Annotated in this window: 102 protein-coding genes (1 of these 102 cut by a window edge); 51 read left to right on the forward strand and 51 right to left on the reverse strand. The window is 69.0% G+C overall.

The window, feature by feature from the left end:
- Positions 1-2,960, forward strand: a 2,960-nt coding sequence (locus tag AC1RAD_RS27815) for a DUF5801 repeats-in-toxin domain-containing protein (RefSeq protein ID WP_492738303.1), incomplete at its 5' end; no start/stop codon positions are given.
- Between the two features lie 93 nt (positions 2,961-3,053).
- Here AC1RAD_RS27815 and AC1RAD_RS27820 read toward each other — a convergent pair.
- On the reverse strand, positions 3,054-4,148 hold the full coding sequence (locus AC1RAD_RS27820; RefSeq protein ID WP_159277635.1) for a PA0069 family radical SAM protein: 1,095 nt from the start codon (positions 4,146-4,148) through the stop codon (positions 3,054-3,056).
- A 134-nt stretch (positions 4,149-4,282) separates the two neighbouring features.
- Here AC1RAD_RS27820 and AC1RAD_RS27825 point away from each other — a divergent pair, with 134 nt between their 5' ends.
- The 6 genes from AC1RAD_RS27825 (at position 4,283) to AC1RAD_RS27850 (ending at position 8,417) form a co-directional block, all read left to right on the forward strand.
- Complete coding sequence (locus AC1RAD_RS27825; protein WP_159277636.1) at positions 4,283-4,885, forward strand: GbsR/MarR family transcriptional regulator; 603 nt, start codon at positions 4,283-4,285, stop codon at positions 4,883-4,885.
- Positions 4,886-4,954: 69 nt separating this feature from the next.
- A complete protein-coding gene (locus tag AC1RAD_RS27830) occupies positions 4,955-5,386 on the forward strand; it encodes a thiol-disulfide oxidoreductase DCC family protein (protein WP_492738305.1) in 432 nt (143 codons plus the stop codon).
- Between the two features lie 49 nt (positions 5,387-5,435).
- Complete coding sequence (locus AC1RAD_RS27835; RefSeq protein WP_492738307.1) at positions 5,436-6,377, forward strand: SAM-dependent methyltransferase; 942 nt, start codon at positions 5,436-5,438, stop codon at positions 6,375-6,377.
- Between the two features lie 30 nt (positions 6,378-6,407).
- Positions 6,408-7,448 (forward strand): SRPBCC family protein, encoded by a 1,041-nt coding sequence (locus AC1RAD_RS27840; protein ID WP_492738309.1) that lies wholly within the window; start codon positions 6,408-6,410, stop codon positions 7,446-7,448.
- A complete protein-coding gene (locus AC1RAD_RS27845) occupies positions 7,445-8,062 on the forward strand; it encodes a DUF4166 domain-containing protein (RefSeq protein ID WP_492738311.1) in 618 nt (205 codons plus the stop codon). The genes AC1RAD_RS27840 and AC1RAD_RS27845 overlap by 4 nt, the downstream gene beginning before the upstream one ends.
- A gap of 7 nt (positions 8,063-8,069) precedes the next feature.
- Complete coding sequence (locus AC1RAD_RS27850; protein ID WP_095744544.1) at positions 8,070-8,417, forward strand: DOPA 4,5-dioxygenase family protein; 348 nt, start codon at positions 8,070-8,072, stop codon at positions 8,415-8,417.
- Here AC1RAD_RS27850 and AC1RAD_RS27855 read toward each other — a convergent pair.
- From AC1RAD_RS27855 to AC1RAD_RS27865, 3 genes are all read right to left on the reverse strand, one after another.
- A complete protein-coding gene (locus tag AC1RAD_RS27855; protein ID WP_492738313.1) occupies positions 8,414-9,046 on the reverse strand; it encodes a phosphoribosyltransferase in 633 nt (210 codons plus the stop codon). The genes AC1RAD_RS27850 and AC1RAD_RS27855 overlap by 4 nt on opposite strands.
- 83 nt (positions 9,047-9,129) lie before the next feature.
- Positions 9,130-10,464: a Rieske 2Fe-2S domain-containing protein gene (locus AC1RAD_RS27860; protein ID WP_492738315.1), complete on the reverse strand. Its 1,335-nt coding sequence runs from the start codon at positions 10,462-10,464 to the stop codon at positions 9,130-9,132.
- 31 nt (positions 10,465-10,495) lie between these two features.
- A complete protein-coding gene (locus AC1RAD_RS27865; RefSeq protein ID WP_492738317.1) occupies positions 10,496-11,479 on the reverse strand; it encodes a Bug family tripartite tricarboxylate transporter substrate binding protein in 984 nt (327 codons plus the stop codon).
- Between the two features lie 115 nt (positions 11,480-11,594).
- Between AC1RAD_RS27865 and AC1RAD_RS27870 the strand changes: the two genes are divergently transcribed.
- Positions 11,595-12,422 carry a helix-turn-helix domain-containing protein gene (locus tag AC1RAD_RS27870; RefSeq protein WP_492738319.1) on the forward strand — a complete coding sequence of 276 codons (828 nt, stop codon included), beginning with the start codon at positions 11,595-11,597 and terminating at the stop codon, positions 12,420-12,422.
- A 10-nt stretch (positions 12,423-12,432) separates the two neighbouring features.
- Here the strand turns inward: AC1RAD_RS27870 and AC1RAD_RS27875 are convergent, their stop codons facing one another.
- A complete protein-coding gene (locus AC1RAD_RS27875; protein WP_062476661.1) occupies positions 12,433-13,089 on the reverse strand; it encodes a glutathione S-transferase in 657 nt (218 codons plus the stop codon).
- Between the two features lie 80 nt (positions 13,090-13,169).
- On the opposite strand from AC1RAD_RS27875, the gene AC1RAD_RS27880 reads away from it, so the two are divergent.
- Together AC1RAD_RS27880 and AC1RAD_RS27885 are read left to right on the forward strand one after the other, a co-directional pair.
- Positions 13,170-14,390: a polyhydroxyalkanoate depolymerase gene (locus tag AC1RAD_RS27880; RefSeq protein ID WP_492738321.1), complete on the forward strand. Its 1,221-nt coding sequence runs from the start codon at positions 13,170-13,172 to the stop codon at positions 14,388-14,390.
- A gap of 406 nt (positions 14,391-14,796) precedes the next feature.
- The gene (locus AC1RAD_RS27885) at positions 14,797-15,495 is read left to right on the forward strand and encodes an N-acetyltransferase (protein ID WP_492695036.1); all 699 of its coding nucleotides are present in this window, start codon (positions 14,797-14,799) and stop codon (positions 15,493-15,495) included.
- On the opposite strand, the gene AC1RAD_RS27890 is transcribed toward AC1RAD_RS27885, so the two are convergent.
- On the reverse strand, positions 15,492-16,394 hold the full coding sequence (locus AC1RAD_RS27890) for a LysR family transcriptional regulator (protein WP_159275177.1): 903 nt from the start codon (positions 16,392-16,394) through the stop codon (positions 15,492-15,494). The genes AC1RAD_RS27885 and AC1RAD_RS27890 overlap by 4 nt on opposite strands.
- 85 nt (positions 16,395-16,479) lie before the next feature.
- On the opposite strand from AC1RAD_RS27890, the gene AC1RAD_RS27895 reads away from it, so the two are divergent.
- Both AC1RAD_RS27895 and AC1RAD_RS27900 read left to right on the forward strand, forming a co-directional pair.
- Entirely contained in the window at positions 16,480-17,592 is a 1,113-nt protein-coding gene (locus AC1RAD_RS27895; protein ID WP_492738322.1) for an adenosine deaminase family protein, read from the forward strand.
- An 8-nt stretch (positions 17,593-17,600) separates the two neighbouring features.
- A complete protein-coding gene (locus tag AC1RAD_RS27900; protein WP_492738324.1) occupies positions 17,601-18,584 on the forward strand; it encodes a Bug family tripartite tricarboxylate transporter substrate binding protein in 984 nt (327 codons plus the stop codon).
- 144 nt (positions 18,585-18,728) lie between these two features.
- Here AC1RAD_RS27900 and AC1RAD_RS27905 read toward each other — a convergent pair whose 3' ends face one another.
- On the reverse strand, positions 18,729-19,187 hold the full coding sequence (locus tag AC1RAD_RS27905; protein WP_062476634.1) for a CBS domain-containing protein: 459 nt from the start codon (positions 19,185-19,187) through the stop codon (positions 18,729-18,731).
- A 148-nt stretch (positions 19,188-19,335) separates the two neighbouring features.
- Between AC1RAD_RS27905 and AC1RAD_RS27910 the strand changes: the two genes are divergently transcribed.
- Both AC1RAD_RS27910 and AC1RAD_RS27915 read left to right on the forward strand, forming a co-directional pair.
- Entirely contained in the window at positions 19,336-20,646 is a 1,311-nt protein-coding gene (locus AC1RAD_RS27910) for an O-acetylhomoserine aminocarboxypropyltransferase (protein ID WP_369644093.1), read from the forward strand.
- Between the two features lies 1 nt (position 20,647).
- Positions 20,648-21,454 (forward strand): alpha/beta fold hydrolase, encoded by an 807-nt coding sequence (locus AC1RAD_RS27915; RefSeq protein WP_492729699.1) that lies wholly within the window; start codon positions 20,648-20,650, stop codon positions 21,452-21,454.
- Between the two features lie 24 nt (positions 21,455-21,478).
- On the opposite strand, the gene AC1RAD_RS27920 is transcribed toward AC1RAD_RS27915, so the two are convergent.
- Together AC1RAD_RS27920 and AC1RAD_RS27925 are read right to left on the reverse strand one after the other, a co-directional pair.
- Positions 21,479-22,144, reverse strand: coding sequence for an NAD-dependent epimerase/dehydratase family protein (locus tag AC1RAD_RS27920; RefSeq protein WP_070059721.1), 666 nt, complete (start codon positions 22,142-22,144; stop codon positions 21,479-21,481).
- A 21-nt stretch (positions 22,145-22,165) separates the two neighbouring features.
- Complete coding sequence (locus AC1RAD_RS27925) at positions 22,166-22,549, reverse strand: thioredoxin family protein (protein ID WP_139705773.1); 384 nt, start codon at positions 22,547-22,549, stop codon at positions 22,166-22,168.
- A gap of 98 nt (positions 22,550-22,647) precedes the next feature.
- Between AC1RAD_RS27925 and AC1RAD_RS27930 the strand changes: the two genes are divergently transcribed.
- Positions 22,648-22,998, forward strand: coding sequence for an Mpo1-like protein (locus AC1RAD_RS27930; RefSeq protein WP_492738326.1), 351 nt, complete (start codon positions 22,648-22,650; stop codon positions 22,996-22,998).
- 21 nt (positions 22,999-23,019) lie between these two features.
- Here AC1RAD_RS27930 and AC1RAD_RS27935 read toward each other — a convergent pair whose 3' ends face one another.
- Positions 23,020-24,231, reverse strand: a complete 1,212-nt coding sequence (locus tag AC1RAD_RS27935) for a YihY family inner membrane protein (RefSeq protein WP_492738327.1) — start codon at positions 24,229-24,231, stop codon at positions 23,020-23,022.
- Between the two features lie 66 nt (positions 24,232-24,297).
- Here AC1RAD_RS27935 and AC1RAD_RS27940 point away from each other — a divergent pair, with 66 nt between their 5' ends.
- Both AC1RAD_RS27940 and AC1RAD_RS27945 read left to right on the forward strand, forming a co-directional pair.
- A complete protein-coding gene (locus tag AC1RAD_RS27940; protein WP_070059724.1) occupies positions 24,298-24,714 on the forward strand; it encodes a DUF2069 domain-containing protein in 417 nt (138 codons plus the stop codon).
- Complete coding sequence (locus AC1RAD_RS27945) at positions 24,711-26,138, forward strand: FAD-binding oxidoreductase (RefSeq protein WP_070059725.1); 1,428 nt, start codon at positions 24,711-24,713, stop codon at positions 26,136-26,138. The genes AC1RAD_RS27940 and AC1RAD_RS27945 overlap by 4 nt, the downstream gene beginning before the upstream one ends.
- A gap of 39 nt (positions 26,139-26,177) precedes the next feature.
- Here AC1RAD_RS27945 and AC1RAD_RS27950 read toward each other — a convergent pair whose 3' ends face one another.
- Positions 26,178-26,708: a 2,4'-dihydroxyacetophenone dioxygenase family protein gene (locus AC1RAD_RS27950; protein WP_492738329.1), complete on the reverse strand. Its 531-nt coding sequence runs from the start codon at positions 26,706-26,708 to the stop codon at positions 26,178-26,180.
- 226 nt (positions 26,709-26,934) lie between these two features.
- Between AC1RAD_RS27950 and AC1RAD_RS27955 the strand changes: the two genes are divergently transcribed.
- Entirely contained in the window at positions 26,935-27,873 is a 939-nt protein-coding gene (locus tag AC1RAD_RS27955; RefSeq protein WP_492738551.1) for a helix-turn-helix domain-containing protein, read from the forward strand.
- Here AC1RAD_RS27955 and AC1RAD_RS27960 read toward each other — a convergent pair.
- The 3 genes from AC1RAD_RS27960 to nthA are packed head-to-tail and all read right to left on the reverse strand — an operon-like array spanning position 27,870 to position 29,547.
- Positions 27,870-28,247: a nitrile hydratase accessory protein gene (locus tag AC1RAD_RS27960; protein WP_492738330.1), complete on the reverse strand. Its 378-nt coding sequence runs from the start codon at positions 28,245-28,247 to the stop codon at positions 27,870-27,872. The genes AC1RAD_RS27955 and AC1RAD_RS27960 overlap by 4 nt on opposite strands.
- A complete protein-coding gene (gene nthB, locus AC1RAD_RS27965) occupies positions 28,244-28,909 on the reverse strand; it encodes a nitrile hydratase subunit beta (RefSeq protein ID WP_492738332.1) in 666 nt (221 codons plus the stop codon). Before nthB ends, AC1RAD_RS27960 begins: the two co-directional genes overlap by 4 nt.
- Entirely contained in the window at positions 28,906-29,547 is a 642-nt protein-coding gene (gene nthA, locus AC1RAD_RS27970; protein WP_159275167.1) for a nitrile hydratase subunit alpha, read from the reverse strand. The genes nthB and nthA overlap by 4 nt, the downstream gene beginning before the upstream one ends.
- A gap of 36 nt (positions 29,548-29,583) precedes the next feature.
- On the opposite strand from nthA, the gene AC1RAD_RS27975 reads away from it, so the two are divergent.
- The 3 genes from AC1RAD_RS27975 to AC1RAD_RS27985 are packed head-to-tail and all read left to right on the forward strand — an operon-like array spanning position 29,584 to position 32,071.
- On the forward strand, positions 29,584-30,423 hold the full coding sequence (locus AC1RAD_RS27975) for a thymidylate synthase (protein ID WP_095744526.1): 840 nt from the start codon (positions 29,584-29,586) through the stop codon (positions 30,421-30,423).
- A 5-nt stretch (positions 30,424-30,428) separates the two neighbouring features.
- Positions 30,429-30,947 (forward strand): dihydrofolate reductase, encoded by a 519-nt coding sequence (locus AC1RAD_RS27980; protein WP_492738333.1) that lies wholly within the window; start codon positions 30,429-30,431, stop codon positions 30,945-30,947.
- Positions 30,944-32,071, forward strand: coding sequence for a phosphatidate phosphatase App1 family protein (locus AC1RAD_RS27985; RefSeq protein ID WP_492738334.1), 1,128 nt, complete (start codon positions 30,944-30,946; stop codon positions 32,069-32,071). Before AC1RAD_RS27980 ends, AC1RAD_RS27985 begins: the two co-directional genes overlap by 4 nt.
- Positions 32,072-32,078: 7 nt before the next feature.
- Here the strand turns inward: AC1RAD_RS27985 and AC1RAD_RS27990 are convergent, their stop codons facing one another.
- Positions 32,079-33,320, reverse strand: a complete 1,242-nt coding sequence (locus tag AC1RAD_RS27990; RefSeq protein WP_492738336.1) for an NADH:flavin oxidoreductase/NADH oxidase family protein — start codon at positions 33,318-33,320, stop codon at positions 32,079-32,081.
- 68 nt (positions 33,321-33,388) lie between these two features.
- Between AC1RAD_RS27990 and AC1RAD_RS27995 the strand changes: the two genes are divergently transcribed.
- Both AC1RAD_RS27995 and AC1RAD_RS28000 read left to right on the forward strand, forming a co-directional pair.
- Positions 33,389-33,883, forward strand: a complete 495-nt coding sequence (locus tag AC1RAD_RS27995; RefSeq protein WP_095744521.1) for a MerR family transcriptional regulator — start codon at positions 33,389-33,391, stop codon at positions 33,881-33,883.
- 55 nt (positions 33,884-33,938) lie between these two features.
- Positions 33,939-34,178, forward strand: a complete 240-nt coding sequence (locus AC1RAD_RS28000) for a hypothetical protein (RefSeq protein WP_062476589.1) — start codon at positions 33,939-33,941, stop codon at positions 34,176-34,178.
- A gap of 13 nt (positions 34,179-34,191) precedes the next feature.
- Here AC1RAD_RS28000 and gdhA read toward each other — a convergent pair whose 3' ends face one another.
- Positions 34,192-35,535: an NADP-specific glutamate dehydrogenase gene (gdhA, locus tag AC1RAD_RS28005; protein WP_095744520.1), complete on the reverse strand. Its 1,344-nt coding sequence runs from the start codon at positions 35,533-35,535 to the stop codon at positions 34,192-34,194.
- Positions 35,536-35,766: 231 nt separating this feature from the next.
- Here gdhA and AC1RAD_RS28010 point away from each other — a divergent pair, with 231 nt between their 5' ends.
- Entirely contained in the window at positions 35,767-36,258 is a 492-nt protein-coding gene (locus AC1RAD_RS28010; RefSeq protein WP_492738337.1) for a hypothetical protein, read from the forward strand.
- Between the two features lie 56 nt (positions 36,259-36,314).
- On the opposite strand, the gene AC1RAD_RS28015 is transcribed toward AC1RAD_RS28010, so the two are convergent.
- Entirely contained in the window at positions 36,315-37,334 is a 1,020-nt protein-coding gene (locus AC1RAD_RS28015; protein WP_062476580.1) for a TRAP transporter substrate-binding protein, read from the reverse strand.
- Between the two features lie 46 nt (positions 37,335-37,380).
- A complete protein-coding gene (locus tag AC1RAD_RS28020; RefSeq protein WP_062476577.1) occupies positions 37,381-38,163 on the reverse strand; it encodes an IclR family transcriptional regulator in 783 nt (260 codons plus the stop codon).
- 196 nt (positions 38,164-38,359) lie between these two features.
- On the opposite strand from AC1RAD_RS28020, the gene AC1RAD_RS28025 reads away from it, so the two are divergent.
- Genes AC1RAD_RS28025 through AC1RAD_RS28045 form a run of 5 tightly spaced genes read left to right on the forward strand, consistent with a single transcriptional unit; the run spans position 38,360 to position 43,090 of the window.
- Positions 38,360-39,343, forward strand: coding sequence for a TRAP transporter substrate-binding protein (locus AC1RAD_RS28025; protein WP_492738553.1), 984 nt, complete (start codon positions 38,360-38,362; stop codon positions 39,341-39,343).
- 28 nt (positions 39,344-39,371) lie between these two features.
- Complete coding sequence (locus AC1RAD_RS28030; protein WP_369632080.1) at positions 39,372-39,839, forward strand: type II 3-dehydroquinate dehydratase; 468 nt, start codon at positions 39,372-39,374, stop codon at positions 39,837-39,839.
- Positions 39,836-40,402, forward strand: a complete 567-nt coding sequence (locus AC1RAD_RS28035; RefSeq protein WP_159277659.1) for a TRAP transporter small permease — start codon at positions 39,836-39,838, stop codon at positions 40,400-40,402. The genes AC1RAD_RS28030 and AC1RAD_RS28035 overlap by 4 nt, the downstream gene beginning before the upstream one ends.
- On the forward strand, positions 40,399-41,679 hold the full coding sequence (locus AC1RAD_RS28040) for a TRAP transporter large permease (protein WP_062476564.1): 1,281 nt from the start codon (positions 40,399-40,401) through the stop codon (positions 41,677-41,679). The genes AC1RAD_RS28035 and AC1RAD_RS28040 overlap by 4 nt, the downstream gene beginning before the upstream one ends.
- Positions 41,680-41,683: 4 nt before the next feature.
- On the forward strand, positions 41,684-43,090 hold the full coding sequence (locus AC1RAD_RS28045; protein ID WP_492738340.1) for an ELWxxDGT repeat protein: 1,407 nt from the start codon (positions 41,684-41,686) through the stop codon (positions 43,088-43,090).
- On the opposite strand, the gene AC1RAD_RS28050 is transcribed toward AC1RAD_RS28045, so the two are convergent.
- The 9 genes from AC1RAD_RS28050 to AC1RAD_RS28090 all read right to left on the reverse strand — a co-directional run bounded on the left by AC1RAD_RS28050 (position 43,071) and on the right by AC1RAD_RS28090 (position 51,814).
- Positions 43,071-44,003 carry an alpha/beta fold hydrolase gene (locus AC1RAD_RS28050; RefSeq protein ID WP_492738341.1) on the reverse strand — a complete coding sequence of 311 codons (933 nt, stop codon included), beginning with the start codon at positions 44,001-44,003 and terminating at the stop codon, positions 43,071-43,073. The two genes, AC1RAD_RS28045 and AC1RAD_RS28050, sit on opposite strands and share 20 nt — an antisense overlap.
- Positions 44,004-44,015: 12 nt before the next feature.
- Positions 44,016-45,194, reverse strand: a complete 1,179-nt coding sequence (gene pqqE, locus AC1RAD_RS28055; protein WP_492738342.1) for a pyrroloquinoline quinone biosynthesis protein PqqE — start codon at positions 45,192-45,194, stop codon at positions 44,016-44,018.
- Positions 45,172-45,441, reverse strand: coding sequence for a pyrroloquinoline quinone biosynthesis peptide chaperone PqqD (gene pqqD / locus AC1RAD_RS28060; RefSeq protein WP_070059765.1), 270 nt, complete (start codon positions 45,439-45,441; stop codon positions 45,172-45,174). Before pqqD ends, pqqE begins: the two co-directional genes overlap by 23 nt.
- A complete protein-coding gene (gene pqqC, locus AC1RAD_RS28065) occupies positions 45,438-46,175 on the reverse strand; it encodes a pyrroloquinoline-quinone synthase PqqC (RefSeq protein ID WP_492738344.1) in 738 nt (245 codons plus the stop codon). Before pqqC ends, pqqD begins: the two co-directional genes overlap by 4 nt.
- A gap of 4 nt (positions 46,176-46,179) precedes the next feature.
- Positions 46,180-47,100 (reverse strand): pyrroloquinoline quinone biosynthesis protein PqqB, encoded by a 921-nt coding sequence (pqqB, locus tag AC1RAD_RS28070; protein ID WP_492738345.1) that lies wholly within the window; start codon positions 47,098-47,100, stop codon positions 46,180-46,182.
- A 58-nt stretch (positions 47,101-47,158) separates the two neighbouring features.
- A complete protein-coding gene (pqqA, locus tag AC1RAD_RS28075; RefSeq protein WP_013539171.1) occupies positions 47,159-47,233 on the reverse strand; it encodes a pyrroloquinoline quinone precursor peptide PqqA in 75 nt (24 codons plus the stop codon).
- Positions 47,234-47,269: 36 nt separating this feature from the next.
- Positions 47,270-49,495 carry an outer membrane protein assembly factor BamB family protein gene (locus AC1RAD_RS28080; RefSeq protein WP_492738347.1) on the reverse strand — a complete coding sequence of 742 codons (2,226 nt, stop codon included), beginning with the start codon at positions 49,493-49,495 and terminating at the stop codon, positions 47,270-47,272.
- Positions 49,496-49,586: 91 nt separating this feature from the next.
- Positions 49,587-50,651: a ThuA domain-containing protein gene (locus AC1RAD_RS28085; RefSeq protein ID WP_492738349.1), complete on the reverse strand. Its 1,065-nt coding sequence runs from the start codon at positions 50,649-50,651 to the stop codon at positions 49,587-49,589.
- A 155-nt stretch (positions 50,652-50,806) separates the two neighbouring features.
- Positions 50,807-51,814, reverse strand: a complete 1,008-nt coding sequence (locus AC1RAD_RS28090) for a TRAP transporter substrate-binding protein (RefSeq protein ID WP_492729660.1) — start codon at positions 51,812-51,814, stop codon at positions 50,807-50,809.
- Between the two features lie 140 nt (positions 51,815-51,954).
- Here AC1RAD_RS28090 and AC1RAD_RS28095 point away from each other — a divergent pair, with 140 nt between their 5' ends.
- Positions 51,955-52,737, forward strand: coding sequence for an IclR family transcriptional regulator (locus AC1RAD_RS28095; protein ID WP_492738351.1), 783 nt, complete (start codon positions 51,955-51,957; stop codon positions 52,735-52,737).
- 16 nt (positions 52,738-52,753) lie between these two features.
- Here the strand turns inward: AC1RAD_RS28095 and AC1RAD_RS28100 are convergent, their stop codons facing one another.
- The 20 genes from AC1RAD_RS28100 to AC1RAD_RS28195 form a co-directional block, all read right to left on the reverse strand.
- A complete protein-coding gene (locus AC1RAD_RS28100; RefSeq protein ID WP_492738353.1) occupies positions 52,754-59,890 on the reverse strand; it encodes a prealbumin-like fold domain-containing protein in 7,137 nt (2,378 codons plus the stop codon).
- A gap of 44 nt (positions 59,891-59,934) precedes the next feature.
- Positions 59,935-67,536 carry an OmpA family protein gene (locus AC1RAD_RS28105; RefSeq protein WP_492738355.1) on the reverse strand — a complete coding sequence of 2,534 codons (7,602 nt, stop codon included), beginning with the start codon at positions 67,534-67,536 and terminating at the stop codon, positions 59,935-59,937.
- 177 nt (positions 67,537-67,713) lie between these two features.
- Positions 67,714-70,641: a beta strand repeat-containing protein gene (locus tag AC1RAD_RS28110; protein ID WP_492738357.1), complete on the reverse strand. Its 2,928-nt coding sequence runs from the start codon at positions 70,639-70,641 to the stop codon at positions 67,714-67,716.
- Positions 70,642-70,821: 180 nt separating this feature from the next.
- Positions 70,822-71,412, reverse strand: a complete 591-nt coding sequence (locus AC1RAD_RS28115; RefSeq protein WP_492738359.1) for a hypothetical protein — start codon at positions 71,410-71,412, stop codon at positions 70,822-70,824.
- Between the two features lie 883 nt (positions 71,413-72,295).
- On the reverse strand, positions 72,296-73,150 hold the full coding sequence (locus AC1RAD_RS28120; protein ID WP_492738361.1) for a response regulator transcription factor: 855 nt from the start codon (positions 73,148-73,150) through the stop codon (positions 72,296-72,298).
- 98 nt (positions 73,151-73,248) lie between these two features.
- Positions 73,249-73,479 carry a hypothetical protein gene (locus tag AC1RAD_RS28125; protein WP_492738363.1) on the reverse strand — a complete coding sequence of 77 codons (231 nt, stop codon included), beginning with the start codon at positions 73,477-73,479 and terminating at the stop codon, positions 73,249-73,251.
- A gap of 69 nt (positions 73,480-73,548) precedes the next feature.
- Complete coding sequence (locus AC1RAD_RS28130) at positions 73,549-74,412, reverse strand: intradiol ring-cleavage dioxygenase (RefSeq protein WP_492738365.1); 864 nt, start codon at positions 74,410-74,412, stop codon at positions 73,549-73,551.
- A complete protein-coding gene (locus tag AC1RAD_RS28135; protein WP_492738367.1) occupies positions 74,396-75,433 on the reverse strand; it encodes a branched-chain amino acid ABC transporter permease in 1,038 nt (345 codons plus the stop codon). Before AC1RAD_RS28135 ends, AC1RAD_RS28130 begins: the two co-directional genes overlap by 17 nt.
- Before the next feature lie 5 nt (positions 75,434-75,438).
- Complete coding sequence (locus AC1RAD_RS28140) at positions 75,439-76,413, reverse strand: Bug family tripartite tricarboxylate transporter substrate binding protein (RefSeq protein WP_492738369.1); 975 nt, start codon at positions 76,411-76,413, stop codon at positions 75,439-75,441.
- Positions 76,414-76,461: 48 nt separating this feature from the next.
- Positions 76,462-78,057: a sulfatase-like hydrolase/transferase gene (locus AC1RAD_RS28145; protein ID WP_492738371.1), complete on the reverse strand. Its 1,596-nt coding sequence runs from the start codon at positions 78,055-78,057 to the stop codon at positions 76,462-76,464.
- A gap of 9 nt (positions 78,058-78,066) precedes the next feature.
- Positions 78,067-78,927, reverse strand: coding sequence for a branched-chain amino acid ABC transporter permease (locus AC1RAD_RS28150; RefSeq protein ID WP_070059778.1), 861 nt, complete (start codon positions 78,925-78,927; stop codon positions 78,067-78,069).
- Complete coding sequence (locus AC1RAD_RS28155; protein WP_492738373.1) at positions 78,920-79,636, reverse strand: ABC transporter ATP-binding protein; 717 nt, start codon at positions 79,634-79,636, stop codon at positions 78,920-78,922. The genes AC1RAD_RS28150 and AC1RAD_RS28155 overlap by 8 nt, the downstream gene beginning before the upstream one ends.
- Positions 79,633-80,352: an ABC transporter ATP-binding protein gene (locus tag AC1RAD_RS28160; protein WP_062479592.1), complete on the reverse strand. Its 720-nt coding sequence runs from the start codon at positions 80,350-80,352 to the stop codon at positions 79,633-79,635. The genes AC1RAD_RS28155 and AC1RAD_RS28160 overlap by 4 nt, the downstream gene beginning before the upstream one ends.
- 12 nt (positions 80,353-80,364) lie before the next feature.
- The gene (locus tag AC1RAD_RS28165; protein ID WP_492738375.1) at positions 80,365-81,618 is read right to left on the reverse strand and encodes an ABC transporter substrate-binding protein; all 1,254 of its coding nucleotides are present in this window, start codon (positions 81,616-81,618) and stop codon (positions 80,365-80,367) included.
- Positions 81,619-81,667: 49 nt separating this feature from the next.
- On the reverse strand, positions 81,668-82,735 hold the full coding sequence (locus AC1RAD_RS28170; RefSeq protein ID WP_492738377.1) for a maleylacetate reductase: 1,068 nt from the start codon (positions 82,733-82,735) through the stop codon (positions 81,668-81,670).
- A 21-nt stretch (positions 82,736-82,756) separates the two neighbouring features.
- The gene (locus AC1RAD_RS28175) at positions 82,757-83,731 is read right to left on the reverse strand and encodes a tripartite tricarboxylate transporter substrate binding protein (protein ID WP_492738379.1); all 975 of its coding nucleotides are present in this window, start codon (positions 83,729-83,731) and stop codon (positions 82,757-82,759) included.
- A gap of 38 nt (positions 83,732-83,769) precedes the next feature.
- Positions 83,770-85,233, reverse strand: a complete 1,464-nt coding sequence (locus AC1RAD_RS28180) for an aldehyde dehydrogenase family protein (RefSeq protein ID WP_492738555.1) — start codon at positions 85,231-85,233, stop codon at positions 83,770-83,772.
- Between the two features lie 94 nt (positions 85,234-85,327).
- The gene (locus tag AC1RAD_RS28185) at positions 85,328-86,335 is read right to left on the reverse strand and encodes a hydroxyquinol 1,2-dioxygenase (RefSeq protein WP_492738381.1); all 1,008 of its coding nucleotides are present in this window, start codon (positions 86,333-86,335) and stop codon (positions 85,328-85,330) included.
- 22 nt (positions 86,336-86,357) lie between these two features.
- Positions 86,358-86,867 (reverse strand): cupin domain-containing protein, encoded by a 510-nt coding sequence (locus AC1RAD_RS28190; RefSeq protein ID WP_492738383.1) that lies wholly within the window; start codon positions 86,865-86,867, stop codon positions 86,358-86,360.
- Between the two features lie 157 nt (positions 86,868-87,024).
- A complete protein-coding gene (locus tag AC1RAD_RS28195) occupies positions 87,025-87,975 on the reverse strand; it encodes a LysR family transcriptional regulator (protein ID WP_062479604.1) in 951 nt (316 codons plus the stop codon).
- Positions 87,976-88,179: 204 nt separating this feature from the next.
- Here AC1RAD_RS28195 and AC1RAD_RS28200 point away from each other — a divergent pair, with 204 nt between their 5' ends.
- The 3 genes from AC1RAD_RS28200 to AC1RAD_RS28210 are packed head-to-tail and all read left to right on the forward strand — an operon-like array spanning position 88,180 to position 88,860.
- On the forward strand, positions 88,180-88,341 hold the full coding sequence (locus AC1RAD_RS28200) for a hypothetical protein (protein WP_169805078.1): 162 nt from the start codon (positions 88,180-88,182) through the stop codon (positions 88,339-88,341).
- 9 nt (positions 88,342-88,350) lie between these two features.
- The gene (locus AC1RAD_RS28205; RefSeq protein ID WP_062479607.1) at positions 88,351-88,596 is read left to right on the forward strand and encodes a hypothetical protein; all 246 of its coding nucleotides are present in this window, start codon (positions 88,351-88,353) and stop codon (positions 88,594-88,596) included.
- Between the two features lie 12 nt (positions 88,597-88,608).
- Entirely contained in the window at positions 88,609-88,860 is a 252-nt protein-coding gene (locus tag AC1RAD_RS28210; protein ID WP_062479609.1) for a hypothetical protein, read from the forward strand.
- Positions 88,861-88,872: 12 nt separating this feature from the next.
- On the opposite strand, the gene AC1RAD_RS28215 is transcribed toward AC1RAD_RS28210, so the two are convergent.
- From AC1RAD_RS28215 to AC1RAD_RS28225, 3 genes are read right to left on the reverse strand one after another with little or no spacing between them, the layout of a single operon-like run.
- Positions 88,873-90,636 carry a cytochrome c biogenesis protein DipZ gene (locus tag AC1RAD_RS28215; RefSeq protein ID WP_492738385.1) on the reverse strand — a complete coding sequence of 588 codons (1,764 nt, stop codon included), beginning with the start codon at positions 90,634-90,636 and terminating at the stop codon, positions 88,873-88,875.
- A gap of 27 nt (positions 90,637-90,663) precedes the next feature.
- Positions 90,664-92,028 (reverse strand): ATP-binding protein, encoded by a 1,365-nt coding sequence (locus AC1RAD_RS28220; protein ID WP_492738387.1) that lies wholly within the window; start codon positions 92,026-92,028, stop codon positions 90,664-90,666.
- A 51-nt stretch (positions 92,029-92,079) separates the two neighbouring features.
- Positions 92,080-92,499, reverse strand: coding sequence for an organic hydroperoxide resistance protein (locus AC1RAD_RS28225; RefSeq protein ID WP_095744488.1), 420 nt, complete (start codon positions 92,497-92,499; stop codon positions 92,080-92,082).
- A gap of 193 nt (positions 92,500-92,692) precedes the next feature.
- On the opposite strand from AC1RAD_RS28225, the gene AC1RAD_RS28230 reads away from it, so the two are divergent.
- The gene (locus AC1RAD_RS28230) at positions 92,693-93,433 is read left to right on the forward strand and encodes a response regulator (protein WP_492738390.1); all 741 of its coding nucleotides are present in this window, start codon (positions 92,693-92,695) and stop codon (positions 93,431-93,433) included.
- 372 nt (positions 93,434-93,805) lie between these two features.
- Positions 93,806-94,828 carry an alpha/beta fold hydrolase gene (locus tag AC1RAD_RS28235; protein ID WP_492738392.1) on the forward strand — a complete coding sequence of 341 codons (1,023 nt, stop codon included), beginning with the start codon at positions 93,806-93,808 and terminating at the stop codon, positions 94,826-94,828.
- Between the two features lie 14 nt (positions 94,829-94,842).
- Here the strand turns inward: AC1RAD_RS28235 and AC1RAD_RS28240 are convergent, their stop codons facing one another.
- Positions 94,843-95,754 carry a formate dehydrogenase accessory sulfurtransferase FdhD gene (locus AC1RAD_RS28240; RefSeq protein ID WP_492738394.1) on the reverse strand — a complete coding sequence of 304 codons (912 nt, stop codon included), beginning with the start codon at positions 95,752-95,754 and terminating at the stop codon, positions 94,843-94,845.
- A gap of 82 nt (positions 95,755-95,836) precedes the next feature.
- On the opposite strand from AC1RAD_RS28240, the gene AC1RAD_RS28245 reads away from it, so the two are divergent.
- The 16 genes from AC1RAD_RS28245 to AC1RAD_RS28320 all read left to right on the forward strand — a co-directional run.
- On the forward strand, positions 95,837-96,427 hold the full coding sequence (locus AC1RAD_RS28245; RefSeq protein WP_159275132.1) for a DUF3305 domain-containing protein: 591 nt from the start codon (positions 95,837-95,839) through the stop codon (positions 96,425-96,427).
- On the forward strand, positions 96,420-97,043 hold the full coding sequence (locus AC1RAD_RS28250) for a DUF3306 domain-containing protein (protein ID WP_492738396.1): 624 nt from the start codon (positions 96,420-96,422) through the stop codon (positions 97,041-97,043). Before AC1RAD_RS28245 ends, AC1RAD_RS28250 begins: the two co-directional genes overlap by 8 nt.
- Entirely contained in the window at positions 97,003-99,081 is a 2,079-nt protein-coding gene (locus tag AC1RAD_RS28255; protein WP_492738556.1) for a 4Fe-4S dicluster domain-containing protein, read from the forward strand. The genes AC1RAD_RS28250 and AC1RAD_RS28255 overlap by 41 nt, the downstream gene beginning before the upstream one ends.
- The gene (locus AC1RAD_RS28260; RefSeq protein WP_492738398.1) at positions 99,078-99,695 is read left to right on the forward strand and encodes a TorD/DmsD family molecular chaperone; all 618 of its coding nucleotides are present in this window, start codon (positions 99,078-99,080) and stop codon (positions 99,693-99,695) included. The genes AC1RAD_RS28255 and AC1RAD_RS28260 overlap by 4 nt, the downstream gene beginning before the upstream one ends.
- A 114-nt stretch (positions 99,696-99,809) precedes the next feature.
- Positions 99,810-100,037, forward strand: coding sequence for a hypothetical protein (locus AC1RAD_RS28265; RefSeq protein ID WP_062470944.1), 228 nt, complete (start codon positions 99,810-99,812; stop codon positions 100,035-100,037).
- 9 nt (positions 100,038-100,046) lie between these two features.
- Positions 100,047-103,022: a formate dehydrogenase subunit alpha gene (locus AC1RAD_RS28270; RefSeq protein ID WP_095949992.1), complete on the forward strand. Its 2,976-nt coding sequence runs from the start codon at positions 100,047-100,049 to the stop codon at positions 103,020-103,022.
- 9 nt (positions 103,023-103,031) lie between these two features.
- Positions 103,032-103,652 (forward strand): formate dehydrogenase FDH3 subunit beta, encoded by a 621-nt coding sequence (gene fdh3B, locus AC1RAD_RS28275; protein ID WP_062470938.1) that lies wholly within the window; start codon positions 103,032-103,034, stop codon positions 103,650-103,652.
- A complete protein-coding gene (locus AC1RAD_RS28280; RefSeq protein ID WP_082817975.1) occupies positions 103,649-103,900 on the forward strand; it encodes a hypothetical protein in 252 nt (83 codons plus the stop codon). The genes fdh3B and AC1RAD_RS28280 overlap by 4 nt, the downstream gene beginning before the upstream one ends.
- Before the next feature lie 12 nt (positions 103,901-103,912).
- Positions 103,913-105,169, forward strand: coding sequence for a formate dehydrogenase subunit gamma (locus tag AC1RAD_RS28285; RefSeq protein WP_492738400.1), 1,257 nt, complete (start codon positions 103,913-103,915; stop codon positions 105,167-105,169).
- Positions 105,166-105,555, forward strand: a complete 390-nt coding sequence (locus tag AC1RAD_RS28290) for a hypothetical protein (protein WP_095744480.1) — start codon at positions 105,166-105,168, stop codon at positions 105,553-105,555. The genes AC1RAD_RS28285 and AC1RAD_RS28290 overlap by 4 nt, the downstream gene beginning before the upstream one ends.
- A gap of 151 nt (positions 105,556-105,706) precedes the next feature.
- Positions 105,707-106,960, forward strand: a complete 1,254-nt coding sequence (locus tag AC1RAD_RS28295; protein ID WP_492738402.1) for a molybdopterin molybdotransferase MoeA — start codon at positions 105,707-105,709, stop codon at positions 106,958-106,960.
- The gene (locus AC1RAD_RS28300) at positions 106,957-108,876 is read left to right on the forward strand and encodes a molybdopterin biosynthesis protein (protein ID WP_492738404.1); all 1,920 of its coding nucleotides are present in this window, start codon (positions 106,957-106,959) and stop codon (positions 108,874-108,876) included. Before AC1RAD_RS28295 ends, AC1RAD_RS28300 begins: the two co-directional genes overlap by 4 nt.
- 48 nt (positions 108,877-108,924) lie before the next feature.
- Complete coding sequence (locus AC1RAD_RS28305) at positions 108,925-109,755, forward strand: ABC transporter substrate-binding protein (protein ID WP_492738406.1); 831 nt, start codon at positions 108,925-108,927, stop codon at positions 109,753-109,755.
- A gap of 76 nt (positions 109,756-109,831) precedes the next feature.
- Positions 109,832-111,325, forward strand: coding sequence for an ABC transporter permease (locus tag AC1RAD_RS28310; RefSeq protein WP_492738408.1), 1,494 nt, complete (start codon positions 109,832-109,834; stop codon positions 111,323-111,325).
- A 223-nt stretch (positions 111,326-111,548) separates the two neighbouring features.
- The gene (gene xth, locus AC1RAD_RS28315; RefSeq protein WP_492738410.1) at positions 111,549-112,334 is read left to right on the forward strand and encodes an exodeoxyribonuclease III; all 786 of its coding nucleotides are present in this window, start codon (positions 111,549-111,551) and stop codon (positions 112,332-112,334) included.
- A 5-nt stretch (positions 112,335-112,339) separates the two neighbouring features.
- Positions 112,340-112,841: the 5' portion of a hypothetical protein gene (locus tag AC1RAD_RS28320; RefSeq protein WP_095744474.1), read on the forward strand. 29 nt of this gene lie beyond the right edge of the window; only the first 502 of its 531 coding nucleotides appear in the window; it begins with the start codon at positions 112,340-112,342; its stop codon lies off the right edge, out of view.

Here is a 112,841-nt window from a genome sequence, read left to right on the forward strand (position 1 = left end):
AAGGGCGTACCGCCATCAGCGGTGCGCTGGTCTTCACCGTCAGCGTGGACGCTGCGGGCCTCGTCACGCTCGACCAGTTGCGTGCCGTCGTGCATCCGGACGCCACCAACCCGGACGACTCGAAGACGCTGGCCGCAGCCGACCTGGTCGTGCTGACACGCACCGACACCATCACCGACAAGGACGGCGACCAGAACACCGGCTCGGACTTCCTCAACATCGGCCAAGCCCTGAACTTCGAGGACGATGGGCCGAGCATCGTGGTGGCCGACACGGCATCGCCCGACACGTTGACAGTGGACGAAACCGCCCTGGCCACCAACGCCTCGGCCAGCTTCGCCGACAACTTCTCCAGCACGCCGACCTATGGCGCGGACGGTGCAGGCACGACCAGCAGCGCCTACGCGCTCAGCGTCAAGAGCGCAGGGATCGCCTCGGGCCTCGTCGACACCCTGACGAACCAGAGCGTGGTGCTGACCGTCAACGCCGGCGTGGTCGAAGGGCGTACCGCCATCAGCGGTGCGCTGGTCTTCACCGTCAGCGTGGACGCTGCGGGCCTCGTCACGCTCGACCAGCAGCGCGCGGTCGTGCACCCGGACGCCACCAACCCGGACGACTCGAAGACGCTCGCCGCGGCCGACCTGGTCGTGCTGACGCGCACCGACACCGTCACCGACAAGGACGGCGACCCGAACACGGGCTCGGACTTCCTGAACATCGGCCAGGCCTTGAACTTCGAGGATGACGGGCCGAGCATCACGGTGGCCGACACGGCGGCCGCCGATCCACTGACGGTGGACGAGACCATCTTCGCCACCAACGCGTCGGCCAGCTTCGCCGACAACTTCACCAGCACGCCGACCTACGGCGCGGACGGCGCAGGCACGGTCGCCAGCGCCTACGCGCTCAGCGTCAAGAGCGCGGGCGTTGCCTCGGGCCTGGTCGACACGCTCAGCAACCAGAGCGTGGTGTTGACCCTCACGGCCGGCGGCGTGGTCGAAGGGCGCACGGCCGGCAGCGGATTGCTGGTCTTCACCGTCAGCGTGAACGCTGCGGGCCTCGTCACGCTCGACCAGCAGCGCGCCGTCGTGCACCCGGACGCCACCAACCCGGACGACTCGAAGACGCTCACTGCAGCCGACCTGATCGTGCTGACCCGCACCGACACCATCACCGACAAGGACGGCGACCAGAACACGGGCTCGGACTTCCTGAACATCGGCCAGGCCCTGAACTTCGAGGACGACGGCCCGACCATCCTGGCCCGCACCGACCTCATCTACGCGAACACCAGCAACCCGTCACCTGGCGGCACCGGCACCTTCGACTACGAGATCGGCGCCGACGCGCGGTCGAGCTACAGCGTCTCCAACTCCGACTTTTCAGCGATCACGCTGACCGGCACGGTGGGCAATGCGGCGATCACCAGCCCGACGGTGACCTGGACCTCCGAGACGGCGACGGGCGCCTCGTTCGCCGTGAGTTTCAGCTACAAGCCGGACCCGGGCTCGGCCACCACCACCAACGCGACCGGCACGCTGAGCTTCGACAAGGTGAACGGCACCTACTCGCTCGCGCTGAATGCGCCCATCGCGGGCTTCAACACCGTCTCGACCGGCCAGGCGCTGGGCTTCACCGGCTACACGGTGGGCACATCGACGGTCGACCAGACGCAGCCCGACGTGTCGGTGGCCCAGCTGAGCAGCAACTTCTTCGTGCAGTTCACCGGCTACAGCGAGCCGGGCGGCGGCACCGGTGCCAACAACATCCAGGCGATCGCTCCGGCAGCCCCGTTGGGCACGGCCAACGGAACCGCCTTCGTGAACGGAGAGCTGTTCAAGCAGGCCGGGACGTGGGTGAGCGTGTCCAACCTGGCCAACGGCGTGGCGGGCGACACCATCCAGCAGGGCGAGGTGCTGGACCTCGACTTCTTCGCCGCGAACCCGTTCGGCTTCACGACCGCGACGCCGACCACGCAGGCCGCCGGCATGTTCCTCAAGTTCGACGGCATCGGCAGCGAGGACCTGGTGCTCGTGCTCAAGCTGGTGGACCCGGACGACGGCAGCCGCACGACGAAGGCCATCATCATCGACAACGCCGACATCATCAAATCCGGCGGCACCATTCCGGCCCCGTACAGCATCTCGCTGGACAACAACGACGGCGCGGTCATCATCGAGTCGAACGACTTCAACACCGGCACCGAGAACTACGTCATCGAAGGGGCGCAGTTGCTGGTGTCGACCGAAGGCGTGACGGGCACGGCCATCAACCTCAATGCGCTGACCGGGGCCGGCGGCAACAGCACCACGCTGCAGGAATTCTCGGGAACACCCGGCACGGCCAACCCCGAAGCGGCCACGTCCGACAACGACGTCATCAAGATCTCGGACATCGGCTTCGTCACCCTCAACAGCGGCCAGCTCGACGCCAACCTGCAGTTCTCGCTGGCGGTCAAGGACGCCGACGGCGACGCCACCGCGACGCAGGTGCTGGACGTCGGCATCGTCGGCGGCACCGCCTTCACCGGCGGCGCGGACAACGAAGCGATCCAGGGCAGCGCGGGCAACGACACGCTCAACGGCGGCGGCGGCAACGACACGCTGACCGGCGGACTGGGCAAGGACTCGCTCACCGGGGGCGATGGCAACGATATCTACGACTTCAATGCCGTGGCCGAGAGTGCGGCCGGTGCGAACCGGGACGTGGTCTCCGGATTCATGAGCGGTGCGGACACGCTCGACCTGTCGGGCATCGACGCCATTTCGGGCAACGCGAACGCGGACGATGCCTTCAGCTACCTCGGCGATGCAGCGTTCACCAACGTGGCCGGACAACTGAGGTTCGACGTCGCCACCCAGACGCTGCAGGCCGATATCGACGGCAACGGCACCGCCGACTTCGAAGTGCAGCTGGTGGGTGTCGTGGCGCCGCCACCGCTGGACGACTTCTTCATGTAGGCCCGGGCATTGCGTGGAAGCGAGGGCTGCCCTACCGACCGCCCTCGTCAGCCGCAGCGGTCCGGGGCCGGGGCGCGTCAGCGTTGCTCGCACTCAGAACAGGCTGCCCTGCCCTTGCGCGCCGGGCGGGCGGAACGCGCCGGTGTCGAGCGCGATCCGCTCGCGGTTGAAGCCCAGCCGGTGTGTCGCCTTCTGGAAGCGCTGGTGGATCAGGTCGGCCCACAGGCCGCTGCCCTTCATGCGCGTGGCGAAGTCGGCGTCGTAGTCCTTGCCGCCGCGCATCTCGTGGATGCGCGCCATCACGCGCTCGGCGCGCTGCGGGTAATGCAACTCGAGCCATTCCTTGAAGAGCGGCGCCACCTCCCACGGCAGCCGCACCACCGTATAGAAGGCGCTGCGCGCGCCGGCCTCCCAGGCGGCTTCGAGCACCTGCTCCATGTCCTCGGTGATGAACGGAATCTGCGGCGCCACGCTCACGCCCACCGGCACGCCGGCCTCGGCCAGGGTGCGGATGGTGCGCAGCCGCCGGTGCGGCGCGGCGGCGCGTGGCTCGAGCTTGCGCGCCAGTTCTCCGTCGAGCGTGGTCACGGTCACGTACACGGCCGCGAGCCGGTCGGCGGCCATGGGCGCGATCAGGTCGAGGTCGCGCTCGACCGCGCTCGACTTGGTGACCAGCGCGAACGGATGCCGCACCTCGCTCAGCAGCTCGATCACGCCGCGCGTGAGCCGCAGCTCGCGCTCGATGGGCTGGTAGCAGTCGGTGGCGGTGCCGATGGCGAGGTTGCTGGGGCGGTAGCCCTTGCGCCCGAGCTCGGCGCGCAGCACCTCGACGAGGTTGCGCTTGGCGATGAGCTTGGTCTCGAAGTCGAGGCCGGGCGACAGGTTCAGGTAGCTGTGCGTGGGCCGCGCAAAGCAGTAGATGCAGCCGTGCTCGCAGCCGCGGTACGGGTTGAGCGAACGGTCGAAGGGGATGTCGGGCGACTCGTTGCTGCTGAGCACCGACTTCACGTCCTCGAAGCGCACCTCGGTGGCCAGTGGCAACAGCCCGGCGGCTTCGGCCTCGCCGTCTTCCAGCGTGCCCCAGCCATCGTCGAAGGCGTCGCGTTCGTCCTTGGAGAACCGGTGCGCGAGCCGCGTGGCCGCGCCTCGGCCCTTGATGATGTGGATGGGAACCTGGGCGGCGGGCATGGCGAGTCCTTGGAAGGAAACAGGAAACAAGGCGAATAACTGTTTATTCATACAGTATTTCACTTTTGATCCCGACACGCACAGTTTTTTGTTTCTGTCTTGACAGAAATTCAGGAATTCCTAAACTCGACGCCATGGAACTCACCGACATTCAACGCAAGTTCGTCCTGCACTGGGGCGAGATGGGCTCCATGTGGGGCGTGAACCGCACGGTCTCACAGATCCACGCCCTGCTCTTCGCGCACGGCAAGCCGATGCACGCCGAAGAGCTGTCGGAAACGCTGGGCGTGGCCCGCTCCAACGTCAGCAACAGCCTGAAGGAACTGCAGGCCTGGAACCTCGTGCGCGTCACCCACACGCTGGGCGACCGGCGCGACTACTTCGAGACCAGCGTCGACGTGTGGGAGCTGTTCCGCACCGTGGTGCGCGAGCGCAAGGAGCGCGAGTTCGACCCCACCATCCGCGTGCTGCGCGAGATCGTTTCCAGCCCCGATTTCCAGAAGGAGCCGCCCGATGCGCAAGACCGCATCCGCTCCACCATGGACCTCATGACCAAGCTCGCCACCTGGGCCGACGAGATGCTGCGGCTGTCGCCCGGCACGCTCGACAAGGTGCTCACGCTCGGCGCCAGCGTGCAGAAGTTCGTGCGCGGCGACAGCCCACCGCCCCCCGCCCCTCCTGGCGCCGGCAAGGGCGACGACCCCGACGCGCACCACGCCAGCCTGCCCATGATCTGAGAAAGGCCGCGTCCTTTTTTTTGCCTTCTTATTTCTGTTTTGACTGAAATATCGAGAACCAAAAGCACCATGACCCGCTTCGCCCCCGCCACCTACCCGCTCACCGTCTACTTCGACGCCACCTGCCCGCTGTGCACGGCCGAAATGGGCGCCATGCAGGCGCGCGACAGCGCGAAGCGGCTGCGCCTGGTCGACTGCTCGCCCATCGGTTTCGCAAGCGGCCCAGCACCGCGCGAAGCGCTGATGCGCTCGCTGCACGCGGTCGATGCCGCAGGCCAACTGCGCGTGGGCGTCGACGCCATCCGCGCCTGCCGCGCCGCGGTGGGCCTGCCGGCCGGCGGCGCGGTGCTCGACCTGCCGGTGATCGGCCGGCTGGCCGACCGCGCCTACGCGGTGCTGGCCCGCAACCGCTACCGGCTGCCGCGCTGGCTGGTCCTGCGGCTCGCGGGGCACGGTGCGATCGCGCCAGCGACATGCGCCGACGACCACTGCAAGCTCTAAAAAACTCACGCTGTCACACACCACCCGCTCACGCCTGAAGGAGTTTTCGATGCCCGACGTCTTCCAGCCCGACTTCCGCCTGCCCGGCACCGCGCGGCCTGCGCCGCCTGCCGTCGAAGGCCACGTGAGCCGCGAGGACACGCAGGACTATTTCACCGAGGTCGCCGACGACTACCGCGCCTGGAGCCCCAGCTACAACATGCACTTCGGCTTCTGGCGCCTGGGCCTGAACCCGCTGCGACGCGAGGGCATGCTGATCGAGATGAACCGCACCGTCGGCCGCGCGCTGCGGCTCGACACCGCCACCCATGCCCCGCGCTGCGTGCTCGACCTGGGTTGCGGCGCCGGCGCCACCTCGCGCACGCTGGTCGGCGACGACCCCGCGTTGCACGCGGTCACCGTGACCAACGTGCCGGTGCAGAACGGCATCGCCGCGCGCCTCGACGCCCGTGCCGGCGTGGCCGACCGCGTGGCGCACGTCGAGGCCGACTACACCCGCACCGGCCTGCCTGCCGCCCAGGCCGACGGTGCCTGGGCGCTCGAAAGCGCCTGCTACGCCGAAGGCACCGCCAAGGCCGACTTCGTGCGCGAGGCCGCGCGGCTGCTCAAGCCCGGCGCGCGACTGGTGGTGGTCGATGGCTTCCTGCTTCGCCGCCGGCCGGGCCGTCTCGCGGGCTGGCTGCACCGCCTCTGGGCCGACAGCTGGGCCGTGCCCACCCTCGCTCAGCGCGAAGACTTCACGGCCGCGCTGCGCGCGCACGGCTTCGAGGACATCGCGTTCACCTCGCTGCGCTGGCGCGTGGCGCCAAGCGCGCTGCACATCCCGGTGCTGGCCACGCGCTTCACGCTCGCCGAACTGTGGAAGGCACGCGGCAAGCTCAGCCCCTGGCGCCGCAAGCACATCGTCGCCAGCTACTGCGCGCTCGCGCTGGGCATGTTCTGGCGCGACTTCGACTACGCCATGGTGACGGCCCGGCGCAGCGTCAGCTGAGACATCACAAAAAGAGGAGAAGAGATTTCCATGCGCACCGAGCCCGAAGAAAGCAAACTCGCCGACCTGCCCGCCAACGACGACGTGCCGGCGCCCAAGCCCGTGCGCGGCATGCCCTTCGGCTGGTTCTGGCCCATGTTCGCCGGCGCGGCGCTGGCGCTCGTGCTGCGCCTCGTCTTCAGCGGCGGCCCCGGCAAGCCCTTCTCGGCCATGCTGGGCTCCTTCGTCTATTTCGCGCCCGCGGCGTGCGGCGCGGTCACCGTGTACATGGCCGAGCGCATCGAGCGGCGCAGCTGGGGCTACTACCTCTGGGCGCCGTGGGTGGCCACCGCGCTGTTCGTCGGCGGCACGCTGATGGTGTTCATCGAGGGCATCATCTGCGCCGCCTTCATCGTGCCGCTGTTCGCGGTGATGGGCAGCGTCGGCGGGCTGGCCATGGGCATCGTGTGCCGCATCACCAACTGGCCCAAGCCCGCGCTGTACAGCGTCGCCCTGGTGCCGCTGCTGCTCGGCGGCATCGAGCCGCAATGGCCCAACCCGGACCAGTTCTCGAACACCTCGCGCACGCTCTTCATCGCAGCGCCGGCCGACCGCGTGTGGCACGAGCTCAACGCCGCGCGCGACATCCGCCCCAGCGAAGTCGGCAACGCGTGGGCCTACCGCGTCGGCGTGCCGATGCCGGTGTCGGGCGTGACCGTCGACACGCCCGAGGGCCGCGTGCGCCAGGTGCAGTGGCAGAAGAACGTGCACTTCGAAGAGGTCGTCACCGAGTGGCAGCCCGATCGCCTGCTGAAGTGGCGCTTCCGCTTCACGCCCGACTCCTTCCCCGCCGGCGCGCTCGACGACCACGTGATGATCGGCGGCCAGTATTTCGACCTGCGCGACGCCACCTACACCCTGACGCCGCGCGACGGTGGCACCGAGCTGCGCGTCGCGGTGTCGTGGCGGCTGAGCACGCGCTTCAACTGGTATGCGGACCCGGTCATGCAGTTCCTGCTGGGCGATGCCTCCGAGAACATCCTGCGCTTCTACAAGGCGCGCAGCGAAGCCACCGGGGCGGTGGCGGGATGAGCGCGCCGCCCGTCTTCCAGCAGGCGCTCAGCCCCGCGTGGGACCAGCTCGGCGACGTGATTCGCCGCCACTACACGATGGCGCCTTTCTCCGACGACTACGTCTGCGTGCGCGGCACCATGAGCGAGGTCTGGCACGCGCCTTGGGCCGCGCTGCTGATGCCCTTCGGTCGGCTGTTCGGCGCGCTGGTTCCGCACCAGGGTACCCGGGTGCCGATCGAGGTGCACTACCGCTGCCGCCCCGACAACGCCCACCTCTACTGGGACCGTGTCTTCCACTTCCCGGGCAGGCCGCCTTTCCATTTCCGCTCGCACATGGAGCACGACGCGGCGCAAGGCAGCGAGGTGATCGAATACGTGCGCTTCGGCATCGGCATGCGCCTGGCGGTGAGCGCGGAAGACGGCGCGCTCGTGTTCCGCGACAGGGGCTACATCTGGCGCGTCGCGGGGCTGCGCATTCCGCTGCCGCTGGGCCTCTTGCTCGGCACCGCCTACGTCGAGGAGCGGCCCGACCCCACCGACCCCGACCACTTCACCATGAAGATGCAGCTGCGCCACCGCTGGTTCGGCGATGTGTTTCGCTACAGCGGACGCTTCCGCCTCGGTTCACAATGAGCCCACCATGCCGCGCCGCCCCGAAAACCTCTACGCCCAGTACCACGCCCACATCTACTTCGCCCCCGCCACGCTGGCGCAGGCGCGCGAGCTCAGCGAGCGCGCCGGCCGCGAACTGATGGTGGTGGTGGGCCGGGTGCACGAACGCCTCGTCGGCCCGCACCCGCACTGGAGCTGCCAGCTGGCCTTCGACGCCGCAGAGTTCGACGAAGTCATCGGTTGGCTCGACGCCAACCGCAACGGCCTCGACGTGTTCGTGCACGGCGTGACCGGCGACGACTTCGCGGACCACACGGCCCATGCGATGTGGCTGGGCGAAGAGAGCGCGCTCGATCTGCGGATGTTCAGGCGCTAAGCCTGCGCCAGCAGCGCGCAGACCTCGTCATCCGTCGTCTGCGAGAAATCTTCATACCAGGCACCGACCGCGCGAAACACCGTGGGGCAGCGCACGCACAGCACGTCGTCGGCCTCGCGCTGCAAGGCCTCGCAGGCCTCGGGCGACCCCACGGGCACGGCGGCGATGACGGTGCCGGCGCCCTGTCGCCGCAGTCCGCGAACGGCCGCGCGCATGGTGGCACCGGTGGCGAGTCCGTCGTCGATGACGAGCACCGTGCGGCCTTGCACCTCGCACGCCGGGCGATCGCCGCGATAGACCTGCGTGCGGCGCGCCAACTCGGCGAGTTCAGCACGGACCACGGCATCGATCTCCGAAGGCCGCAGGTCCAGCGTGCGCACCAGGTGTTCGTCGATCTCGGGCACGCCGTCGCCCGCGAGCGCGCCGAAGGCGTACTCGGGTTGTTCGGGCAGGCCCAGCTTGCGCACCACCAGCACGTCGAGCGGCAGCCGCAGCGCGCGGGCCACCTCGAAGGCCACCGGCACGCCGCCGCGCGGCAGCGCCAGCACCACGGCGTCCGCAAAACCGCCGCGCCGCTGCAGCAACGCAGCGAGCTGGCGGCCGGCCTGTGCGCGATCACGAAACTTCACGGCGTGTGCTCCCGAAATGGGATGTTCACACGCTGTTCGCGTCGAGGCGAGCCCCGGCGCAAAGACCCGGATCGCGGCGTGCGTTACGCGGCTTCCTGTGTCTCCACCTCGGTGTCCGCCTCACCGCCGTGCACCTTGAAGAAGCGCGCACCTTCCACCTTCTGGCCGATGGCCGCCTCATACGCCGCGCGCACGTCGTCAGGCTGCCCGGCCTGCCCGAAGAAGTCCTTCAGGTACGGCCCCAGCAGCGGATGCGCGGCCAGTTCCTCGCGCGGCAGGCCGTGCAACATCTCGTCGCGGCAGGCCGAGGGCAGGAACACGTCGCGGTTCTTCTCCGGGTCGCGGATCAGGCCCTTGGGCTCGTGCGCCGGGTCGGACTGCATCGACTCGAGTTCTTCGAAGAAGCGCCGGCGCATCATCACGATGCCCTTGTCGCTCTGGCCCAGCTTCTCGCGCGTGCGGTCGGTCACGGTGCCCTGCCCCACCCAGACCACGAAGTCCTGGTTGGCGACGTGGCTGGTGATCCAGCGGCCCGTGGCCGGGTCCTTGATGGGGCCGTACCACGAGGGAATGCGTTCCTGCACATAGGGCTCCTGCTCGGTGGGCACGCGGCTGAGCACCCACAGCACGCTCAGCGTGTGGTGGTCGTCGATGGGCACGCGCCATTCGAAGTGATGGCCGAGGAAGAATCCGTTGGGCCACAGCGTGACGCGGCCGGTGGTCCACATCACGTTGTCTTCGCGCTCGCCGCCGCGCAGGCGCTTGTAGACGAAGCCGTGCTCGAACTCTTCGAAGGCGAGCTTGAGGTGCGTGGGCACGTAGGGGCCTTCGTCGCCCTGCAGGCGCGTGGTCCAGTTGTTGTGCGTCCACTCGAAGTGCACGGGGTCGATGGAGTTCTCCTGGCACTGGAACCAGTTGCAGGGGATCTCGGCGAACACGGCCTGCGCGAAACCGTTCTTGCAGTTGAAGAGCTCCCAGTCGGGCAGCAGCGGCGCGGGCTGCGGGCCCATGTAGGCCCACAGCAGGCCGGCCTTTTCCTGCACGGGGTAGGCCTTGATCTTCGTGTTCTTGCGCATGCGCGCGTCGGGGTCCAGCGTTTCTTCAAAGGGCTGGTGGATGCACTGGCCGCCGGTGTCGTACTGCCAGCCGTGGTAGCTGCAGCGCAGGCCGCACTTCTCCACGTAGCCGTACGACATGTCGGCATTGCGGTGCGGGCAGCGGCGGTCGACAAGGCCGTAGTTGCCGCTCAGGTCCTTGTAGAGCACGAGGTCCTCGCCGAGGATGCGCAGCGGCTTCACGGCCTTGTCGTCGAACTCGCTGGCACCGGCGATCGGGTGCCAGTAGCGGCGCAGGTAATCGCCCATGGGCTTGCCTGGGCCGACTTCGGTCAGCAGGCGGTTCTTTTCTTCGCTCAACATGCATCGTCTCCTTGTCTGCGGGTGTGTAGGGTCAGTCAGCGCGGATGCCAAACTCGCGCACCAGCTTGCCGAAGCGCTGGTCGTCGTCGGCGATCTGGCGGGCCAGCACGGCCGGCTCGCCGCCCACGGGCTCGATGCCCAGCGCGGCCATGCGGGCCTGCACGTCGGGCATCTTCAGGATCTCGTTGACGTGGCGATTGAGCGTCTGCACGACCTCGGACGGCATCGCCTTCGGGCCGAGCAGGCCCATCCAGGCGCTCACGTCCACGTCGCGGTAGCCCAGCTCCAGGAAGGTGGGCACGTTGGGCATGAGCTTCGTGCGCTGGCGCTCGGCCACGGCCAGCGGCACCAGCTTGCCGGCGGCGATGTGGCCCGCCACCGCGCCGGGCGTGATCCAGCCCACGCTCACGTGGCCGCCCAGCGTATCGTTGACCACCGGCGCCACGCCGCGGTACGGCGCGTGCGCAATGGCCACGCCGGCGTCCTTGTTGAAGAGCTCGCCCGCGATGTGCATCGGCGAACCCGCGCCCGGCGTGCCGTAGGTGAAGGCCTTGCCGGCCTTGGCACCGGCCACCAGCTGCGCCACGGTCTGGATGCCGCTCGTGGGCGCCGTGACCATCAGCACCGGGATGTTGCCGGTCTTGACGATGGGGGTGAAGTCTTTCACCACGTCGTGCGCCACGCCGGGGCCGGCCTTGAGCACGTGTTGCGCGATGGGGAAGGTGCTGGGCGTGAAGAGCAGCGTGTAGCCGTCGGCCGGCGCCTTCGCGACCCAGGCGTTGCCGATCATGCCGCTCGCGCCGGGGCGGTTGTCGACCAGCACCGGCTGGCCCAGGCGCTGCGCGAGCTTCTCGGCGTAGGTGCGCGCGATGGCGTCGGTGTCGCCGCCGGCCGGGTAGGCGACGACCAGCGTGACCGGCTTCGCGGGCCACGATTGCGCCAGCGCCGCTGTCGCGGCGCACAGCAAAAGAATGGCTCCTGCAGCGGCACGGACCATGTTTCGTTGGTGGAACATCTTGCGTTTTCCTTCTCGGTGAGACGACGTGGGGGTGTCGTCGGACTGTAGGAATGGCGCCGCGCGGCCAGAAGATATAGTTTCACTGAGTGAACCTTTTTTCTTCGGAGGCGACATGTCGGACACCAGCGGCGCGCACAGCGTGAAGTCGATCGACGCCCTGCGCCGCGGGCTCGATGTGATGCTGGCCATCCAGCGTTCGTCGGCCGTCACGCTGCAGGAGCTGCACCGGCAGACCGGCCTGTCGAAGGCCACGCTGCTGCGCATCCTGAAGACGCTGCAACAGGCCGGCTGGGTGGAGCGCAACGAGCTGGAAAAACGCTACGTGCCCACCTCGGCCACCGGCCAGTCGGGCGCTGCGGCGGCATGGCGCACGCGGCTCACGGCATTGGCCGCATCGCCGCGCGCCACGCTGCAGCGGCTGGTGCCATGGCCCATCGACCTCGGCGTGCGCGACGGCACCGCCATGCTGATCCTCGACACCGACCGGCCACGCAACGGCCTCGCGGTGAACTACCGCGCGCTGGGCTTTCGTCCGCCGATGCTGTTGTCCTCGCTCGGGCGCTGCTACCTCGCCTTCTGCCCCGAAGACGAGCGGCGAGAAATCCTCGCCGCACTGGCGCGCTCACCGAACGATTTCGACCGCGGCGCGCGGCGCCCCGACAGCATCCGCCGCATGGTGGCGCACGCACGCGACCAGGGCTACGCCGCGCGCGACCCCACGTCCACCAGCCTCGATTCGCCCGACCGCTTCGGCGCCGTGTCGGTGCCGGTGCGGCTGGGCGAGCAGGTGGTGGGTTGCCTCAGCTGCGCGTGGCTGCCGGCGGTGAAGAGCGAGCGCGAGATTGTGTCGGCGCACCTGGGCGACCTGCAGCAGGCCGCGCAGAGCATCGAGCGCCGGCTGCGGCAGGACGGCCTCGGCCTGCCGCCCGCGAGCACCTGAAGAAGCAGCGTCAGAACTCCGCGTCGAGTTCGTCGATCTCGTCGGGCTCCTGCAGCGCGGCGGCCACCCATTCCTTCATGGCGGGCAGCTCCATCACGCGCTTGCAGTACGCGGCGCACACGCTGTCGAGCGCCACGTCGTAGCTCAGGAAGCGCGTGACCACGGGCGCGTACATCGCGTCGGCCATGCCGGGCTGCTTGCCGAACAGGAAGGGGCCGCCGTAGGCCTTCAGGCACTCGCGCCAGATGGCGACGATGCGGTCGATGTCGCCCTGCGCGCGCGACCACACCTTGAAGTTCTTGAAGCGGGCCTTGATGTTCATCGGCAGCGCGCCGCGCATCGAGGCAAAGCCCGAGTGCATCTCGCCGCAGATGGCACGGCAGTGCGCACGCGCCGCGGCGTCGGCGGGCAGCAGGCCGGCCTTGGGCTTGATCTCGTTCAGGTACTCGCCGATGGCCAGCGTGTCCCACACCTTGATGCCGCCATGCTGCAGCGAAGGCACCAGCATCGACGACGACAGCAGCAGCATCTCGGCCTTCATGGCCGGGTCGTCGGGCGGGATGACCTTCTCGCTGAAGTCCAGCCCCGCGAGCCTGCACATCAGCCAGCCGCGCAGCGCCCAGGCGCCGTAGTTCTTGCTGCTGATCGTGAGAACGGGTTTGGCCATCGCGACACTCCTTGGACGATGCGTGCTGTGTGCAAGCGCCGTGCCACACGGTTGGCCCGCAACTTGCCTGCAGCTGGGGCATGCTGTACCGCGCTTACCAGAACCAGGCCGACCTGCTCTCGCCATGGCGGCTCACCGCGCAGTACCTGGGCCGCGCCCTCTGGCAGGACGGCACCGAGCGCACCGCGCTGCGGCGCATGGCCGCGCGCTGCGAGGTCTTCTCGCGCATGCGGCTCACCCACACGCGGCCGGCCTACGGCATCGACAGCGTGGTGGTCGACGGCGCCGAGGTGCCCGTGCACGAAGAGGCCGCGCTGGTCTCGCCTTTCGGCACCTTGCTGCACTTTCGCAAGGCACACACCGAAGCGGTGCACCCGCGCGTGCTGCTGGTCGCACCACTGTCGGGCCATTTCGCCACGCTGCTGCGCGAAACCGTGCGCACCCTGCTGCGCGACCACGACGTGTACCTGACCGACTGGCACAACGCGCGCGACGTGCCGCTGTGGCAGGGCCGCTTCGGGCTGGACGACTACACGCTGCAGCTGATGCGCTTCGTCGAGGCCGTGGGCCCGGGCGCGCACATGGTGGCCGTGTGCCAGCCCTGCGTGGCCGCGCTGGCCGCGACCGCGCTCATGGCCGAAGACGACCACCCGGCCACGCCGCGCAGCCTCACGCTGATGGCGGGGCCGGTCGATTGCCGCATCAACCCGACCGCCGTGAACAAGCTCGCGACCGACCGGCCCATCGACTGGTTCCGCCGCAACCTCATCAGCCATGTGCCGTGGCCGCATGCGGGCGCGATGCGGCGCGTGTACCCGGGCTTCCTGCAGCTCACGGCCTTCATGAGCATGAACCCCGAGCGCCACAAGAAGCAGTTCGAGGACATGGAACGCCTGCTGGTCGAAGGCGAGCTCGACAAGGCCCGCACCATCGCCGAGTTTTACGACGAGTACCTGGCCGTGAACGACCTGCCGGCCGAGTTCTACCTGGAGACCGTCGAGCGCGTGTTCCAGACCTATGACCTGCCGCGCGGCGTGCTCACCGTGGCCGGGCGCACCGTGAACCCCGCGGCGATCCGGCGCACCGCGCTGCTCACGGTGGAAGGCGAGCGCGACGACATCTGCGCGGTCGGCCAGACCGTGGCCGCGCAAGACCTGTGCAGCAGCATCCGCCCGTACCTCAAGACGCACCACCTGCAGGCCGGCGTGGGGCACTACGGCGTGTTCAGCGGCAGCAAATGGAACACGCAGATCTACCCGCGCGTGCGCGAGACGATCCACGCGGCCGACGAACTGCACTGAGCGCAACCCGCGTTCAATCTGGCAGAGACCGCGGGGGCTTTGGTTGCCCGAACACCCCCGGCTTCCTACAATCGACCCTATGAACGTCATGGTTTTCATCCCCGCTTTCGATCGCGCGGCGGCCTCTGCGGCCCCGGGCGACGCGCGCGTGCGCGCACCCGCGGCGATGACGGCGAGGTCGCAGCAGACCCTCGCACATCCCTGAGCCCGGCGGTCAGCCTCCTTTTTTCTTCAGCGCACATCGACCGTCGGGCACCCGCCCCGCGCGGTCGCGCGTCCTGGCTTTGATCCGCCCGGGCGACGCACCACTTCCCCCAGCGTCCGACCTTCTTCCCGCCTCCGGCCCCGTGCCGCGCGGAAGGACCTCGCCCGCTTCGCCGTCGTGTTTCGTCGTGAGGATTTCCCCGTGGTGGCTCTTGCCTGCTCCCCTTCCGTCTCTTTTTCGCCTTCGCCTGCCCTGCCGCCCTGGCCCGCCTGGCTGTCGTTCGACGCGCTGCGCCGCCGCCTGCTGCGGCCGGCCGAGCTGCGCATCGACGTCGATCCGAAGAAGGGTCGCCCGAGCGAGCCGCTGACGCCGGTGTACGAGCGCATGCGCGCCATGGGCGAGCGCGTGCAGGACCTGCCCGCGCTGCGCCTGGACGACCCCGACCTGCGCGCACGCTTTCGCGAGGCCGATGGCGAGACCTACGTGTACATCGAGGACGTGCGCCACCAGCGGCTGGTCGGCTACACCGTGTTCAACCGCCTGATCGAACTCGACCGCCGCGCCGACCGCCACATCCGCGCGCCGCATTCGCAGTACGACCCCGCCTACCAGCGGCGTGGACTGGCCACGGCCGTGTACCGCTGGGCGCTGGGCAGCGGCATGTGCCTGATGAGCGGCGCGCGCCAGTCGCCGGGCGCGCACGCACTGTGGCTGCGCCTGGGGCGTGACTACACGACGGGCTTCGTCGACCTGCGCGAGAAGCGCTTGAGTTATCTCGGCGACGAAGTGGACGGCGACACGCTGTCGCAGCTGCACACGCGCATGTTCATGCTCGGCGAGGGCTGGACGCTGGAGCGTTTCAGTAGCGAAACGCGCATGGCAATGCTGGAGACTGCCTAGGCCTGCGGCAACCGCTCGCGCAAAAACCCGATGAGCTCCTGCGCCGCCACGTTGCGCATCGGCCCTGGCAGGTAGGCCAGCACCACGCGCCGCTCGATGCGCGGCGCCGACAGCGGCACCACGGCCAGTTCGGGGTCGCGCAGCGACGAGGTGTACAGCCGCGGCATCAGCCCCAGCGCCTGCCCGCTGCGCACCAGCGCGTAGAGCGTTTCGGAATAGCTCACGCGGTACGGCTGCGCGCCCTGCGCGAACTGCGCGCGCGCCGGGTCGCCCAGCGCCGGCATGCTGCCGCTTTCGAACAGCACGAGGCGCTCGCTGCCGATGGCCTCCCATCGCGCCTCGCCGGCCGCCGCCAGCGCGTGGTCACTGCGCACCACGAGCACCAGCGGGTCGCGGAACAGGTCGATGCATTCCAGGCCGCCCGGCGGTTCGGTGATCGCGGCCACGGCCATGTCGAGCTGACCGCTGCGCAGCTCGGCCAGCAGCACCGTGGAGGGCGCGTCGCGCCAGGCCAGCTCCACCTCGGCGCGCTGCTGCAGGAAGCCGGCCGCCGCCGCCGCGACGCGCGCGCTGGCCGAGGGGATCACGCCCACGCGCACATAGGCCCGGCCGCGCTGCACCGTGCTCTCGATGTCGCGCAGCGCCACCTCGAAGGTGTGGACCAGGAAATCGGTGCGCGCCAGCACCTCGGCGCCGACGGGCGTGAGTTCGAGCCGGTGGGTGGAGCGGGTCAGCAGCTCGGCGCCGAGCAGCTTTTCCATCTGCTTGATCGCGTTGCTCAGCGCGGGCTGCGTGATGGCGAGCCGGCGCGCCGCGCGGCCGAAGTGCCCTTCCTCGACCAGCACCGAGAAACACTGCAGCTGGCGCAGCGTGAGCGCACGCAGGGGCAAGGCGGCCATGGGCATCCTGGTTATCGATTCAATGAATCAAATTATAGAAATTCAAAATTTTCCTTATGAGCACGCACTGCCTAGACTGCGCCGCATGACCCTTGCCGCGCCTGCGCCCGCCGCCGCTCCTTTCACGCTCGAAGCGATGCTGCGCGCCATTCCCAAGGTGGAACTGCACTGCCACCTCTTCGGCACCGTGCGCCACGACACCTTCCGCCAGCTCAACCGGCGCGCCGGCGCGCCACTGGCCGACGCGGAAATCGACGGCTTCTACACGCGCGGCGAAAAGCCCGTGGGCGTGCTGCGTGTGCTGCGCGCGCTCGACGCCCAGCTGGTGCGCAGCGCCGACGACCTGTACCAGCTCACCCTCGAATACCTGCAGGACGCGGCCTCGCACCAGGTGCGCTACGCCGAGTTCTTCTGGAACCCGACCGGCACGGTGCACGGCTCGGGCATTGCCTACCCGCTGGCGCAGGGCGCCATCGTCCGCGCGATCCACGATGCGCAGCAGGCGTTCGGCATCACCGGCCGGCTCATTGCCGCCATCGACCGCGAGGCCAGCGCCGAGGCTGCGGTGGAGATGGTCGAGTGGGTCCAGGCCCACCGCTGCGACGAGGTGATCGGCATCGGCATCGACTACCGCGAGAACGACCGCCCGCCCGAGCTCTTCGCCCGCGCGTACGCCGATGCGAAGAAGGCCGGCCTGAAGACCACCGCGCACGCCGGCGAGTTCGGCATGCCCTGGACCAACGTGCGCACTGCGGTCGAGTTGCTGCAGGTCGACCGCATCGACCACGGCTACACGGTGGTCGACCAGCCCGACTTCGCGCGCCAGTGCGCCGAGCGCGGCGTGATCTTCACCGTGGTCCCGACCAACTCCTACTACCTGCGCACGCTGCCGCCCGAGCGCTGGGCGCTGGACCACCCGATCCGCCGCATGCCCGGCCTGGGCCTGCGCATCCATCCGAACACCGACGACCCGACGCTGCACCAGGTCACGCCCACGGGCGCCTGGCTGATGATGGTGCGCGACTTCGGCTTCGGCCTGGACGACCTGCGCGGCTTCATGCACAACGGCCTGGACGGCGCCTGGATCGACGACACGCAGCGCCGCCAGTGGCGCGCCGAATGGAGCGCCGACTTCGACGCGCTGCGCGCCCGCCTGCCTTCCGAGCCCATGCCCTCCGCCACCCCCTTCCCCGGATGAACCCCGCCATGACCACGAACCGCCGCCTGATCCTCGCTGCCGCTGCACTCTGCGCCGCCCTGCCCACGGGCGCCTTCGCGCAGCCCGCCTGGCCCGCCGCCAAGCCCCTCACGCTGATCGTGCCCTTCACGGCCGGCGGCAGCGTGGACGTCAACGCCCGCCTCGTGGCGCAGCGCCTGGGCGAACGGCTCAAGCAGTCGGTCGTGATCGAGAACGTGAGCGGCGCGGGCGGCGCCATCGGCGTGGCCAAGGCCGTGAGCGCGGCACCCGACGGCTACACGCTGGTGGTCGGCCCCGACAGCGCCATCGCCATCGGCCGGCTGGTCAACCCCTCGGCCTTTCGCTTCGATCCGCTCAAGGACCTGGCGCCCGTCGGCCTGCTCAACACCGCGCCGATGGTGCTGGTGGCGCGCCCCGGCCTGGACGTGCGCAGCTACGCCGACTTCGTGAAGCTCGCCAAGGCCCAGCCCGGCCACTACAACTACGCCACCTCGGGCGTGGGCACCGTGCTGCAGCTGGCGATGGAACTGCTCAAGGAGCGCAGCGGCATCTTCGTGACGCACGTGCCCTACCGCGGCGGTGCCCAGATCGCCACCGACGTCATCGGCGACCAGGTCGACCTCGCGATGCTGGTGAGCACCAGCGCCATTCCGCATGTGAACGGCAAGCGCCTGAAGGCGTTGGGCATCACCGGCAGCCAGCGCCTGCCGGCGCTCGCGCAGGTCCCCACCTTCAACGAGATGCCCGGCCTCAAGGGCTACGACATGGTGAGCTGGACCGGCATCTTCGCGCCCGCGAAGACGCCGCCGGCCGTGGTGGCGCGGCTCAACCAGGAACTGAATGCGGTGCTGCAGGAAGAAGGCGTGCGCGCCAAGCTGGCGGAGCAAGGCGCATTGCCGGGCAGTGGAACGCCGGAGGCGTTCGGGAAATTCGTGCAGGCCGAGTACGCACGCAATCAAAAGATCGTGCAGACCGCCAACATCAAAGAGTAAGAAGCTCGCCCCCAGGCTGCGCGCACTTCGTGTCGCTTCGCCAACCCCCTACCGGGGGCAACACCAGAGGCCCGGCAAAGCCGGTTCCTCGGTGTTCGCTTGAAGGGGCCGACGGCGAGTCGGTCAGTGGCTGGCTGAAAAGGCTCAGCCGGCCTTTTCGTTGCTCTCGTCTTCCGGCCAGTCGCGGATGTAGGCCTTGAGCATCTTGTTCTCGAAGTTCTGCGCGTCGACCACGGCCTTGGCCACGTCGTAGAAGCTGATCACGCCCATGAGCATGCGCTTGTCCATCACGGGCATGTAGCGCGCGTGGCGCTCCAGCATGATGCGGCGGATTTCGTCGAGGTCGGTTTCGAGCGTGCAGGTGACCGGCGCGTCGTCCATGGCCTTGCGCACCAGCGTGGTCCCGACCTGGCCGCCGTTGTTGACGACCGCCACGATCACTTCACGGAAGGTGAGCATGCCGACCAGGTCGCCGTGCTCCATGACCACCAGCGAACCGATGTCCTTGTCCGCCATGGTCTTGGCGGCTTCCGCCAGCGGGTCGTCCGGCGTGGTGGTGAAGAGCGTGTTGCCCTTGACGCGAAGAATGTCGCTGACTTTCATGGTGGTGCTCCTCTCGGGGATTCGTCGTTCTCGGCGTCGTGCCGATTTGAATATAGCCCACAATCGACGCCGACCCGAACGCCCCTGTCGCCTGTGCAAGCATTGCCGGCGTCACGGGGCATTGCGAAGAGACAACAGAAAGGCCTTCATGCCCGGTTATTCCGACCCCGGTTTCGACACCCTCGCGCTGCACGCCGGCGCTGCCCCCGACCCCACCACCGGTGCGCGGGCCGTTCCCATCCACCTGACGACCTCCTTCGTCTTCGAATCCAGCGACCACGCAGCCGCGCTGTTCAACCTGGAACGCGCGGGCCACGTCTACTCGCGCATCAGCAACCCGACCAACGCGGTGCTGGAGCAGCGCGTGTCGGCGCTCGAAGGCGGCATCGGCGCCATCGCCACGGCCAGCGGCCAGGCGGCGCTGCACCTGTCGGTCGCCACGCTGATGGGCGCGGGCTCGCACATCGTGGCCAGCACGGCGCTGTACGGCGGCTCGCAGAACCTGCTGCACTACACGATGCGCCGCTTCGGCATCGAGACCACCTTCGTGAAGCCCGGCGACCTCGATGGCTGGCGCGCCGCGGTGCGCCCCGAAACCAAGCTCTTCTTCGGCGAGACCGTGGGCAACCCGGGCCTGGACGTGCTCGACATTCCCGCCGTGAGCGACATCGCCCACGAGGCCGGCGTGCCGCTGCTGGTCGACTCCACGCTCACCTCGCCCTACCTCATCAAGCCCTTCGACTGGGGCGCCGACCTGGTCTACCACTCGGCCACCAAGTTCCTGTCCGGCCACGGCACCGTCATTGGCGGCGTGGTGGTCGACGGCGGCAGCTTCGACTGGGAGAAGTCGGGCAAGTTCGCCGAGCTCACACAGGCCTACGACGGCTTCCACAACATGGTGTTCAGCGAGGAAAGCACCGTCGGCGCCTTCCTGCTGCGCGCACGCCGCGAAGGCCTGCGCGACTTCGGCGCCTCGATGAGCCCGCACACGGCGTGGCTCATCCTGCAGGGCATCGAGACGCTGCCGCTGCGCATGGAACGCCACATCGACAACACGCAGAAGGTGGTCGAGTTCCTGGCCAGCCATCCGTTCGTGTCGCGCGTGGGACATCCGCTGATCGAGTCGCACCCGAGCCATGCGCTCGCGCAGAAGCTGCTGCGCCACGGCGCGCGCGGCGCGGGCGCCGTGTTCAGCTTCGACATCAAGGGCAGCCGCGCGCAGGGCAAGGCCTTCATCGAGGCGCTCAAGCTGTTCAGCCACCTGGCCAACGTGGGCGACTGCCGCAGCCTGGTGATTCATCCGGCCAGCACCACGCACTTCCGCATGACCGACGAGGCACTGGCGGGCGCGGGCATCTCGCAGGGCACCATTCGCCTCTCGATCGGCCTGGAAGATCCGGCCGACCTGATCGACGACTTGAAGCGCGCGCTGAAGGCCGCAGAAAAGGCGGGCGCCTGAGATGAACTACACCGTCAACGGCCACGACACCTACTGCTACACCGCCGGCAAGCCCTTCGATGCGGCCAAGCCCACGGTGGTGTTCATCCACGGCGTGCTCAACGACCACAGCGTGTGGATCCTGCAAAGCCGCTGGTTCGCCAACCACGGCTGGAACGTGCTGGCGGTCGACCTGCCGGGCCACTGCAAGAGCGCCGGCGCGCCGCCGGCCAGCGTGGAAGAGGCGGCTCAGTTTGTCATCGCGCTGCTCGACGCGGCGGGCGTGCAGAAGGCCGCGCTGGTCGGCCACAGCTTCGGCTCGCTGATCGCGCTCGAAACCGCGGCACGCGCGCCCGAACGCATCACGCAGCTCGCGATGGTCGGCACCGCCTACCCGATGGTGGTGTCGCCCGCGCTGCTCGAAAGCTCGGTGAGCGATCCGCAGCGCGCCATCGCGATGGTCAACACCTTCTCGCACTCGCTGCTGGCGCCGCCGCCCTCGTCGCTCGGCCCGGGCACGTGGCTGTACGGCAGCTCGCGCGCGCTGATGCGCCGCGTGCTCGCGAGCAACCGCGAGGCCAATGTGTTCCACATCGGCTTCAAGGCCTGCAACGACTATGCGAACGGCGAAGCCGCGATGGAGAAGGTGCAGTGCCCCGTGCTGTTCCTCCTGGGCGACGCCGACCAGATGACGCCGCCGCGCGCCACCAAGGCGCTGGTGAGCAAGGCGCGCAACGCCAAGGTGGTGACGGTGCATGCCGGCCACGCGCTGATGAGCGAGGCGCCGGACGAGGTGCTGTTCGCGCTGCGCGACTTCGTCGCGGGCTGAAAACTGTGAAGAACGCGGGGCGGCCTAGCTGCCCAGCGCGTTGATGTCCGCCGGATCGAGCAGCACCTTGCGTGCGCCCCGGCGCGCCACCGCGAGCATCGCGCGGCCCACCTTCTCGGTGGTGGTCACGCGGTCGGGCCACCAGCGGTGGGCCAGCCCGAGCACGGGCTTGAGCACCACGATCGCGGCGTCGTACAGCGGCGTCTTCGAGCGCACGCCGTGCAGCGGCTGGATCATGCCGGGCCGGAACATGTAAGACGCGCGAAACGGCAGGCGCATCAACGCGTTCTCGGTCGCGCCCTTCACACGCGCCCACATGCGTTCGCCGCGCTCGCTGCTGTCGGTGCCCGCGCCCGTCACGTAGGTGAAGGTCATGCCCGGGTTGAGCCGCGCCAGCACGGTGGCGGCTGCGATCGTCAGGTCGTAGGTGATGCGCTTGTACTCGGGCTCCTTCATGCCGACCGACGACACGCCCAGGCAGAAGAAGCAGGCATCGAAGCCCGTCAGCTGCGACTCGATGGCGCGGTAGTCGAACATGTCCTTGTGGACCAGGTCCTGCAGCTTGGGATGCTGCTGCCCGGTGGCGCTGCGTCCCACCGCGACCACGCGTTCCACGTCGGGCGCCAGCAGGCACTCGCGCAGCACGCCCTGCCCCACCATGCCGGTGGCGCCAAAGATCAGGATGTTCATGGGAAGGAAGCTCCGAAGCGGTCAGACCGCGAAGGCCGCGGGCTTTTTCTCGAGCACGGCCAGCAGCAGGTCGACGTCGAGGCTGGAAGGCTGCGGCGGCTGCAGCGCGCCGAGCAGGCGCGACAGCGTTTCGATGTGCGGCAGCAGCGGACCGAGAAAGCGCGTGCCGTCGGCACCCGCCACTAGCAGGGTCGGGAAGGTCTCGACGTCGAAGGCGTCGGCGATCTCGGCGTGGTCCTCGATGTCGACCCAGGCGAAGCGGAACTGCGGGTGCGCCTTTGCCAGCTCGACCAGCAGCGGCCGATAGTCGCGGCAGGTGCCGCACCATTCGGCGCACAGGCACACGACCCACAGCGCGTTGGCATCGGCGGAAGAATCGACGGGGACGACGGGAACAGCGCTCAAGGTGGATACGGCGAAGGTGGGATGGCGAACCCGGGTGGTGCGGCCGCGGGGTCGTGGCTATTATCAACAAAGCCCCTGCGGGGCGCAGGAGACCCACGATGAACACCTCCACCCCTGCCGCACCGGACGCGCCGGCCCCGGTCGATCCGCGCCGCTTCACGAGCTTTGCCGAGTTCTATCCCTTCTATCTGACCGAGCACGCCAACGTCACCTGCCGGCGGCTGCATTTCGCGGGCTCGACGATCTCGCTGCTGTGCCTCGTGGCGCTGGTGGTCACGCTCAATCCGTGGTGGCTGCTGGCCGGGCTGGTGGCGGGCTACGGCTTCGCCTGGGTCGGGCACTTCGGCTTCGAGAAGAACAAGCCCGCCTCGTTCAAGCGCCCGCTGTATTCCTTCATGGGCGACTGGGCGATGTACCGCGACATCTGGGCCGGCCGGGTCAAGATCTGACGGCCCAACGCCAGGATGCTCCTAGATCAATAGCACGTCGCCCAGCCGCAGCGTGCGCAGCGGGCCCTTCTGCCACAGGTCTTCCAGCGGTTCGGCGCGCGGCATCAGCAGCTCGCGCAGCAGCGGCTCGATGGGCGTCGACGGGTCGGCCAGCAGCACGTAGCGCGGGTCCTGGTTGGCGGGCTCCTCGGCCAGCGGCGCGATCCAGTCGAGCCGCACCAGCGTGTCTAGCACCGGCGCCAATTGCAGCCCGTCGACGCGCATGCGCGTCAGCAGTTCGCTCGCGCCCATGCCCTTGGCCGGCGTGGCCTGCGCGCGCGCCAGGTGCTGCAGCACCTCCATCGCGAGCTGCATCGGCCAGCCCGCCGCGCCGCCCCGGCGCGCCACGCCGGTCAGCAGGCTCGGCAGGTAGGCCGCGATGACGGCGCCCAGCAGCACGATCACCCAGGCCACGTAGATCCACACCAGCAGGATCGGGAAGGTGGCGAAGGCGCCATACAGCACCGAATAGGTCGGCACCAGGCTCAGGTAGTAGCCCAGCACGCGCTTGGCGATCTCGATGGCCGCCGCCACGAAGAGGCCACCGGCCCAGGCATGCGACCAGCGCACCGTGGTGTTCGGCACGTAGTGGTACAGCCCGGCCATGCCGGCCGCGAGCAGCATGAATTCCAGGGTGTCGAAGGCCAGCTTGACGATGCCTCCGCCCACCACGTCGCGCGAAGCGGCGAACACGTACGAGGTGGTCGACAGGCTCACCGCAAGGATCAGCGGCCCGAGCGTGATGGTGGCCCAGTAGATCAGCACCCGCTGCGCGAGCGGCCGCGGCGTTCGCACGCGCCAGATGTTGTTGAGCGTCTTGTCGATCGTGAGGATCAGCGCGATGGCGGTGATCAGCAGCACCACCAGGCCCGCGATGCCCAGCCCGCTGGCCTTGCTCGCGAACTGGTTCAGGTAGCCCAGCACCTGGCGCGCGATGTTGTCGGGAATCAGGCTCTCGATCAGCCAGCGCTGCAGGCGGCCCTGCATGGTGGCGAACATCGGAAACACGGTGAAGAGGGCGAGCGCCACCGTGAAGAACGGCACCATGGCGATGGTGGTGGTGAAGGTCAGGCTGCTGGCCGTGAGGCCGAGGCGGTCTTCGCGAAAACGCTCCCCCAAGACCGCTGCGGTGTTGCGCCAAGGAAAGCGCGAAAGATCCCTCCAAAGCTGCCGACGATTCATGGCCGGTATCATGCCATCCGCTCTTTCCCGAGACGCGCCACACCCCGTGCGCCTCCCCCTCTCTCTTTCGCCGCCACCGTGTCCGACACCCCACTCCCGCCCTCTTCCGTCCGCGCCACCCGATGGGCCGCCGTGGGCAGCCTCGTCGGCCTGATCGTGCTGGGCCTGGCCTGGGAACTGTGGCTGGCGCCGCTGCGCCCGGGCGGCTCGCTGCTGGCGCTGAAGGTGCTGCCGCTGGTCATTCCGCTCGCGGGGCTCTACAAGAACCGCATGTACACCTACCGCTGGGTCAGCCTGATGATCTGGCTCTACTTCACCGAAGGCGTGGTGCGCGCCTGGAGCGACACCAATGGCGTGGGACAAATCCTCGCGCTCGTCGAGGTGCTGCTGTGCCTCGTGCTCTTCGCGGCCTGCGCGTGGCATGTGCGCCTTCGCCTGCGCCACGCCAAGGCCGCTGCTGCCGCTGCCCGTCCCCTGGAGGCTTCCGCCCAATGACCACCTCTTCTTCCCTCCTCGACCAACTGCGCGCCATCGTCGGCGCCACGCACGTGCTGACCGAGGGCGACCTCGCGGCCTACGAACAGGACTGGCGCAAGCGCGCGCGCGGCAAGTCGCTCGCCGTGGTGCGCCCGGCCAATGCGCAGCAGGTGGCCGACGTGGTCAAGGCCTGCGCCGCGGCCGGCACGGCCGTCATTCCGCAGGGCGGCAACACCGGCCTGGCGGTCGGCTCCATTCCCGACGACAGCGGCACGCAGGTGGTGCTGAGCCTGCAGCGACTGAACGCCATCCGCAACATCGACGCCGCCAACCTCACGATGACCGTCGAGGCCGGCTGCATCCTGCAGACGCTGCAAGAGACCGCCGAGAAAGCCGGCTACCTGTTCCCGCTGAGCCTCGCGGCCGAAGGCAGCTGCACCATCGGCGGCAACCTCGCGACCAACGCGGGCGGCACGCAGGTGGTGCGCTACGGCAACACGCGCGACCTGTGCCTGGGCCTGGAAGTGGTCACGCCGCAGGGCGAGATCTGGGAAGGCACGAGCGGCCTGCGCAAGGACAACACGGGCTACGACCTGCGCGACCTGATCGTCGGCAGCGAAGGCACGCTGGGCGTCATCACCGCCGCGACCATGAAGCTGTACCCGCTGCCCGCCGCGCAGCTCACGGCCTGGGCCGCCGTGCCTTCGCTCGACCACGCGGTCACGCTGCTGGGCCTGGCGCACAAGCACCTGGGCTCGGGCCTCACGGGCTTCGAGGTGATGGGCAAGTTCGCGCTGAGCCTGGTCGACAAGCACATGCCGCAGCTGCGCGTGCCCTTCATCAATGACGAGGCCGTGCCGTATTGCGTGCTGCTCGAGAACTCCGACAGCGAGTCCGAGGACCACGCCCGCGCGCGCTTCGAGGCGCTGCTCGAAACCGCCTTCGAAGACGGCTGCGTGACCGACGCGGTGGTGGCCGAGAACCTCACGCAGGCGCACCAGCTCTGGCACATCCGCGAGAGCATTCCGCTCGCGCAGGCCGAAGAGGGGCTGAACATCAAGCACGACATCTCGATCCCCGTGTCGCGCATTCCGGCCTTCGTGGAAGCCACCGACGCCCTGCTGAAACGCGAGATCGCCGGCGTGCGGCTCGTGAACTTCGGCCACCTGGGCGACGGCAACCTGCACTACAACGTGCAGGCGCCCGAGAACATCGACACCAAGGCCTTCCTGAAGAATGAGGAAGAGCGCATCAACACGCTGGTCTACGACGCGGTCGAGCAGTTCGGCGGCTCGTTCTCGGCCGAGCATGGCGTGGGCTCGCTCAAGGTCGACAAGCTCGAGAAGCACAAGTCGCCGGTGGCGCTGGAGATGATGCGGGCGATCAAGCGCGGGCTCGATCCGAAGAACATCCTGAACCCGGGGCGCGTGATCCGGGTCTAGCCGTACGCATCGAACCACGGCCATCCGATTGACCTCGTCTTACCTGAACAGCGTATCGACGTAGGCGGCGCCAAGCCCCACCTTCTGGTAATGCGCCCGGGCCAACTCGATGTAGTCGTGCACGTCAAAGTGCCCGACCGACTCGCCTTTCTCGTCCAGCCAGATGAGGGGGCCCTTCACGATGAAGAAGACCTTCATCGGTTCTGGATGGTGATGCGCCACCAGCGTGTGACTCTCGCCGGGCGTCTCGTAGACGAAGTCGCCAGCTTCGGCAGTCCATTCGTGCTCCAGGTAGCCCCACTTGCCAGACAGCGTGAAGGCGAACACCTCGTGCGGATGGTAGTGGCGATTGATCAGCCCTGGACCGTCGGCGCGCAGAACGTCGGCCCATTTGTTCTCACTGGGGGAGATCCACAAGGGACGTGATGAAACTGTCTCACTGATGGGGACGTAGTAGCGGCTGTCGTCGGTGGCCGCATTGGCGATATGCACCTCAGGCTTGGCGTCGGGCTTGAAAACGTTCGCGATCGGCGCGATGTTCCGCCAAAACTCCTCGGGGAGGGAATGCATCGTTGTCTCCGTTTGTGATGTGATGCTGGCAGTCTAGAAAGGCCAGCCAAGGCACGTTATCTCCGGATGGACGACTTCCTTCCTCCATTTGGACATTCGGTCTGGTGTATACCCGACCGTCGTCCGTGCCCACTGTGCGTAGCATCAGCGCCTTCAGACGAACGGGACCCCAGCGATGAGTTGCGCGCCCATCACAGTACCCCAATGCAGAGTTTCTACCGACTTGGTGCCGCCGCATGAGCGGATCGGTTTCTGGGAAGCCTACAACGCGTCCGAGCTGATCGGACTGCGGTGCACCAGCTATGCCGGCGAGGGCCTGGAGGCGACGGAGCGGAACTTCGATCTGGGATCGTTGCGCGTGGCCGACGTGGCCGGCAACGAGCACGTCATCGAAAGAACCCCCGCATTGCTGCGGCGCCATCCGAAGAACTCCGTCTTCGTTGCGATGGTGGTCGAGGGCGAGGTGTTTTTTTACCAGAAGGGACGCTGCATCACAGCGCAGCCCGGCGATGTGCTCGTGTACCGGACATCCGATCCTTACCTGTGCGGTTTTTCTCGCAGGACCCGACAGTTCCTGGTTGACCTGCCGACGGCGCTGCTGCAGGACGAAGACAGATCGATTCTGCCGACGGGGCCGACCAAGATCGATTTCGGGCAAGGCGGTCGGAGCCTTCGCGCTGAATTGGATCGAACGCTGCACAACTTCATCGAACGGCCGCTTGCCTGTGATGCCGTCAAGGCAGCCGAACGGGTCAGCGCGCTATGCCGGGCGCTTCTCGCGCTGCCTTGCGAGGCGCGCAGAGCCCGCGCTTCGTCCGAGGTCGCGCGTCTGTGTGCCGAAACCTACATCGCGGAACATCTTGCCGAGGCTGGACTCGATACGGCGGCCGTTGCCAGGCACGTCTGCCTGTCGCCGCGCCATTTGAACCGCCTGTTTGCAAGCAAAGGCTGCACCGTGACCGGATGGATCTGGCAGTGCCGCCTCGAGATGGCTCAGCGGATACTGGCCGACCCGGCGCGGCAACGTCTCACAGTGGGCGACGTCGCATTCCAATGCGGATTTTCCTCACCAGCGCACTTCGCCAGCGCCTTCAAGGCGCGCTTCGGCCAGCCCCCTTCGCAACACCGCCGGGCCATGGTCGATAGCTTGGCGCTTCACATCTAGCCTGGAAAATCCTCGCCGCGCAGCTCGATCGGCTGCCCATGCGGCGTGCGCTCCGCCGCGTGGTCCCAGGCGTGGCGGTAGCGGGCCAGTTCATCGCCGGAGCTTGCGCCCTTGCGGGCCACGAGGCCTTCGAGCGCGGCGAGCCAGTGACGGTAGTAGGTGTCGCCCGTGTCCGGGTCGCCCGCGGCCTGCGCGGCGCTGATCTGCGTGGCCAGCGCCTCGGCCCATTCGACCCAGCTGAACAGCCCGCGCTCGTGCAGCGCGAGCGTCATCGCGAAGGCCTGCGCCTCCCACGGCTCCCTGAACACCGGCCCGTCGGCGTCGCGCGGCATGCCCGGGGCGAGTGCGAGCGCCGGCATGTCGTTCGCCTTCATGCCGCGGGCTCCAGGTAGCTTTCCCACGCATCGACCGATACCGCGAGGTTCTGGCGCGGCGTGCCCTCGCCCCACAGCTCGGCCTCGTCGAAGACCACGGTGTAGAGCCACTGCGGCTGCTCGCCCAGGCCCTGCGCATTCGCATCGGCGAACACGTGCGCGCCGTGGATGTGCTCGATCGTGCCGCGCTTGCCCTGCACATAGGCCGGCAGGCGCGTGTGGTGGTCGACGCGCCCGAGGTGCATGCGCACGGCCTGCCCGACCGCAAAGCGCGCGGGCGCCGATGCGGGGCGCTCGGTGCCGGAGCCCTTGGCGAGCACGGCGGGCACGTTCGCGGCCTGCAGCACGCGGGCGACCGGCGCGCCCGGACGGTGCATCTGCCCGGACGCGATCTCGTCGGCGAAGACCTGGCCGCGCTGCAGCATGAGCTGCTCCAGCGCGCCGAGCCAGATCTGGTAGTAGCTCAGGTCGCGGTAGTCGGGCAGCGTCTCGCGCGCGGCGCGGCTGGTGTCGATGTTCCAGGAGCCGGTGGCGCCCATGGCCAGCGTGAGCGCCAGCGCGCGCGGCTCCCAGGCGCCGTGGAACAGCTCGCCTTCGGGCTCGGGCGTGACGGGGCCGAAGCCGGGTTGTCCGCCGAGGTCGGCATGCGTCGTGTAGGTCATGTCGTGCTCCTTGCCGACGGCGCCTCGACCACGCGCGTGCCGATCATCGAATCGCGCGAGACCAGCGCGGCGAGTTCGTCTTCGCTCCAGCCCTCGGTGCCCGCCGGGCGCTGCGGGATCACGAGGTAGCGCACCTCGGCGGTCGAGTCCCAGACGCGGATGCGCGTGGTCTCGGGCAAGGTGGTGCCGAAATCGGCCAGCACGCCGCGCGGGTCTTTCACCGCGCGCGAGCGGTACGGCGCGCTCTTGTACCAGGTGGGCGGCAGGCCGAGCACGGGCCAGGGGTAGCAGCTGCACAGGGTGCAGACGACCATGTGGTGCTGGTCGTTGGTGTTGGCCACGGCCACCATGTGCTCGCCCTGTCGGCCCGTGTAGCCCAGCGAGGCGATGGCTGCCGTGGCGTCGGCCATCAGCCAGTCATGGAAGCTCGGGTCGACCCAGGCCCGTGCCACCACCCGTGCGCCGTTGCGCGGGCCGATGCGGGTCTGGTAGGTGTCGATCAGCGCATCGAGCGCGGCGGGGTCGATGTAGCCTTTTTGCGTGAGCACGCTTTCGAGGGCGCGCACGCGCAGGTCCATCTCGCCGAGTTCGCTGCTGTGGTCGTGGGAATGGTCGTGGGAGTGGTCATGGCCGGTCATCGGCCGATGCTAGCGCCGCCCCGTAAAATTCCCAACATGACCCTCCCTGCCCGCCCCGTCCGCTCCCAGTACGAAGATTTCATGCGCCACGTCGACACGCACGGCGTGTTCAAGAGCGACCGCACGGGCACGGGCACCAAGAGCGTGTTCGGCCACCAGATGCGCTTCGACCTGAACGAGGGCTTTCCGCTGGTGACCACGAAGAAGGTGCACCTCAAGTCCATCATCCAGGAACTGCTGTGGTTCCTGACCGGCTCCAGCAACAACAACTGGCTCAAGGAGCGCGGCGTCACCATCTGGGACGAATGGGCGCGCGAAGACGGCGACCTGGGCCCGGTGTACGGCGTGCAGTGGCGCAGTTGGCCCACGCCCGACGGTGGCCACATCGACCAGATCTCCGACGTCATCAAGACGCTGAAGAGCAACCCCGACTCGCGCCGGATCATCGTGAGCGCCTGGAACGTGGCCGAGCTGTCGAAGATGGCGCTCATGCCGTGCCACGCCTTCTTCCAGTTCTACGTGGCACCGCCGCAGGCCGAGGGCGAACGCGGCAAGCTCAGCTGCCAGCTCTACCAGCGCAGCGCCGACATCTTCCTGGGCGTGCCCTTCAACATCGCCAGCTACGCGCTGCTCACGCACATGGTGGCGCAGCAGTGCGACCTCGACGTGGGCGACTTCATCTGGACCGGCGGCGACTGCCACATCTACAGCAACCACGCCGAACAGGTGAAGCTGCAGCTCAGCCGCACGCCCTTCCCCTACCCCACGCTGAACATCAAGCGCAAGCCCGATTCGATCTTCGACTACCAGTACGAAGACTTCGAAGTGCTGGACTACAAGCACGGCGATCCGATCAAGGCGCCGGTGGCGGTGTGAGTGCCATGAGTGCCGCCACGCCCCGCATCAACCTGATCTTCGCGCGCGCCGCCAACGGCGTGATCGGCGTGAACAACACCATCCCCTGGCACCTGCCCGAGGACATGGCGCACTTCAAGCAGCAGACCGCGGGCGCGCCCGTGGTGATGGGCCGCAAGACCTGGGATTCGCTGCCCCCGCGCTTTCGTCCGCTGCCGGGCCGCCGGAACATCGTGGTCACCAGACAAACCGATTGGCAGGCCGAAGGCGCGCAAGCGGTCGGCAGCCTGTCCGATGCGCTGTCGCTGTGCACGCCGTCGGACTCGCCCGAAGTCTGGGTGATCGGCGGCGCACAGATCTACGCCGAAGCCGAACCGCTGGCCCAGCGCGCGGTGGTCACGGAGATCGCACGCGACTACGAAGGCGATGCGCACGCCCCCGTGCTCGACGCCGCCGTGTGGCGCGAGACGCAGCGTGAGTCGCACGTCTCGGCCAAGGACGGCCTGCCCTTCAGCTTCGTGACTTACGAACGCGTCACTGCATGACGATCAAGCACCGCGCGCCCGGTACCTCGCCACAACTGTCGCGTCGCACCGTGCTGGCCGGTGCCGCCCTGCTCGCGGGCCTCGCGCCGCTGCAGGCCCTGCAGGCCGCCGGGCCGCTGGAGTCGGACGAAGAGGCGCTGTTCATGCCCGGCACCGCGCGCCCCACGGCCGACGGCCGGCTCGAGGTCGACGTGCATGCCTGGGTGTTCGAGCGCGAGCACCGCTGGGGCCTGGACGCCGCGCTCGCCCGCTACCTCGGCATGAACCTGAAGAAGCTCACGCCGGCCGCGCGGCTGCGCTTCAGCCAGCGCACCGCGCTGTTCCATGCCGAGTCGGAAGAAGACAAGGTGATCGACGTCGCCTTCGACGGCTCGGCCACGCGCCTCACGATGCCGCCCACGGGCGCCGACGGCCGCAGCAACCTGCGCGCGGTCATCGAGGCCTCGCACATCCCGGCGTCGCAGGAGTGGCTGCCCTTCCATGGCGTGACCGGCCCGGGCGAGCTGCTGCCGCGCTTTCGCGGCCGTGCGCAGATCGTGCCGGCGCAGGGCGTGTCGGTCATCTCGGACATCGACGACACCATCAAGCGCACGCAGGTGCGCGACCGGCGCGAGATGCTGCTGAACACCTTCGCGCGCCGCTTCGAGGCCGCGCCGGGCATGGCGGCGCACTACCGCGCGCTGGCGCAGGCGCCCGGCACGCGCTTTCACTACCTCTCGGGCAGCCCGATCCAGCTGTACCCCGCGCTCACCGACTTCATTCGCGACGCCGACTTTCCCGCCGGCAGCATGCACCTGCGCGAGAGCACGACCTGGCGCACGCTGATCCCGAGCGCCGAAGACTCGCGCGCGCACAAGCTCGGCGTGATCGAACGGCTGCTGGCCGAATTTCCGCAGCGCCGCTTCCTGCTCGTGGGCGATTCGGGCGAGGCCGATCCCGAGATCTATGCGCAGGTGTTCCGCGCGCATCCGCAGCGCATCGACGGCATCGTGATCCGCGACGTGACCGACGAGAACCGGCTGTCCGATCGCTACCGCGCCACCTTCGAAGGCATCGCGCCCGTGGTCTGGCACCTGCTGCGGCCCGACACCACCGCCTGGCCCATTCAACCGGCCAATCGATAGCGGCGGCTCACGCCGCGCGCGCCCCCAGCCAGCGCCGGTAGCGCTTCGTCAGCCGCTTCGTGCGCAGCTGGTCGAGCACCAGGGTCAGGAACGGCGAGTGCGCGGGCGCGCTGTTGCGGCCCGGACGCAGCGTGCGCAGCCGGCGCTTCACCAGCGCCATGCGCGCCAGCGCGGCCATGACCTGGTCCTTCCAGTCGACCTGCGGGCTCTGCGCCGCCGCGTCTTCGCCCGCGCGCCAGCGTGCGGGCAGGTCGGGCGCCACGGCCAATGCGGTGGCCATGCCCACCACGGCGACGCCTTCTCCCAGCACCCGTTCGGCGACGGCGCGGCGCACGATGCCGCCTGTGGTCATGACCGGCATGCGCGCCTCGGCGGCCAGCTCCCGGGCGAACTCCAGGAAGTAGGCCTCGCGCGCCAGCGTGCGGCCGTCGGCGGTGCGGCCCTGCATCGCCGGGCTCTCGTAGCTGCCGCCGGACAGTTCGACCAGGTCCACGGCCTCGTCATTGAGCCAGCGGATGACCTGCTTCGCATCGTTCTCCGAGAAACCGCCGCGCTGGAAGTCGGCGGAGTTGAGCTTCACGGCCACGGCGAAGCCGCGCGCCACGCGGGCCCGCACGGCACGCACCACGTCGAGCAGAAAGCGCGCGCGGTTCTCGAGGCTGCCGCCCCAGGCGTCGGTGCGCTGGTTGGTCAGCGGCGACAGGAACTGCGAGAGCAGGTAGCCGTGCGCCGCATGGACCTGCACGCCGGTGAAGCCCGCGCGCTCGGCGGCCTGCGCCGTGGCGGCGAAGCGGTCGACGGTCTCGGCGATCTCCGCCTCGCTCATCGCCTTGGGTTGCACGAAAAGCTTGCTGTGCTTGCCCAGATCGAGCGCCACCGACGACGGCGCCCAGGCCGTGCCGCCCATGCTGGTCTGCACCTGGCGGCCCGGATGGTTGATCTGCATCCACACCTGCGCGCCGCCGCTGCGCGCGGCCGCGGCCCATTCGGCGAAGCGCTCGAGCGGCGTATCGGCTTCGAGCACGACGCCGCCCGGGCCGGTGAGCGCGCGGCCGTCGATCATCACGTTGCCCGTGAGGATCAGGCCCGCCCCGCCCTGCGCCCAGACGCGGTACAGGTCGTGCAGCGCCGCGCCGGGCAACTGCCCGGCATCGGCCATGTTTTCCTCCATGGCGGCCTTGGCCAGGCGGTTGGGCAGGACGCTCCCGTTGGGCAGGGTCAGCGGCAGGAAAAGCGGCGAGGAGTTCACGATGAGGACCGGGTGGTGAGTGGAAAAACCCGATGCTAAGATTCAAGCCAACTTGAAGGTCAAGCGATATGAAGATCGGTGAACTGGCAGACAAGACCGGCATGGCGCCCTCGGCCATCCGCTTCTACGAGCAAAGCGGCCTGCTGCCCGCGCCCGAGCGCGGCGCCAATGGGTACCGCGTCTACACCGAGGCCGCGCTCAAGCGGCTGCAGCTGATCCAGATCGCGCAGAACCTCGGCTTCTCGCTGGACAGCCTGCGCAGCGCCTTCGCAGGCTGCGAGGTCTTTTCGGGGGACGACCTGCTCGAACGGCTCGACGGCCGCGTGCGCGAAATCGACCAGCTCATGGCCGGCCTGCGCGCGCAGCGGCGCGACCTGACCGACCTGCGCACCACCTTGCGCCAGACCTGGGCCGCCGGCGAATGCATGGACCCCGCCACGCTGGCCGAAAGCATGGCGACGACCAGAAACAAAGTGGCACGTCCCTCGCGCCCGCAGAAAGAACTGGAAACTTCGGTACACGCCTCGAAAGGCATGCGCGGCGCAGGGTTTAGACAGCGCTAATTGTTTGTGCGCACAATGTCCGGACCGCCCTCCCCTCAACACAAGGAGACGACCCATGTCCATGGAATTTCTTCGGACCCTCGCCGAGCAGAAATTGCCATACGTCCTCCACACGCCCGCAGACATCGACAGGCTGCGCGTGCTGCGTGCTGCCGACCTCGTGACTGCCTTCATTCCGCCGTCGGAGCACGCGCCCGACGAGCGCGCGATCCGTCAGCTGGCCCAGGTGGAATCGATCACCGCGAAGGGCCGCCTGGCCCTGAACAAGGCGACCTCTTCGTTCATCGAACTCTGACGAACCCGAATCGTCAGACCACGCCCTGCGCCAGCATCGCATCGGCCACGCGCACGAAGCCGGCGATGTTCGCGCCATCGACATAGCTCACGCTGCCGTCGGCGCGCGAACCGTAGTGCAGGCACGACTCGTGGATGCCCTGCATGATCTGCAGCAGGCGCGCATCGACCTCGTCGCGCGTCCATGACAGCCGGGCCGCGTTCTGGCTCATCTCCAGGCCCGACGTGGCCACGCCGCCCGCGTTGCTGGCCTTGCCCGGTGCGTACAGCACGCCGTGGCCCTCGAGCACCTTCACGGCTTCCATGGTCGAGGGCATGTTGGCGCCTTCGGCCACGCACACCACGCCGTTCTTCACCAGCGTGCGCGCGTCCTCCTCGTTGAGCTCGTTCTGCGTGGCGCTGGGCAGTGCCACGTCGACCGGCACGTGCCACGGCGTGGCGCCGGCCACGAAGCGGGTGCCGGTGCGCTCGGCGTAGTCGCTCACGCGGCCGTAGAGGTGGTTCTTCACGTCCATCAGCACGGCCAGCTTCTCGGGCGTGAAGCCTTCCTCATCGACCACGGTGCCGCTCGAGTCGGACACCGTGACCACCTTGGCGCCCAGCGCCATGGCCTTCTCGATGGTGTACTGCGCCACGTTGCCCGCGCCCGAGACGCTCACGCGCAGGCCGTCGAAGCTGCGGCCCTTGCGCTTGAGCATTTCCTGCGCGAAGTAGACGTTGCCGTAGCCGGTGGCTTCAGGGCGGATGAGCGAGCCGCCGAAGCTCAGGCCCTTGCCGGTGAACACGCAGTCGGCGCGGTTGGTGAGCTTCTTGACCATGCCGGCCATGAAGCCGACCTCGCGCCCGCCCACGCCCACGTCGCCCGCCGGCACGTCGGTGTCGGAGCCCACGTGGCGGAACAGCTCGGTCACCAGGGCCTGGCAGAAGCGCATCACCTCACCCTGGCTCTTGCCCTTGGGATCGAAGTCGGCACCGCCCTTGCCGCCGCCCATGGGCAGCGTGGTCAGCGCGTTCTTGAAGGTCTGCTCGAAGGCCAGGAACTTGAGGATCGACAGGTTCACCGAGGGATGGAAGCGCATGCCGCCCTTGTAGGGGCCGATGGCCAGGCTGTGCTGGATGCGGAAACCGCGGTTGACCTGCACCTCGCCGTGATCGTCCACCCAGGACACGCGGAACATGATCACGCGCTCGGGCTCCACCAGCCGCTCCAGCAGGCTGTGGCTCGTGTACTTGGGGTGCTTCTCGATGTAGGGCCACAGGCTCTCCATCACTTCGGTCACGGCCTGCAGATACTCGGGCTGTCCGGGGTTGCGTTGTGCGACGTGTGCGAGGAACCCCCCGACGGATGCGTGCTTCATTCCAATCAATCCTCTGTTTTCCAAAACGGTGCATAACCTTATGCGAATCCTGCATTTTGCCGGATCGGAGAACCAGATTGAGGCGCAAAGCCCTAACAAGGTGCGTTGTTTGGGGTGGGTGGTGTGGAGAGGCCCCAACTTGGAACATCGCCGGAGCGCACCGGCGCCCGCAAAAGCGGTCAGAATCCCGCCCCGCGCGCCCTCCCGCACGGCCCGTCTCGGAATTCAAAGATGCAGATCAGCTACCGCTTCCAGTTCTCGCAGGCGCATGTGCTCACCGGCTTCCTGCGCAACCTGCAGCAGGTCTGGTGGGTCCGGTTCAAGTGGCCGTTGGCACTCCTGTTCGCCCTGGCCCTGGCCATATGCGTCCACGAAGGGTTGCCCGTCCTGGCGGTCGTTTTCGCGGTCGGCATCGCGCTGCTGTTGAGCGCGCCGGCCATCGCCCGGCTGGCCCTCCATCGCTTCAGGCAGAGCCCCTTCTACGACGACGAGATCGACTTCTCGCTGTCGGAAAGCGGCTCCCATGCGCGGGGCCGCCACAGCGAGGTGCGCCACGGCTGGGAGGCCTACACCAAGGCCTGCCGCTTCAAGGACGGCCTGCTGCTGTGCCACGGCCCGGACGCCTTCCACTGGTTGCCCGATGCGGCCGCGGCCGATCCGGCCGCCATTGCAGCGGCGCAGCAGCTCGCACGCGCGCGCATCCGGGACTACCGCGAGCTCTGACCGGGAACCGTGGACGATGAAGGCCAGGCGCCCCGGATCAAGGGCACGCTCGCCTGCTACTTGCGCGCCTTCTCGATCTCCGCCATCAGTTCCTTGACGGTGGCCTCGCCGACCGAGGCCGTGTACTTGTCGATCACCGGCTTCACCTTGGCGCGCAGCTTCGCCATCTCTTCGGGCGGCAGTTCGGAGACCGTCATGCCGGCCTTCTTGAGCGCGTCGAGTGCGCTGTCGGCGGCGCCGCGCGAGGCCTGGCGCTGGAACGTGGTCGCCTCGGCGGCGGCCTCGTTGACGATCTTCTTTTCGTCGGCACTCATGCCGTCCCAGGTCTTGCGGCTGATCAGCAGCGCCTGCGGGTTGTAGATGTGGCGGGTCTGGGTGATGTACTTCTGCACTTCCGCGAACTTGGACGACAGGATGGTCGTGTTCGGGTTCTCCTGGCCGTCGACCGCCTTCTGGTCGAGCGCGGGATACAGCTCGGGGAACGGCAGCGGCGTGGCGTTGGCGCCCAGCGCGCTGAACATGTCGATGTAGATCGGCGACTGGATCACGCGGATCTTCAACCCCGCGATGTCGTCGGCCTTGACGATCGGACGCTTGCTGTTCGTCAGGTTGCGAAAGCCCAGGTCCCAGTAGCCCAGGCCGTGCAGCGCCTTGTCCTCCAGCTTGGCCATCAGCTTCTGGCCGAAGGGGCCGTCGGTGACGACGTCGGCTTCCTTGCCGCTGTTGAAGAGGAACGGGAAGTCGTAGGCCGCGAACTCCTTCACCTGCGCCGACAGGATGCCGGCGTTGAGCACGGTCATCTCCACCGTGCCGCCCTGCAGTGCCGACACGGTCTGCAGGTCGCCGCCGAGCGTGCCGCCGGGGAACAGCTTCACGGTGATCTTGCCGCCCGACTTCGCGGCCACGAGGTCGGCGAACTTCTGCGCGCCCTGCGCCTGCGGATGGCCGGCCTGGTTCTGGAACGCGAACTTGATGGTGCGCTCCTTGAGCTGCGCGAACGCACCTGGGGCGGCGAACGCGAGGGCCGCCGCCATGGCGGCCAGCAGCAGGGTGCGCTTCGAATGCTTCGTCTTCATGGTGATGTCTCCTTCTCTTTGTTGGGGATGGTGCAAACGGCTGGGCCTACGCCCTCTTCTTGAACAACGCCGAGGCCCCGCTGGCGCGCGCCACCTCTTCGGCGGCCTGGCACAGCGCCGGCCCCAGCGCTTCCATGCGCTGCGGCGTGAGCCGCACCGACGGGCCCGCGATGGTGACGACCCCGATCGCCGTGCCGTCGGCGCCGAACACGGGCGCGGCCATGGCGGTCATCGCGGGGGCGAACACCTCGTTGATCATGCTGAAGCCGCGCTGGCGCGCCGCCTTCACGAAAGCCATCACGGCCTTGAGCGACGTGGGGGCCTTGGGACCGTAGTCCTCGGGCTTGCCCAGCCCCTTCTTGGCGACGAGCGCCATCGCATCGTCCTCGCCCATGGTGGACAGCCACGCGTGCCCGGCGGCGCTGCACGAGAGCGCCACCGACAGGCCCATGTCGGGGTCGTAGCGCAGGCCATGCGTGGCGCCTTGGGCCTTGGCGACGAAGGTCAGGTCTTCGCCATCGACCACCGCCAGGCGCACGAGCTCGCCCGAGGTCGAAGCCAGCTGGTCGAGCAGCGGCTGCGCGATGTCGACGATGCCCGAGCGGCTGAGGAACGACAGGCTGATCGAGACCAGCTTGATGGTCAGCACGTAGTGGCCGTCGCGCGCCTCCTGCCGCACGTAGCCGCAGCGGATGAGCTCCGCGAGCAATCGGTGCGATGCACTCAATGGAATCTGCAATTCGCTGGCCAACGCCGACAGCGCGCACCCCTCGGGATGCTCCGCCAGATGTTCCAGCACCTTGAAGCTGCGTTCCAGTATTCCGCTCATTTCGTCCTCCAGATGTCGTCTCGTCAACGCGGGCGATGCGGCCCGCCACTCAGGGTCCGCCAGCGTAGCAGAACTCGGGGAAGGGATTTCCATTATGGAAATTCTTTCCAACAAAAATACGATCGCCTCCGTCCGGCATTTTTTCCTTCCCCCTTTCTTCCTTCCCGCCCGAGGACCCTTCGTGAAACTTCTTCGTATGCTTGCCGTGGCCGGCCTGTGCGCCGGCCTCACCGCCCCGTCGTGGGCGCAGCAGGAGCGCGTGATCCGCTTCGGCCACCTGAACAACGCCGACCACCCCGTGAGCTTCGGCGTCAAGCGTTTTGCCGAACTGCTGTCGGCCAAGAGCGGCGGCAAGATGAAGGTCCAGGAGTTCCCTGCCTCGCAGTTGGGCAACGAGATGCAGCAGCAGTCGGCCCTGCAGGGCGGCGTGCAGCAGATGTCGGCACCGGCCACCACGTCGCTGGCGGGCATCGTCAAGGAGTTCGGCCTCGTCGACTTCCCCTTCTCGGTGAACAACTTCGCACAGGCCGATGCGCTGCTCGACGGGCCCCTGGGCCAGGCCCTGATCGCCAAGCTCCCCGAGAAGGGCCTCGTCGCCCTGGGCTACTGGGACCTGGGCTTTCGCAACGTCACGAACAGCAAGCGCCCGATCACCAAGCCTGAAGACCTCGAGGGCTTGAAGATCCGCGTGATCCCCAACCCTGTGTTCCTCGAGACCTTCAAGGCCTTCAAGGCCAACCCGGTGCCGATGCCTTTCGCCGAGCTGTACGGCGCCCTCGAAGCCAAGGCAGTCGATGGCCAGGAGAACCCCTATGCGGTGATCCTGTCGAACAAGTTCTACGAAGTGCAGAAGTTCGTCAGCGCCACCAACCATGTGTACGCCGCCAACATCGTGCTGGTGAGCAAGAAGTTCTGGGACTCGCTCACGCCGGCCGAACAGAAGATGATGAACGACGCGGCCAACGAGGCGCGCGGTTATCAACGGCAAGTGAGTCGTGCGGCCGCACAGAAGGCCGTGGGCGACCTGCAGGCCAAGGGCGCGCAGTTCAACGAGCTCAGCGCCACCGAGCAAAAGCGCATGCGCGACATCGCCAAGCCCGTCATCGACAAGTTCGCCGCCCAGTACGACCCCGCCATCGTCAAGCTCTACAACGACGAGCTTGTGCGCATCCGCAAGTAAGCCAGCCCGTCCCTCACCGAAGCTCCCCATGAAGATCCTCGTTCTCCACGGCCCCAACCTCAACCTGTTCGGTCGCCGCGAACCGCACATCTACGGCAAGACCACGCTCGCCGAAATCAACGCGCAGCTGCAGGCCCTCGCCGTCGAACTCGGCGTGACGCTGGACACCATCCAGTCGAACCACGAAGGCGACCTGATCGACTTCCTGCACACCCACATCGACGATGCGCAGGGCGCGCTGGTGAACCCCGCCGGCCTCACGCAGCACGGCGTGCCGTTGCACGATGCGATCAAGGCCATGCCGTTCCCGACCATCGAGGTCCACATGTCCAACATCGCCGCGCGCGAAGCATGGCGCGCGCATTCGATCATCTCGCCGGCGGTGAAGGGCACGGTCCAGGGCCTGGGCCCGCTGTCGTACCTGGCGGCGCTGCGCGCGCTGGTCGACATGCAGCGCCAGGCGCAGGCTCAAGTTCAGGCGCAGGCCGCCGCATGAACCGCTGGCTCGACCGGTGCTGCACCGGCATCGAAGCGCTGATCGCGGCCGCGCTCGCGGTCATGGTCGTGCTCGTGTTCGGCAACGTGGTGCTGCGCTACGGCTTCAACTCGGGCATCACGGTGTCCGAGGAAATCTCGCGCTGGCTCTTCATCTGGATGACCTTCCTGGGCGCCGTGGTGGCGCTGAAGGAGCACGGGCACCTGGGTGTCGACATGGTGGTGCAGAAGCTGCCCCCCATCGGCAAGAAGATCTGCCTGGCCGTCGGCCATGCAGTCATGCTCTACATCGTCTGGCTGCTGCTGCAAGGCAGCATCGCGCAGGCGCGGATCAACTGGGACGTGACGGCGCCCGTCACCGGCGCGTCGATGGCCATCGTCTACGCGGCGGGCATCGTGTTCTCGGTGCTGGCCGGGCTCATCCTGGCGCTCGACCTGCTGCGCCTGCTCACGGGCCGCATCGCCGACCATGAGCTGGTGATGGTGCAGGAGTCGGAAGAAGCGGTGCAGCTGCAGCAGATCCTGGGTTCGCAGGACGCCAAGGAACCGGGAGCACGGCCATGACCATCGCTGTTTTCGTCGGCTCGCTGCTGCTCGCCATGGCGATGGGCATTCCCATCGCCTTCTCGCTGCTGGCCAGCGGCGTGGCGCTGATGTGGCACCTCGACCTGTTCGACGCGCAGATCCTCACGCAGAACGTGATCGGCGGCGCCGACAGCTTTCCGCTGCTGGCCGTGCCCTTCTTCATGCTCGCGGGCGAGATCATGAACGTGGGCGGGCTGTCCAAGCGCATCGTCGACTTCGCGCTCGCGCTGGTCGGCCATGTGAAGGGCGGCCTGGGCTACGTGACCATCATGGCCGGCTGCCTGCTGTCGGCGCTCTCGGGCTCGGCCGTGGCCGACGCCGCCGCGCTCACCGCGCTGCTGCTGCCGATGATGGTGCGCGCGGGCCACGACAAGCCGCGCGCGGCCGGCCTCATTGCGGCCACCGGCGTGATCGGCCCCGTGATCCCGCCGAGCATCGGCCTGGTGATCTTCGGCGTGGCGGCCAACGTGTCGATCTCCAAGCTGTTTCTCGCGGCCATCGTGCCCGGGCTGCTGATCGGCGGCGCGCTATGGATCACCTGGGCCTGGCTGGTGCGGCGCGAAAAGATCGTGCCGCCGCCGCGCAAGTCGTCCGCCGAGATTGCCGCCGCCTTCCGCAACGCGCTGTGGGCGCTGATGCTGCCGGTGATCATCCTCGTGGGCCTGCGCATGGGCGTGTTCACGCCCACCGAGGCCGCGGTGGTGGCCGCCGTGTACGCGCTGTTCGTGTCGACGGTGGTGTACCGCGAGATCACCTGGAAGGACCTGTACGCCATCTTCGTGAGCGCGGCCAAGACCAGCGCCATCGTGATGTTCCTGATCGCCGCGGCCATGGTGAGCGCTTGGCTCATCACGGTGGCCGACCTGCCCTCCAAGATCGTGGGCATGCTGCAGCCGTTCATGGGCAACCAGATGCTGCTCATGATCGCGATCATGGTGCTCGTGATGGTGGTGGGTACGGCGATGGACATGACGCCGACCATCCTCATCCTCACGCCGGTGCTCATGCCCGTGGTGAAGGCGGCCGGCATCGACCCCGTGTACTTCGGCGTGCTGTTCATCATCAACAACTCGATCGGCCTCGTCACGCCGCCGGTGGGCACGGTGCTCAACGTGGTGGCCGGCGTCGGCAAGATCTCGATGGACGACGTCACGCGCGGCGTGGTGCCGTTCATGCTGGCCGAGTTCGCGATCCTGTTCGTGATGGTGGCGTTTCCGCAGCTGGTGATCGTGCCGGCGCGGTGGTTCGGGGGCTGAGCCGATGCGCGCCGTTTTCCTCACCGCGCTCGCCCTGCTCACCGCCCTGCCCGCCGCTGCACAAGACCCCGAACGCGAAGTGCTGCCCGAGCAGCGCCAGCGGCTGGCCTTCATCGCGCCCTCCGGCCTCGCGCCGCTGGGCAGCGGCAAGATGGTCTTCAGCGCCTTCCATGTCACGACGGGCCAGGAGCTGTGGGTCACCGACGGCAGCAACGCCGGCACCACCCTGTTGAAAGACATCCGGCCGGGCTTCCGGGGGTCGTTCCCTGCCAGTCAGGTCGCGTTCAAGGGCCACGTCTACACCACGGCCACCGACGGCGCGAGCGGGCTCGAGCTCTGGCGCACCGACGGCACCGCCGCCGGCACGACGCAGGTGATCGACCTGCGCCCCGGCGAGGAAGGCGCGATGCCCAACGAGCTGACCGTGTTCCGCGACGCGCTCTACTTCGTGGCCGACGACGGCCAGACCGGCTTCCAGGTGTGGAAGACCACGGGCGATGCGAAGAGCACCACGCGCGTGTCCGCCGTCGACGCCGGGCCGCGCGCCCTCACCCGCCAGCTCACCGTGGCCGGCCCGCGCCTGTTCTTCACCGCGACCACGCGCACGCAGGGCCACGAGCTCTGGGTGACCGACGGCACGCCCGAGCACACACGCCTGGTGAAGGACATCCGCCCAGGCCTCGAGGACGCGGGCATCCAGAACCTCACGGCCGTGGGCAATGACCTGTACTTCACCGCGCACGACGGCGAACACGGCGCCGAGCTGTGGAAGAGCGACGGCACCGCACACGGCACGCAGCTGGTGAAGGACCTGCGCCCGGGCGCCGCACCCTCGCGGCCGACGCACTTGGCAGTGCTGGGCCGCACGCTGTACTTCTCGGCCGACGACGGCGTGCACGGCATCGAGCTGTGGAAGACCGACGGCACCGCGAAGGGCACGACGCTGGTGAAGGACATCCGCCCCGGCCCGAGCGGCTCCATGTCGAGCGCGATCGCCGTGATGGGCGGCAAGCTCTACTTCGCCGCGACCGATGGCGTGTCGGGCGCGGAGCTGTGGCGCAGCGACGGCACGGCGGCGGGCACGGTGCGCGTGAAGGACATCGCACCGGGCGCGGAGAACGGCTCGCCAGCGCGCTTCGCCGTCATCGGCGCGCGCCTGTGGTTCGCGGCGAACGGCGGCGGTGGCCGTGGCGTCGAGCCGTGGACCAGCGACGGCACGCCGGCCGGCACGCGTGCGGTGGCCGACCTGGCCGCGGGCGAACGCCACGCCATGCCGCTGGGCTTTCGCGCGCTGGGCGACGCGGTGCTCTTCGTGGCCGACGACGGCCATGGCAACGACCGGCTGTGGTCCTATCGCAAGGACGGCAAGGTGACATTGATCGGCGACCCGCTCAAGGTGCGGCTGCGTTGAAGCCGAAGGCCTGCGTGGCCGCGTAGTCGCGCAAGGCCTGCTGCATGGCCGCGGCGATGGCCGGATGCGTCGGGTCGTGGCCCGCGCCCTGCGCCCACTGCAGCGGCGCGCCCAGCATCTGCGCCAGCGCCTGAGCGCCCTCGGGCGGACACAGCGCGTCCTGCGTGCCATGCACGATCAGTGTGGGAACAGCAGGCAATGCGGCGCAGCGTTGCAGCAGCGTGGGCGCATCGAGCCAGCAGCCGTGTCGCAGGTAGTGGCTCTGCACGCGGTAGCGCGCCACGAGCCGCGGCAGCATCACCTCGTCGATCGGCGACGCGGCGCCGCCGGTGGCGAAACGCTGTTCCCAATCGAACCAGTGGCGCGTCAGCTCGCACTGCCGCGCCCAGGTGCCGTGCGCGAAGACTTCGGCGATCGGCACCGTCACCGGGCATTGCCGGCGCCCGGCCTCGTCCCACAGTGCGCGCCATGCGGGGCCGTCGTGCTGCAGGGCCCCGGCGAAGAGCGCGTGGATGTCGCCCGGACGCGCGAGGAACACGTTGCGCAGCAGCAGGCCCGCGACGGCCTCCGGTGCGTCGAGCGCATGCATCAGCACCAGCGTGGCGCCCCACGAGCCGCCCACCACCAGCCATCGATCGATGCGCAGGTGTGCGCGCAGCAGACGCAGGTCGGCCAGCAGATCGGCGAGCGTGTTGTGCTCAATCGATCCTGTGGGGGTGCTGAGGCCCGAGCCGCGCTGGTCGGGGCAGACGATGCGGTAATGCGCCGGATCAAAGTCCCGACGCAGCAGCGGCGAACTTCCCGAGCCCGGCCCGCCGTGCAACACCACCACCGGCAGGCCCGCCGGATTGCCGTGCTCCTCGACGTGCATCACATGCCCGCCGTCCAGCGGCAGGCGATGGGTGATCGTCATTGGCGCGTGCTCTCAGCTCAGCGCATTCGCGTCGGTGCGAAAGACGAGTTCGCCCGCACGCCGCGCGCCCGGCACGAAGCGGATCGGCGTGCCGACGTCGCGCGGATCACCCGCCGCCTTGACCATCGCCTCCACCTCCTCATGCCGCGGGCTCTTCGGGCACACCGGATCCGTGGCCGCCGCGTCGCCGGTCAGCAGGAAGGCCTGGCAGCGACAGCCGCCGTGGTCCTTCTCTTTCTCGTCGCAGCTCTGGCAGGTGCTGCTCATCCAGCCCGTGCCACGGTACGCGCCGAAGGCCGGGCTCTCCTGCCAGATGCTGCGGATGCTGTGCTCGCGCACGTTGGGAAAGTCGAGCCCGGGCAGCATGCGCGCGCTGTGGCACGGCAGCGCTACGCCGTCGGGCGCCACCACGAGGAACACGCTGCCCCACCCCGCCATGCAGGGCTTGGGCTTGCCCTCTGCGTAGTCGGGCACCACCCAGAGGATCTTCATGCGGCCGTCCAGGCGCGGGCGATGGGTTTGCACCACCGCCTCGGCCGTGGCCAGCATCTCGCGCGAGGGCATCAGCATCTCGCGGTTGCGCCAGGCCCAGCCGTAGTACTGCACGTTCGCGAGTTCGAGAAAGTCGGCTTCCATCGCCTCGGCCATCTCGATGATCCGGCCCACGTGCGGCAGGTTGTAGCGGTGCATCACGCAGTTCAGCACCATCGGGTACCCGAGGTCCTTGATGGTGCGGGCCACGCGCTGCTTGAGGTCGAAGGTCTTCGTGGAGCTGAGGAAGTCGTTGAGCTCGCGGCTCGAATCCTGGAACGACAGCTGGATGTGGTCCAGCCCCGCGCGCTTCAACGTCTCGGCGCGCTGCGGCGTGAGGCCCACGCCCGAGGTGATCAGGTTGGTATAGAAGCCGAGCTCGTGCGCCGCCGCGACCAGCTCGGGCAGGTCGTCGCGCAGCAGCGGCTCGCCGCCCGAGAAGCCCAGCTGCACCGCGCCCATCGCGCGTGCCTCGCGAAACACGCGAATCCATTCGGCCGTGTCCAGCTCCTCGCGGTAGCGCGTGTAGTCGACCGGGTTGGAGCAGAAGGCGCAGTGCAGCGGACAACGGTAGGTCAGCTCGGCCAGGAGCCACAGCGGCGGCTTGGCGACCGCGCGGGGTGCGCGGGCTTGCACCTCAGCGGATCCAGTGGCGTCCATGGGCCTGCTCCAGGAATTCGAGCACGTCGGCATGCAGGTCGCTCTCGCCGAAGGTGCGCTCCAGGTCCGCCACGAGTGCGGCCACCGAGGTCTTGCCGTCGCAACGCTGGAGGATCTCGGCCGCCGGCCCGTTGAGCTTGATCATGCCCTCGGGGAACAGCAGCACGTGGCACTGCTGTGCCTCTTCCCACTGCATGCGGTAGATCGAGGTGAGCGCCGGCTGGGCATCGTCGGTCCATGCGGTCATGGCTGCTGTTCTTTCGGAAGGTCGTCGGGATAAGCCTTCTCGATCGCGTCGAGCATGGCCCAGAGGATGTCGAGCTTGAAGCCCAGGATGTGCAGCGCACGCAGCTGCCGCTCGCGCGTGGTGCACCACTGCATCGCCACTTCGAGGCCGTGCTCGACGTCGCGGTCGGCCAGCGGAATGCGGCTGCGAAAGTAGTCCAGGCCCGAGGTGTCGATCCACGGGTAGTGCGTGGGCCAGCCCGCGAGCCGGTCCTTGTGGATGCGCGGCGCGAACATCTCGGTGAGCGAGGAGATCACCGCCTCCTGCCACGGCGCCGTGCGCGCGAAGTTGACGTAGGCATCGACCGCGAAGCGCACGCCGGGCACGACGAGCGCGTGCGACTCGAGCACCTCGCGCGCCAGGCCGGTGGCGATGCCCAGGCGGGTCCAGATCTCGATGCCGCCCGCGTTGGCGCCTTCATGGTCGCCGTGCCCGTCGTGGTCGAGCATGCGCACCACCCAGCGCCGGCGCGTGGCGCGGTCGTCGCAGTTGGACAGAACGGCGGCGTCCTTCACCGGGATGCGGCACTGGTAGTAGAAGCGGTTCGCCACCCAGCCGCGCACCTGGAAGGGCTGCAGCTCGCCCGCGTTGAGCCGGCGATTGAACGGGTGGTGGCTGTGGTAGCGCGACTCCATGGCGCGCAACCTCGCTTCGAACGCCTGCGGGGACCATGGGCCTTGTGCCTCTTGTGTCACGTGTTCAGATCTCCAGGACCATGCCGTCGAACGCGACCTCGATGCCGCGGCGCACGAGCTGCGCGCGCTGTGGCCCGTCTTCGTCCAGGATGGGGTTGCTGTTGTTGATGTGGATGAGCACCTTGCGCCGCGCCGCGCAGGCGTCGAGCGCCTGCAGCATGCCGGGGCCGTGCGGCCCGTCGCACTGCGGCAGGTGGCCCATGTCGGCCGCGTGCTTCTTGCCCAGGCCGGCCGCGACCATTTCGTCCTCGGTCCAGAAGGTGCCGTCGACGAGCACGCAGTCGCAGGCGTCGAGGCTGCGGCGCTCGGCTTCGCCGACCTGCGCCAGGCCCGGCGCGTAGAGCACGCGCTTGCCGGTGGCGGGGTCTTCGATGAGCACCGCGGCGTTCTCGCTGCGCGCCTCGGTCTGGCGGCGCGGTGAATACGGCGGCGCCTTGCCAGGCACCGGCACGGCCTGAAGCCGCAGGCCGGCGATGTCGTGCCAGGCACCGCCGCCGGCCTCGAGCGACAACGGGTGCCAGGTCACGCCGCAGTAGCTGTCGAGGGTGCGCAGCAGCGGCAGGCTGCCGGTGAGGTCGTCATGGGCCTCGGGCGTGCAGTACAGCTGCAGCCGCTGCCCTTCGCGCAGGCTCAGCAGGCCTGCGACGTGGTCGATCTGGGAGTCCATCAGCACCACCGCCTCGATCGGTGAATGGCGCAGTCCGTGGCGCGGCCACAGGGCCGGCGAGGCGCGCAGTTGCGCGCCGAGGTCGGGGGAGGCATTCAGCAGAATCCAGCGTTCGCCATCGGCCGACACGGCGATCGAACTCTGCGTGCGGGGCATGGCCCGCACCTGCCCGCTTCGCTGGCCGGCGCACAGGCGGCAATTGCAATTCCATTGAGGGAAGCCACCGCCCGCTCCCGAACCCAGCACCAGAATCTTCATGGGGGTCCAACAAAAAAACACGGCACCGGCGCAAGGCCGGTGCCGTGGGTCTGCGCGCTCAGCGAGCGGAGATGTACATCGTGATTTCGAAACCGAAACGCATTTCTTCAAACTCAGGCTTGCACCATTTCATCGCATTGCTCCTTCAGTGGTTGGGGTTGAGGACATATCAATAGACGACGATCTTTCCCGTCGGGCGCGGGCTATGGCAGTCGTTGTAAAAGTATTCGCCCGGCGTGTCAAAGGTGTGGGTCTGCGACTGGCCCGGGTTCAGCCTGAAATTGAACCGCCCTTCGAAGAACTGCGTGGCGCAGTGGGTGTTGGCGTTGGCTGCGGGGTTGGTGAAGGTCACGGCGGTGTTGACAGGCACGCGCATGAAGGTCGGCGTCATGGCATTGACGGCCGTCGATTCGGTCGCGCCCGGCTCGTTCGCCGCCGTCTGCACCCGCGCCAGGAACACGGTGTTCGGCGTCGGCAGTGCCGCGCCCTCCACCGCCTGGCCCGACACGGGCCGGCGCACCACGGGCGGTGTCGGCGTGGCGGCCGCGGTCACCGCGCCGCCGACCTTGAAGGCCCACAGCCGGTCGCCGCGCGGGGCCGAGTCGCCGTACGGAATGCTGGTGCCGCCCGAGAACACCGCGATGTACTGCTCGCCGTCGATCTCGTAGGAGACCGGGCTCGCGCTGATCGCCGCGCCGGTCTGGAAGCGCCACAGCTCGGTACCGTCCTGCGCATCGAGCGCCAGCAGGTTGCCGTCGGGCTGCCCGATGAACAGCAGGTCGGAGGCCGTGCTCAGGATGCCGTTGCCGTGCGCCACCGAGTACGGCAGCGGCTTCTTCCACTTGACGAGGTTGGTGCTCGGGTCCACCGCCACGACCGCGCCGGTCATGTAGGTGCCCGGCGGACGCAGGCCGTTGCTCGACTCGCTGAGCGAGTGCGCCGCCGACACGTAGCCCATGCCCGTATAGACCAGGCCCGTGCGCTGGCTGAAGGACTGGTGGTTCCAGTTGGCACCGCCGCCATGGCCTGGAATGGAAAGAATCGGCACGTCCCAGTGCGCGTCGTACAGGCAGCCCTTCGTGTAGTTGGGCACTGCGCGGTTCGGGTCGCCCGGAATGGCCGTGCCCAGCGGCTGGTCGACGATGCAGGTCTCGGTCCAGGCGCCCTGGCGCGGCAGCGGCTGCGTGGGCCAGCTGGCCTGGCGGGCGTCCTGCTTCACGGGCACTTCGTCGATGCCCAGCGGCGCGCTGCCGTCCTTGCGATCGAGGATGTAGTACATGCCCGTCTTGCTGCCGTAGATGACGACCTTGCGGTCCTTGCCGTCGATCTTCACATCGGCGAGCACGGGCGACATCACGTTGTCCATGTCCCAGATGTCGTGATGCACCGACTGGAAGTGCCACTTGTATTCGCCGCTCTTCAGGTCGAGCGCGACGATGGAATTGGCGAACAGGTTCTGGCCCGGGCGCGAGGAACCGTCCTGCGACGAGCCGCCGCGCACGTTGCCGAAGGTCCAGTACACCAGGCCCAGCTCGGGATCGACCGCGGGATGGATCCACGGCGTGGCGCCGGTGCGTGCCGTGTCGGGTGCGCCGCCCCAGGTGTCGTAGCCGAGTTCGCCCGCGCGGGGCACGCCCCAGAAGGTGGTCAGCACCTTGCCGGTGAGCGCGTCGGCAGAGAACGCGGCGCCGCGGTTGCCATCGTTGGTGCCCAGGTACAGGCGCTTGTCGTGGTAGACCAGCGCGACCTTCTGCAGCGCGCCCTTGTAGTCGGGGTCGGTGCTGCTGGTCGGGTACTGCTTGATCCACTCGACGGCGCCGGTGTCGGTGCGCAGCGCCACGAGGCGATTGCCGGTGGCCACGGTGAACACCAGGCCCAGGTCCTTGGCGACGGCCACGCCGCGGCGGGTGATGCCGCCGTAGGGCGTGGTCCATTTCCACTTCGTCACGCCGGTCTTGCCGTCCACCGCGACCACGTTGCCGAGTGCGGATTCGATGTAGAGCACGCCGTCGACGACGACGGTGGTGCTCTGGTTGTTGCCGGTGGTCATGCCGCCTTCGATCTGGTTGACCCAGGCGCCACCCAGTTGCGTGACCAGGCCCTTGTTGATCTTGCGCAGGCTCGAATAGTTCTGGTTGCCCAGGTTGCCGCCGACCTTCGGAAAGTCCTTGTCGCCGGCGGTGCAGCAGTCCGACAGGTCGGCCGCGGGTGCGGCGGCGGCCGGTGGCGATGCGGGCGGCGGTGTGCCGGCAGACGGCGGCGGCGCGGGGGCCGGCACCACGGGCAGCACGGGCGTGCCGCCACCGCCGCTGGAGCCGCCGCAGGCGGTGATCAGCAACGGCGATGCAAGCACGCCGCACGAGATCAGCAGCGTGACCAATGATTTTTTCTTCATGGATGTCTCTACTCGGTGAACGTTGGAACAGGGGTGTTCGAAACGACCGGTGGCGCGCACACGGCGCCGCACCGGCCCCGGGAGGTCGTGGTTACTCTGTGGTGCAGAAAGGTGTCAGCCCCATCGCCGACTTCACGCCTTGCACGACGAGCTTCTGGAACTCGATGGCGCCCACGCCCGACAGGTCGGCGGTGAACGAGTGCGCGTTGTGCCCGAGGGTCGTGAGCCATGCGCGACCGCCGTCGTAGTACTGGCACCAGGCGACCGGATGGAAGTCGGCGTGGCCGGGATGCGGCGCGGAGGTGAGCGGCTTCAGCGTCGAGGTGTCGACCTTGGCCAGGAACTTCACCTTCGTCGGGAAGGGCATCAGGTTGTACCACTCGTCCTGGAACGAGAAGCGCTTGGGCACGTCCTTCGTCGAAGGGTCGTCCGAGACGATCTCGACGTCGCCCGCGCGGTTCGGTCCGTGGTTGTAGAAGTTCGCGTTGCCCAGCAGGCCTTCGTAGTAGGGCCAGTTGTATTCGGCGCCGAAGGCGTTGTGCAGGCCGACGAAGCCGCCGCCGCGGCGCATGTAGTTGCGCAGCGCGGTGCGCGCGGCGTCCTGGCTGGTGCTCACCGCGCCGTTCCACAAGGTGTCGCGGTTCGAGCTCGCGAAGATGATCGCCTTGTAGTTGTTGATGCGGCTGCCCAGCACGGCCACGTCCTCGGTCCAGTCGACCGTGATGCCCTCGGCCGACAGCATGCGCACGAGGCCTGCTTGCATCACGTTGTCGGTGTTCATCGTCGGGTTCAGGCCGGCCGCCATCGGCGTGCCCAGCACGGCATGGCGCGGGCCGGCGGTGCGCGAATAGATCAGCACGCGGTCGGGCGTGCTGGCGAACGCGCCCCAGTCGTTGTAGCACTTGGGGTTGGTGCCGCGGCAGACGTTGTAGTACTCGTCGAAGCTGTCGTCGACCTCGGCCACCGGCTCGGTGGGCGTGGCCGGCACTTCGTCGGTCGGCGCGGGCGGCGGTGCCGATGCAGCAGGCGCAGGCGCCACGGGCAGGAACGGCAAGGCCGCGCCGCCGCCGCCGTCGCCTCCACCGCAGGCACTCAATGCCAGTGCGAGCGCAGCGGCCGATGCAAGTCCGAAGGGAAAGGATCTGAAATGTTTCAACGGAGTCTCCTCTTGGTGGTCAATGGCGGAATCGGACTGGCGCACGCGCCCAGCACGTGTCGCTGCGCCGCGGGTGGCGGCAGGCGCAGACGTGGGAGTGACGGAAATTGCCGGCGGGAACGAAGAAAGAATTCGTCGTCGGCCGTGGGGACGCGCTACTTGCGGATGCGCGCGAGCTCGTCGTTGTAGAGCTTGACGATGGCGGGGTCGTACTGGGCGGCGAACTTGTCGACGACAGGCTTGGCGATGTCGCGCATGCGCTTCTGTTCGGCGGGTGAGAGTTCGTTGAACTGCGCGCCCTTGGCCTGCAGGTCGCCCACGGCCTTCTGCGCGGCGGCGCGGCTGACCTGGCGCTGGTAGCCGCGCGCCTCGTTGGCCGCGTCGTTCATCATCTTCTGCTCGGCGGGCGTGAGCGAGTCCCAGAACTTCTTGCTCACCAGCACGATGTTGGCGGCGTACACGTGGTTGGTGGCGCTGACGAACTTCTGCACTTCGTAGAACTTGTTCGACAGGATCACCGCATACGGGTTCTCCTGGCCATCGACAGCCTTGGCTTCCAGCGCACCGTACAGCTCGGCGAAAGGCATCGGTACCGGGTTGGCCTTGAAGGCCTTGAAGGTCTCCAGGAACACGGGGTTGGGGATCACGCGGATCTTCAAGCCCTCGAGGTCTTCAGGCTTGGCGATGGGGCGCTTGCTGTTCGTGACGTTGCGAAACCCGAGGTCCCAGTAGCCCAGGGCGACAAGGCCCTTCTCGGGGAGCTTGGCAATCAGGGCTTGGCCCAGAGGCCCGTCGAGCAGCGCATCGGCCTGCGCGAAGTTGTTCACCGAGAAGGGAAAGTCGACGAGGCCGAACTCCTTGACGATGCCCGCCAGTGACGTGGTGGCCGGTGCCGACATCTGCTGCACGCCGCCTTGCAGGGCCGACTGCTGCTGCATCTCGTTGCCCAGCTGGGAGGCGGGGAACTCCTGGACCTTCATCTTGCCGCCGCTCTTGGCCGAGAGCAGCTCGGCAAAGCGCTTGACGCCGAAACTCACGGGGTGGTCGGCGTTGTTCAGGTGGCCGAAGCGGATCACGCGCTCCTGCTGCGCCTGCGCAACAGCAGGAACGACCAGGGCGAGGGCAAGGCCGGCGGTGGCCAGCGAGCGGTAAAGCGTTCTCAAAGTTGTTCTCCAGCGTGCGATTGAGCGGTCCATGCCGGGGCGCTTCACACGCGCCCCGACTCCTGGCGGCGCGATCTTATCGATTTAGTGGAAAATCTTTCTACTAGTGAAAACACTTGGCAAAATGCTAGAGTCGTCTCATGACAGCCATACTCGAACGCAGCTTCAAGGTGCTCGAACACCTCTCCGGCCACCCCGAGGGCCGTGCGCTTTCCGCGCTTTCTGCCGAGCTGGAAATGCCGTTGAGCGCCACCCACCGCCTGCTGAGCGAACTGGTGCGCTACGGCTATGTGCGGCAGGACCAGAGCCATGGCGACTACATGCTGACCATCAAGCTGGTGTCGCTGGGCCTGAGCTTCTTGAGCAACAGCGGCATCGTCGACGTGGCACAGCCGCTGCTCGACCGGCTCGCGGTCGCATCGGGCGAACTGGTGCGGCTGGCGGTGGTCGACGGCGACGAGCTCACCTTCGTCGCGAAGGCGCAAGGCGCCACGCGCGGGCTGCGCTACGACCCGGACATGGGCCTGTCGGTGAACCTCTCGTGCAGCTCCGCGGGCCACGCCTGGCTCTCGACCATGACGGACGAGCAGGCGCTGCAGCTCGTCGCGAAACAGGGCTTCGGCCAGCCGAAAGACTTCGGTCCGAAAGCGCCGACCACCGTGAAGGCGCTGCTGGTGTTCCTGCGCGCCACGCGCAAGCGCGGCTTCTCGATGATCAACGAGGTGTTCGCCCCCGCGATGACCGCCATGGCCGCGCCGGTGCGCGGTGCGCACGGCGGCGTGATCGGCGTCATCACCATCGCGGGGCCGCTGGTGCGGCTCACGGAAGAACGCATGCTCACGCTGGGCCCGCAGCTGCTGGCCGCGGCGGACGACGTGGCGCGGGCCAGCGGCGCGTCCGCACTGTTCAAGCGCCGGGCCTGAAGGCCCTGTCAGGTCCTTAGTCGACCTTCACCTGGAACAGCACGAAGCCCGTGCCGCCCGGCTCGACCGTGCCCGTGAAGCGCCAGTCGATCGCGCCCGTGCCCCCGGCGGGCTGGGCCGTGGTGCAGGCCACGGCACCTGCGGGCGGCGCGTTCGCCGGCGTGGTCTTGACGCAGCCCGTGAGCGACGCCGGCGTGGTGCCGGTGGTCGCGCTCACGAAGGTGGTGTAGCCCGGCGTCATGTCGTTCACGACCATGCTGCGGATCGGCGCGTCACCGTTGTTCGTGTAGGTGATGCGGTACTCCAGCGTCTCGCCCGACTTGGCCTGGTTGTTGACGCCGAAGGTGCCGCTTTGCGTGATGTTGCGCACTTCCTTCTTCAGCTCCAGCGCCACGCCCGACACCGTCGTGAGGTCGTCGAGTGCGAAGCTGCCGCTGAGCGAGGGGCTGGCGTTGGTGTAGGTGAAGTCGGCGCGGATCGTCGCCTTGTTGTTCGAGCCCAGCGGCGCCGTGGCGGGAATGAACTCCTGCACGATCACGCAGACCTTGCCCGCGAAGGCCACGGGCGTGGCCGCCGCGCTCGGCGGGTACAGCTGCGCGGCGCCGGGCTGCAGGCTGCCGGTGCAACCCACATCCGCGAAGACCTTCGTCGTCCAGCCGGTGATGGCGGGCGTGGCCGTCTCGCTCGCCACGCTGAAGCGCACCTGCCCTGCCGTGCCGGCCGTGAAGGTGTGGGCGTAGGTCACGGTGCTGCCCGGCAGGCCGGTCTTGGCGCCGTCGGTCGCGAAGGCGCTGTTGTCGACGTCGCCGAAGTTCAGGTTGGCGTGGCCCGTGCCGTTCCAGCTGAAGGCGATGCGGTCGGGCGTGCCGGTGCGCGTGTAGGTGTAGGTGCCACCGGCCGCGGCCACGGCCGAGCCCGAAGGCAGCGCGACGTTGCCCACCGAGGCGCCCGTGGACACGCGCGTGCCCGGGTTGGTTTCTTCCACGCACATCGCGGAGCCGGTGGCCGTGCCGGCCGGCACGCTCAGGCTGTAGGCACCCGACGCGTCCGTGAGCGCGCTCGCGTACACGGTGGCGCCGCAGTTGGTCAACCGCACGCTCACGCCCGACAACGGGCCCTCGCCGCCGTTGACAAGGCCGTCGTTGGCCGTGCCGCCGCCCACGCCGTTGTCCAGGAACACGCGGCCGCTCACGAGCGCCGCGAGCGTGTTGGTGAAGGTACAGACCACCGCCGTGCCGTTCGTCAGCCCGGCCGCGGGCAGCGTGACGGTGCCCGCCACCAGGTCGACGGCCGCCGTCGCCCCGCCCGCCAGGCCCGTGCAGGTCGCGCCCGAGAACGCGAAGCCGCCGGGCATCGAGGCCGCGACTTCGGTCAGCACCGTCTGGGTGTTGGCCGTGGTGAGCGTCTTGATGGTGCCGACCACCGTCGAGCCTGCCACCGAGACGTTGATGCTGTCCGAGCCGAAGCCGTTGGTACCGCTGAACGCGAAGGTGCCCGTGCCGCCCAGCGCCTGCTTGCGGATCTGCACGGTCGGCAAGCGGTTGTTGCTGTAGGTGCAGACGATGGCCTTGCCGGCATCGCCCGCGCCGATCACCAGCGTGTTGCTGGCCTGGCCGTTGGTGCCGCTCAAGGCGTTGGCTGTTGCGCCGCCGTCGGCGGTACACGACAGCACGGTCGTGTAGTTGGCCAGCGTGCCGGTGGGCATCGTTTCCGCGGGGAAGGTGATGGTGTTGCCCACGGCCGCCACCACCGCCGCGCCGCTGTTGCCGGCCGTGGGTGCGGTCGCGGTGAACAGGGCCGTGTTATTGGTCCCGCCCGTGGTCGCGCCGATGCTGGCGACGTTGCCCGTCTCGCTGTTCGCGCCCCAGGCCTTGCGCACCTGCAGGGTGACCGTCTTCTTCGCGTTGGTGTAGGTACAGACGATGGCCTTGCCGGCATCGGCCGCGGCAATCGCCAGCGTGTTGCTCGTCTGGCCGTTGGTGCCGCTCAGCGCGTTGGTGGTGGCGCCGCCGTCGGCGGTACAGGCGAGCACGGTGCTGTAGTTCGCGAGCGAGCCCGTGGTCATCGTCTCGGCCGGCAGCGTGAGCGTGCCGCCGACGACCATCGACACCGCAGCGCCGCTGTTGCCGGCGGTGGGTGCCGTCGCGGTGAACGCCGACGTGTTGCTGCTGCCACCCGTGGTCGCGCCGATGCTGGCCACGTCGCCGTTCGTGCTGTCCGCGCTCCAGGCCTTGCGCAGCTGCACGGTGACGGTCTTGGGCGTGTTGGTGTAGGTACAGACGATCGCCTTGCCCGCGTCTCCCGCGCCGACCAGCAGCGTGTTGCTGTTCTGCCCGTTGGTGCCGCTGAGCGCATTGGCCGTGGCGCCGCCGCCGGCCGTACACGCCAGCACCGTGGTGTAGTTGGCGAGCGTGCCCGGCGCCATCGTCTCGGCCGGCAGCGTGATCGTGTTGCCGGCCTGCACGGTCACGGCCGTGCCGCTGTTGGCGCCCGTGGGCGCCGTCGCGGTGAAGGCCGTGGTGTTGCTCGATCCGCCCGCGCTCGCGCCGATGCTCGCCACGTTGCCGGCGATGCTGTTCGCACCCCAGGCCTTGGCGATCTGCAGCGTGGCCGTCTTCGGTGTGTTGGTATAGGTACAGACGATGGCCTTGCCCGCGTCGCCCGCGCCGACCAGCAGCGTGTTGCTGGCCTGGCCGTTGGTGCCGCTCAGCGTGTTGGCCGTGGCGCCGGCATCGGCGGTACACGACAGCACGGTGGTGTAGTTCGCCAGCGTGCCCGTGGTCATCGTCTCGGCCGGGAAGGTGAGCGTGTCGCCCGCGGCCACCGACACCGCGGTGCCGCTGGTGCCCGCCGTCGGCGCCGTCGCCGTGAACGCGGCGGTGTTGCTCGCGCCGCCCGTGGTCGCGCCGATGCTCGCCACGTTGCCGGTGGTGCTGCCGGCGCTCCAGGCCTTGGCCAGTTGCAGCGTCGCGGTCCTGCGCGTGTTGGTGTAGGCGCAGTTCACCGCGCTGTCCGACGGCATGGTGAAGGTGCGGCTCAGGCCGCTGCCGCTCACCGTCACCGCGCTGCCGTCCGACACCTTGGTACAGGCCAGCGTCGTGGTGTAGTTGGCTGCATTGCCGATGGTGAAGGCTTCGGCCAGCGTCACCGTGGCGCCGCTGGCCGCGGTGGCCGTGGCGTTGGTGGTGGTGGCCGGCGCGGTCGACGTGCCGGCGGTCGCGCCCGTCACTTCGGCGGCGCCGCCGCTGACCGTCAGGTTGACCTTGTCGCCGGCGATGGCGCCGCTCCAGCTCTTGGACAGCGTCACCGCCGCCGTCTTGCGCGTGTTGGCGTAGGTACAGACGATGGCCGTGTCGGCCGCGCCCACCGTCAGCGTGTTGCCCGACAGGCCGCTGGTGCCGGTGCAGCTCAGCGCGCTGGTGTAGTTGGCGGCGCTGCCGGTGGTGAAGCTCTCGGCCAGCGTGATGACGCTGCCCACGGGCACGGCCTGCGCGGTGCCGGTGTCGGTCTCGGCGGCCGTGTTGGCCACCGAGGCCAGCGTGGTGAGGCCCGTGCCGGTGACGCTCACGGCGTCGTTGACGATCGCGCCCGACCAGGTCTTGGCCAGCGTGACGGTCGCCGTCTTCGCGGTGTTGGTGATCTCGCAAATGATCGGCAGGCCCGCATCGGCGTTGCCCAGGGTCAGCAGGTTGCCGCTGAGCGAGCCGCCGCCGGTGCAGCTCCAGGCGCTGGCGGTGTACGAGCCGGCGTTGGTGCCGAAGGGCGTCTCCGACAGCGTCACGGTGTCGCCCACCGCCACGCGCTGCGCGCCGCCGGTGTCGGTCTCGTTGGGCGTGTTGGCCGTGGCCTGCAGGTTGAAGGCGTAGCCGATGTTGTGGTTCGGGTGCACCGTGCCCGAGGCGGTCAGCGTGAAGGCGTCGTTGACCAGCGCGTTGACCCACTTCTTGCGCAGCTGCACCGTCGGCGCCTTGGCGTTGGTGACGGTACAGACGATGTTCGAGCCCGCCACCGTCGCCGCGGCGTTCAGCGTGAACTGGTTCGTGTTCTGCGCGGTGCCGCGCGTCACCGTGCCGCCGCTGCCCATGCCCGTGCAGCTGACGTCGGTGATCACGTAGTCGGGCACGCCCGTGGCCGGCGTGTAGGTTTCGGTGAAGGTGGTCGCCGTGCCCGTCGCGGTCAGCGTCTGCAGCGGCCCGTTGACGGCCGTGCCGGCCACGGTGGTGGTGATGGTGTGCGCCGCCACGCCGTTGGTGCCCGTGAAGTCGAAGCCGGCCACGCCGCCGAGCGAACGCTTGGCGAGGGTCAGGGTCGCGGGCTTGCCGGTGTTGGTGTAGGTACAGACGATGGCCTTGCCCGCGTCGGTCGCGCCGATCAGCAGCGTGTTGCTGTTCTGGCCGTTGGTTCCACTCAGCGCGTTGGCCGTGGCGCCACCCCCTGCCGTACACGACAGCACCGTGTTGTAGCTCGCGAGCGAGCCCGTGGGCATCGTCTCGGCGGGCAGCGTGATGGTGTTGCCCGCCACCACGTTCACCGTGCTGCTGTTGCCCGCCGTGGGCGCGGTCGCCGTGAACGCCGTGGTGTTGCTCGCGCCGCCCGTGCTCGCGCCGATGCTCGCGACGTTGCCGCTGATGGCGCCGGCGCCCCAGGACTTGGTCAGTTGCAGCGTGGCCGTCTTCGGCGTGTTGGTGTAGGTACACAGGATCGCCTTGCCCGCATCGGCCGGGCCGATCAGCAAGGTGTTGGTGACCTGCCCGTTGGTGCCGCTCAGCGCGTTGGCCGTGGCGCCGCCGCCGGCCGTACAGGCCAGCACCGTGTTGTAGTTCACCAGCGTCCCCGTCGGCATCGTTTCCGCGGGAAAGGTGATGGTGTTGCCGGCGACCACGGTCACGGCCGCGCCGCTGTTGGCACCCGTCGGCGCCGTGGCCGTGAAGGCGGCGGTGTTGTTCGCGCCGCCCGTGCTCGCGCCCAGGCTCGCCACGTTGCCGGCGATGCTGTTCGCGCCCCAGGCCTTGGCGATCTGCAGCGTCGCCGTCTTCGGCGTGTTGGTGTAGGTACAGACGATGGCCTTGCCCGCGTCGCCCGCGCCGACCAGCAGCGTGTTGCTGTTCTGTCCGTTGGTGCCACTGAGTGCGTTGGCCGTGGCACCGCCGCCGGCCGTACACGCCAGCACCGTGTTGTAGTTCGCCAGCGTGCCCGGCGACATCGTCTCGGCCGGCAACGTGATCGTGTTGCCCGTGGCCACGGTCACGGCGGTGCCGCTGTTCGCGCCCGTGGGGGCCGTGGCCGTGAAGGCCGTGGTGTTGTTGGTGCCGCCCGACGTCACGCCGATGCTCGCCACGTTGCCCGTGAGGCTGTTGACGCCCCACGACTTGACCAGCTGCAGCGTGGAGGTCTTCGGCGTGTTGGTGTAGGTACAGACGATGGCCTTGCCCGCGTCGCCTGCGCCGATCTGCAGCGTGTTGGTCGCCTGGCCGTTGATGCCGCTCAGGCTGTTGGCCGTCGCGCCGCCACCGGCGGTACACGACAGCACGGTCGTGTAGTTCGGCAGCACGCCGCCGTTCATGGTTTCCGCGGGGAAGGTGATCGTGTTGCCGGCCGCCACGGTCACGGTCGCGCTGGTGTTGGCCGTCGGCGCCGTCGACGAGAACGCCGCGGTGTTCGCCGCGCCGCCCGTGGTGGCGCCGATGTTCGCCACGTTGCCCGTCACGCTGATGGGGTTCCACGACTTGGCCAGCTGCAAGGTCGCGGTCTTGCGCGTGTTGGTGTAGGTACAGACGATGTCTTTGCCGATGTCGCCGAGGGCGATCGTCAGCGTGTTCGATACCTGTCCGTTGGTGCCGCTCAACGTGCTGGCCATCGTGCCGCTGTTCACGGTGCATGACAGCACGGTGTTGTAGTTCGCCAGCGTGCCGGTGGTCAGTGTTTCGGCGGGCAGCGTGATGACGTTGCCGATGTTCACGCCCACGACGGAGCTGGAGGCGGCAGTGGACGCCGTCGAGGTGAAGGCCGAGGTGTTGCTGGCGCCGAAGAAGTTGGTACCGCCCGTGGAGGCGCCAATGCTCGCCACGTCGCCGGTGTTGCTGCCGGCCGACCAGGCCTTCGCGAGCTGCAGCCTGACCACGTTGAACTGGATCACCACGAGACCGTTGCCGCCGGTGGAGCCGGTCAGCGAAGCGCGCGCGCCGCCCACGCCGACGCCGCCCTGGTAGAGCGTATTGCTCTGGTTGGCCGGGTTGGAAGCCGCCGAATAGCTGCCGTCCGCTCCCGCGGTGATCACGCCGCCGGTCACGCCCGTGCCGATGAAGCCCGAGCCGCCGCCGCCCGGTCCGTTGTAGGAACAGCCGACCGAGACGGGATTGGGCGTGTTGCTGCACTGGGCCATGCCGCCGCCGCCGCCGAACCAGCCGCCACCACCGCCGCCGCCGCCCTCGTACTGGAGGGGGGTGCCACCGACCGCCGAGCACCCGGTGCCGCCCTGCAAGGCACTGCCGTCAGTGCCAGCCGGACAGGTGGCTGCGACGGTCCCCGCACTCGGGGTGCCGCGCGCACCGCCAGCGGCCTGGGTGCCGCCCCGTCCGCCCGTGCCGGTGGACGAGCCGCCGTTGGTGCCACCGCCGCCGCCTGGCACCGGGCTGCCGACGTCGGTCCAGAAGGCGCTGCCGCCGCCGCCGCCTGCAATCAGTCGTGCGGCGGCCGCCGAAAACTCCGTGCCGCCGTTCCACAGCGCACTCATGCCGCCGCCCGACGAACCGGCAACGCCCGCGTTCGCGCCATTGCCGCCGCCGCCCCCGCGGCCGTAGGTCGCGCCGGTGCCCCCGTTCTGCCCGCCCTGCCCCACCGTCACCGCCATGGCGGTGCCGGGCGTGACCGACACGGTGCCGTCGGCGAAGCCGCCGGCGCCCCCGTTGGCCGAGTTGCCGCCGGCCGCCGTGGAGCCGCCGCCGCCGGCGCCCCACATCGTGACGCGCACCGACGACACGCCCGCAGGCACCGTGAAGGTCTGCGCCGCCCCCGAATGGGTGAAGGTCACGCAGCTGTTGTAGCCCGACTGCGGCGTGCACGCAGCGGTTGCAGCCTGCGCACCCGGCATGGCAATGAGCCACAAGGCCGTCGCGGCAAGCACGCCCTTCAACACCCCGCCGAACCGCGCCATCCCGCCCGCTTCGTTTCTCGTTCTGCTTTGCATCATGGTCTCGTTCAGCGGGTTTCTTGCGCGGCCGCGGCGATGACGACCCAGCGGCTCTTGGCGCTGCTGTCATCGCCTGCGACAGGCTGCGTGTCTTCTTTGGTATCGGTGCGCAGGCGCAGCACGTCGACGCCGCGCCCGATCAGGTAGCTGCGCACGGCGTTGGTCCGCTGCGCAATGAGCTGCATGCGGTCGTCGGCGCTGCCTTGCGCATCGGCGTGGCTGATGTGGATCACCACCTGCGCTTCGGTCGCCTTGATCTGCGCGGCCAGCGTGTTCAGCGTGTCGTGCGCCTGCGGCTTGATGAAGGACTTGGCGGGCTCGAACAGCGCCTCGGCCTGCAGCACCGTGCGCATCGGCAGCGGGGCCACTTCCGGCGCGTCCGCAGCCACCTTCTCGGCCTTCGCAGCCTTGGCCACGTTCGTCTCCCCCGTCGAAGCGAAGCCCAGATGGGTCTCGTCGAACTTGAAGCGCAGCCGCACATAGGCGCCCTTGCTCGTGTACTCGTTGGCCGTCAGGTCGCGGTCGTTCAGGCCCACGAAGTTGTAGCCCGCCGACACCCACATGTTCTTCTGCACCTGGTAGCCCACCTCGACGCCGAAGGTCTTCTGCAGCGCGCCACCCTTGCCGTACAGCAGGCCGGCCTGCACGCCGAAGTCCCAGTCCTGGTTGATGTCCTGCGTGTAGCGCGCCTGCACCAGGTGCGCCCAGTACTTGCTGGCCAGCGTGCCGTCGTCGGCGCGGCTGAGCTTGAAGGCATAGCGCGCCATCACCGCCTTGCCCGGCTCGGGGTTGTAGTTGACGTGCGCCGAGACGATGTCCGCGCTGGTCTTGCCCGGCAGGCTGGCGCCGTTGTCGGCGCCGAAGACGCTGCTGCCCTGCAACGCGCCGGCCGCATTGCCCGCGCCCACCACGCGCTCGGAGCGGCGCTCGTAGCGCGCCAGCGCGTTCCAGGTGTCGTCGTCCACCGGCCGGTAGGCAATGCCGATCTGGTGGCGCTGCAGGTGGCGCTCGTTGCCCGCGTTGGCGCCCTGGCCTTCGCTGTCGCTCACGATGCTGCGCGCCAGCAGGCTCCAGGACGGATCGAGCTTGAAGCCGAAGCCGGCACTGAACAGGCGCGTGTTCGCGTCGTCGCCGCGGCGCGCTTCATACACGCCCGAGGCCTTGATCCGGTCGGTGATGTACTCGATGCCGCTGGTGATCGCGGTCGATTCGCCCAGCCCACCGGCATAACCCGTGCCGGTGTTCTTGCTGTTGCTGTAGCCGCTCATGTCGCGCGTGTGCTCGATGCCCCCGGTCACGCGGATCTGCTCGTTGACCTTGAAGGTGTTGCGCACCCCGATGGCCGCCTGCACGCCGCGCCCTTCGGCGCCGTCGGCGATGCGGTACTCGTTGTACACGCGACCGCCTTCCATGTAGTTGCTCTCGATGCCGACGATGCCGGTGTTGTTGCGCTGCGTGCTGTCCAGCTCGTAGGGGCCGTTGAGCGTGGAGATCAGCTCGTAGCGGCCGTACACGCGCGTCTTGTCGGTGATGGCGTAGTTGCCGCCCACGGCCAGCACGTGGCGCTTGCCGTCCTTGAGGTCCTGCTCGCCTTCCACGAACACCTGCGCACCGGCCACGCCGGGCACCTCGGTCGACAGGCGCCCGCGCACGGTCGTCTGGCTCTGCGTGTCCACGCCGGCTGCGGCGGCGGCCGCGCCCAGCGTGGTCACGCTGTTGGCGCCGATGCTGCTGCCCATCTGGCCGTTGTAGGTGGAGATCTGGCCGTAGTCGAAGCCCGAGCTGGAGCCCAGTGCGTTGTTGCTCTGGCCGTGGCGCAGGCCCACCTCGGCGACGGTCTTGTCGCTGAGCTTCTTCTGCACGCTCACCGTGGCGCCCTTGCGCTCGTCGACCTGGGTCGCGTCCTTGCTGTAGAGCACCTCGCCGCGCACGGCCAGGGTCGGGTCGACGCGGTACTCGGCGCGCGCCGAGGCTTCGGTGTGGCCGGCCGAGAAGCTTGCACCGGGGTTGTCGAAGCCCTTGCTGGTCTTGGCCGCCAGGGCCACCACGGCCAGCTTCTCGTCCTGGTAGCGCGCTTCCACGCGCGCGCCGTGGCCGTTGCCCTTGTCGTCGGAGTCGGTCTTGACCAGCTCGGCCGCCACGCTGGTGTTCTGGCCGATGCGCGCCACGCCCGTGAGCGCCTGCAGGTTGCGCTTGTTCTGCGGGTTCTGGTCGGTGGAGGCCACCACGCCCAGCTGCAGGTTCTCGCTGACCTTCACTTGCACGTCGGTGCCGGCCACGGTGAACTTGGGGCCGCCGCTGTCCACTTCGTAGGTGACGCGGATCGACTGCGGGTTCAGGTTCGCGTCGATGGAGGCGATGGCGTGCGTGAACAGGATGCGGCGCGTGAGCGGCTCCACCGTGTAGTCCACGAAGCGCGCCACGGCCGTGCGCTGCAGCACGATGTTGGGCTGGTTGCGGTCGCGCACCACGATCTCGATCTGTTCGCTGTTGTCCACGAACTCGCCGTTGCTGGCGCTCAGGTAGTACGGGCCCGAGGTGCCCAGCGCGCGGAACTCCTCCACCTGCTGGGTCTGCGCGGTGCGCGAGACATAGCTGGTGGCGCGCACGTTCTCGTCCTCGTACACGTGCTTCAGGCCCGTGAGCGAACGGTTGCTCTGGCTCAAGTTGCGCACCTCGGTGCTGCTGGCGGTGGTGAAGTCGCCGTACAGCAGGTAGGAGCGGTTCTTGTCGATGCGCACGTAGAGTTTTTGCGTGCTCTGGGCGTCGAAGCCCTTGACCGCGGAGTCGCCGTAGATCGGATAGAACTCGTCGGGGCGGATGTCGCGGAACAGGCGGTCCTTGCGCGTCTTGTCGGAGTCGTAGGCGGCCGTGAGCAGGTACTCGCCCTTGACGGTGCCCTTGAAGAAGAAGGCGGCGCGCCCGCTGGCGCGGCTGTTGGTGCCTTCGTCCTTCAGGCCCGAGAGTTCCGCTTCGAAGGCGGCGCCGGCGGGCATGGCGCCGATCGGGAGCTTGCCGCGCTTGGTGAAGTCGAGCACGCCTTCGACGATGCCCACGCCGATCATGGGGCGCATCTCGGGCAGCAGCGCCAGGCGCACTTCCTTGACGAAGGTGCCGGCGCTCACGCGCAGGCGCGCATCGCCCGGCTCGCCCGGGGGCATCAGCTGGAACTCGGCCGCGCCGCCGTCCATGAAGACCTGCGTACCGGGTTCGGTCGGGTTCAGGTCTTCGGCGAGCCAGCGGCCGCGGTCGGTCTCCAGCGTGAGTTGCGTGCGGGCGGTGACGGGCACGCCGGCCGCGTCGATCAGGCGCACCTTGACGACGACGGGCGTGCGCAGGTCGGCGCGCGCCACTTCGGGCAGGTCGACCTCGATGGCGCCGAGCTTGTCGGGGGCGACGACGGTGATCTCGTCGGCGCTGCCGCGCACGTTGCCGAAGCCGTCCACCGCTTCGAGCTTGAGGGTGTTGGTGCCGGGGCGCAGGGCCACGCCGATGTATTCCCAGGCGGCGATGTTCTTGGAGGCCAGCTGGGTCTTCTTGCCCACGCGGCGTTCTTCCAGCGCGGCGCCGTTGACGCTCAGGCGCAGGCTGGTGCCGGCCGTGCCCTTGACGCGCACGTTGATCGACTGGCCGGCGACGGTGTCGCGGTCCTTCAGGCCGATGAAGCCCAGCGTGTTGTTCTCCAGCTGGGGCAGCAGGGTCTCGAGTTCGATGGGACTCGGAACGGCCTGGGGCAGCAGCGGGTTGGCGCGCGGCTCGAGCATCGCGCCGCCGGTGCCGATGGGGCGCATGGCCTGCGCGCCGACGCCGGTGGCCGAGCCGCTGGTGGTCGACGACGGCAGGCCCGAGGTGGGCACGCCGTTCAACGGCGAGAACAGGCTGCCGGTGGGGATCGCGGGCTGCACGCCCAGCGTGCCGCCCATGCTGCCGCCACCGCCGCTGACGAAGCTGCTGGCGTTGGCCGGCGCCACGGGCAGCGCGATCAGCGGTGCCGAGGTGGGTTGCACGGCGCCGGTGCTGCCGCTGGCCAGGGCCTGGCCGGTGGCGGGCAGGCCGCGCACGTCACCCACGGGCACGACCTTGCCTTCGGGGTCCAGGCGCAGGCGCACCTGCGCTTCGGCCTCGGTGTCGGGACGCGCGGCGATGGCGGCGCGGCGTGCGGCCACGTCGGCGATGACGCTCTTCTCGTCGCAGTTCGTGATGATGAAGTTGGCCTTGTGGAACTCGCCCTTCTTCAGGTCGACGAAGCGGCTCTCGGGGGTGCCCGAGTTGCGGTTGTCGAGCACTTCGAGCTTGGCGCCCAGCGGCAGCGTGGTCTGGTCCAGGCGCAGCACGTGGGTGACGGGCTTGAGGCCGTACAGGCTCCACTTGCCTTCGATGTCGGTGACGACGTGGGTGCCGTCTTCCATGTACAGGCGCACGCCGGGCACGCCGATCTCGTCGGCGCCCTCTTGCCTGCCGTCACGTTGGCCGTCGCGCTTGCAATCGAGGTACACCTTGCCGAAGGCGAAGGCGTCGTCGGAGAACACGCCGCCCGTCACGCGCACGGTCCAGTTGGCCAGGTTCGACTGGATCGGGCCCGAGGTGGCGCGCGCGCGGTTGATGGCGTCGCCGTTGGTGGGCGCGCCTACGCCGATGCGCACGCGGTAGCGCACCATGGCCGACTGGTCGGGGGCCACCACCAGCGTGGGGTAGTTGAAGATCAGGCCCGGGCCGGCGCCGCCGGCGGGGTTGGGCACCACTTGCCCGTTCAGGCGCACGCTGTTGGCCACGTACGCGAAGCCCGGGGGCAGCGTGTCGTTGAAGGTGACGCCGGTGACGGGGAAGCCGGTCTTGTTGGTGACGGTGAGCGCGTAGTCGATGAAGTCGCCGAACTCGACCTGGCGCTTGCTGCCGTCCTTGCGCAGCACCAGTCCCAGGATGTTGCCCGGGTCGAGCGGGATGTGGTTGTGCACGGCGTCGCACGGCGTGCCATCGGGCTTGGCGCCGGCCTGCACCTGGAAGTAGTAGCTGGTCGGGTCGGCGTCCTTCGGGGGCACGGCGCTGGGTACGACGGCGCCGCAGCTGGTGAACGAGCCACCGGTGACGGGGATCAGCTGCGAGGGGTAGACGTAGCCGCTGCCGGCCGGCGGCGTGACCGACAGCGCGTACGTGCACAGGCCCGTCACGGGCGGCGTCTGCAAGTAGAACTGGTAGGCGCCGTCGGCGCCCGTGGTCATGGAGACGCTGCCGTTGGGGTTGAGCGTGTAGGTGCCTGAGTCGGCGCCGTAAATCTCGGCCGCGGTGATGGGGCCGGCCGTGCCGCTGCTGCACGACTGGCGCGTGTAGGTGACCAGCGCGCCGGCCACAGGTTGACGGGTCAGTGCGTTGTAGACCGTGCCTTGCGGATCGACCAGCAGCGCCTGCACCGAGGTGGCGGTGGCCGCCAGCAGCATGGTGGGCGTGACGTTGACGGTGTTCTGCTCGAAGGCGGCGGCCCAGGCCTTGTTGGTGAGCGACACGCGCCCGCCGATGGCAGCGGGCTTCTCGGTGATGCGCACGCTCAGGCGAATCTGTTCGCTCTGGCCCGGGGCCAGCGCACGGGCGCCGTCGGTCAGGCTCAGCGCCACTTCGGTGGGCAGCTGGAAGGGGTCGGCGCTGTCTTGCGTGGTGCGGTTGCAGGTGGCGCGGCCGGTGAAGCCGGTGGCGGCGTTGAGGTTGCCGTTGGCGGCCTTGGGCGGGCCCAGCAGTTCCCACGACGCGACCTGACCGCTCGACTTGTCCATGTCGAAGGTGCAGTTCAGGTTGTCGATCACGCGCACGTTGGGCGCGGCGACGGCGCCGGTGTTGGTGACCTTGAAGGTGTAGTCCAGCTCGTAGACGCCGGGCGACACGCGCCGTGCGATGGAGGCCTGCTTGGTCAGCGTGAGCGTGGGCAGCTGGGTCGACACCGGCGTGGGCGAGGTGTCGTTGTTGGGGTTGCCGTCGCCGTCGGCGTCGGGGTTGTCGCCGTTGACGGAGTCGTCCAGGGCCACCGCCGGGCCGCCTGCATTGAGGGCGCCCGAGGCCTTGACGGTGTTCAGCAAGGTGCCGGTGCGGCCGGTGAAGTTGATGCGCGCATCGAACTGCACGGTGAACTGCGCGCCCACGGGCAGCACGGCGCCGTCGGCCAGCAGGTTCGAGGCGGTGGCGGTGCCCTTGAAGGCGGGGTTCGGCGCGGCGACGGTGCCGCCGCTGGGTGCGGGCGCGATCACGATCGAGCCGGGCACGATGGTGTACTGGTTCGCGCCAGGCACGGCGGCTGCCGTGTAGCTGCCGAACTGCGTGGCGCCTGCGCCTTCCATCACGTCGGCGGCCTGCACGCCGTACAGCCATGACGTGCCGTAGTTGCGCACGTTGACGCTGAAGCGCACGGTGGCGGTGCCGTCGGTCTTGCCGTCGGCGCTGCGGTTCACGCGCGGGGTGGAGGCCGCCTTGGCCACGCCGATGCGCGCCTGGCTGGAGCTGATGACGACGGTGTTCGAGGGCACGGTGGCCGGGCCCGTGCCGTCGTTGTACTGGCTGTGCGCGGTGTTGCGGATCTCACCCACCTGGTCGGCGTTGACCTTGACGGCGAACTGCATCGCGATGGACACGTTGCGCGCCACCGGCGTGGAGATGCCGATGGCCACTTCGACGGCCGAGGCGTCTTCGGCGGTGCGGTAGCTGAACGCAGGGTCGGCGGCCAGGCGGTACAGCTTGACGGCGTTGGCGGCCGTGGTGCGCAAGGTGCCGGGCACGTACTGGGTGCCGACGGGCACGGGGTCGCGCACGAGGACCAGGGCGGAGGGCGCGCCGTTCACGAGCAAAGGCGTGTTGGTCGGGGCGATGACGTTGCTCGGCTGCGCGTCCTGCGCGCCGATGTTGGTGCCCGAGACCGAGAAGTCGATGCGCGTCTGGCCGGGGATGACGTTGCCGGGGTAGCTGGCCGACTTGACCAGCTGCAGCGCGGCGGCGTTGCCGACGGTGACGGTGTCGCGGTTGATCGCGGTGAGGCCTTGCAGTGCGGTGGTGGCCGTCAAACCGACGCAGGCCACACCCGTGGCAGCGGTGGGGATCGTGCCCTGCACCAGCAGCGCGGCGGTCTCGCCGGGCTTGAGCGTGATCGCGCCCGCGGCGTTGAGTTGCACCACCGGATCGGCCGGGTCGACCACGCCGTTGTTGTTGCTGTCGCGCACCACGCGCAAAGCGGACAGATCCAGCGTGTCGGCCGCGCAGCCGCCGGCGTTGTTGGCCAGCGCCAGCGTGTAGGTGGAGGCGACGTTGCCGGTGTTGGTGAGCAAGTGGCTCAGCGTGACGATGCTCGCCGGCGGGCGCGACAGCGACTGGTCCTGCGTGAGCACCAGCGCCTCCACGGGCAGCACCGTGGCGATCACTTCGTTGGACGAGATGGTCTCGGTCTGCGCCAGGCCGTTGGGCACGTAGGTGCCCGTGGCGATGCTGCGGATCACGATGCCGGCGGGGGCCGGCGCGGCGTTCGCTTCCTGCACGGCACCACCCAGCAGCAGCAGCGCCGCGCCAGCAGCGAGCGCGGCAGCCCATCCGCGCCACGATGGCCGGTGTGTGCTCCTGGGATTGAAAGTGAACAGCATGCCGCGAACCCTTGATCGATCACCGCGTGGGGATCAGAAGAAACGAAAGAACTTTTTCGTTTGCGCCCTCGCCTCGGAAACGAGAGAAGGCGCAAAGGAAAACGCACAGGCCTGTGTGCCCTGTGCGAGGGAGCCGACGGGCTTGCACCCGTCGGCTCCGCTTCACTCAGGTGAAGCTCAGTTGTTGACCTTCACGGAGAACAGCAGCGTGGCGGTGCCGCCAGGTGCCACGGTGTTGCTTGCGCTGCCGCAGGCCACGGTGGTGGCGGTGCTGCTGTAGGCCAGGGCCGTGCCGGTCACGCCGGTGGACGTGCACTGGTTGGCGGCCGGAGGCTGCGTCGCACCGGTGAAGGAGGTGTAGGCCGGCACCGCGTCGTTGATCGACATGTTGGTGACCGGTGCCGCGCCTTCGTTGGTGGCAACGACGCGGTACACGATGCACTCACCGGGCTTGGCGACCAGCGGAGCCGACGAGGACGGGACCTCGGTGCCATCGCAGTTCGTGTCCAGTGCCTGCGTCTTCACGAGGCGCATCTGGCCCGTGATGACCGTGGTCACGTCGGTGGCCGAGGGCGTGCCGCACGAGGTGGCGCCTGCCGGGAAGGTCACCGTGACGGTGGCCGTGTCCACGGCACCTGCCGAAGCGCCGCCCGGTGCGAACACCTTGACGAGCAGCTTCTGCGTGCCGTTGGCCGCCAGCGGGCCCGGGATCGTGCCGGTCACCAGCGTGTCGCCGCTGCCGATCTGGCCGTCGCCGTCCACGTCGATGTACAGCGCGGTGGTCCAGCCAGCCGTCACGTCTGCCGCCGGCAGCGTGGCCGACACCGTGTACGGGCCTGCGCAGCTTTGCGTGCCGGTGTTGGTCAGCGTGTGGGCGTACACGACCGAGCCGCCGGGGGCGATCTGGCCGTTGTTGTTCGGCGTCAGCGTCGCACCGTAGGTCACGGCCTGGGTCACGGTCACGGCATCGGTCTTCGTGTCGATCGCCACGGCGCCCGTCGAAGTCACGATGGTGGAACGCACCTGGAAGTACACCAGCTGGCCGGTGACGGGCGTCTGCGAAGCAGGCGGCGTCACGCAGGCATCGACCGGCGTCTGCGCGTTGGCTGCAACGTCCACCGTGGTGATCGCCGCACCCGTGCAGGTGCCACCCGCCGCCACGAACTTGACGGTCCAGCCTGCGGGCAGGCTGCCCGGGAAGCTGTTGGTCTGGCTCGCCGCCAGGCTGTAGGTGTTGGCCACCGTGTCGTTGTTCTTGACGAACAGCGTGAAGATCGCGCCGGTGCCGGCAGCGGTCGTCTTCGTGGTGGTCGGCTGCGGGCTCGGGCCCGTGCCCACGTCGCCGTTGCCGGTGTTGCCTGCGGTGCCGTTACCGGTGGCCGTGTTGGTCAGGTCGACCAGCACGCCGATCATGGCGTTCAGGGTGTCGCGGGTGGATTCCGTCTTCGTGCTGTCGCCCGTCGAGGTACCCGTCACGATCGCGCTGAACGGACCGGTGGGCAGCGTGCCGGGAGACGGCAGCGTGGCGGCGAGCACGAACTGCACGCTGCCGTTGGCCGCGACCGGGCCGGTGTCGGGAATGCCGTCGCTGTTGTTGTCGATCAACGGCGTGACACCGTCGGCGGCAAAGAACTTGAAGGTCGTTCCGACCGGGAAGGTGCCCAGAGCGGCCGTGAGGTTCACGACGTCCGTGGCATTGCCCGTGTTGAACACCGTCTGCGTGAACTTCACCGTGGCGCCCATGGCCGCGCTGGCGACAGTCGTCGTGTCGGCTGCGGTCGTGTTGGGGTTGCCCACCGCCGTGTCCAGCGAGGTGGTCGGGCTGCCGGAAGCAGAACCGAGCACGATGCCGAAGGTGCCGATGACGTTGTAGCTCGCGGGGTTGGTCGGCGAGCCCGTCGTGCCCGGGTTGTCCGACGTGACCGTCGTCGGCACAGTCACGGGGTTGTACTTGGCCGTGTTGGTCGTGGTCGACGTGCCGATGGCCGCCGTGTTGTTCACCATCACGACGAAGCTCACCGTCTGCGTGACGTTCGGCGGCAGCGAGGCCACCACGAAGGCCAGCGTGTTGCCGGTCGCGGTGAAGTCGATGGCGTTACCAGCCACATCACCCTGCGGTGCGTCCGTGAGCGCCGTGCCCGGTGCATTGCTCCAGACGGCCGAACCCGGCACGTACGTGAAGCCTGCGGGCAACGTGTCGGTCATGACGAACCGGCCAGCCGCACCACCCGTGTTGTTGAACTTCAACGTATAGGTGGTGTAGACGCAGCCTGCTGCGGGTGCGCCAGCTGCCGTGGTGGTAGCCGCGCAACCTGCGACCGAGCGCGGACCGCTCACCGATGCCGCGGGCCAGGTGCCGCCATTGGCCGACCAGGCGACCGACGGAACGCTCAGGCTCTTGGTGGCGTTGAAGGCCGCCTGATCCGTGAGGTTCACGTTGTCGACGTCGGCCGCTTGCGTGTTACCCGCCGCGTACAGCGCCGGCGTGCCTGCGGTGGCCGTGATGGTCGCGGCCACCGGCGAGGTGAACGTGCCCGACGAAGCGGTGCTCGGGATCGAGTACGCCACGACGAACGGGAACGTGCCGTTGCCACCCGCCACGGTCTGGGCCGGGACGTTACAGACCGCACCCGGAACGACCGAGCACAGCGCGGTCGTGCTGTCGGGCACGCCGTCGGCATTCGCGTCGGCGAACACTTCGACCTTGGTGAAGCCGTTCGGGCTGGCCGGTGCGGCCACGCTCAGCGTGAACGTGTCGGTGCCGTTACCCGTGTTGGTCAGCACGTGCGGCGCGTACACGGTCGTGCCTGCAGCGCCGGTCTTCGTGTTGACCACGTTGGTCGTCACGGTGGTGTAGGTGTCCAGGTTGAACGAGCCGACCTGCTGCACCGTCGTCTGCACGAGGTTGGAGGTGGCCAGCTGGCTGGCGCCGTTCGGGTCCAGGTAGGTGGCCGAAGCCTGGTTACCGATGATGGTGTTGGCGGGTGGAGCCGCAGCGAGTGCGCCGGAACTTCCAAAAAGGAAGCTCAGCGTCAGGGCTGCTGCGCCCGCCCAGAGCGCGCGCGGCGCGGGGCCGGTGCGACGGGCAGACAAGGTAGGGATCACTTGGGTTTCTCCTCGGGGGTTGGGGTCAAAAAAGGTCAAAAAAAGGACGAACTCACCCCGGCCGGAGATTTCCGCGAACGGAAACCGGCAATGGAAAAACCAGCGGGGTTTTGAAGAAAAGAGAGAACCGGCCGTCAGGGCGGCTCAGGGCCGCCGACGGTCGTCGTCAGCGCGGGAAGCTCAGGGCGTGCTGCGCGCAACCTTCTGCGCGTCGGCGGCAGCGGCCACCGGTGCGGGCGGCACCACCGTCTCGACCTTGGCGCGCGCGGTCACCGCGGCCGAGCCGTTGGCGGGCAGCTGACCCAGCGTCCAGCGCAGCGAGCGGTACTCGTTGTACGGAACCGGCTCCGACTTGCCGTTGACGACGCGCGCCAGCGGCTCGGCGGCAAAGGCGCCATCCTTGGTCGCGGCCTTGACCAGCGTCGCGCCGGGCTTGGCGGTCTTGGGCAGGTATTCCAGGCCTTCGGGGATCGGCAGGTTGGCCACCAGGCCGGTGACGGCCTTGCCCGTGTGGTTGGTGTAGGTGGCCGTGTACTCGAGCACGTCGCCCGGCTTGACCGAATCGGCCGCCAGCAGCTGCTCCTTGCCCTGCGCGTCCTTGACCACCTTGGCCTGCGTCAGCACGACCGCGACGGTCTTCTTCTGCGCGGCCTCGGTGGGCGCGGGCGCGGCCTTCGTGCCCTGCGCGGCGGCCATGCCGCCCAGCCCCAGGGTCATGGCCACGCCGAGCCCCAGGCCGAGGCGAACGGTCAGCCGGACCACCGGCGACATGAATGAATTCACTTGAGACGAACTTCCGATAGACATAGACAACTCCTAAAAAACAACTTCAAAGCCAGACCGAGGCAACACGAAGATCAAACCGACTTGACCTGTGGCCTCGCGAATTGGCGTCGAAGCCATTTCCCAGCCACTTGCAGGGCGACGACCGCCTCCGATGCCCACGCTCGGCCTCACGCAAGCACGCCTTTTCGAGCCGCTTCCATGAGCCATTTACCACGTTCATATTATTTTCTGAATGTTTACAAAAACAATCGAACGTCTGCGATCCGCCACTTGCAATGGCCGAGGGTTCCGTGAAAATGTCACGAGCGGCCCTATAAAGTTAACAACTGTGAATACAGATGTAATCTGGACGCTCGCTCAGATTGTGAATAAACCTGCAATTGGAGTGTGATCAATTTCACAAGCGGATCGCCTCCAAGTTGTTGATGCGTTTGAATAATTTCACTTCCACATCAACCCGGCGCCTCACGATCCCCCAGTGCTTCAAGGGAGAAACGAGGCCCTTCGAGCGGCTTCGGACTGGCCCCTGGGGCCACTTCGAAACTAAATTTACAAATTCACAGACTGTGTAATCAGGCACCGTGAATTTCAGGGACTGCATGCGCGACCTGTCCCCCAATGGTTTCAATCACGGGCAGCGTGAAATACGTCTTGGTGGATTTTTCAAAATCCAATTCCATTCAAACAGGCACGGCTGCGCCATTGGCTTGAATTCAATTCAAGCCAATCCCGGCCGGCTCACTTCGCCGGAATTCATTCGTTGGTCTTCCGACGCCCGGCCTCAATTCGGAGGCGAATGGGCGGGCGTCTTTTTTCAAGGTGACCTTGCGTCACCCCTTCGGATGCCGCGGGCGCTGCCCGCGAAAACTCACTTGCCGTGCCGGTTGTGCGCGCGCTCCAGCGTGTAGCCCACGCCATAGAGCGAGCGCACGCGGAATTCGCCCGCCACGATCGATGCCAGCTTCTTGCGCACGCGCGACACCAGCGCATCGAGCGACCGGCTGGCGCCCAGCTCCCCGTTGCATCGGGGCCCCTGGGGCAGTTGCTGCCGCGACACGGGCGTGTCGAGGTGGCGCACCAGCACCCGGGCGATCTCGAATTCGCTCGGCGTCATGATGGCTTCGCGGCTTGCGTACTCGACCGCGAGGCGGCTGCGCACGAGCTGGAAACCGTACAGGCCGTGCGGCTTCGCGTTTCGGCGCAGCGATTTCCTGCCGCACAGCGTCGACACGCGCGCCACGACCTCTTCCGCGTTCCAGGGGCTCACCAGGAAATCATCGACGTCGAACACCGACACGCGGGGCGTTTCCAGCACGCCGCGCGACCGGGTCAGCACGACCACCGGTGCCGTGGCCGCACGGCTGGCGCCGATGCCGAACAGGATTTCCGGCAGCGCGCCCTCCATCGTCTCGCCCATCAGCAGGAAGAGCCCGACGCCAGGCATCGAGGCGGCCTCCAGCAGGTCTTCCTCGTTGACCACGCACAAGGGGCTGAAGCCGGCGTCCTTCAACCGGCCTCGCAGCCAGTCGATCTCTTCGCCGGAATCCGTCAGCACCACCACACGACCGTTTTTCTGTTCCACCCTGTCCACCATCGCTTCCCTTTTCATCGCTCCCCGCATGCCTCTCACAATGGAGTGGAATGTATTAACGTTTATGTACAGTCGATAGGGAAAAGTGCCGATATTGACCAACGGAAACAGGTAGCCCTGTTCTTTTGTCATCGTGTGCAAACAAACTCACACTAATGGGGCGTCACCCCCTCGACACGGGCGGATGGAATCCCGGATCAGCCTTCCATTCCGCGAAGGCCAATCGCTCATCAACCCCTCTGGGAAGTGGCCTCGGACGCAGGGGCCGCCTTGCGCGCGGACAGCCTTTCGAGCAGCCCGAAGAGCCAGCACATCGGGCAGCCGCGCAGCAGCAGCAAGGCGCCGACAAGGGCCGGTGGCGCGATCCAGAGATGCGCGGACGACAGCAGCACGGCCAGCGCGATGAGCACAAGCGCTCCCGCGCCGCGAAGCAGATGCCAGGTGATGGAAACAGGACACATGGTGCAGGACTCCTTGGGGATGGACACCTGCCATAGAGGCGCCGAAACGCCGAAACGGTTCGCGGGCCCTCAGCCCCCTGCCGGCTCGAGCACGAACGCGAAGTCCAGCGTGTGGAACGGCCCCTCTTGCAGGCTGCCGTCGGGTGCGCGGCCCGGGGCATGCGCCGCGAAGTCGCCGATGAGCGAGCTGCGCACGCCGAACACCGCATCGCTGTCGAGGTACGGATCGCCCTCGCGGAAGACATGCGTGATCAGCGTCTCGTAGCCCGGCGCCTGCACCATGAAGTGCACGTGCGCGGGCCGCCACGGATGGCGCCGGGTGGCGCGCAGCATGGCGCCCACCGGCCCGTCGGTGGGAATCGGATAGGCCACCGGCGCCACGCCGCGAAACCACAGCCGCCCTTGCGCGTCGGTGCGCAGCACCGCCCGCCCCTGCATGGGGCCGCCGGGCCGCTGCACGTCGTAGAAGCCTTCGGCATCGGCCTCCCACACGTCGACCACCGCATCGGCGACGGGCTCGCCGTCGCGCCCGCGCACGGTGGCCTGCACGAACAGCGGCTCGCCCACCGCGCCGGCGGCGATGTCGCTGCCCAGCGGCAGCTGCGGCGCGCCGGCCACGTGGAAGGGGCCGAACACGGTGGCCTCGGTGGCCTGCGGGCTCTTGGCGTGGTTCATGGCCACCGTGAGCATCGACAGGCCCAGGGTGTCCGACAGCAGGATGAACTCCTGGCGCTGCGCGTCGCACTTCTGGCCGGTGGCGGTGAGGAAGTCGATGCCCGCGGCCCACTCGGCCTCGGTGAGCCTCACTTCGCGCGCGAAGTCGTGCAGGTGGCGCACCAGCGCCGACAGCACTTCCTTCAGCCGTGTGTCCTCGCAGCCGGCCATGCGCTCGAGCACGGCGGCGGTGATGGTGTGTTCATCGATGTTGCGCATGGGCGTCGGGCTCCAGGGGGGAAGAAGGCGCGTGCGCCGCCGCCAGGCGCCGCTGCGTCGGGAACAGGGACCAGGCCCAGCGCTGCTGCGCCCAGCCCCACAGCCCCTGCTTGAAGAAGATCGTGGCCACGATGGCCAGCAGCCCGAGGCCGAGCAGGTACCAGGTGCCGTAGTCGCTCAGGAACTTGTTCAGCGCCCAGAACACCAGCGCGCCCACCAGCGGCCCTTCGATGCGGCCGATGCCGCCGATCACGACCATGAAGATCGCGAAGGCGGTCCAGTTCGGCGCGAAGGCCGCGTCGGGGCTGATGCGCAGGTTGCCCACGAAGTACAGCGCGCCCGCCAGCCCGGCGCCGAAGGCCGCCACCACGTACACCGCGAGCTTCATGCGCGCCACCGGAATGCCCTGCGATTCGGCGGCCATCTCGTTGTCGCGGATCGCCAGCAGCGCCAGCCCGAAGCGGCTGCGCAAAAACAGATAGACCAGCGACACCGCCGCCACCACGCAGCCCAGCGCCATCCAGTAGGTGACGCTCTCGCGCGTGGCGCGCTCGATGCCGCGCAGCGCCGTGAGCGTGGTGCCCGAGCCACCGCCCACCGCCGACACGTTGGCGAAGCTGAGCCGGAACACCTCGGCGATCACCCAGGTGCCGATGGCGAAGTAGCCGCCCGACAGCCGGAACGCCACGAAGGACACCGGCACCGCGATCAGCGCCGCGGCCAGCGCCCCCAGCGGAATCGCCACGAACGGATTCACGCCCGCGAAGTTGCCCAGCATCAGCATCACGTAGCCGCCGAAGCCGAAGAAGGCCTGCTGCCCGATGCTGACCATGCCGCCGTAGCCGGCCAGCAGGTTCCACATCATCGCGAAGATGAAGTAGCAGGCGATCTCGACGAACTCGCGCATCCAGCTGGGCTCGCCCCAGAAGGGCAGCGTGGCGGCCACCGCCACCAGCGCGGCGGCGCTCCAGCCCGCGCGGCGGCTGCTGCCGGTGTCGATGGTGACGACGACGGAGGCCATGGCGCTCAGTCCAGCTGCAGCTGCACGCGCGCGGCCACCTGGCCCCAGCGCTGGTGTTCGGCGCGCAGGCGGCGCGCCGCTTCTTCGGGCGTGTTGGCCACCACCTCGAGGTCCATGGTGGCCAGCCGCTCGCGCAGCTCGGGCGCGGCCAGCGCCTTCGCCACCTCGGCCTGCAGGCGCGCCACCACGGCCGGCGGCGTGGCGCGCGGCATGGCCATCATCTCGGCGAAGCTGGCGTCGTAGCCCTTCACGCCCGCCTGCGCGACGGTCGGCACCGTGGGCTGGCTGCCCAGGCGCTTGCTGCCGGACACGGCGATCGCCACCAGCTTGCCGTCGCGGATGATCGGGCCGACCGTCGGCGAGGCCAGGAAGCCGCAGGGCACCATGCCGCCCATCACGTCCTGCATGGCCGGGGTCGGGCCGCGGTAGGGCACGTGCTGCATCTGCACGCCGGCGTCGGCCAGCAGCATCTCCATGGCCATGTGGCCGGGCACGCCGGGGCCGCCCGAGGCATAGCTCATGGGCTTGGCCCTGGCCGCGGCCAGCAGCTCGGGCAGGGTCTTGATGCCGGCGCCGGGAAAGCACACCAGCTCCTGGCTGAACGCGGCCAGCTGGGTCACGGGCAACAGGTCTTCCATCGGGCGGATGGCGAGCTTGCGGTACAGGTGCGGGTTGATGGTCAGCATGGTGTCGGGCCCGACCAGCACGGTGTGGCCGTCGGTGGCGCGCGCCACCTCCTGCATGCCGATGTTGCCGCCCGCGCCCGGCTTGTTGTCGACCACCACGGGCTGGCCCAGCGCCTTCTGCAGGGCCGGCTGCATCAGCCGCGAGACGATGTCGCCCGGCGCACCGGCCGGGAAGGCCACCACCAGCCGCACGGGCTTGGTGGGCCAGGTGTCGGCGGCGTGGCCGGGCGCGATGGTGGCGAGCACGGCGACTGCCGCCATGCAGGCCGCGAGAGGTCGGCGGAAAGCGTTCATGGGATGTCTCCTTTTTTGAAATGGGGTGCGCGGATCGGCCGGCGTGGCCTACCAGGCGCCGATGAGAATGCCGGCCGCCAGTTCGCGTTCGTTCCAGCGCGCGATGTCCTCGGGCGCCACCGTGGGAAAGCGCCGCCGCTGGCGCAGCCAGTCGAACAGCAGGCCCAGCATCTGCTCGCGCACCACGGCCAAGGCCGGGTCGCGGCCCAGGTCGACCAGCTCGTCCGGGTCGGCCTGCATGTCGAACAGCTGCGGCGGCAGGTCTTCGAAGTGCACGAACTTCCAGCGGCGCGTGCGCAGCATCGTCATGTGGCAGCGCTCGACGGGCTGGGCCAGCGGCAGCCGCACTTCGTCGCGGAAGGCGAAGCTGTTCTCGCACACCACCACGTCCTTGCCGGCCGCGCCGGCGTGGCCGTGCAGCAGCGGGCGCAGCGACTGGCCTTCGAGCCATTCGGCCGGCTGCGGCAGGCCCAGCGCGTCGAGCATGGTCGGCACGAGGTCGATGCACTCGACCAGCGCGTCGCTCACGCTGCCGCGGCGCGCGTCGGCCTCGGCGCGCGGGTCGACCACGATCAGCGGCACCTTCACGATCGGGTCGTGGAACAGCTCCTTCTCGCCCAGCCAGTGGTCGCCCAGGTAGTCGCCGTGGTCGCTGGTGAAAACGATCAGCGTGTCACGGTCCAGCCCCTGTTCGGCCATGAAGGCGAAGAGCCGGCCGAGCTCGTCGTCGACCTGCTTCACGAGACCCATGTAGGTCGGCACCACGGTGTTGCGCACCTCGTCGCGACTGAAGTTGCGGCTCACGGTTTCGCGCCGGAAGCCCTCGACCACCGGGTGGGCGTCGACGCGCTCGGCCTCGCTGCGCACCACCGGCAACATGTCGTCGGGCCCGTACATCGCGTGGTACGGCGCGGGCGCCACGTAGGGCCAGTGCGGCTTGATGTACGACAGGTGCAGCACCCAGGGCGCGTCGCCGGCCTCGCGCATGAAGTCGATCGCGCGGTCGGTCGTGTAGGGCGTCTCGCTGTGCGCGCCGGCGATGTGCGCGGGCCGGTCGGCCCAGCGCATCTGCCAGCCGCTCAGGATCTCGCCGTCGGGGCCGCGGCCCGAGTTGGCGAAGTCGTGCCAGGGGTTGTCCGATTCGTAGCCTTGCGCGCGCAGCCAGTCGCAGTAGGCATTGCCCGTGACCTTGAAGCCCGGCGGCCAGATGCCGTCGTCGCGCGCATAGGGCTCGAAGCCGCCTTCCATCGCGAGCCGGCCCGCGCCCTGCGTCGGGTCGATGCCCAGGCGGCGGGCGCCCTCGGTGTCGGCCTCGACGTGCGTCTTGCCGACCAGCGCGCAGCGCACGCCGTGCGGGCGCAGGTGATCGCCCAGCGTCTTCTGCCCCACCGACAGCGGCACGAAGTTCCACATCGTCCCGTGGCTGCTGACATAGCGGCCGGTGTAGGTCGACATGCGCGAGGCGCCGCAGACCGCGCCCTGCGCATAGGCATGGCTGAAGCGCACGCCGCGCGCGGCCAGCGCATCGATGTGCGGGGTCTGCAGACGCGGGTGGCCGTAGCACGAGAGGTGGTCGGCGCGCAGCTGGTCGCACATGATGAACAGCACGTGCCTGAGCGGCGCGGGGGAGGTCTTGTCGGTCATGTCAGCAGGTCAGCGTGTCTTGGGGAACAGTCCCTGCGGCCGCAGCACCAGCACCGCGAGGAACACGAGATGGCCGAACCAGATGCCCCAGCCCGGATCGATGCGAAAGCCGATCTGCTGCGCGATGCCCAGGATCATGGCGCCGGCCAGCGTGCCCCAGAACGAGCCCATGCCGCCGATGATCACGGCCTCGAAGGCAAAGAGCAGCAGCAGCGGGCCGTCCGACGGCGACACCGTGGTGCGCATGCCCTGCAGCGCGCCGGCGATGGCGATCAGCACGAAGGCGATGCCCGTGGCCAGCGCATACACCTGCTTGGCCTTCAGCCCCATCAGCTCGGCGATCTCGCGGTCGTCGGACACCGCGCGGAAGGTGCGGCCCAGCGGCGTGCGCGTGAACATCCACTGCATCGCGCCCGTGGCCGCCACCGCGACCGCCAGGATCACCAGCGGCAGCGCCCCCAGCGCCAGCGTGTCGCCCAGCGGCACCGAGGCGGTGGCCAGCGCACCGACCTCGATGGCGCGCGGGTCGGCCGAGAACAGCTCCAGCAGCAGGTTCTGGATCACGATCGACAGGCCGAAGGTCACGACCAGCGAGGGCAGCGGGTCCTTGCCCAGCGTGCCGTTGAGCACGTGGCGCTGCAGCAGGTAGCCGAAGCCGAAGGCCAGCGGCAACACCGCGAGCACCACCAGCCATGGCACAGATGCGCCGGTCATCGAGACGCCGGCGATCACCGCGAAGGCGCCCAGGATGATGAAGTCGCCCTGCGCCGTGTTGGTCAGCCGCATGACGCCGAACATCAGCGACTGGCCGAGCGCGAACAGCGTGTAGAGGCCGCCGAGCAGCACGCCCTGGAGCAGGGTTTCAAGCATGGGATTCCTCGATGCCGAAATAGGCTTGCGAGATCTGCTCGGGCGTGAGTTCGTCCGAGCGCCCCGTGAGCGACACGCGCCCGTCCTGGAAGCAGTACACGCGCTGCGACACCTGCCGCGCCATGCGCACGTCCTGCTCCACGATCACGACCGTCATGCCCTCCCCCGTGATGGCCGGCATGGCCGCATAGATCTCGCGGATGACGACCGGCGCCAGGCCGAGCGAGAGCTCGTCGCACAGCAGCAGCTCGGGGTTGCTCATGAGCGCGCGGCCCAGCGCCACCATCTGCTGCTGCCCGCCCGACAGCGAGGTGGCGGGCTGGCGCCGCTTCTCGGCCAGAATCGGGAACAGGCCGTACAGGCGCTGCAGGTTCCACGGCCCCGCGCGGCGCGGCGTCGCGCCCATCAACAGGTTCTCTTCCACGCTCAGGCTCGGGAACAGGCGCCGGCCTTCCGGCACCATCGCCAGGCCGCGCCGCACGATCTCGCCGGGCGGCAGGCCGCCGATGAGTTCGCCCTTGAAGCGGATCGCTTCGGACGGCGCGCGCAGCAGCCCCGTGAGGCTTTTCAGAAAGGTCGACTTGCCCGCGCCGTTGGCGCCGATGACCGCCACCAGCTCGCCCGCCGACAGCGTGAAGTCGATGCCGAACAGCGCCTGCGCATCGCCGTAGAAAGCCTGCAGGCCGTGGGTGTCGAGCAGCGCGTTCATGCCTCGATCCCCATGTACACGCGCCGCACCTCGGGGTCGTTCATCACCGCGCGCGGCGCGCCTTCCGCCAGCTGCTGCCCGAAGTTGATGACGAACAGCCGGTCGGCCAGCGACAGCAGCGCATGCACGACGTGCTCGATCCAGATCATGGTCACGCCGCGCGCCTTGATGCGCTTGAGTTCCGCCACCAGCACGGCCGCCTCGGGCTCGGTGAGCCCGCCCGCGATCTCGTCGAGCAGCAGCAGGCGCGGCTTGGTCGCCAGCGCGCGCGCCAGCTCCAGCCGCTTGCGGTCGAGCAGCGTGAGCCCGCCGGCCGGCTTGTTGGCGTGCGGCGCCAGGCCGGTCTGGGCCAGCACCTCGTGCGCCGTCTCCCAGGCTTCGCGCTCGGCCTGCTGGCCGCCGAAGCAGGCGGCGGTGACGAGGTTCTCGAACACGCTCATGTGGCCGAAGGGCTGCGGCACCTGGTAGCTGCGGCCGATGCCGGCGCGGCAGCGCTGGTGCGGGCGCAGCCGCGTCACGTCGCGGCCCGCGTACTCCACGCGGCCGGCGTCGACGCGCGCGTCGCCCGAGATCAGGTTGAACAGCGTGGTCTTGCCCGCGCCGTTGGGCCCGAGGATGCCCAGCGTCTCGCCCTCGGCCACCGCCAGCGTGATGCCGTCGGTGACCTTGAGCGCCCCGTAGGACTTGCTCACGCCGTGCAAGGCCAGCAGCGTCATGGCAGCCGTCACTCAGAGCAGGCGCAGCGCGCCGCCGGTGGGGATCGCTTTCGCGGCCTCGTTGTTCACCAGCGTCAGCTCCACCTTGCGCTGCTTGCCCTTGCCCCACTGGCCGAGCACCAGCGGTGTCTTGCTGACGTTCTTGAACGGGCCCTGCCCGCCCCACTTCACGGGGCCGACCACGGAGTTGATCGAGGTCGCGGCCACGGCGTCGCGCACGTCGCCGGCCTTGAGCGACTTCGATCGCGACAGCGCGTTCGCCGCCACCTCGAACAGCGCATGCGCAAAGCCGATGGGCTGCGTCCACTGCTTCTTCGTGCCGGCCTCGTAGGCCTCGGCCAGCGCCTTGGCGCTTTGCTGCGTGAGGCTGGAGCTGAAGGGGTGCGACGGGCTCCACCACACCTCGGTCGAGAGGCCCTCCCCCAGCTCGCCCAGCGCCTCGATGGCGCCCGGGAACAGCAGCGCCTTGCCGAGCGTGATCACCTTGGGCCTGAAGCCCTGCTGGCGCGCCTGCGTGAGGAAGGTCTTGGCGTCGGGCGGGATCACCACGCCGGTGACGATCTCGACGTTGTCGCGCTTGAAGGCCGCGATCTGCGCGCTGAAATCCTGCGTGCCGTTCTGGAAGCGGCCCGGGTCGGTGAGCGTGAAGCCCATCTGCGCGAGCGGCTTGGGAAAGCCCAGCTCCTTGTCGCCCCAGGCATTGCCGTCGCCGTCGTTGGGGAACAGGCCGCCGACCTTCTTGTTGGTGGCCACGGTCTTCCAGCCGTTGGTGAAGGTGGCGATGACATCTTCCAGCCCCCAGAACAGGTGGTAGGTCCAGTTGAAGCCCTTGGCCGGGTCGCCCTTGCGGCCGAAGAACCAGGGCTGCCACGGCACCACGCTGGAGATGCAGGGCACCTCGTTGAGCTCGCAGGCGTCGCTCACCGGGTTGGCAGTCTCGGGCGTGCCGGCCGTGAGCACGAGCGCGACCTTGTCCTTGAGGATCAGGTCGTTGGCCACCTCGCCCGCGCGGTTGGGGTTCGACTGGCTGTCCTTGAGCACGATCTGCACGGCGTACTTCTTGCCGCCCACGGAGATGCCGTCCTTGAAGGCGGCCTTCATCTGCTCGATCACCCACTTGTCGGCCTCGCCGAAGGGCGCGAGCGGCCCCGTCTGCGGCGACACGTAGCCGATCTTGAGCGTGTCGGCGGCGAACACCAGCGGCGCGGCGCCCGTGGCGGCGAGCGCGGCGGCGGCTTGCGTGAACTGTCTGCGGTTGAATGTCATGGCTGTCTCCTTCGTTGTTCGTGTGTGTCTTCGATGCCTGCGCCGTGGCCTAGCCCGGCGGCTCGCCGTCGAAGGCGCGTTGCAGCAGCGCGCGGATCGCGTCGCGCTCGGCCGGGCCGAAGGGCCGCGGGTTCCAGTACGGGTTGGCGACGGCGATGTCGGCCGCGCGGTCGAGGTCGGCGGCGCGCATGCCGATGTCCTTCAGCGCCACCGGCGCGCCGTTGTCGCGCGCCAGCGCAAAGACCGCCGCCGGCGCCGACACGCCGCCGAGCGCGCGTGCGATGCGCGCCATGGCACGCGGCGCGGCCTGTGCGTTGAACGCGAGCGCATGCGGCAGCACCACCGTGTGCACCTCGGCGTGCGGCAGGTTGAAGCTGCCGCCCAGCGTGTGGCACAGCTTGTGGTGCAGGGCCATGCCCACCGCGCCGAGCACGCCGCCGCAGAGCCAGGCGCCGTACAGCGCATCGGAACGTGCGGCCAGGTCGTCGGGCTGCACGCGGATAGCGGGCAGCGCGCGGGCGAGTGCCGCGATGCCCTCCTCGGCCATCAGGTCCATCACCGGGTTGCTATCCTGCGCGTACAGGCCTTCGGCCGCGTGCGCGATGGCGTTGATGCCGCTGGTCACGCTCAGGCCCACGGGCAGCGTGCGCGACAGCTCGGGGTCGTAGATCACGGTGCGCGGCAGCACGCGCGGGTCCTTGCCGGTCTTCTTCAGGCCGTTCTCGGTGAGGCCGTAGATCGGCGTCATCTCGCTGCCCGCGTAGGTGGTGGGAATGGCGACGATCGGCAACCCGGACTCCAGCGCGATGGCCTTGCCCAGCCCCGTGGTGGAGCCGCCGCCCAGCGCCACGGCGCAGTCGGCACCGAGCTGGCGCGCCAGGTCGCGCGCCTCGCGCGCCGTTTCCACGGGCACGTGCATCACCGCGCGGTCGAACAGGCCGGCCGCCTGCGCACCGAGCGAGGCCGCCACGCGCTCGGCCTGCGGGCGCTGCTCGGGGGTGCACAGCACCAGCGCCTTCTTCGCGCCCAGCGCATCGATCTCGCGCGCCAGGTGGCGCAGCGAACCGGCGCCGAACACCACGCGCTGCGGGTGGGTGGTGTGGATGAAGTCGTGCATGGCGCGCTCCTTTCTGTCTGACTATTCGAGGCTCAGGCGGCGCTCGCGCACCAGCCGGGCCCACTTGTCCTGCTCGGTGCGCAGCACGGCGGCGAACTGCTCGGGCGTGTTGGCGATGCCCGTCAGGCCCTGTTCGCGCAGCCGCTGCTGGAACGCGGGCTCGGTCACGATCTTTCGCACCTCGGCCTGCAGCCGGTCGACCACGGCGCGCGGCGTGCCGGCCGGGGCCAGCAGGCCGACCCACGAGTTCACCTCGAAGCCGGGGTAGCCGCTCTCGGCCACGGTCGGCACGTCGGCATAGGCGGCCACGCGCTGCGCGCCGGTCTGGGCCAGGGCGCGCAGCCGGCCCGCGTTGACATGCGGCTGGGCCAGCACGGCCGAAAGGAACATCATCTCGACCTGCCCGCCCAGCAGGTCCTGCTGGGCCGGACCCCCACCGCGATAAGGGATGTGCGTGACGAAGGTGCCGCTCACGGCCTTGAAGTACTCAGCCGTGAGGTGGTTGCTCGAGCCCGGCCCGACGCTGGCGTAGTTCAGGCGCCCCGGCTGCGCCTTGAGCAGGCCGACGAAGCGCACGAAATCCTTCGCCTCGACCTTCGGGTTGACCACCAGCACCAGCGGATTGCTCGCCACCTGGGTCACGGGCTGCAGGTCTTTCGCGATGTCGAAGCTCAGCTTCGGATAGACCAGCGGGTAGGTCGCGTAGCTGTCGAACACCATCAGCAGCGTGTGGCCGTCGGGCGCCGCGCGGGCCACCTCGGCGCCCGCCAGCGTGCCGCCGGCGCCGCTGCGGTTGTCCACGATCACGGTCTGGCCGAGCGCGGCCTGCAGGCGCGGCTGCAACTGGCGCGCGACGGTGTCGACGATGCCGCCCGGCGGAAAGCCGACGACCAGCCGCACCGGCTTGGTCGGCCAGGCCGGCGCCTGGGCCTGCGCGGCCATGCCCCACAGCAAGGTGCAGGCGAGCAGGGCCCGGGAAAGGATCGAGAAAGACATCGTGTGCGTCCGTCGGGTTGAAAAGAAAAAGGAAAACGTCAGCGCACGAAGTGCGGCGGAATCTGCGCGTCGACGTTGACCCACACGCTTTTCACCTGCGTGTACTCGCGCATCGCGTCGAAGCCCATCTCGCGGCCGTAGCCGCTCTGGCCCACGCCGCCGAAGGGCGAGCCGGGGTTCACGCGCTTGTAGCTGTTGATCCAGACCATGCCGGCGTGCAGGTCGCGCGCCACCTTGTGGGCGCGCTGCAGGTCGCGGGTCCACAGGCCGCTGCCCAGGCCGTAGTCGGTGCCGTTGGCGATCTGCATCGCCTCTTCGTCGGTCTTGAAGGTGAGCACGGTGACGAAGGGGCCGAACACCTCTTCCTGCGCCACGCGGTCCTGGTACGAACGGGCGCGCACCACGGTCGGCTGCACATAGCAGCCCTGCGCCAGGTCGCCGCCGGGCGCGCCGCCGCCCGCCAGCACCTCGCCGCCCTGCGCCTGCGCCACCTCGACATAGCTCAGCACGCGGTCGCGGTGCTGGGCGCTGGTGAGCGGGCCCATCTCGGTGGCCTCGTCGAGCGGGTTGCCCAGGCGGATCGACTGCGCGAGCGGAATGAACTGCTCGAGGAAGGCGTCGGCGATCTTCTCGTGCAGCATCAGCCGCGAGCCTGCGATGCAGGCCTGGCCCTGGTTGTGGAAGATAGCCCAGGCGCTGCCGTTGACGGCGGCCTGCAGGTTGGCGTCCTCGAACACGATGTTGGGGCCCTTGCCGCCGAGCTCGAGCTGCACCTTCTTCAGGTTGCCCGCGCTGGCCTGCACGATGCGCCGGCCGGTGGCGGTGCTGCCGGTGAAGGCGATCTTGGCGATCTCGGGATGCTCGGCGATGTACTGGCCCGCCACGCTGCCCAGGCCTGGCAACATGTTGACCACGCCGGGCGGCACGCCGGCCTCGGCCATCAGCTCGGCGATGCGCAGCGAGGTGAGCGGCGTGATCTCGGCCGGCTTCATCACGATGCAGTTGCCGGCTGCGAGCGCGGGCGCCATCTTCCAGCTCGTGAACATGAGCGGGAAATTCCACGGCACCACCTGGCCGACGATGCCGACCGGCTCGCGCAGCGTGTAGTTGAGAAAGCCCTCTTCCACCGGAATGGTCTCGCCCTGGAACTTGTCGGCCATGCCGCCGAAGTAGCGAAAGCACGCGGCGGTGCGTGGCACGTCGAGCCGGCGCGAGTCGCGGATCGGGTGGCCGGTGTCCAGCGATTCGAGCCGCGCGAGCTCTTCGCCGTTGGCCTCGATGAGGTCGGCCAGCTTCAGCAGGATGCGACCGCGGTCGGCGGCGGCCATGCGGCTCCACTTCGGGAACGCGCGCTTGGCGGCGGCCACGGCCTTGTCGACGTCGGCCTTGCCGGCCAGCGCGACCTGGGCGATGGGCGTGTTGTCGTGCGGATTCAGCGTGGCGAGCGTCTCGCCGGATTCGGCGTCGACGAAACGGCCGTCGATGAAAAGCTGGTGGCGGATGGAAAGAGCAGGCATGGGTTCTCCTCGCCCTCCCCGCGCGGGGAGGGCTGGATGGATGGGTGGCGGGAAGAAGGAAGCGGCGGGGGCCGGCCGGTCAGAACTCGACCGGGATCTCGGGCGACTCGCCCTTCTGGATCTCGTAGACCAGGCTGGGCGAGCCGTTCTCCCACACCAGCAGCATCGAGCGCTTGGGGCTGAAGCCCTGGTGGCGGCAGTAGGCGGGCATGGCGGCCATGTCGCCGGCCTTCATGATCACGCGCGCCATGGGCTTGCCGGTGTTCTTGTCGCCGCAGTCCCAGTGGATCTCGTCGGTCATCTGGAAGAACCACTCGACGCGGTCGTTGCCGTGGATGATCGGCAGGATGTGCTCCTCGGTCGTCGGGCACATGTAGCTGTGCTTCACCACCGAGGTGAAGCTCGGGTTCCACGTGACCTGCGAGCGGCTCAGGAAGCCGAAGAGGTTGAAGGCGTGCACCTCGTTCTCGAAGCCGGGCTCAGGGTGCAGCTCGGGCTGGCCCTGCGGCACGTCGGCGAAGGCGCGGTTGACGGGCGCGCCGCGCACGTCGCTGCGCAGGTCGAGGTCGCCCTTCAGGCCCACGCAGCGCTTGGCCAGCTCGCGCGCCCGGGTGATCTTGGCCGTGTTGTTGCCGCTCTTGCGGCCGTAGGGCGAGCCGGTTTCCTGCGGCGCGGCGAAGGGGTCGAAGGCCTCGTTGGTCCAGTCGTCGAGCATGGCCTCGAAGGTGGCGCGGATCTGCGCCGTGGGGAAGTTCTCGAGCAGGTCGATGCCCGCGTCCTTCATGGTGCCGTTGAAGCTGCCGGCGTACAGGTCGACCGAGTCGTAGTGGTTGATGGTGCCGAACACGTTGTCGAAGTTGACCCAGCCGTAGAAGAAGCCCCAGGCCACGTCGCGCATCAGCGCACGCAGGTAGTTGCCGGCGTCCATGGTGTGGCTCATGGGACGCCCGTCGCGGGTCTTCCAGGTGATGTGGGCGAAGTACTCGTCCCGGCGGAAGCCGAAGCTGCCGAGCGAAAAATCCTTGTAGCCGAGCGTGGCATCGGGCTGCGATGCGATGACCTTGGCGAGTTCTGCGGGTGCGTTCATGGTGTGGCTCCTGGATGCGGGTTCAGTGCGTCTGGCAGATGTCGGCCCACTTCTCTACCGAGAGGTCGCCCTTGCAGGTCTGCAGCACGATCACGCCGGGGTCGCCGGCCACGCGGAACTGGTAGGCCGTGTTCTTGGGCAGCAGGCCCTGGTGGCCGCGCGAGAGCTTCATCCAGCCCATCTTCTTGCCCTGCGGCTCGCCCTTCACCCGCACGGCGCCGTTCTTCTCGGTGTCGGCCACGGCCTGGGCCGCATCGAGCTGCACGAGGTGCACCTCGATTTCGCCGTCCATCACCAGCGCGAACTCGTCATGCGCACAGGTGAACCAGGGCGAGGTGCCTTCGGCGCGCAGCGTTTCCAGCACGTAGATCTGGTTCTGGCCGAACACGACCTTCTCGTACGGTGCGCTGATGCTGGCGATCTCGAAGCAGTTGGAGAACGCGTAGTGGCGCACGTCGTCGTCGATGGGCTCGACGTGGCCTTTCTCGAAGTGCTTGAGGGACCCGAAGCGGGTCTGGTATGCGACGGTCATGGGTGTCTCCTGAGGTGCCGGACGATGCAGCGTGGTGGCTGCGATGTGTGCACTGTAGGAAACAGGGGGCGCGAGCGGTAGGCCCGAAACGCGGGCCGCATTGTTCGGCAAATCCGTTCAATGCACAGGGTTTACCCCGGAACCGACCGCGCTCGCGTCAGGCGTCCCAGATCAGCCCCGGCGGCAGCAGGCCGCGTTCGATCATGGCGGCGTCCCACGGCGGCACCTTCGAGAACGCCTGGGTCAGGTGCTCGATGAACAGGCGCAGCTTGAAGGCATTGCGCGAGGTGCCCGCGTACACCGCGCTGAGCGAGAACGACGACAGCTGGTGCGCCGGCAGCACCACCTCCAGGTCGCCGCGCAGGATCGCCTCGCCGGCCACCAGCGTCGGCAGGCAGACGATGCCGGCGTGCTCCATGGCGTACTCGCGCAACAGGTGGACGCTGTTGGTGAGCAGCGCGGCGCTCATGTACAGCGTGACCTGTTCACCGGCGTGATGAAAGGTCCAGCGGTCGCGCGTGGGGTAGCCCGAGTACAGGCCGAGCGTGTGCTTGTGCAGTTCGCGCGGGCTCGCGGGCCGGCCGTGCGCACGCAGGTACTCGGGCGTGGCGCAGAACACGCGGCGCACCGGGAACAGCGGGCGCGACACCAGCTCGGTCGACGCCGCCGGAAAAATCTGCAGCGCGCAATCGACGCCCGCCTTCACCGGGTCGACCACCGCGTCGCTCACGATGAGCTCCAGGTGGATGTCCGGAAAGCTCACCTGGAAAGCGCGCAGCAGCGTCGCGAAATGCCCCAGCACGAAGCCCGTGAGCGCATGCACGCGCAGCGTGCCGGTGGGCCCGTCCTTGGCGTCGCGCATCTGGTCCATGATGTCGTTGGCCCGCCCGACCAGCTCGACGCAGTCGCGCAGGAAAGCCTGTCCCACGTCACTGAGCCGGACCACGCGCGTGCTGCGGTGGAACAGCGGCGCGCCGACGTGGTCCTCGAGCTGCTTCACGCGGCTGGTCACCACCGATTTCGACACCCGCAGCTGGCGCGCGGCCTCGGCAAAGCTCTGGGTCTGTGCGACCCGCACGAAGGTCTCTATGTTCTCGAGGCGGTCCATGGGGCATGCAATGTAGCGGTTGCGCGGCGGCGGCCGGTCGGCCGCACGGGTGTGAAGTACTGCGCAATCCCGCACGGAGATTGACCGCACCCTTCTCAATTCGCCCACAAATGTGAGCATTTCCCTGTGAGATTGTTAATACGGCAACTATTGTCCTGCCCCGAAGCACCCCGGGTGCACAAGAAATCGAAGCAGGGAGTTCCCATGACCAAATCCACGATCACCGTGATGCTCGCGCTGGCGGCATCCGTTCTCATGAGCGCCTGCGTGCACCACCACGCGCCGCCGCCGCGTGCGGAGCCCGGGCCGGCGCACAAGGGCGGCAACTTCTGCCCGCCGGGCCAGGCCAAGAAGGGCAACTGCTGATCGCCCGCCATGCTGAACCCGTTCCTGCGTGACATGACGCCCGACGAACTGCCGACCGGCACCGCGCGGCCGGCCTACATCGCCCTGCTGCCCGTGTTGGCCTATGTGCTCGTCGCCATCGCGTTCCTGAGCATGTCGGTGGTCGTGCCGAGCCTGCTCGTGGCCTGCCTGTTCGCGACCGCGGCGGCCATGTCGCTGGGCGCGGGTGTGGTGCTCGGCATGAGCATCTGGATCTTTCCGCAGCTGTCGAGCTGAGGACCGCACGCGATGAGTACTTCCAACGCCTCCGTCTTCCGCGTCCAGAGCTGGCGCACGACCCTGCTGGCGGCCTCCGTGGTGCTGCTGATCGTGATGGCGCTGCTCATGAAGTGGCTGGTCGAGCTGCAGGTGGAAACCGCGCAGGAACGCCAGCTGCGCGAAGCCGTCGCCCGCGAGGCCGACGCCCGCTGCTTCGTGCTGCCCACGCGCCAGGAGGTCGACACCTGCCGGGCCGTCAACGCGGCGGGCCTGACGCCCTGACCGGGGCGCCGCTCACCCGAAGGTGAACGCGTAGGCCTGCGCGCCGGCGTCGAGAAACTCGATCTCGAACAGGCGCTCCTTGCCGCTGCCCGCCGACTGCCGCACCAGCTGGTACAGCTTCTGCGCATCGACCACGCCGTGGCCCTGGGCATCGGTGTCGGCGCCATGGTCCGCCAGCGGCGGCTGGCCGTCGACCCGCACCGTGAAACGCACCGGCTTGCCGTCGGCCATCGGGCCGAGCACGAGGTGCAAGTCGCGCGCCTTGAAGCGGTAGGCGATGCGGCCATTGGCCTGATTCAGCACGGCCCGCTCGCCCTCCACCGTCCAGTCGCCGCCCAGCGACCACTGGTTGGTGCGCAATGAGGAAGCCATGGGTTCGTAGGCCTTCGCACGGTCGCGCGCGATGCCGCCGGGCGACGCGAAACCGTGCGCCCGCGCATGGCCCAGGTAGGTTTCGCCGGACTGCGCCGGCTCGGCGCCGGGCGCGGCCTGGGTGCCCTGCCCCTGCGGCGCCACCAGCCCGTCGGCGACCTGCGCCTGCCCGGCCTCGGCCAGCAGTTGCTGGATCACCTGCTCGGCCTTGTCGTAGCGGTTCTCGCCGAACTGGTGATGGCGGATGCGCCCCTGCGCATCGACGAAATAGAACGCCGGCCAGGCCTGGTTGTCGAAGCCGCGCCAGATCGAAAAGTCATTGTCCAGCGCCACCGGGAACCCGATGCCCAGGTCTTTCACGGCCTTGCGCACGTTGGCCGGGTTCTTCTCGAACGCGAACTCCGGCGCATGCACGCCCAGGACGACCAGGCCCGCGTCCCTGTACTTGTCGGCCCAGGCGCGCACGTAGGGCAGCGTGCGCAGGCAGTTGATGCACGAGTAGGTCCAGAAGTCGACCAGCACGACCTTGCCGCGCAAGGCCTCGGGCGTGAGCGGCGCCGAGTTGATCCATTCGGTCGCGCCGGCCAGCGAAGGCAGGCGGCCTTCGACGTGGAGCTCGCGCGCGGGCACCGACGCCGGGCGGGTGTCCGCGACGCGCACGAAGCCGGTGTCTGCGCGCTGCGCCTGCGGCGCGTCTTTGCGCAGCGTGTCGACCAGCGCCTGCTCGAGCGCTGACGTGGTGCCCAGCGACAGGCGCGCGAGCCAGCCGGTGTCCAGCCCCAGCGCGATGGCGCCCACGCCCGCCAGCACGGCGGCACCGGCGAGGCGCCGCACCCCGTCGCCGGTCGGCAGCGTGCGCTTCAGCGCCGACAGCAGCCGGCCGCCGGACAACAGCGCCACCGCGAGCGAAGTGCACGCGCCGGCCGCGTAGGCGAGCAGCAGCAGCGAGGTGCCGACGCTCGCGCCGTTGAGCGCCGCGCCCGTCAGGATCAGCCCGAGGATCGGCCCCGCGCACGGCGCCCAGAGCAGGCCCGTGCCCACGCCCAGCCACAGCGGAGAAAACACCGAAGCCTGCCGTCCGTCGGACAAACGCAGGCCCAGCGCCACGAGCGGCCGGCTCAGGCGCTCCGCCACGCGCGGGAACAGCAGCGTCGCACCGAACAGCGCGAGCAAGGCCATGGCCGCGTAGCGCCCGTATTCGTTGAGCGTGACGATCCAGCCGCCGCCCACCGCCGCCAGCGTGGCGACCACGGCGAAGGCCAGCGCCATGCCCACGAGCATCGGCAGGCCGTGCGAGCGGAAGGGCCGGTCGGCGCGCGCGAACACGAAGGGCAGCACCGGCAGGATGCAGGGGCTCAGGATCGTGAGCACCCCGCCCAGGTAGGCGATGAAGAGGATGAGCATGGGGATGTGAAAGATGTCGGGTGGGGTTCAGCGGGCCGGCGCGGTGGCCAACGCCAGCCGCGCCTCCAGCCCGCCTTCGGGTCGGTTGTGCAGCGTGAGCTCGGCGCCCATCGCCATGGCCAGCTGGTGCGCGATGGCCAGGCCCAGGCCGGTGCCGCCGGTGCTGCGGTTGCGCGAGCTTTCGACGCGGTAGAAGGGCTTGAGCACCGCGTCGAGCTCGCCGGGGGGAATGCCCGGGCCGTTGTCGAGCACGCTCACCACGAGGCGGCCGCCTTCGTCTTCAGCCTGCACGCGCAGCGTCACGTCGGAGCCGAACTTGAGCGCGTTGTCGATCAGGTTCATCAGGATGCGGCGCAGCGCATTGGGGCGGCTCACGATCGGCGCACCGGCCCGGCCGTCGAGCCGCACCTGCTGGCCCACGTCTTCGTAGTCGGCCACCATGCTCTCGAACAGCGCATCGGCATCGATGCGCAGCGGCGGCTCGGTGGCGCCGTGCAGCGTGCGCGCATAGGTCACGCCTTCGCGCACCAGCGCGTTCATGGCGTCCAGGTCCTGGCGGAATTTCTCGCGGTCGTGCGTGTCGTCCATCAGGTCGGTGCGCAGGCGCATCCGCGTGATGGGCGTCTGCAGGTCGTGCGAGATGGCCGCCAGGATTTCGACGCGCTCCGACATGTAGCCCGCGATGCGCTGCTGCATCGCGTTGAAGGCGCGCGCCGCGTGCGCCACTTCGGTCGGGCCCTCTTCCACCAGCGTGCGGCCTTTCAGATCAGGGCCGAGCTGGTCGGCCGCGGCGGACAGCTGCGCGAGCGGCCGCGTCACCAGCCGCACCGCGACCCAGGCGCACACGGCCAGCACCAGCAGCTGGCCCGCCAGCAGCCACATCACCCAGCCCGACACCGGCATGCCCACGCGCATGGCGTGCACGACCACGGACGATCCGTCGCCCAGCCGCACCTCGATCTGCAGGCCCTCGGGCGGCCAGGCCACCTCGCCGACCTTGACGACCGGGAACGGGCGCATCGCATCGACGATGGCCGCGGCAAACTGCTGCGAAGCCTCCGAGCCGGGCGCGCCGCCCTGCGCGCTGCCGCCCAGCACGAAGCGGTAGTTGCGCCGTTCCAGCCGGTCGAGCCAGCCGGCGCGCTCCGCCGCGGGAAGCCGGTCGAGGATGGCGACCGAGCTCGCGATGTCGCGCTCGATGCCGATCATCATCAGCTCGCGAAGCGCCATGTTCCGTTCGTAGCGGATCGCCGCGAAGGTGAGCAGCTGCGCGATCGCCAGGCCCACCACGATGATCAGCGTCACGCGGGAGAACAGCGAGCCGGGCAGCAGCCGGCGCCAGCGCGGCGCCGTGCCGGTCGGATTCGCAACGGGGTTCGCGGAAGTGGACATGAACAGCTTCTTGGTCAGGCGGCGTGGCGATGCGTCGTCAGCGCAGCGGGCTCACACCAGGTGGATGGCAACGTCGATGTTGCCTCGGGTCGCCTTGGAATAGGGGCAGGTCTGGTGCGCCGCCTCGGTGAGGGCCTGCGCCACCTCGCGGTCCAGGCCCGGCAGGCTCACGTTCAGGCGCGCCTGCAGGAAGTATTCGCCGCCGGCGGTGCCCAGGTCGACCTCGGCATCGACGGCCAGGTCGGGCGGCAGCGCGACCTTCATCTTTCCGGCCGCCTTGCCCATCGCGCCGATGAAGCAGGCCGACCAGCCGGCCGCGAACAGCTGCTCGGGGTTGGTGCCGGCGCCGGCGCTGCCGGGCGACGAGAGCTTGATGTCCAGGCGGCCATCGGAGCTGCGCGCCTCGCCGTCGCGGCCTCCTGAGGAAGTGCGGGTCTTGCCGGTGTAGAGGACTTTGTCGATGCGGGTCATGGGGGTTCCTTGGATGCAGGGTGGTTGGAAAACGCACGGATTGTTGGGCCGCCCGCCCCCTGCCGGATCGCCTTCTGTATGCCTGTGTATCTGGGCCGTACATCCACACACTACGTTTCCACGGCCACCCCCGGCGCGCCGCCGGAACGCTACATTGCGGCTGCGGCGCCGTGCCGCCAATGCCTCCCCTGCCATGACGCCCAAGACCTCCGACCACATCCTCATCGTCGACGACGACCGGGACATCCGCGAACTGCTCACCACCTACCTGGTGAAGAACGGCTTGCGCGTGGTCGCGGTGCCCACCGGGCGCCACATGCGCGCCGCGCTCGAGGCGTCGGGGCCCTTCGACCTGATCATCCTGGACCTGATGCTGCCCGGCGAAGACGGGCTCACGCTGTGCCGCGACCTGCGCACCGGCAAGTACAAGACCACGCCCATCCTCATGCTGACCGCGCGCAGCGAGGAAGCCGACCGCATCCTGGGCCTGGAGATGGGCGCCGACGACTACCTGGCCAAGCCCTTTTCCGCGCGCGAGCTGCTGGCGCGCATCCGCGCCGTGATGCGGCGCACGCGCATGCTGCCGCCCAACATGGGCACCGTCGAGCCCTCGCAGAAGCTGGGGTTCGGCGAATGGCAGGTCGACACGGTCGCGCGCCACCTGATCGACGACGCCGGCGTGATGGTGGCGCTCAGCGGCGCCGAGTACCGGCTGCTGCGCGTGTTCCTCGACCACCCGCAGAAGGTGCTCAGCCGCGACCAGCTGCTGAGCCTGACGCAGGGGCGCGAGGCCGAGCTTTTCGAGCGCTCCATCGACCTGCTCGTGAGCCGGCTGCGCCAGCGCCTGCGCGACGACGCGCGCGAGCCCCGCTACATCAAGACCGTGCGCAGCGAAGGCTACGTGCTCGCTTCGGCGGTCGAAGCGAGAGACTGACCGACGCCACGCTCTGGCACTGGGTCGGGTGGCGCAGCTCGTGCGCCAGGCCACCCGCGAAGAACAGCAGCGCGAACCAGAGCTTCTTGAATCCGCGAGGGCGCGTCATGGGGATTTCCTTCGGGCGATGAATGGGTGGATGACGGGCGGATTGTTGGCCGCGCGCTCGCCGCGCAACGGGCATTGCGTATGCCTGTGTATCCCGGCCCGACATCGACACACCACGTTTCGTCGAGGTGCCTTCGCGCGCCTGCGTTTGAAATTTAGTGTGGCCGAAAGCGGCGCGGATACAGAGGCATACACGAGCCGATCTGCAGCTGGGTTTCCCGCCGAACAATCGCGCCGTCCCCCTTCGAATCCCAGGAGATTTCCATGACCGCCTCCCCCTCGCTGCCACGCCGTGCGTTCCTCGGCAAGGCCGCACTCGGCCTCGCCGCCACGCAGCTCACGTCGATCGTTCCCGCCTTCGCCCAGTCCGCCAGCACAGGCGGCGCCCGTCGCCTCGACCCCCTCAAGAGCATCGACGCCGGCAGCCTGCGCATCGGCTACTACGAAGCCGGCCCGGCCGACGGCGCGCCGGTGATTCTTCTGCACGGCTGGCCCTACGACATCCACATGTTCGTCGACGTCGCGCCGCAGCTGGCCGCCGCGGGCTTTCGCGTGATCGTGCCGTACCTGCGCGGCTACGGCACCACCCGCTTCCTGTCGGCCGACACGCCGCGCAACGGGCAGCAGTCGGCGGTGGCCGTCGACATCATTGCACTGATGGACGCGCTGAAGATCCCCGTCGCCACCGTGGCCGGCTGCGACTGGGGCGCGCGCACCGCGTGCATCATGGCCGCGCTGTGGCCCGAGCGCGTGAAGGCGCTGGTGTCGGTCAGCGGCTACCTCATCGGCAGCCAGGAGGCCGGCAAGGCGCCGCTGCCGCCGCAGGCCGAGCTGCAGTGGTGGTACCAGTACTACTTCGCGACCGAGCGCGGCCGCGCGGGCTACGAGAAGAACCGCCACGACTTCGCCAGGCTCATCTGGCAGCTCGCCTCGCCGAAGTGGAACTTCGACGCGGCCACCTTCGAGCGCAGCGCCGTCGCCTTCGAGAACCCGGACCACGTGGCGATCACGGTGCACAACTACCGCTGGCGCCTCGGCCTGGCCGAGGGCGAGGCGAAGTACCAGGCGCTGGAGAACCGGCTTGCCCAGGCGCCGGTGATCGGCGTGCCGACCATCACGCTCGAAGGCGACGCCAACGGCGCGCCGCACCCGGAGCCCAGCGCGTACGCGAAGAAATTCTTGGGGCGCTACGAGCACCGGCTGGTCAGCGGCGGCATCGGCCACAACCTGCCGCAGGAGGCGCCCGAGGCGTTCGCGAAGGCGGTGATCGACGTGGCGCGCGGGTAACCGCGCAGGCCTCCTCAGTCGGCAGTGAGCGCCTGCGCCAGCGGCTCGGCGTCGAAGCGCTCGAACCCGCAGTAGCACAGGAAGTGGCGGTTGGCCGCGCGGCCGAACAAGGTCATGCCGAGCTGGGTGGCCAGCTCGTGCCCCATCGCGGTGACGCCGTTGCGCGAGACGACGATCGGCACGCCCATGTGGGCCGACTTCATCACCATCTCGCTCGTCAGGCGACCCGTGGTGTAGAAGACCTTGTCGCCGCCGTCGACGCCATGCACCGCCATCCAGCCAGCGATGGTGTCGATGGCGTTGTGCCGTCCGACGTCTTCCGCGAACACCAGCATCTCGGTGCCACGGAACAGCGCGCACCCGTGCACCGACCCGGCCTGCCGGTGCACGCTGTTGCGCGATTTCATCTGTTCGAGGATGCGCGCCAGCGTGCCCTGCGCGATGCGCGCCGACTGCGCCGCCGGCAGCCGCACGGCGCCGATCTGCGCCATGGCGTCGCCGAAGACGGTGCCTTGTCCGCAGCCGGTGGTCACGACCCGGTGCGCGGTTTTTTCGGCGAGGTTCGCGATGCCGCGGTGGGTCTTCACGGCGGCCGCCTCCACACTCCAGTCGACGTCGATGCTCTCGACCTCGTCGGCGCGCCGCACCAGGTCCTGGTTGAGCAGGTAGCCCAGCACCAGCAGCTCGGGCGCGGCGCCCAGGGTCATCAGCGTCACGAGTTCGCGCTTGTCGACGAAGACGGTCAACGGCCGCTCCGCCGGGATGTCGATGTCGCGGCGCTCGCCGTGCTGGTCGACGATCTCGATGCGGCGCAGCAGCGGGCCGCGCGCCGGGTTCAGGCGCGGCGCACCCGCGCGCCGGGGCAGCGGGACCGCATCGAAAGCCAGCGGTGTCTCGTCTTCTGCGTCGTCTTCACGTGGGGCCATGCGGAATCCTACGCCACCGCTGCGAGCGGAGCTCGAAGGGGTACTGCTCGCGAACGGGCGCGCCATCGGCTATGGTTCGTTCATGCCTTCTTCGGACACTCCCGCGACCGCGCCCACGGGCCGCCCGACGCTCGACGTCGCGGTGGTCATGCGCCGCGAACGCCTGCACGGCCCCTCGAGCCACTGGCAGCCCTGGCGCTGGACGCTCGACAGCGTGCTGCCCGACGAGCCCGGCTTCGGCACCGAACCGCGCCTCCTGCGCGACGACGACGGCGAGCAGCACTGGCTGCACCCCGGCTTCCAGGTCGAGCTGTACCGCGACGAGGCCGAGGGCTACCACCTCAACGCGATCACGCCGACGCCGTGCTGGTTCGTGCTGTGGCGCATGGACGAGGAACCGACGCTTTCCACGGAACCCATTCCGCGGCCGGTCGTGGTCACGCTCAGCTACTACGAGGCCGGGCGCTGGCTCGATGCGCAGGAAACCGTCGAGCAGGTGCCGGCGCCGGCGGAGGTGGTCGACTGGGTGCGCGCCTTCGTCGACGAGCACTACGTGGTCGAGCCCAAGCGCCGCCGGCGGCCCGAGAGCTTCCGCTCGCTGGTCGACCGCTTCGGCAACGCCGCGAGCGTGACGACCGAGAAAAAGCGCGGACGGGGTGCGGGCGATGTCTGAAGGTTTCCTGGGACGCTGGTCGCGCCGCAAGCAGGAGGTGCGCGCGGCCGAGGCCGCCGTGGAAGAAAAGACCCTGCCGGCCGTGGAACCCGTTGCGGCGCCAGCGCCAGTGCCAGCCCCCGCCGTGCTCGCCGAGCCCCCCGCCGCCGACGGCGAGCAGGACACCGCGCCGCCGCTGACGCTCGCGGACGTGGACGCGCTCGACATCGGCTCCGACTTCAAGCCCTTCCTCACGAAGGAGGTCGCGCCCGAGGTCAAGAACGCGGCCTTCCGCAAGCTCTTTGCCGATCCGCATTTCAATGTGATGGACGGCCTGGACACCTACGTCGACGACTACTCCCAGTCCACCCCCGTGCCCGAGAGCGTGCTGCGCCAGATGGCCAGCGCCAAGTTCCTCAAGCTCTTCGACGAAGACCCCGAAGACATTCCCCCGGAAACCCCCGACGACGCCGAAACGTTGGACGTGGCACAGTCCCAGGGTTCCGAAACGCTTCCCAGCCCGCCGGTTGCCGCGATGCAACCCGCCAGCCAAGAAACCGATGACCACCACGCTGATTTGCGACTGCAACCAGACGATGCCGCTCGAGCCGAAGACGCTCGGCGCGGCACTGGCTGAAACCCTCCCGCTGCATTCGTCGCTGTGCCGCCGCGAGGCGACCTCCTTCCAGCGCGCCATCCAGTCCGGCGACGACGTCGTGGTCGCCTGCACCCAGGAAAAACGGCTGTTCGGCGAGCTCGCCACGCAGACGCCCAACGCCACCTCGCCGATCCGCTTCATCAACATCCGCGAGACGGGCGGCTGGAGCCGCGACGCGAAAAGCGCGATGCCGAAGATCGCCGCGCTGCTGGCCGCCGCCAGCCTGCCCGAGCCCGACCCCGTCTCGACCGTGAGCTACACCAGCCAGGGCCGGCTGCTGATCATCGGCCCGCTCGACGCAGCCGAGCGCGCCGCGGCGCTGGTCGGCGACACGCTCGACGTCACCCTGCTCGCGCAGGGCCCCGGTGCAGACGGCGGCGCCCAGGCGCGCCGCTGGCCGGTGATCGCCGGGCGCATCGATTCGCTCACCGGCTGGCTCGGCGCCTTCACGCTGCGCTGGACGCGCGACAACGCGATCGACCTCGACCTGTGCACCCGCTGCAACGCCTGCGTGGTCGCCTGCCCCGAGCAGGCCATCGGGCTGGACTACCAGATCGACAACGCGCGCTGCACCTCGCACCGCGACTGCGAGCGCGCCTGCAGCGTGGCCGGTGCCATCAATTTCAGCCGCGAGCCGCAGGCGCTCGACGCGGCCTTCGACCTCGTGCTCGACCTCGGCGTCGCGCCGCAGATCGACTGGCACGCGCCGCCGCAGGGCTACTTCCACCTGCCCGGCGGCGTCGCGCAGGCCGAGGGCCTGCAGACGCTGCTGCGCCTGCGCGAGCTGGTGGGTGAATTCGAGAAGCCCAAGTTCTTCGACTACAAGCAGAAGCTGTGCGCGCACAGCCGCAACGAGGTGGTCGGCTGCAACGCCTGCGTCGAGGTGTGCTCGGCCCATGCCGTGAGCAGCGACCCGCAGCGCCAGCGCATCGTGGTCAACCCGAACCTGTGCGTCGGCTGCGGCGCTTGCACCACGGTGTGCCCGACGGGCGCGCTGGGCTACACCTACCCGCGCGCGCCCGACCAGGGGCTGAAGCTGCGCAAGCTGCTCAGCACCTATGCCGCGGCGGGCGGGCGCGATGCGGCCCTGCTGCTGCACAGCCAGGAAGGCGGCCAAGCGCTGCTCGAGCAGCTCGGGCGGCAGGCGCAGCTGGGCAAGGCCCAGGGCGTGCTGGCGCGCGTGATGCCGGTCAACCTCTTTCATGCGGCCAGCACCGGCATCGACCTGTGGCTGAGCGCCGTCGCCTTCGGCGCCTCGCAGGTCGCCGTGCTGTGCACCGGCGAAGAGGCGCCGCAGTACCTCGCGGCGCTCAAGCAACAGAGGGACGTCGCGCAGGCGCTGCTGCTCGGCCTGGGCTACACCGGCACGCACTTCCACGTGATCGAGGCCGATTCGCCCGCCGCGCTGGACGCCGCGCTGGCCGGCCTGCGCACGACCACGCAGCGCGTGCCGGCCACGGCGGCGCGCTTCGCCGTCGGCGCCGACAAGCGCGACCGGCTCGAGATGGCGCTGGACCACCTGATGGGCGCGGCCCCGGCCCTCCAGGCGCCCGCCGAGGCACCGCTGGCGTTCGCGCTGCCAGCCGGCTCGCCGCTGGGCGCTGTCGCGGTCGACAAGGACAAGTGCACGCTGTGCCTGGCCTGCGTCAGCGCCTGCCCGTCGGGCGCGCTGCTGGACAGCCAGAGCGCGCCGCAGCTGCGCTTCATCGAGAAGAACTGCGTGCAGTGCGGCCTGTGCGAAACCACCTGCCCCGAGGATGCCGTCTCGCTCGTGCCGCGCCTGCTGGCCGCGCCCGAGCGCAAGCAGCAGGTGCTGCTGAACGAAGCCAAGCCCTGGGCCTGCATCCGCTGCAGCAAGCCCTTCGGCACGCAAAAAGCCATCGAGGCCATGCTCGGCAAGCTGGCCGGACATGCGATGTTCCAGGGCGAAGCGCTGGAGCGCCTCAAGATGTGCAGCGACTGCCGCGTCATCGACCTGTACAGCGCCACCAACGAAGTGAAGATCGCCCCGCTATGAGCCAGACCTTTCCCGCCACTTCCGCGCTCGACGAGGAGGTGGCCCGGGCCGAGCTCTACGGCCTGCTCGCGCGCCTGTGGTACGCCGCGCCCGATGCCGAACTGCTGGCCGCCTTCAAGGTCGCGCCCACCGAGGCGCCGGCCGCGGGCGCCTTCCTGGAAGAGCCTTGGCGCCAGCTGGTCGGCATCGCGCGCGACACCGACGCGGCCGCCGCGCACGAGGAATACGACGCGCTCTTCGGCGGCATCGGCAAGCCCGAGGTGTTCCTGTTCGGCTCGCACTACCTGAGCGGCTTCCTCAACGACAAGCCGCTCGTGCAGCTGCGCCACGACCTCGACAAGCTGGGCCTGGCGCGCACCGAGACCACCTACGAAACCGAGGACCACATCGCCTGCCTGTTCGAGGTCATGCGCTACCTGATCGCCGGCGAGGACGTGGCGGTGGCCAACCTCACGCAGCAGCAGGCGATGTTCTCCAGACACGTCCAGCCATGGCTGCCCGCCTTGTGCGATGCTGTGTTGCAGCATCCGAAGGCACGGTTCTATGCGGCGCTCGCCGCCTTCACGCGCGCTTTCGGCGACGTCGAGGCGCAAGCCTTCGACATGCTGGACTGAAGCGAACGAATGCGAGGGGTATTCAGGTTGCTCACACCTTGTTGCTGGTCTAGTATCCACAAGGCCGACCGGGTTTCCCCTCTCTCGTCGCGCCCAGCCACTCCTGGAGTCAATATGCAGGACAGCCAAAACACCGGCATCAAGCCGGCCTCCCGCCGCGGATTCTTCATCGGTGCCGCCACCGCCGGCGCCGCTGCGGTGGCCGTCACCGCGCTGCCGAAGGTGGCGACCGAAGCGCCCGTCGCCGCCGCCACGCCTTCCCTGCCGCCCCCGCCCGAAAACGGCGGCGGCTATTCCCTGAGCGAACACGTCAAGCGTTACTACGCCACCACGTCAGCCTGAGGAGACCCCGTGCTTCTGACCAGAAAATCCCCAGGCACCGCGAGCCCGCGGGCCTCCGACGCGTCGCCCTTCGTTCACAGCCTGCGGCGCGGTCTCGCGAACGCCTTGCCGACCATGGACCGGCGCGCCTTCCTGCGGCGCTCCGGCCTGGGCGTCGGCGTGGGCCTGGCGGCCAGCCAGCTCACGCTGATCCAGAAGGCCAAGGCCGCCGACGGCCGGCCCACGGCCATCGGCGCCGGCAAGATCGAGGTGAAGCGCACCGTGTGCTCGCACTGCTCGGTCGGCTGCGCGTCCGACGCGGTGGTCGAGAACGGCGTGTGGGTGCGCCAGGAGCCGGTGTTCGACTCGCCCATCAACCTGGGCGCCCATTGCGCCAAGGGCGCGGCGCTGCGCGAGCACGGCCACGGCGAGTACCGCCTGCGCTACCCGATGAAGCTCGTGAACGGCAAGTACGAGCGCATCAGCTGGGACACCGCGCTCGACGAGATCACCGCCAAGCTGAAGGAACTCACCAAGGCCAGCGGCCCCGACGCGATCTACTGGATCGGCTCGAGCAAGCACAGCAACGAGCAGGCCTACCTGCTGCGCAAGTTCGTGAGCTTCTTCGGCAGCAACAACTGCGACCACCAGGCGCGCATCTGCCACTCGACCACGGTCGCGGGCGTGGCGAACACATGGGGCTACGGCGCCATGACCAATTCGTACAACGACATGCGCAACGCGAAGATCGCGATGTACATCGGCTCCAACGCGGCCGAGGCGCACCCCGTGAGCATGCTGCACATGCTGCATGCCAAGGAAAACGGCTGCAAGATGATCGTGGTCGACCCGCGCTTCACGCGCACGGCGGCCAAGGCCCACGAGTACGTGCGCATCCGCTCGGGCTCGGACATCGCGTTCCTGTTCGGCATCCTGCACCACATCTTCAAGAACGGCTGGGAAGACAAGCGCTACCTCAACGACCGCGTCTACGGCATGGAAGAAGTGCGCGCGGAAGTCATGAGCAAGTGGACGCCCGACAAGGTCGAGGAGGCCTGCGGCGTGAACGAGGCGCAGGTGCTGAAGGTCGCGACCATGCTGCACGAGCACCGCCCCGGCACCGTGGTGTGGTGCATGGGCCAGACGCAGCACAGCATCGGCAACGCCATCGTGCGGGCCTCGTGCATCCTGCAGCTGGCGCTGGGCAACGTGGGCACCTCGGGCGGCGGCACCAACATCTTCCGCGGCCACGACAACGTACAGGGCGCGACCGACGTCGGCCCCAACCCCGATTCGCTGCCGGGCTACTACGGCCTGGTCGAAGGCTCGTGGAAGCACTTCGCCGCCACCTGGGGCGTGGACTTCGAATGGATCAAGGGCCGCTTCGCCTCGCCCGCGATGATGAGCAAGCCCGGCATCACGGTCTCGCGCTGGATCGACGGCGTGCTCGAGAAGAACGAGCTCATCGACCAGGACTCGAACCTGCGCGGCGTCTTCTACTGGGGCCATGCGCCCAACTCGCAGACGCGCGGCCTCGAGATGAAGCGGGCCATGGACAAGCTCGACCTGCTGGTCGTGGTCGACCCGTACCCCTCGGCCACGGCCGCCATGGCCGCGATGCCGGGCCGGCCCGAGGACGCCAACGCGAACCGCGCGGTGTACCTGCTGCCCGCGTGCACGCAGTTCGAGACCAGCGGCTCGGTGACGGCGTCGAACCGCTCGATCCAGTGGCGCGAGAAGGTCATCGAGCCGCTGTGGGAAAGCCGCACCGACCACATGATCATGCAGCAGTTCGCCGACCGCCTGGGCTTCGGCAAGGAGCTCAGCAAGAACTACAAGATGCAGAAGGTCAAGGGCATGGACGAGCCCGTGCCCGACGACATCCTGCGCGAGATCAACAAGTGCTGCTGGGCCGTCGGCTACTCGGGCCAGAGTCCCGAGCGGCTGCAGGCGCACATGCGCAACATGGCCGCCTTCGACGTGCGCACGCTGCGGGCCAAGGGGGCGGTCAAGGACAAGGTCAACGGCTACGACATCTCGGGCGACTACTTCGGCCTGCCCTGGCCCTGCTACGGCACGCCCGAACTCAAGCACCCCGGCTCGCCGAACCTGTACGACCCGTCCAAGCACGTGATGGACGGCGGCGGCAACTTCCGCGCGAACTTCGGCGTGGAGCGCAACGGCAAGAACCTGCTGGCCGAGGACGGCTCCCACTCGCTGGGCGCCGACATCACCACCGGCTACCCCGAGCTCGACCACCTGCTGCTCAAGAAGCTCGGCTGGTGGGACGAACTCACGGAGGCTGAGAAGCCCAAGGCCGAAGGCAAGAACTGGAAGACCGACAGCTCGGGCGGCATGATCCGCGTGTTCATGAAGAACCACGGCTGCCACCCCTTCGGCAACGCCAAGGCGCGCGCGGTGGTGTGGAACTTCCCCGATGCGATCCCGCAGCACCGCGAGCCGATCTACGGCACGCGCCCCGACCTCGTCGCCAAGTACCCGACGCACGACGACAAGATGGCCTTCTGGCGCATGCCCACGCTCTACAAGACGGTGCAGCAGAAGAACATCGCCGACAAGATCGCCGAGAAGTTCCCCTACATCATGACTTCGGGACGGCTCGTGGAGTACGAGGGCGGCGGCGAGGAAACGCGCTCCAACCCCTGGCTGGCCGAGCTGCAGCAGGAGATGTTCATCGAGATCAACCCGAAGGTGGCGGCCGAGAAGAACATCCGCAACGGAGAGCGCGCCTGGGTGCACACGCCCACGGGCGCCAAGCTCAACGTGCAGGCGCTGGTGACCGAGCGCGTGGGGCCCGACACGGTGTTCATGCCCTTCCACTTCTCGGGCCGCTGGCAAGGCGAAGACCTGCTGGCCTATTACCCGAAGGGCGCGGCGCCCATCGTGCGCGGCGAGGCCATCAACACCGCCACCACCTACGGCTACGACAGCGTCACCATGATGCAAGAGACCAAGACCACGGTCTGCAACATCGAAAAAGCATAAGGAATCACCATGGCAAGAATGAAGTTCGTCTGCGATTCCGAGCGCTGCATCGAGTGCAACGGCTGCGTCACGGCCTGCAAGAACGAGAACGAGGTGCCCTGGGGCGTGAATCGCCGCCGCGTGGTCACGCTCAATGACGGCCTGCCGGGCGAGAAATCGATCTCGGTGGCCTGCATGCACTGCTCCGATGCGCCCTGCATGGCGGTGTGCCCCGTGCAATGCTTCTACCGCACCGACGAAGGCGTGGTGCTGCACGACAAGGACGTGTGCATCGGCTGCGGCTACTGCTCGTACGCCTGCCCCTTCGGTGCGCCGCAGTTCCCGTCGCAAGGCACCTTCGGCGCACGCGGCAAGATGGACAAGTGCACCTTCTGCGCCGGCGGCCCCGAAGCCAACGGCTCCGAAGCCGAGTTCGAAAAATACGGCCGCAACCGCCTGGCCGAAGGCAAGCTGCCGGCCTGCGCCGAGATGTGCTCGACCAAGGCCCTGCTGGCCGGCGACGGCGACGTGGTGGCCGACATCTTCCGCACCCGCGTCGTGCACCGCGGCACGGGCGCCGAAGTCTGGGGCTGGGGCACGGCCTACGGCTCGCAGCAGGCCGGCACGCCGCCCACCGGAGGCACCAAGTGAAGCGCGCGGTCGTGATGCTCGTCGCGCTCGCTTCGGGCGCGATGCTGCTGGCGGCCTGCAGCGAAAAGCCGCAGACGAACGCCGAGGGCGTCAAGCACGACGCGGTGCCCTGGAGCGGCACGGGCACGCAGGCCAACACCGGCACCGCCTTCACCGCGCCCGGCTGGAAGGTGGGCGACAAGACGGCGTGGGAGCAGCAGATCAAGACGCGCTCCAACGGCCAGAACGAGTACACCCGAGAAAACTGAACCGGAGGCCGCATGAGCGTCACCATTCGCACCAGGCACGCGCTCCACGCGCTGCTGGCGACCGCGCTCCTGGGCTGGGCGGCGGTGGCGCCGGCCCAGGAGGCCACCCCGGCCGCGAGCGGCGCCGTGACCGCGGCGCCCGCCCCTGCTTCGCCTGCCGCAGCCACGGCTGCAGCACCGAAGGCCGAGGGCGGCATCCGCAGCCAGAACATCTTCGACGTCAAGCCCGAGGCCAGCGCCGATCCCAACTACCTCAACCAGACCAACGGCGAGCGCAACAAGGTGCAGCCCGGCAACAACGCGCCGATGTGGCGCCAGGTGAGCGGTGGCGTCACCGGCTACAGCAGCCTGCCGGTGAGCCAGGCGCCCGAGGCCGGCAACCTGATCCAGCGCTTCGTGCAGTACCCGGGTTCGCGCTTCACCAACGCGGGCGAGGCCTGGCGGCAGGTGCGCAACGACTGGATCATTCCGTACGGCGCGGCGCTGCTCTTCGTGACGCTGCTGGCGCTGGCCATCTTCTATTTCACACGCGGGCCGATCCGCCTGCACGGCACCGAAACCGGCCGCAAGATCGAGCGCTTCACGCCCTTCGAGCGCGCCACGCACTGGTCGAACGCACTGGCCTTCGTCACGCTCGCGATCTCGGGCATCGTGATGGCCTTCGGCAAGTTCTTCCTGCTGCCGGTGCTGGGCGGCACGCTGTTCGGCTGGCTCGCCTACGTGCTCAAGACGGTGCACAACTTCGTGGGGCCGCTGTTCGTGGTGACCACGCTGTTCATGATCTTCACCTTCATCCGCAGCAACTGGCCGAGCAAGGACGACTTCACCTGGCTGCGGCACGGCGGCGGCCTGTTCGGCGGCAAGGAGCCCGCGTCGCATCGCTTCAATGCTGGCGAGAAGGCGGTGTTCTGGGGCGGCGTGCTGTTCCTGGGCAGCATCGTCATCGCCTCGGGCCTGTTCCTGGACAAGCTGCTGCCCGGCTTCGTCTACACGCGCGGCGAGATGCAGATCGCGCACATGGTGCACGCGGTGGCCACGCTGCTCATGATGGCGATGATCATGGGCCACATCTACATCGGCACGCTGGGCATGGACGGCGCCTACAAGGCGATGCGCGAAGGCTATGTCGACGAGGCCTGGGCGCGCGAGCACCACAAGCTCTGGTACGACGACATCCAGGCCGGCAAGATCCCCGCGCAGCGCTCGCAACCGGCCGGCGCATCCGAGCCCGCACGGCCGGCGACGGCGCAGCAAGGAACCTCCGCATGAAGCACACGCTGACCCTTCTTCTGTGCGCACTCGCTGCGACCTCCGCTGTCGCCAAGCTCCCCCCGCCCACGCCGGAAGCGCAGGCCAAGGCCGCCGAGGCCGCGGCCCGCACCGCGTGGAGCGCCAAGACCGACGGCTACCTGCTGTGCAAGTCACAGGACCAGGTCGCCGCCAAGTACCGCGCGAGCGCGCAGGCCGCCGGCAAGCCGGCACCGGCCGCGGTGGCCACGCCGCCCTGCGTGGACCCGGGGCCTTACGCCGCGGCCCCCAAGGTTGAAACCAAGCCCATCGAGGCATCGGGCGCCCACTCCCCGGCCCCCACGGCCGCGTCGCCGCCGAGTTCGAACCAGACCTCGGCGCAGACGAATCCCGCACCCAAGAAGTAAGCCGGCGACGCACCGCGCGTGCGCGGACGCGGCTGAAGAAAAAACGACCGCAAATGGCCCGCCGGCAAAGTCCGGCACGGCCGCCTTGTGCATGGCTGTCAGGTGCCATGCCCGACCACGCCGGCGACCTCCAACTTCTATACTGGCCCCGATGCCCACACCCGAACGAACTGCCTCGACCGATGTGCGTATGCGCGGCTTCACGCAGCGCGCCGAGGTGCCCGCCGCCCTCGCCTGGATCGATGCCCACACGCTCTTGCTGCCCGGTGAATCCGTGGCCGTCGACGAGGCCACGGGGCGGGTGCTGCTGCAGGAGGTGATCGCGCCCATCGCGGTGCCCGAGTTCGACCGCGCGGCCATGGACGGCTATGCGCTGCGCGGCGGCGAGACCACGGGCGCCGGCGAATACAACCCGCTCGAGTTCCCGATCGCCGGCCACGCCTGGCCCGGCCGCCCCTTCGATGGCGAGGTGCCCGCGGGCGCCGCCATCCGCATCATGACCGGCGCCCCGGTGCCGCGCGGGCTCGATGCCGTGGTGCCCGCCGAATACGCGAGCGAGCAGGACGGGCGCCTGGCCATCACGCGCGCCGTCGCGCCGGGCCAGCATGTGGGCCACGTCGGCGAAGACATCGCGCGCGGCAGCACCGCGCTGCCCCCGGGCCGCCGCCTGCGCCCGCAGGACGCGGGGCTGGCGGCGTCGCTGGGCCTGGCGCAGTTGCAGGTGGTGCGCCGCCCGCGCGTGCGGCTGCTCGTCACCGGCAACGAAGTGCGCGCACCCGGCACGCCCAAGGGCCCGAGCGAGATCTACGACGCCAACTCCGTGACCTTGCGCGGCCTCGTGGCGCGCGACGGCGGCCTGCTCGAGTCGCACCAGCGCCTGGGCGACGACCCGCAAATCATCGCGCAGGCCCTGGCCGCGCCCGGCGCCGACGTGGTGCTCATTTCCGGCGGCTCCAGCGTGGGCGCCGAGGACCACGCGCCGCGCCTGCTGGCCGAACTCGGCGAACTCGCGATCCACGGCATCGCGATGCGGCCCTCCAGCCCGGCCGGCATGGGGCGCATCGGCGACACGCTGGTGTTCCTGCTGCCGGGCAACCCCGTCTCCTGCCTGTGCGCCTACGACTTCTTTGCCGGGCGTGCGATCCGCCAGCTCGGCGGCCGGCCCGCCGACTGGCCCTACCCGCGCACGCGCGCCACCGTGGCGCGCAAGATCGTCTCGCAGGTGGGGCGCGTCGACTACGTGCGCGTGAAGATCGGCGCCGACGGCGTGGAACCGCTCGCGCTCTCGGGCGCCTCGGTGCTGAGCTCGACCACGCGCGCCGACGGCTTCGTGATCGCCCCCGCCGAAAGCGAAGGCTTCGGGCCCGGGACCGACGTCACTGTTCATCTGTACGAGTGCCTGTGAAAGCCCAATCGCAATTTCTCGATGTCGTCACGCGGGACGAGGCCGAGCGCCGCTTCCGCGAACACCTGAGCCTCGCGCCGCTGGGCCGCGAGACCGTACCCCTGCACGCGGCGCTGGGCCGGGTGCTCGCCGACGACGCGATCGCCGCCATCGACGTGCCCGGCTTCGACCGCTCCAACGTCGACGGCTTTGCCGTGCAGGCCGCCGACACCTGGGGCGCGATGGAAGAGCAGGTCCGCGCGCTGGCCCTCGTGGGCGAGACGCTGGCACCCGGCATCGTGCCGCGGCGCGAAGTGACGCCCGGCCACGCCACGGCGATCGCCACCGGCGGCATGCTGCCGCGCGGCGCCGACGCGGTGGTGATGGTGGAACACACTGACCTCGACGGCGGCAACGTGCAGGTGCGCCGCGCGGCCACGGCGGGCGAGAACGTCAGCTACGCCGGCACCGACATCGCGCGCGGCGAGACCGTGCTGCGCGCCGGCCAGGTGCTGAGCTCGCGCGAGATCGGCGTGCTCGCGGCGCTGGGCCTGGCCGAGGTCGCCGTGTGGCGCAAGCCGCGCGTGGCCATCTTCTCCACCGGCAACGAGATCGTCGCGCCCGGTGCGCCGCTGCCCACGGGCGCGGTGTACGACTCCAACGCCGCCATCATCGGCGCCGCGGTCGAGGAACTGGGCGGCGAGCCGGTGCGCCTGGGCGTGATCCCCGACGACGAGGCCCTGCTGTCGGCCGCACTCGCACGCGGGCTGGCATGCGATGCCGTGGTCTTCTCGGGCGGCACGTCCAAGGGCGAAGGCGACCTGTCGTACCGCGTGGTGGCCGCCCTCGGCGACCCGGGCGTGGTGGCGCACGGCGTGGCGCTCAAGCCCGGCAAGCCGGTGTGCCTGGCGGTCACGGGCGGCAAGCCGGTCGTGATCCTGCCGGGCTTTCCGACCTCGGCGGTCTTCACCTTCCACGAGTTCCTGGCGCCCGTGATCCGCGCCTTCGCGGGCCGGCCGCCGCAGCGGCATGCGCACGTGGCGGCCACGCTGCCGATGCGCGTGAACTCCGAGCGCGGCCGCACCGAGTACCTGCTGGTGGGCCTGGTGCCCACCGACGACGGCGTGGCCGCCTACCCGATGGGCAAGGGCTCCGGCTCGGTCACCACCTTCAGCAGCGCCGACGGCTTCATCACCATCGGCCAGCACACCGAGATCGTCCATGCCGGCGCCCCCGTGCAGGTGCAGCTGCTGGGCCAGGGGCTGGACGCCGCCGACCTGATCTTCATCGGCAGCCATTGCGTGGGCCTGGACTGGCTGGCCGGCGAGCTGATGCGCCAGGGCATCCGCATCAAGGCCATGAACGTGGGCAGCACGGGCGGGCTGATGGCCGCCAAGCGCGGCGAATGCGACGTGGCCGGCATCCACCTGATGGACCCGGCGACGGGCGCCTACAACCGCCCGCTGCTCACGCCGGGCCTCGAACTGGTGACGGGCTACGGCCGCATGCAGGGCGTGGTCCATCGCCCCGGCGACGCGCGCTTCGAGGGCCTGGACGCCGCCGCGGCCATCGCCGCCGCGACCGCGCAGCCCGGCTGCACCATGGTCAACCGCAACGCCGGCAGCGGCACCCGCATCCTCATCGACCGCCTGCTCGGCGGCGCGCAACCGCCCGGCTACGGCGTGCAGACCAAGTCGCACAACGCGGTGGCGGTGGCCGTGGCGCAGCAGCGCGCCGACTGGGGCCTGGCCATCGACACGGTCGCACGGCAGTACGGGCTGGGTTTCATTCCCGTGCAGGAGGAACGCTACGACTTCGTGGTGCCCCAGGCACGGCTTGCGCGCGCGCCGGTTCAGGCCTTCATTGCGCTGCTGCAATCGGCCGCGGCGCGCGAGGCGCTGGGCCGGCTGGGCTTTCGCGTCGATGCCGCAGCCTGATGGCCGAACCGCTTCTTTTTTTCATTCTCGAGGACTGACACGATGACGATGGCTTCGCGCAGACGCTTCACCCTTCTCGCCCTCGCCGGTGCGCTTGCCGGCACGCTGCTCGCGCCGGTGGCGCACGCACAGGACAAGTTCATCGTGCTGGCCTCGACCACCTCGACGGAACAGTCGGGCCTGTTCAAGCACCTGCTGCCGCAGTTCACCAAAGCATCGGGCACCGAGGTGCGCGTGGTGGCGGTGGGCACGGGCCAGGCGCTGGACATGGCGCGCCGCGGCGACGCCGACGCGCTGTTCGTGCACGACCAGCCCGCCGAAGAGAAGTTCGTTGCCGAAGGCTTCGGCCTGCCGCGCCGCCCGGTCATGTACAACGACTTCGTGCTGATCGGGCCCAAGTCCGACCCGGCCGGCGTGCGCGGCAACGACATCGCGGCGGCCCTCAAGCGCCTGGGCACCACGGGCGGCGCCTTCGTCTCGCGCGGCGACAAGAGCGGCACCCATGCGGCCGAGCTGCGCCAGTGGAAGCTGGCCGGCATCGACCTGGCCGCGGCCAAGCCGGCCGGCTACAAGGAATGCGGCTGCGGCATGGGCCAGGCGCTCAACATCGCGGCCTCGACCAACGCCTACGTGCTGTCCGACCGCGGCACCTGGCTCAACTTCAAGAACCGCGCCGACCTGGGCATCGTGGTCGAGGGCGACAAGCAGCTGTTCAACCAGTACGGCGTGATCGTCGTGAACCCGGCCAGGCACCCGCACGTGAAGAAGGACCTGGCGCAAGGCTTCTCCGACTGGGTCGTGTCGCGCGACGGGCAGGCCGCCATTGCCGCGTACAAGATCGGCGGCGAACAGCTCTTCTTCCCGAACGCAGGCCAGTGAACGGCGCGCCGGTCGATGACGGGGCCGGGCCACGCGATGCGCACGGCCTCGCGTCGGCGATGAAGGCCGTCTCCCGATGAACACCGTGACCGAAGGCTGGGCGCTGGCCTGGCGCCTCATCACCAGCGCCGACCCCGAACTCGTGCGCATCACGGCGCTCTCGCTGCAGGTGAGCGCCACGGCCTGCCTGATCGGCGCGCTGTTCGGCCTGCTGCTGGGCGCCTGGCTGGCGGTGGCGCGGTTCCCGGGGCATGCGCTGGCCGTGTGGCTGGTGAACACGCTGCTGGCCCTGCCCGCCGTGGTGGTGGGCCTGCTGGTGTACCTGCTGCTCTCGCGCTCGGGGCCGCTGGGCGAACTGGGCATTCTTTTCACGCCGTCGGCGATGGTGGTGGCGCAGAGCGTGCTCGTCACGCCGCTGATCGCCGCGCTGTCGCGCCGGCTCGTGATGGCGGCGCTGGCCGACGGCGGCGACCAGCTGCGCTCGCTGGGCGCCGGGCCGCTGGCCACCGCCCTGCTGATGCTGGTGCACGACCGGATGGGCGTGGCCACCGTGCTGCTCACGGCCTTCGCGCGGGCCATCGCCGAGGTGGGGGCGGTGATGATCGTCGGCGGCAACATCGCCGGCGTCACGCGCGTGATGACCACCACCATCGCACTGGAAACCAGCAAGGGCGACCTCGCGCTGGCCCTGGCGCTGGGCATCGTGCTGCTGGCGGTGGTCGGCGCAGTCAACGGTGCCATCGGGCTGCTGCAATGGCTGGCCACGCGTCCGCTGAGCACTGCCCCGCCGGCGAAGCCGCGCGCGATGCGCCGCGCGCTCGCCCCGCACACGCCGGCCGTGGCCGGCACGGTGCCGCTGATCCGGCTCGAGCGCGCCACGGTGCGCTTCGGCGCGCTGGTCGCGCTGGACGAGGCCTCGCTGACCCTGCACCGGGGCGACCGGCTCGTGCTTGTGGGCGCCAACGGCTCGGGCAAGACCACGCTGCTGCGGCTGCTGCACGGGCTGCTGCCCTGCGAAGGACGCTGCGAGCGCCTGCCGCTGCGGCCCGAAGGCCGCCTGCCGCGCGCGGCCATGCTGTTCCAGCGCCCGTTCCTGCTGAGCCTCTCGGTGTGGCGCAACGTGTGGGTGGGCCTGTGGCTGGCGGGCGTGCCGGCCGCCGAGCGCAGCGAGCGCTGCGGCCTGGCGCTGGCGCGCGTGGGCCTGCTCGAACATGCCGAGCGCTCGGCGCGTTCGCTGTCGGGCGGCCAGCAGCAGCGCCTGGGCCTGGCGCGCGCCTGGGCGCTGCAGCCCGACATCCTGTTCCTTGACGAGCCCACGGCCAGCCTGGACCCTGGCGCCAAGAACGAGATCGAGGCCCTCATCGAAGAAGTCGCCCACAGCGGCGTGACGATCGTGATGAGCACGCACAACCTCGGGCAGGCCAAGCGCCTGGCCACGCGCGTGGCGTACCTGCACGCGGGGTGCATCGTGGTCGAGCGGCCTGTGGCGAGCTTCTTCGACTCGGACGATCTGCCGCCCGAGGCCGCCCAGTTCCTGCAGGGTGAGCTGGGCTGGTACCGTCAGCCCTAGCGCCGGCGAGCGGGTCGGCGGTTCCGCGCCCCTCGCCTTCGCTTACACGGCATCCCGATCCAGCGAGGCAAAATACCGCGATGGAAATCACTGTCGCGGTCTCGCTGCCGACACGCCTTCCTTCCGGGTCTGGGCGCGGCCACTTCTTTCGCCTGCACAGAGACCTCACCGACCGGCTGCGAACGCACGACCGCCCCCCGATAACCGAATACGCAGAGCCCTCATGAAAATAGCCACCTGGAACGTCAACTCCCTCACCGCGCGGCTGCAGCATGTGCTCGACTGGCTCATCGCCAACCCGGTCGATGTGCTGTGCCTGCAAGAGCTCAAGATGACCGACGACAAGTTTCCGCTCGAGGTGCTGAAGTCGGCCGGCTACGAGGCGGCGGTGTTCGGGCAGAAGACCTACAACGGCGTGGCCATCCTCAGCCTGGCACCGGTGCGCGACGTGGTGAAGAACATCGAGAACTTCGCCGACGAGCAGTCGCGCGTGATCGCCGCCACCATCGAGACGCCCTCGGGCCCGCTGCGCGTGGTGAACGGCTACTTCGTGAACGGCCAGGAACCGGGCAGCGAGAAATTCGCCTACAAGATGAAGTGGCTCGACGCGCTGCACGACTACATCGCGCGTGAACTCGCGGCGCACCCGAACCTCGTGCTGCTGGGCGACTTCAACGTCACGCCCGAAGACCGCGACAGCTTCGACCCCGTGGGCCTGAAGGAAACGATCCACCACACGACCGAAGAGCGCGACCACTTCAAGGCGCTGCTCGGCCTGGGCCTGACCGACAGCTTCCGCATGTTCGAGCAACCCGAAAAAAGCTTCTCGTGGTGGGACTACCGCATGCTGGGCTACCAGAAGAACCGCGGCCTGCGCATCGACCACATCCTCGTGAGCGAGCCGCTGCGGCCGCTGGTGAAGGGCTGCGTCATCGACCGCGTGCCACGCAAGTGGGAAAAGCCGAGCGACCACGCCCCGGTGGTGCTCGAACTCGGCGCGGGCGCCTGACGGCCATGACGACGCCGATCGCCGCACGCCTGGCCCGTTCTGCCGCGATCGCCGCCGCGGCGCTCGCGATGGCCGCCTGCTCGGTGCTCAAGCCGGGCGGCGGATCGGAAAGCGGGACAGGCAGCACATCGCCCGGCGGTGCAACCACCACCGAAGGCAGCCGCGACGTGCCGACCGTGCGGCTGATCACCGCGCAGACGCCCGCGATCCGCACCTACCGCAAGACCGGCGCGCGCCACATCTACAAGGCGTATGCCAGCCGCATCTACAAGGGCAAGATCCCGCCACTGGTGTACGCGGTGGTGGTGGTCGAGACGGAGATCGATGCGAACGGCAAGGTCACCAACGTCACCTTCAGCCGCGTGCCCAGCCATGCGCCCGAGGTGCCGCCGATGATCGCGGAGCTGGTCAAGGCGACCTCGCCCTTGCCGAGCCCCGGCAAGCTGGGCGGTCACACGTATGTCGACACCTGGCTCTGGGACAAGAGCGGCAATTTCCAGCTCGATT

It is taken from the genome of Variovorax sp. GW823-FHT04B03, assembly GCF_058796495.1.

Coding starts and splice junctions, on each gene's coding strand:
- AC1RAD_RS27820 (WP_159277635.1), bottom strand. CDS start 4,148: ATGCCCGCCGCCCAGGTTCCCATCCACATCATCAAGGGCCGAGGCGCG.
- AC1RAD_RS27850 (WP_095744544.1), top strand. CDS start 8,070: ATGCCGCGCCGCCCCGAAAACCTCTACGCCCAGTACCACGCCCACATC.
- AC1RAD_RS28250 (WP_492738396.1), top strand. CDS start 96,420: ATGTCTGAAGGTTTCCTGGGACGCTGGTCGCGCCGCAAGCAGGAGGTG.
- AC1RAD_RS28165 (WP_492738375.1), bottom strand. CDS start 81,618: ATGACATTCAACCGCAGACAGTTCACGCAAGCCGCCGCCGCGCTCGCC.
- AC1RAD_RS28040 (WP_062476564.1), top strand. CDS start 40,399: ATGACCATCGCTGTTTTCGTCGGCTCGCTGCTGCTCGCCATGGCGATG.
- AC1RAD_RS28205 (WP_062479607.1), top strand. CDS start 88,351: ATGCTGAACCCGTTCCTGCGTGACATGACGCCCGACGAACTGCCGACC.
- AC1RAD_RS28200 (WP_169805078.1), top strand. CDS start 88,180: ATGACCAAATCCACGATCACCGTGATGCTCGCGCTGGCGGCATCCGTT.
- AC1RAD_RS28145 (WP_492738371.1), bottom strand. CDS start 78,057: ATGACCGACAAGACCTCCCCCGCGCCGCTCAGGCACGTGCTGTTCATC.
- AC1RAD_RS28100 (WP_492738353.1), bottom strand. CDS start 59,890: ATGGCGCGGTTCGGCGGGGTGTTGAAGGGCGTGCTTGCCGCGACGGCC.
- AC1RAD_RS27845 (WP_492738311.1), top strand. CDS start 7,445: ATGAGCGCGCCGCCCGTCTTCCAGCAGGCGCTCAGCCCCGCGTGGGAC.
- AC1RAD_RS28015 (WP_062476580.1), bottom strand. CDS start 37,334: ATGAAGACGAAGCATTCGAAGCGCACCCTGCTGCTGGCCGCCATGGCG.
- AC1RAD_RS27870 (WP_492738319.1), top strand. CDS start 11,595: ATGTCGGACACCAGCGGCGCGCACAGCGTGAAGTCGATCGACGCCCTG.
- AC1RAD_RS28225 (WP_095744488.1), bottom strand. CDS start 92,499: ATGACCCGCATCGACAAAGTCCTCTACACCGGCAAGACCCGCACTTCC.
- AC1RAD_RS27960 (WP_492738330.1), bottom strand. CDS start 28,247: ATGAAGGCGAACGACATGCCGGCGCTCGCACTCGCCCCGGGCATGCCG.
- AC1RAD_RS28230 (WP_492738390.1), top strand. CDS start 92,693: ATGACGCCCAAGACCTCCGACCACATCCTCATCGTCGACGACGACCGG.
- AC1RAD_RS28195 (WP_062479604.1), bottom strand. CDS start 87,975: ATGGACCGCCTCGAGAACATAGAGACCTTCGTGCGGGTCGCACAGACC.
- pqqB (WP_492738345.1), bottom strand. CDS start 47,100: ATGAAGATTCTGGTGCTGGGTTCGGGAGCGGGCGGTGGCTTCCCTCAA.
- AC1RAD_RS28155 (WP_492738373.1), bottom strand. CDS start 79,636: ATGAACGCGCTGCTCGACACCCACGGCCTGCAGGCTTTCTACGGCGAT.
- AC1RAD_RS27980 (WP_492738333.1), top strand. CDS start 30,429: ATGAGTGCCGCCACGCCCCGCATCAACCTGATCTTCGCGCGCGCCGCC.
- AC1RAD_RS28290 (WP_095744480.1), top strand. CDS start 105,166: ATGAAGCACACGCTGACCCTTCTTCTGTGCGCACTCGCTGCGACCTCC.
- AC1RAD_RS28030 (WP_369632080.1), top strand. CDS start 39,372: ATGAAGATCCTCGTTCTCCACGGCCCCAACCTCAACCTGTTCGGTCGC.
- AC1RAD_RS28160 (WP_062479592.1), bottom strand. CDS start 80,352: ATGACGCTGCTGGCCTTGCACGGCGTGAGCAAGTCCTACGGGGCGCTC.
- xth (WP_492738410.1), top strand. CDS start 111,549: ATGAAAATAGCCACCTGGAACGTCAACTCCCTCACCGCGCGGCTGCAG.
- AC1RAD_RS28050 (WP_492738341.1), bottom strand. CDS start 44,003: ATGACGATCACCCATCGCCTGCCGCTGGACGGCGGGCATGTGATGCAC.
- AC1RAD_RS27915 (WP_492729699.1), top strand. CDS start 20,648: ATGAACTACACCGTCAACGGCCACGACACCTACTGCTACACCGCCGGC.
- AC1RAD_RS28235 (WP_492738392.1), top strand. CDS start 93,806: ATGACCGCCTCCCCCTCGCTGCCACGCCGTGCGTTCCTCGGCAAGGCC.
- AC1RAD_RS27935 (WP_492738327.1), bottom strand. CDS start 24,231: ATGATACCGGCCATGAATCGTCGGCAGCTTTGGAGGGATCTTTCGCGC.
- AC1RAD_RS28035 (WP_159277659.1), top strand. CDS start 39,836: ATGAACCGCTGGCTCGACCGGTGCTGCACCGGCATCGAAGCGCTGATC.
- gdhA (WP_095744520.1), bottom strand. CDS start 35,535: ATGAAGCACGCATCCGTCGGGGGGTTCCTCGCACACGTCGCACAACGC.
- AC1RAD_RS28115 (WP_492738359.1), bottom strand. CDS start 71,412: ATGTCGCCGGTGGTCCGGCTGACCGTTCGCCTCGGCCTGGGGCTCGGC.
- AC1RAD_RS28130 (WP_492738365.1), bottom strand. CDS start 74,412: ATGCGCAACATCGATGAACACACCATCACCGCCGCCGTGCTCGAGCGC.
- AC1RAD_RS28260 (WP_492738398.1), top strand. CDS start 99,078: ATGAGCCAGACCTTTCCCGCCACTTCCGCGCTCGACGAGGAGGTGGCC.
- AC1RAD_RS28170 (WP_492738377.1), bottom strand. CDS start 82,735: ATGCACGACTTCATCCACACCACCCACCCGCAGCGCGTGGTGTTCGGC.
- AC1RAD_RS28125 (WP_492738363.1), bottom strand. CDS start 73,479: ATGTGTCCTGTTTCCATCACCTGGCATCTGCTTCGCGGCGCGGGAGCG.
- AC1RAD_RS27830 (WP_492738305.1), top strand. CDS start 4,955: ATGACCCGCTTCGCCCCCGCCACCTACCCGCTCACCGTCTACTTCGAC.
- AC1RAD_RS28095 (WP_492738351.1), top strand. CDS start 51,955: ATGACAGCCATACTCGAACGCAGCTTCAAGGTGCTCGAACACCTCTCC.
- AC1RAD_RS28210 (WP_062479609.1), top strand. CDS start 88,609: ATGAGTACTTCCAACGCCTCCGTCTTCCGCGTCCAGAGCTGGCGCACG.
- AC1RAD_RS28265 (WP_062470944.1), top strand. CDS start 99,810: ATGCAGGACAGCCAAAACACCGGCATCAAGCCGGCCTCCCGCCGCGGA.
- AC1RAD_RS27975 (WP_095744526.1), top strand. CDS start 29,584: ATGACCCTCCCTGCCCGCCCCGTCCGCTCCCAGTACGAAGATTTCATG.
- nthA (WP_159275167.1), bottom strand. CDS start 29,547: ATGACCGGCCATGACCACTCCCACGACCATTCCCACGACCACAGCAGC.
- AC1RAD_RS27875 (WP_062476661.1), bottom strand. CDS start 13,089: ATGGCCAAACCCGTTCTCACGATCAGCAGCAAGAACTACGGCGCCTGG.
- AC1RAD_RS28255 (WP_492738556.1), top strand. CDS start 97,003: ATGCCGCTCGAGCCGAAGACGCTCGGCGCGGCACTGGCTGAAACCCTC.
- AC1RAD_RS28105 (WP_492738355.1), bottom strand. CDS start 67,536: ATGCTGTTCACTTTCAATCCCAGGAGCACACACCGGCCATCGTGGCGC.
- AC1RAD_RS28185 (WP_492738381.1), bottom strand. CDS start 86,335: ATGAACGCACCCGCAGAACTCGCCAAGGTCATCGCATCGCAGCCCGAT.
- AC1RAD_RS28020 (WP_062476577.1), bottom strand. CDS start 38,163: ATGAGCGGAATACTGGAACGCAGCTTCAAGGTGCTGGAACATCTGGCG.
- AC1RAD_RS27945 (WP_070059725.1), top strand. CDS start 24,711: ATGACCACCTCTTCTTCCCTCCTCGACCAACTGCGCGCCATCGTCGGC.
- AC1RAD_RS28310 (WP_492738408.1), top strand. CDS start 109,832: ATGAACACCGTGACCGAAGGCTGGGCGCTGGCCTGGCGCCTCATCACC.
- AC1RAD_RS27865 (WP_492738317.1), bottom strand. CDS start 11,479: ATGTTCCACCAACGAAACATGGTCCGTGCCGCTGCAGGAGCCATTCTT.
- AC1RAD_RS27910 (WP_369644093.1), top strand. CDS start 19,336: ATGCCCGGTTATTCCGACCCCGGTTTCGACACCCTCGCGCTGCACGCC.
- AC1RAD_RS27840 (WP_492738309.1), top strand. CDS start 6,408: ATGCGCACCGAGCCCGAAGAAAGCAAACTCGCCGACCTGCCCGCCAAC.
- AC1RAD_RS27880 (WP_492738321.1), top strand. CDS start 13,170: ATGCTGTACCGCGCTTACCAGAACCAGGCCGACCTGCTCTCGCCATGG.
- pqqE (WP_492738342.1), bottom strand. CDS start 45,194: ATGGACGCCACTGGATCCGCTGAGGTGCAAGCCCGCGCACCCCGCGCG.
- AC1RAD_RS28215 (WP_492738385.1), bottom strand. CDS start 90,636: ATGCTCATCCTCTTCATCGCCTACCTGGGCGGGGTGCTCACGATCCTG.
- AC1RAD_RS28305 (WP_492738406.1), top strand. CDS start 108,925: ATGGCTTCGCGCAGACGCTTCACCCTTCTCGCCCTCGCCGGTGCGCTT.
- pqqD (WP_070059765.1), bottom strand. CDS start 45,441: ATGACCGCATGGACCGACGATGCCCAGCCGGCGCTCACCTCGATCTAC.
- AC1RAD_RS28000 (WP_062476589.1), top strand. CDS start 33,939: ATGTCCATGGAATTTCTTCGGACCCTCGCCGAGCAGAAATTGCCATAC.
- AC1RAD_RS28175 (WP_492738379.1), bottom strand. CDS start 83,731: ATGTCTTTCTCGATCCTTTCCCGGGCCCTGCTCGCCTGCACCTTGCTG.
- AC1RAD_RS27905 (WP_062476634.1), bottom strand. CDS start 19,187: ATGAAAGTCAGCGACATTCTTCGCGTCAAGGGCAACACGCTCTTCACC.
- AC1RAD_RS27860 (WP_492738315.1), bottom strand. CDS start 10,464: ATGTTGAGCGAAGAAAAGAACCGCCTGCTGACCGAAGTCGGCCCAGGC.
- AC1RAD_RS28240 (WP_492738394.1), bottom strand. CDS start 95,754: ATGGCCCCACGTGAAGACGACGCAGAAGACGAGACACCGCTGGCTTTC.
- AC1RAD_RS28140 (WP_492738369.1), bottom strand. CDS start 76,413: ATGAACGCTTTCCGCCGACCTCTCGCGGCCTGCATGGCGGCAGTCGCC.
- AC1RAD_RS28245 (WP_159275132.1), top strand. CDS start 95,837: ATGCCTTCTTCGGACACTCCCGCGACCGCGCCCACGGGCCGCCCGACG.
- AC1RAD_RS28285 (WP_492738400.1), top strand. CDS start 103,913: ATGAGCGTCACCATTCGCACCAGGCACGCGCTCCACGCGCTGCTGGCG.
- AC1RAD_RS28220 (WP_492738387.1), bottom strand. CDS start 92,028: ATGTCCACTTCCGCGAACCCCGTTGCGAATCCGACCGGCACGGCGCCG.
- AC1RAD_RS27930 (WP_492738326.1), top strand. CDS start 22,648: ATGAACACCTCCACCCCTGCCGCACCGGACGCGCCGGCCCCGGTCGAT.
- AC1RAD_RS27900 (WP_492738324.1), top strand. CDS start 17,601: ATGACCACGAACCGCCGCCTGATCCTCGCTGCCGCTGCACTCTGCGCC.
- nthB (WP_492738332.1), bottom strand. CDS start 28,909: ATGACCTACACGACGCATGCCGACCTCGGCGGACAACCCGGCTTCGGC.
- AC1RAD_RS27950 (WP_492738329.1), bottom strand. CDS start 26,708: ATGCATTCCCTCCCCGAGGAGTTTTGGCGGAACATCGCGCCGATCGCG.
- fdh3B (WP_062470938.1), top strand. CDS start 103,032: ATGGCAAGAATGAAGTTCGTCTGCGATTCCGAGCGCTGCATCGAGTGC.
- AC1RAD_RS28135 (WP_492738367.1), bottom strand. CDS start 75,433: ATGGCCTCCGTCGTCGTCACCATCGACACCGGCAGCAGCCGCCGCGCG.
- AC1RAD_RS28150 (WP_070059778.1), bottom strand. CDS start 78,927: ATGCTTGAAACCCTGCTCCAGGGCGTGCTGCTCGGCGGCCTCTACACG.
- AC1RAD_RS28295 (WP_492738402.1), top strand. CDS start 105,707: ATGCCCACACCCGAACGAACTGCCTCGACCGATGTGCGTATGCGCGGC.
- AC1RAD_RS27920 (WP_070059721.1), bottom strand. CDS start 22,144: ATGAACATCCTGATCTTTGGCGCCACCGGCATGGTGGGGCAGGGCGTG.
- AC1RAD_RS27985 (WP_492738334.1), top strand. CDS start 30,944: ATGACGATCAAGCACCGCGCGCCCGGTACCTCGCCACAACTGTCGCGT.
- AC1RAD_RS28045 (WP_492738340.1), top strand. CDS start 41,684: ATGCGCGCCGTTTTCCTCACCGCGCTCGCCCTGCTCACCGCCCTGCCC.
- AC1RAD_RS28120 (WP_492738361.1), bottom strand. CDS start 73,150: ATGACAAAAGAACAGGGCTACCTGTTTCCGTTGGTCAATATCGGCACT.
- AC1RAD_RS28080 (WP_492738347.1), bottom strand. CDS start 49,495: ATGAAGAAAAAATCATTGGTCACGCTGCTGATCTCGTGCGGCGTGCTT.
- AC1RAD_RS27895 (WP_492738322.1), top strand. CDS start 16,480: ATGACCCTTGCCGCGCCTGCGCCCGCCGCCGCTCCTTTCACGCTCGAA.
- AC1RAD_RS28010 (WP_492738337.1), top strand. CDS start 35,767: ATGCAGATCAGCTACCGCTTCCAGTTCTCGCAGGCGCATGTGCTCACC.
- AC1RAD_RS27835 (WP_492738307.1), top strand. CDS start 5,436: ATGCCCGACGTCTTCCAGCCCGACTTCCGCCTGCCCGGCACCGCGCGG.
- AC1RAD_RS28190 (WP_492738383.1), bottom strand. CDS start 86,867: ATGACCGTCGCATACCAGACCCGCTTCGGGTCCCTCAAGCACTTCGAG.
- AC1RAD_RS27995 (WP_095744521.1), top strand. CDS start 33,389: ATGAAGATCGGTGAACTGGCAGACAAGACCGGCATGGCGCCCTCGGCC.
- AC1RAD_RS27890 (WP_159275177.1), bottom strand. CDS start 16,394: ATGGCCGCCTTGCCCCTGCGTGCGCTCACGCTGCGCCAGCTGCAGTGT.
- AC1RAD_RS27825 (WP_159277636.1), top strand. CDS start 4,283: ATGGAACTCACCGACATTCAACGCAAGTTCGTCCTGCACTGGGGCGAG.
- AC1RAD_RS28025 (WP_492738553.1), top strand. CDS start 38,360: ATGCTTGCCGTGGCCGGCCTGTGCGCCGGCCTCACCGCCCCGTCGTGG.